This window comes from Methylobacterium sp. Leaf117, assembly GCF_001422985.1.
Taxonomy (GTDB): domain Bacteria; phylum Pseudomonadota; class Alphaproteobacteria; order Rhizobiales; family Beijerinckiaceae; genus Methylobacterium.
In genome coordinates this window covers 57672-168836 of the sequence record NZ_LMNL01000023.1, presented here as the reverse complement: position 1 = coordinate 168836, position 111165 = coordinate 57672, and the positions used below count along the sequence as shown (strand labels likewise).

The 111165-nt window shown below is 70.3% G+C and carries 108 protein-coding genes and 1 pseudogene (2 of these 109 running past the window's edge); 56 read left to right on the top strand and 53 right to left on the bottom strand.

Annotated features, from left to right (window positions below):
* The 6 genes from ASF57_RS12225 to ASF57_RS12200 all read right to left on the bottom strand — a co-directional run.
* A protein-coding gene (locus ASF57_RS12225) for an MFS transporter (RefSeq protein WP_056483631.1) crosses the window boundary here: on the bottom strand, window positions 1-956 show its 5' portion. 361 nt of this gene lie to the left of the window's left edge; 956 of the gene's 1317 nt are visible here — the first part of the coding sequence; its start codon is at window positions 954-956; its stop codon lies beyond the left edge, outside the window.
* 129 nt (window positions 957-1085) lie between these two features.
* A complete protein-coding gene (locus ASF57_RS12220; RefSeq protein WP_056483628.1) occupies window positions 1086-2537 on the bottom strand; it encodes a hypothetical protein in 1452 nt (483 codons plus the stop codon).
* A 165-nt stretch (window positions 2538-2702) separates the two neighbouring features.
* Window positions 2703-4019, bottom strand: coding sequence for an ArgE/DapE family deacylase (locus ASF57_RS12215; protein ID WP_056483625.1), 1317 nt, complete (start codon window positions 4017-4019; stop codon window positions 2703-2705).
* Window positions 4020-4070: 51 nt separating this feature from the next.
* The gene (locus ASF57_RS12210) at window positions 4071-4409 is read right to left on the bottom strand and encodes a DUF3325 domain-containing protein (RefSeq protein WP_056178768.1); all 339 of its coding nucleotides are present in this window, start codon (window positions 4407-4409) and stop codon (window positions 4071-4073) included.
* On the bottom strand, window positions 4406-5944 hold the full coding sequence (locus ASF57_RS12205) for a PepSY-associated TM helix domain-containing protein (RefSeq protein ID WP_056483622.1): 1539 nt from the start codon (window positions 5942-5944) through the stop codon (window positions 4406-4408). Before ASF57_RS12205 ends, ASF57_RS12210 begins: the two co-directional genes overlap by 4 nt.
* Entirely contained in the window at window positions 5941-6279 is a 339-nt protein-coding gene (locus ASF57_RS12200) for an iron transporter (protein ID WP_244476921.1), read from the bottom strand. The genes ASF57_RS12205 and ASF57_RS12200 overlap by 4 nt, the downstream gene beginning before the upstream one ends.
* A 397-nt stretch (window positions 6280-6676) precedes the next feature.
* Here ASF57_RS12200 and minC (ASF57_RS12195) point away from each other — a divergent pair, with 397 nt between their 5' ends.
* Together minC (ASF57_RS12195) and ASF57_RS12190 are read left to right on the top strand one after the other, a co-directional pair.
* Window positions 6677-7342, top strand: coding sequence for a septum site-determining protein MinC (gene minC / locus ASF57_RS12195; protein ID WP_056178765.1), 666 nt, complete (start codon window positions 6677-6679; stop codon window positions 7340-7342).
* Window positions 7343-7508: 166 nt separating this feature from the next.
* Window positions 7509-8495, top strand: coding sequence for an EamA family transporter (locus ASF57_RS12190; RefSeq protein ID WP_056483620.1), 987 nt, complete (start codon window positions 7509-7511; stop codon window positions 8493-8495).
* Between the two features lie 44 nt (window positions 8496-8539).
* Here the strand turns inward: ASF57_RS12190 and ASF57_RS12185 are convergent, their stop codons facing one another.
* Both ASF57_RS12185 and ppk2 read right to left on the bottom strand, forming a co-directional pair.
* A complete protein-coding gene (locus tag ASF57_RS12185; RefSeq protein WP_056483614.1) occupies window positions 8540-9334 on the bottom strand; it encodes an enoyl-CoA hydratase in 795 nt (264 codons plus the stop codon).
* 119 nt (window positions 9335-9453) lie between these two features.
* Window positions 9454-10371 (bottom strand): polyphosphate kinase 2, encoded by a 918-nt coding sequence (gene ppk2 / locus ASF57_RS12180; protein WP_056178756.1) that lies wholly within the window; start codon window positions 10369-10371, stop codon window positions 9454-9456.
* A gap of 166 nt (window positions 10372-10537) precedes the next feature.
* Between ppk2 and ASF57_RS12175 the strand changes: the two genes are divergently transcribed.
* A complete protein-coding gene (locus ASF57_RS12175) occupies window positions 10538-10666 on the top strand; it encodes a hypothetical protein (RefSeq protein WP_055945825.1) in 129 nt (42 codons plus the stop codon).
* A 19-nt stretch (window positions 10667-10685) separates the two neighbouring features.
* Here the strand turns inward: ASF57_RS12175 and ASF57_RS12170 are convergent, their stop codons facing one another.
* On the bottom strand, window positions 10686-12326 hold the full coding sequence (locus ASF57_RS12170; protein WP_056178753.1) for an ABC-F family ATP-binding cassette domain-containing protein: 1641 nt from the start codon (window positions 12324-12326) through the stop codon (window positions 10686-10688).
* Window positions 12327-12450: 124 nt separating this feature from the next.
* Window positions 12451-13635 (bottom strand): patatin-like phospholipase family protein, encoded by a 1185-nt coding sequence (locus ASF57_RS12165; RefSeq protein ID WP_056179936.1) that lies wholly within the window; start codon window positions 13633-13635, stop codon window positions 12451-12453.
* A 426-nt stretch (window positions 13636-14061) separates the two neighbouring features.
* On the opposite strand from ASF57_RS12165, the gene ASF57_RS12160 reads away from it, so the two are divergent.
* Window positions 14062-15183, top strand: a complete 1122-nt coding sequence (locus ASF57_RS12160) for a histidine kinase dimerization/phosphoacceptor domain -containing protein (protein ID WP_056178750.1) — start codon at window positions 14062-14064, stop codon at window positions 15181-15183.
* Window positions 15180-15623 (top strand): response regulator, encoded by a 444-nt coding sequence (locus ASF57_RS12155; protein ID WP_056483611.1) that lies wholly within the window; start codon window positions 15180-15182, stop codon window positions 15621-15623. Before ASF57_RS12160 ends, ASF57_RS12155 begins: the two co-directional genes overlap by 4 nt.
* A 273-nt stretch (window positions 15624-15896) precedes the next feature.
* Here ASF57_RS12155 and ASF57_RS12150 read toward each other — a convergent pair whose 3' ends face one another.
* On the bottom strand, window positions 15897-17753 hold the full coding sequence (locus ASF57_RS12150; RefSeq protein ID WP_056483608.1) for an ABC transporter ATP-binding protein: 1857 nt from the start codon (window positions 17751-17753) through the stop codon (window positions 15897-15899).
* Window positions 17754-17899: 146 nt separating this feature from the next.
* Complete coding sequence (locus tag ASF57_RS26935) at window positions 17900-18397, bottom strand: hypothetical protein (protein WP_244476920.1); 498 nt, start codon at window positions 18395-18397, stop codon at window positions 17900-17902.
* Between the two features lie 34 nt (window positions 18398-18431).
* Between ASF57_RS26935 and ASF57_RS26930 the strand changes: the two genes are divergently transcribed.
* Complete coding sequence (locus tag ASF57_RS26930) at window positions 18432-18614, top strand: helix-hairpin-helix domain-containing protein (protein ID WP_244476919.1); 183 nt, start codon at window positions 18432-18434, stop codon at window positions 18612-18614.
* Between the two features lie 89 nt (window positions 18615-18703).
* Window positions 18704-18919: a hypothetical protein gene (locus tag ASF57_RS12135; protein WP_056178740.1), complete on the top strand. Its 216-nt coding sequence runs from the start codon at window positions 18704-18706 to the stop codon at window positions 18917-18919.
* Between the two features lie 49 nt (window positions 18920-18968).
* Here ASF57_RS12135 and ASF57_RS12130 read toward each other — a convergent pair whose 3' ends face one another.
* The 3 genes from ASF57_RS12130 to ASF57_RS12120 form a co-directional block, all read right to left on the bottom strand.
* Window positions 18969-19577, bottom strand: coding sequence for a GNAT family N-acetyltransferase (locus tag ASF57_RS12130; RefSeq protein WP_056483602.1), 609 nt, complete (start codon window positions 19575-19577; stop codon window positions 18969-18971).
* Entirely contained in the window at window positions 19577-21937 is a 2361-nt protein-coding gene (locus ASF57_RS12125) for an Orn/Lys/Arg decarboxylase N-terminal domain-containing protein (RefSeq protein ID WP_056178734.1), read from the bottom strand. Before ASF57_RS12125 ends, ASF57_RS12130 begins: the two co-directional genes overlap by 1 nt.
* 120 nt (window positions 21938-22057) lie before the next feature.
* Window positions 22058-23086: a CorA family divalent cation transporter gene (locus ASF57_RS12120; protein ID WP_056483598.1), complete on the bottom strand. Its 1029-nt coding sequence runs from the start codon at window positions 23084-23086 to the stop codon at window positions 22058-22060.
* 283 nt (window positions 23087-23369) lie between these two features.
* Here ASF57_RS12120 and ASF57_RS12115 point away from each other — a divergent pair, with 283 nt between their 5' ends.
* The 3 genes from ASF57_RS12115 to ASF57_RS12105 all read left to right on the top strand — a co-directional run bounded on the left by ASF57_RS12115 (window position 23370) and on the right by ASF57_RS12105 (window position 25676).
* Window positions 23370-23696 carry a type II toxin-antitoxin system PrlF family antitoxin gene (locus tag ASF57_RS12115; protein ID WP_056484453.1) on the top strand — a complete coding sequence of 109 codons (327 nt, stop codon included), beginning with the start codon at window positions 23370-23372 and terminating at the stop codon, window positions 23694-23696.
* Window positions 23697-23699: 3 nt separating this feature from the next.
* Window positions 23700-24206, top strand: coding sequence for a type II toxin-antitoxin system YhaV family toxin (locus ASF57_RS12110; protein WP_056483595.1), 507 nt, complete (start codon window positions 23700-23702; stop codon window positions 24204-24206).
* Between the two features lie 219 nt (window positions 24207-24425).
* On the top strand, window positions 24426-25676 hold the full coding sequence (locus ASF57_RS12105; RefSeq protein ID WP_056483592.1) for a nucleoside transporter C-terminal domain-containing protein: 1251 nt from the start codon (window positions 24426-24428) through the stop codon (window positions 25674-25676).
* Between the two features lie 33 nt (window positions 25677-25709).
* Here ASF57_RS12105 and minE read toward each other — a convergent pair whose 3' ends face one another.
* The 6 genes from minE to dctP all read right to left on the bottom strand — a co-directional run bounded on the left by minE (window position 25710) and on the right by dctP (window position 30964).
* A complete protein-coding gene (gene minE, locus ASF57_RS12100; RefSeq protein WP_056212040.1) occupies window positions 25710-26009 on the bottom strand; it encodes a cell division topological specificity factor MinE in 300 nt (99 codons plus the stop codon).
* Window positions 26006-26821 (bottom strand): septum site-determining protein MinD, encoded by an 816-nt coding sequence (gene minD / locus ASF57_RS12095; protein ID WP_056178720.1) that lies wholly within the window; start codon window positions 26819-26821, stop codon window positions 26006-26008. The genes minE and minD overlap by 4 nt, the downstream gene beginning before the upstream one ends.
* 14 nt (window positions 26822-26835) lie before the next feature.
* Window positions 26836-27543 (bottom strand): septum site-determining protein MinC, encoded by a 708-nt coding sequence (gene minC, locus ASF57_RS12090; RefSeq protein ID WP_056483589.1) that lies wholly within the window; start codon window positions 27541-27543, stop codon window positions 26836-26838.
* Between the two features lie 378 nt (window positions 27544-27921).
* Window positions 27922-29274: a TRAP transporter large permease gene (locus ASF57_RS12085; RefSeq protein ID WP_056483586.1), complete on the bottom strand. Its 1353-nt coding sequence runs from the start codon at window positions 29272-29274 to the stop codon at window positions 27922-27924.
* Window positions 29271-29945: a TRAP transporter small permease gene (locus ASF57_RS12080; protein ID WP_056483584.1), complete on the bottom strand. Its 675-nt coding sequence runs from the start codon at window positions 29943-29945 to the stop codon at window positions 29271-29273. The genes ASF57_RS12085 and ASF57_RS12080 overlap by 4 nt, the downstream gene beginning before the upstream one ends.
* Window positions 29942-30964 carry a TRAP transporter substrate-binding protein DctP gene (gene dctP, locus ASF57_RS12075; protein ID WP_056483582.1) on the bottom strand — a complete coding sequence of 341 codons (1023 nt, stop codon included), beginning with the start codon at window positions 30962-30964 and terminating at the stop codon, window positions 29942-29944. The genes ASF57_RS12080 and dctP overlap by 4 nt, the downstream gene beginning before the upstream one ends.
* 182 nt (window positions 30965-31146) lie before the next feature.
* On the opposite strand from dctP, the gene ASF57_RS12070 reads away from it, so the two are divergent.
* Both ASF57_RS12070 and ASF57_RS12065 read left to right on the top strand, forming a co-directional pair.
* Complete coding sequence (locus ASF57_RS12070) at window positions 31147-31803, top strand: GntR family transcriptional regulator (protein WP_056178703.1); 657 nt, start codon at window positions 31147-31149, stop codon at window positions 31801-31803.
* A gap of 150 nt (window positions 31804-31953) precedes the next feature.
* A complete protein-coding gene (locus ASF57_RS12065; RefSeq protein ID WP_056483580.1) occupies window positions 31954-33630 on the top strand; it encodes a methyl-accepting chemotaxis protein in 1677 nt (558 codons plus the stop codon).
* Window positions 33631-33642: 12 nt separating this feature from the next.
* On the opposite strand, the gene ASF57_RS12060 is transcribed toward ASF57_RS12065, so the two are convergent.
* From ASF57_RS12060 to ASF57_RS12050, 3 genes are all read right to left on the bottom strand, one after another.
* A complete protein-coding gene (locus ASF57_RS12060) occupies window positions 33643-34341 on the bottom strand; it encodes a GntR family transcriptional regulator (RefSeq protein WP_056178696.1) in 699 nt (232 codons plus the stop codon).
* A gap of 108 nt (window positions 34342-34449) precedes the next feature.
* Window positions 34450-35928 carry a glucose-6-phosphate dehydrogenase gene (gene zwf / locus ASF57_RS12055; RefSeq protein WP_056178693.1) on the bottom strand — a complete coding sequence of 493 codons (1479 nt, stop codon included), beginning with the start codon at window positions 35926-35928 and terminating at the stop codon, window positions 34450-34452.
* A 197-nt stretch (window positions 35929-36125) separates the two neighbouring features.
* Window positions 36126-36983: an SDR family NAD(P)-dependent oxidoreductase gene (locus ASF57_RS12050; protein WP_056483578.1), complete on the bottom strand. Its 858-nt coding sequence runs from the start codon at window positions 36981-36983 to the stop codon at window positions 36126-36128.
* Between the two features lie 256 nt (window positions 36984-37239).
* Between ASF57_RS12050 and ASF57_RS12045 the strand changes: the two genes are divergently transcribed.
* Window positions 37240-38820 carry a L,D-transpeptidase family protein gene (locus ASF57_RS12045; protein WP_244476939.1) on the top strand — a complete coding sequence of 527 codons (1581 nt, stop codon included), beginning with the start codon at window positions 37240-37242 and terminating at the stop codon, window positions 38818-38820.
* Between the two features lie 168 nt (window positions 38821-38988).
* Window positions 38989-40209: a zinc metallochaperone GTPase ZigA gene (zigA, locus tag ASF57_RS12040; RefSeq protein ID WP_056483574.1), complete on the top strand. Its 1221-nt coding sequence runs from the start codon at window positions 38989-38991 to the stop codon at window positions 40207-40209.
* Window positions 40210-40313: 104 nt separating this feature from the next.
* On the opposite strand, the gene ASF57_RS12035 is transcribed toward zigA, so the two are convergent.
* Together ASF57_RS12035 and ASF57_RS12030 are read right to left on the bottom strand one after the other, a co-directional pair.
* On the bottom strand, window positions 40314-40673 hold the full coding sequence (locus tag ASF57_RS12035; protein ID WP_056178680.1) for a hypothetical protein: 360 nt from the start codon (window positions 40671-40673) through the stop codon (window positions 40314-40316).
* A 93-nt stretch (window positions 40674-40766) separates the two neighbouring features.
* Window positions 40767-41825 (bottom strand): alpha/beta hydrolase, encoded by a 1059-nt coding sequence (locus tag ASF57_RS12030; protein ID WP_200935857.1) that lies wholly within the window; start codon window positions 41823-41825, stop codon window positions 40767-40769.
* Between the two features lie 264 nt (window positions 41826-42089).
* Here ASF57_RS12030 and meaB point away from each other — a divergent pair, with 264 nt between their 5' ends.
* The 3 genes from meaB (at window position 42090) to ASF57_RS12015 (ending at window position 44299) form a co-directional block, all read left to right on the top strand.
* Window positions 42090-43088, top strand: a complete 999-nt coding sequence (gene meaB, locus ASF57_RS12025) for a methylmalonyl Co-A mutase-associated GTPase MeaB (RefSeq protein ID WP_056178677.1) — start codon at window positions 42090-42092, stop codon at window positions 43086-43088.
* 6 nt (window positions 43089-43094) lie between these two features.
* On the top strand, window positions 43095-43718 hold the full coding sequence (locus ASF57_RS12020; RefSeq protein ID WP_082503908.1) for a peptidase C15: 624 nt from the start codon (window positions 43095-43097) through the stop codon (window positions 43716-43718).
* A gap of 236 nt (window positions 43719-43954) precedes the next feature.
* Window positions 43955-44299 carry a CsbD family protein gene (locus ASF57_RS12015; protein ID WP_056178674.1) on the top strand — a complete coding sequence of 115 codons (345 nt, stop codon included), beginning with the start codon at window positions 43955-43957 and terminating at the stop codon, window positions 44297-44299.
* Between the two features lie 81 nt (window positions 44300-44380).
* On the opposite strand, the gene ASF57_RS12010 is transcribed toward ASF57_RS12015, so the two are convergent.
* From ASF57_RS12010 to ASF57_RS12000, 3 genes are all read right to left on the bottom strand, one after another.
* On the bottom strand, window positions 44381-45166 hold the full coding sequence (locus ASF57_RS12010) for a 3-hydroxybutyrate dehydrogenase (protein ID WP_056483572.1): 786 nt from the start codon (window positions 45164-45166) through the stop codon (window positions 44381-44383).
* 114 nt (window positions 45167-45280) lie between these two features.
* Window positions 45281-46024, bottom strand: coding sequence for an acetoacetate decarboxylase (locus ASF57_RS12005; protein ID WP_056178667.1), 744 nt, complete (start codon window positions 46022-46024; stop codon window positions 45281-45283).
* Between the two features lie 69 nt (window positions 46025-46093).
* Window positions 46094-47212 carry a patatin-like phospholipase family protein gene (locus ASF57_RS12000; RefSeq protein ID WP_244476918.1) on the bottom strand — a complete coding sequence of 373 codons (1119 nt, stop codon included), beginning with the start codon at window positions 47210-47212 and terminating at the stop codon, window positions 46094-46096.
* A gap of 335 nt (window positions 47213-47547) precedes the next feature.
* Between ASF57_RS12000 and ASF57_RS11995 the strand changes: the two genes are divergently transcribed.
* Together ASF57_RS11995 and ASF57_RS11990 are read left to right on the top strand one after the other, a co-directional pair.
* A complete protein-coding gene (locus tag ASF57_RS11995; RefSeq protein ID WP_056178664.1) occupies window positions 47548-48510 on the top strand; it encodes an acetyl-CoA carboxylase carboxyltransferase subunit alpha in 963 nt (320 codons plus the stop codon).
* Window positions 48511-48861: 351 nt separating this feature from the next.
* Window positions 48862-50337 carry a murein L,D-transpeptidase family protein gene (locus ASF57_RS11990; protein WP_056483570.1) on the top strand — a complete coding sequence of 492 codons (1476 nt, stop codon included), beginning with the start codon at window positions 48862-48864 and terminating at the stop codon, window positions 50335-50337.
* Between the two features lie 25 nt (window positions 50338-50362).
* On the opposite strand, the gene ASF57_RS11985 is transcribed toward ASF57_RS11990, so the two are convergent.
* The 4 genes from ASF57_RS11985 to ASF57_RS11970 all read right to left on the bottom strand — a co-directional run bounded on the left by ASF57_RS11985 (window position 50363) and on the right by ASF57_RS11970 (window position 55045).
* The gene (locus ASF57_RS11985) at window positions 50363-50989 is read right to left on the bottom strand and encodes a LysE family translocator (protein ID WP_056483567.1); all 627 of its coding nucleotides are present in this window, start codon (window positions 50987-50989) and stop codon (window positions 50363-50365) included.
* 162 nt (window positions 50990-51151) lie between these two features.
* The gene (locus ASF57_RS11980) at window positions 51152-51409 is read right to left on the bottom strand and encodes a hypothetical protein (protein ID WP_056178656.1); all 258 of its coding nucleotides are present in this window, start codon (window positions 51407-51409) and stop codon (window positions 51152-51154) included.
* Window positions 51410-51543: 134 nt separating this feature from the next.
* Complete coding sequence (locus tag ASF57_RS11975) at window positions 51544-52260, bottom strand: PhoH family protein (protein ID WP_056178653.1); 717 nt, start codon at window positions 52258-52260, stop codon at window positions 51544-51546.
* Window positions 52261-52672: 412 nt separating this feature from the next.
* The gene (locus ASF57_RS11970; protein WP_056483564.1) at window positions 52673-55045 is read right to left on the bottom strand and encodes a UvrD-helicase domain-containing protein; all 2373 of its coding nucleotides are present in this window, start codon (window positions 55043-55045) and stop codon (window positions 52673-52675) included.
* 191 nt (window positions 55046-55236) lie between these two features.
* Here ASF57_RS11970 and ASF57_RS11965 point away from each other — a divergent pair, with 191 nt between their 5' ends.
* Both ASF57_RS11965 and ASF57_RS11960 read left to right on the top strand, forming a co-directional pair.
* Window positions 55237-55488, top strand: a complete 252-nt coding sequence (locus ASF57_RS11965; protein WP_056178648.1) for a hypothetical protein — start codon at window positions 55237-55239, stop codon at window positions 55486-55488.
* A 158-nt stretch (window positions 55489-55646) separates the two neighbouring features.
* The gene (locus ASF57_RS11960; RefSeq protein WP_056483561.1) at window positions 55647-59222 is read left to right on the top strand and encodes an AsmA family protein; all 3576 of its coding nucleotides are present in this window, start codon (window positions 55647-55649) and stop codon (window positions 59220-59222) included.
* 110 nt (window positions 59223-59332) lie between these two features.
* Here the strand turns inward: ASF57_RS11960 and ASF57_RS11955 are convergent, their stop codons facing one another.
* A complete protein-coding gene (locus tag ASF57_RS11955; protein ID WP_056483557.1) occupies window positions 59333-61486 on the bottom strand; it encodes a S9 family peptidase in 2154 nt (717 codons plus the stop codon).
* Window positions 61487-61940: 454 nt separating this feature from the next.
* On the opposite strand from ASF57_RS11955, the gene ASF57_RS11950 reads away from it, so the two are divergent.
* A complete protein-coding gene (locus ASF57_RS11950) occupies window positions 61941-62375 on the top strand; it encodes a MucR family transcriptional regulator (protein WP_056483554.1) in 435 nt (144 codons plus the stop codon).
* Window positions 62376-62598: 223 nt separating this feature from the next.
* Window positions 62599-63495 carry a DUF6456 domain-containing protein gene (locus ASF57_RS11945; protein ID WP_244476917.1) on the top strand — a complete coding sequence of 299 codons (897 nt, stop codon included), beginning with the start codon at window positions 62599-62601 and terminating at the stop codon, window positions 63493-63495.
* A 16-nt stretch (window positions 63496-63511) separates the two neighbouring features.
* Here the strand turns inward: ASF57_RS11945 and ASF57_RS11940 are convergent, their stop codons facing one another.
* From ASF57_RS11940 to ASF57_RS11930, 3 genes are all read right to left on the bottom strand, one after another.
* Window positions 63512-63937, bottom strand: a complete 426-nt coding sequence (locus ASF57_RS11940; RefSeq protein WP_056178633.1) for a SufE family protein — start codon at window positions 63935-63937, stop codon at window positions 63512-63514.
* An 83-nt stretch (window positions 63938-64020) separates the two neighbouring features.
* Complete coding sequence (locus tag ASF57_RS11935) at window positions 64021-65061, bottom strand: PAS domain-containing protein (RefSeq protein ID WP_056178631.1); 1041 nt, start codon at window positions 65059-65061, stop codon at window positions 64021-64023.
* Between the two features lie 144 nt (window positions 65062-65205).
* On the bottom strand, window positions 65206-66210 hold the full coding sequence (locus ASF57_RS11930) for a D-glycerate dehydrogenase (RefSeq protein ID WP_056178628.1): 1005 nt from the start codon (window positions 66208-66210) through the stop codon (window positions 65206-65208).
* Between the two features lie 288 nt (window positions 66211-66498).
* Here ASF57_RS11930 and ASF57_RS11925 point away from each other — a divergent pair, with 288 nt between their 5' ends.
* On the top strand, window positions 66499-67095 hold the full coding sequence (locus ASF57_RS11925) for an SH3 domain-containing protein (RefSeq protein WP_056483551.1): 597 nt from the start codon (window positions 66499-66501) through the stop codon (window positions 67093-67095).
* Window positions 67096-67155: 60 nt separating this feature from the next.
* On the opposite strand, the gene ASF57_RS11920 is transcribed toward ASF57_RS11925, so the two are convergent.
* Window positions 67156-67644, bottom strand: coding sequence for a cupin domain-containing protein (locus tag ASF57_RS11920; protein WP_082503905.1), 489 nt, complete (start codon window positions 67642-67644; stop codon window positions 67156-67158).
* 283 nt (window positions 67645-67927) lie between these two features.
* On the opposite strand from ASF57_RS11920, the gene ASF57_RS11915 reads away from it, so the two are divergent.
* Window positions 67928-69052, top strand: coding sequence for a glycosyltransferase 61 family protein (locus ASF57_RS11915; protein ID WP_056483548.1), 1125 nt, complete (start codon window positions 67928-67930; stop codon window positions 69050-69052).
* Window positions 69053-69070: 18 nt separating this feature from the next.
* On the opposite strand, the gene ASF57_RS11910 is transcribed toward ASF57_RS11915, so the two are convergent.
* From ASF57_RS11910 to ASF57_RS11885, 6 genes are all read right to left on the bottom strand, one after another.
* Window positions 69071-70006, bottom strand: a complete 936-nt coding sequence (locus tag ASF57_RS11910; protein ID WP_056178617.1) for an ABC transporter permease — start codon at window positions 70004-70006, stop codon at window positions 69071-69073.
* Complete coding sequence (locus ASF57_RS11905; protein WP_082503903.1) at window positions 69999-71159, bottom strand: ABC transporter permease; 1161 nt, start codon at window positions 71157-71159, stop codon at window positions 69999-70001. The genes ASF57_RS11910 and ASF57_RS11905 overlap by 8 nt, the downstream gene beginning before the upstream one ends.
* On the bottom strand, window positions 71152-72732 hold the full coding sequence (locus ASF57_RS11900; protein ID WP_244476916.1) for an ABC transporter ATP-binding protein: 1581 nt from the start codon (window positions 72730-72732) through the stop codon (window positions 71152-71154). Before ASF57_RS11900 ends, ASF57_RS11905 begins: the two co-directional genes overlap by 8 nt.
* On the bottom strand, window positions 72729-73814 hold the full coding sequence (locus ASF57_RS11895; protein WP_056178614.1) for a BMP family ABC transporter substrate-binding protein: 1086 nt from the start codon (window positions 73812-73814) through the stop codon (window positions 72729-72731). The genes ASF57_RS11900 and ASF57_RS11895 overlap by 4 nt, the downstream gene beginning before the upstream one ends.
* A 143-nt stretch (window positions 73815-73957) precedes the next feature.
* Entirely contained in the window at window positions 73958-74971 is a 1014-nt protein-coding gene (locus ASF57_RS11890; RefSeq protein ID WP_056483545.1) for a 2-oxoglutarate and iron-dependent oxygenase domain-containing protein, read from the bottom strand.
* Between the two features lie 71 nt (window positions 74972-75042).
* Window positions 75043-75723: an isochorismatase family cysteine hydrolase gene (locus tag ASF57_RS11885; RefSeq protein WP_056179906.1), complete on the bottom strand. Its 681-nt coding sequence runs from the start codon at window positions 75721-75723 to the stop codon at window positions 75043-75045.
* A gap of 462 nt (window positions 75724-76185) precedes the next feature.
* Between ASF57_RS11885 and ASF57_RS11880 the strand changes: the two genes are divergently transcribed.
* Both ASF57_RS11880 and ASF57_RS25750 read left to right on the top strand, forming a co-directional pair.
* Entirely contained in the window at window positions 76186-77274 is a 1089-nt protein-coding gene (locus ASF57_RS11880) for a hypothetical protein (RefSeq protein ID WP_056483542.1), read from the top strand.
* Window positions 77275-77561: 287 nt separating this feature from the next.
* The gene (locus ASF57_RS25750) at window positions 77562-78071 is read left to right on the top strand and encodes an alpha/beta hydrolase (RefSeq protein ID WP_156376109.1); all 510 of its coding nucleotides are present in this window, start codon (window positions 77562-77564) and stop codon (window positions 78069-78071) included.
* A gap of 139 nt (window positions 78072-78210) precedes the next feature.
* On the opposite strand, the gene ASF57_RS24745 is transcribed toward ASF57_RS25750, so the two are convergent.
* Complete coding sequence (locus tag ASF57_RS24745) at window positions 78211-78750, bottom strand: GNAT family N-acetyltransferase (RefSeq protein WP_156376108.1); 540 nt, start codon at window positions 78748-78750, stop codon at window positions 78211-78213.
* A gap of 419 nt (window positions 78751-79169) precedes the next feature.
* Here ASF57_RS24745 and ASF57_RS26420 point away from each other — a divergent pair, with 419 nt between their 5' ends.
* From ASF57_RS26420 to ASF57_RS11860, 3 genes are read left to right on the top strand one after another with little or no spacing between them, the layout of a single operon-like run.
* A complete protein-coding gene (locus ASF57_RS26420; protein ID WP_200935856.1) occupies window positions 79170-79952 on the top strand; it encodes a hypothetical protein in 783 nt (260 codons plus the stop codon).
* On the top strand, window positions 79873-81153 hold the full coding sequence (locus ASF57_RS11865) for a terminase family protein (RefSeq protein ID WP_056483533.1): 1281 nt from the start codon (window positions 79873-79875) through the stop codon (window positions 81151-81153). The genes ASF57_RS26420 and ASF57_RS11865 overlap by 80 nt, the downstream gene beginning before the upstream one ends.
* 36 nt (window positions 81154-81189) lie before the next feature.
* Complete coding sequence (locus ASF57_RS11860; RefSeq protein WP_056178599.1) at window positions 81190-82347, top strand: phage portal protein; 1158 nt, start codon at window positions 81190-81192, stop codon at window positions 82345-82347.
* 76 nt (window positions 82348-82423) lie between these two features.
* On the opposite strand, the gene ASF57_RS11855 is transcribed toward ASF57_RS11860, so the two are convergent.
* Both ASF57_RS11855 and ASF57_RS11850 read right to left on the bottom strand, forming a co-directional pair.
* Window positions 82424-82861, bottom strand: coding sequence for a type II toxin-antitoxin system VapC family toxin (locus tag ASF57_RS11855; RefSeq protein ID WP_056483530.1), 438 nt, complete (start codon window positions 82859-82861; stop codon window positions 82424-82426).
* On the bottom strand, window positions 82858-83157 hold the full coding sequence (locus ASF57_RS11850; protein ID WP_056178592.1) for a hypothetical protein: 300 nt from the start codon (window positions 83155-83157) through the stop codon (window positions 82858-82860). The genes ASF57_RS11855 and ASF57_RS11850 overlap by 4 nt, the downstream gene beginning before the upstream one ends.
* A gap of 207 nt (window positions 83158-83364) precedes the next feature.
* On the opposite strand from ASF57_RS11850, the gene ASF57_RS11845 reads away from it, so the two are divergent.
* From ASF57_RS11845 to ASF57_RS11835, 3 genes are all read left to right on the top strand, one after another.
* Window positions 83365-83997, top strand: a complete 633-nt coding sequence (locus ASF57_RS11845; protein ID WP_056483527.1) for an HK97 family phage prohead protease — start codon at window positions 83365-83367, stop codon at window positions 83995-83997.
* Window positions 83994-85310: a phage major capsid protein gene (locus ASF57_RS11840; RefSeq protein WP_082503899.1), complete on the top strand. Its 1317-nt coding sequence runs from the start codon at window positions 83994-83996 to the stop codon at window positions 85308-85310. The genes ASF57_RS11845 and ASF57_RS11840 overlap by 4 nt, the downstream gene beginning before the upstream one ends.
* 257 nt (window positions 85311-85567) lie before the next feature.
* Entirely contained in the window at window positions 85568-86761 is a 1194-nt protein-coding gene (locus tag ASF57_RS11835; RefSeq protein ID WP_056483524.1) for a cupin domain-containing protein, read from the top strand.
* 58 nt (window positions 86762-86819) lie between these two features.
* Here the strand turns inward: ASF57_RS11835 and ASF57_RS11830 are convergent, their stop codons facing one another.
* Window positions 86820-87737 carry a trypsin-like serine protease gene (locus ASF57_RS11830; protein WP_082503895.1) on the bottom strand — a complete coding sequence of 306 codons (918 nt, stop codon included), beginning with the start codon at window positions 87735-87737 and terminating at the stop codon, window positions 86820-86822.
* Between the two features lie 136 nt (window positions 87738-87873).
* Window positions 87874-88629, bottom strand: coding sequence for a S1 family peptidase (locus ASF57_RS11825; RefSeq protein WP_056483521.1), 756 nt, complete (start codon window positions 88627-88629; stop codon window positions 87874-87876).
* A 38-nt stretch (window positions 88630-88667) separates the two neighbouring features.
* On the opposite strand from ASF57_RS11825, the gene ASF57_RS11820 reads away from it, so the two are divergent.
* Genes ASF57_RS11820 through ASF57_RS11785 form a run of 8 tightly spaced genes read left to right on the top strand, consistent with a single transcriptional unit; the run spans window position 88668 to window position 92328 of the window.
* The gene (locus tag ASF57_RS11820; RefSeq protein ID WP_056484424.1) at window positions 88668-89237 is read left to right on the top strand and encodes a hypothetical protein; all 570 of its coding nucleotides are present in this window, start codon (window positions 88668-88670) and stop codon (window positions 89235-89237) included.
* A 23-nt stretch (window positions 89238-89260) separates the two neighbouring features.
* Window positions 89261-89617, top strand: coding sequence for a head-tail adaptor protein (locus tag ASF57_RS11815; RefSeq protein ID WP_056483518.1), 357 nt, complete (start codon window positions 89261-89263; stop codon window positions 89615-89617).
* A complete protein-coding gene (locus tag ASF57_RS11810; RefSeq protein WP_056178580.1) occupies window positions 89614-90048 on the top strand; it encodes a DUF3168 domain-containing protein in 435 nt (144 codons plus the stop codon). The genes ASF57_RS11815 and ASF57_RS11810 overlap by 4 nt, the downstream gene beginning before the upstream one ends.
* 36 nt (window positions 90049-90084) lie before the next feature.
* Window positions 90085-90492: a phage major tail protein, TP901-1 family gene (locus ASF57_RS11805; protein WP_056178576.1), complete on the top strand. Its 408-nt coding sequence runs from the start codon at window positions 90085-90087 to the stop codon at window positions 90490-90492.
* Window positions 90492-90815: a gene transfer agent family protein gene (locus ASF57_RS11800; protein WP_056483515.1), complete on the top strand. Its 324-nt coding sequence runs from the start codon at window positions 90492-90494 to the stop codon at window positions 90813-90815. Before ASF57_RS11805 ends, ASF57_RS11800 begins: the two co-directional genes overlap by 1 nt.
* Window positions 90812-91030 carry a phage tail assembly chaperone gene (locus tag ASF57_RS11795; protein WP_056483512.1) on the top strand — a complete coding sequence of 73 codons (219 nt, stop codon included), beginning with the start codon at window positions 90812-90814 and terminating at the stop codon, window positions 91028-91030. The genes ASF57_RS11800 and ASF57_RS11795 overlap by 4 nt, the downstream gene beginning before the upstream one ends.
* Before the next feature lie 16 nt (window positions 91031-91046).
* On the top strand, window positions 91047-91643 hold the full coding sequence (locus tag ASF57_RS11790) for a phage tail tape measure protein (RefSeq protein ID WP_056178567.1): 597 nt from the start codon (window positions 91047-91049) through the stop codon (window positions 91641-91643).
* 31 nt (window positions 91644-91674) lie between these two features.
* The gene (locus tag ASF57_RS11785; RefSeq protein ID WP_056483509.1) at window positions 91675-92328 is read left to right on the top strand and encodes a DUF2460 domain-containing protein; all 654 of its coding nucleotides are present in this window, start codon (window positions 91675-91677) and stop codon (window positions 92326-92328) included.
* On the opposite strand, the gene ASF57_RS11780 is transcribed toward ASF57_RS11785, so the two are convergent.
* The gene (locus ASF57_RS11780) at window positions 92309-93250 is read right to left on the bottom strand and encodes a pyridoxamine 5'-phosphate oxidase family protein (protein ID WP_056484422.1); all 942 of its coding nucleotides are present in this window, start codon (window positions 93248-93250) and stop codon (window positions 92309-92311) included. The two genes, ASF57_RS11785 and ASF57_RS11780, sit on opposite strands and share 20 nt — an antisense overlap.
* A 325-nt stretch (window positions 93251-93575) precedes the next feature.
* On the bottom strand, window positions 93576-94190 hold the full coding sequence (locus ASF57_RS11775) for a glutathione S-transferase (RefSeq protein ID WP_056483507.1): 615 nt from the start codon (window positions 94188-94190) through the stop codon (window positions 93576-93578).
* A 133-nt stretch (window positions 94191-94323) separates the two neighbouring features.
* On the opposite strand from ASF57_RS11775, the gene ASF57_RS11770 reads away from it, so the two are divergent.
* From ASF57_RS11770 to ASF57_RS26925, 5 genes are read left to right on the top strand one after another with little or no spacing between them, the layout of a single operon-like run.
* On the top strand, window positions 94324-95232 hold the full coding sequence (locus ASF57_RS11770) for a LysR family transcriptional regulator (protein ID WP_056483504.1): 909 nt from the start codon (window positions 94324-94326) through the stop codon (window positions 95230-95232).
* Window positions 95233-95244: 12 nt separating this feature from the next.
* On the top strand, window positions 95245-96156 hold the full coding sequence (locus ASF57_RS11765; protein WP_056483500.1) for a DUF2163 domain-containing protein: 912 nt from the start codon (window positions 95245-95247) through the stop codon (window positions 96154-96156).
* A gap of 8 nt (window positions 96157-96164) precedes the next feature.
* Complete coding sequence (locus ASF57_RS11760; RefSeq protein ID WP_056483497.1) at window positions 96165-96626, top strand: NlpC/P60 family protein; 462 nt, start codon at window positions 96165-96167, stop codon at window positions 96624-96626.
* 41 nt (window positions 96627-96667) lie between these two features.
* Entirely contained in the window at window positions 96668-100561 is a 3894-nt protein-coding gene (locus ASF57_RS11755) for a glycoside hydrolase/phage tail family protein (RefSeq protein ID WP_056483494.1), read from the top strand.
* 50 nt (window positions 100562-100611) lie between these two features.
* On the top strand, window positions 100612-102132 hold the full coding sequence (locus ASF57_RS26925; RefSeq protein WP_056483491.1) for a DUF2793 domain-containing protein: 1521 nt from the start codon (window positions 100612-100614) through the stop codon (window positions 102130-102132).
* Window positions 102133-102180: 48 nt separating this feature from the next.
* On the opposite strand, the gene ASF57_RS25740 is transcribed toward ASF57_RS26925, so the two are convergent.
* Entirely contained in the window at window positions 102181-102381 is a 201-nt protein-coding gene (locus ASF57_RS25740) for a hypothetical protein (RefSeq protein WP_156376107.1), read from the bottom strand.
* A gap of 121 nt (window positions 102382-102502) precedes the next feature.
* Between ASF57_RS25740 and ASF57_RS24735 the strand changes: the two genes are divergently transcribed.
* The 6 genes from ASF57_RS24735 (at window position 102503) to ASF57_RS11720 (ending at window position 105903) form a co-directional block, all read left to right on the top strand.
* A complete protein-coding gene (locus ASF57_RS24735; protein ID WP_082503894.1) occupies window positions 102503-103261 on the top strand; it encodes a lysozyme in 759 nt (252 codons plus the stop codon).
* A 106-nt stretch (window positions 103262-103367) separates the two neighbouring features.
* On the top strand, window positions 103368-103895 hold the full coding sequence (locus tag ASF57_RS11740) for a hypothetical protein (protein ID WP_056178542.1): 528 nt from the start codon (window positions 103368-103370) through the stop codon (window positions 103893-103895).
* 139 nt (window positions 103896-104034) lie between these two features.
* The gene (locus ASF57_RS11735) at window positions 104035-104382 is read left to right on the top strand and encodes a hypothetical protein (RefSeq protein WP_056483485.1); all 348 of its coding nucleotides are present in this window, start codon (window positions 104035-104037) and stop codon (window positions 104380-104382) included.
* A gap of 9 nt (window positions 104383-104391) precedes the next feature.
* Complete coding sequence (locus ASF57_RS11730; protein WP_056483482.1) at window positions 104392-104598, top strand: hypothetical protein; 207 nt, start codon at window positions 104392-104394, stop codon at window positions 104596-104598.
* A 169-nt stretch (window positions 104599-104767) separates the two neighbouring features.
* Window positions 104768-105139, top strand: coding sequence for a PepSY domain-containing protein (locus ASF57_RS11725; RefSeq protein ID WP_056178533.1), 372 nt, complete (start codon window positions 104768-104770; stop codon window positions 105137-105139).
* Window positions 105140-105225: 86 nt separating this feature from the next.
* Window positions 105226-105903 carry a response regulator transcription factor gene (locus ASF57_RS11720; RefSeq protein WP_056178530.1) on the top strand — a complete coding sequence of 226 codons (678 nt, stop codon included), beginning with the start codon at window positions 105226-105228 and terminating at the stop codon, window positions 105901-105903.
* A 2-nt stretch (window positions 105904-105905) separates the two neighbouring features.
* Here ASF57_RS11720 and ASF57_RS11715 read toward each other — a convergent pair whose 3' ends face one another.
* On the bottom strand, window positions 105906-106127 hold the full coding sequence (locus ASF57_RS11715; RefSeq protein ID WP_056483477.1) for a hypothetical protein: 222 nt from the start codon (window positions 106125-106127) through the stop codon (window positions 105906-105908).
* 338 nt (window positions 106128-106465) lie between these two features.
* Here ASF57_RS11715 and ASF57_RS11710 point away from each other — a divergent pair, with 338 nt between their 5' ends.
* From ASF57_RS11710 to ASF57_RS11695, 4 genes and pseudogenes are all read left to right on the top strand, one after another.
* The gene (locus ASF57_RS11710; RefSeq protein ID WP_056179889.1) at window positions 106466-107884 is read left to right on the top strand and encodes a sensor histidine kinase; all 1419 of its coding nucleotides are present in this window, start codon (window positions 106466-106468) and stop codon (window positions 107882-107884) included.
* A 167-nt stretch (window positions 107885-108051) separates the two neighbouring features.
* Window positions 108052-109536 carry a c-type cytochrome biogenesis protein CcmI gene (gene ccmI / locus ASF57_RS11705; RefSeq protein WP_056483475.1) on the top strand — a complete coding sequence of 495 codons (1485 nt, stop codon included), beginning with the start codon at window positions 108052-108054 and terminating at the stop codon, window positions 109534-109536.
* Window positions 109537-109772: 236 nt separating this feature from the next.
* A pseudogene (gene ccmE, locus ASF57_RS11700) lies at window positions 109773-110204 on the top strand (cytochrome c maturation protein CcmE); the annotation flags it as partial.
* 223 nt (window positions 110205-110427) lie between these two features.
* Window positions 110428-111165, top strand: the 5' end (the start) of a protein-coding gene (locus ASF57_RS11695; protein WP_056178517.1) for a heme lyase CcmF/NrfE family subunit. 1266 nt of this gene lie beyond the right edge of the window; only the first 738 of its 2004 coding nucleotides appear in the window; its start codon is at window positions 110428-110430; its stop codon lies beyond the right edge, outside the window.

Here is a 111165-nt window from a genome sequence, read left to right as displayed (position 1 = left end):
ATCGCCCAGATCAGGGTGCCCTGGAGGAACAGGCGCTCGTTGCGAATCAGCTCCGCGATCCGCGCGCCCACCGGCGTCATCACGAACTGGACGCAGGCCGCCACCAGCAGCGCGTCGAGGATCGTGGCCCGGGGCAGGCCCAGATACTGGGTCGTGTAGGTGATCATGAAGGTGTTGAAGAGGTAGACCGAGCCGATCGCGAAGGTGTTGGCGCCGGCCGCCAGGGCCAGCGGCGTCAGGCTGGTGGCCAGAACCTCGCGAATCGGCGCCGGCGCCGGGGCGGCCCGGCTGCGATCCGCCTCGAAATCCGGTGATTCGCCGACGCCCAGGCGGATGAACAGGCCGACGAGGAGCAGGACCACGCTGACCAGGAACGGCAGGCGCCAGCCCCAGGCCAGGAAGCGCTCCGAATCCATGAGACCGGCCAGGCGGAAGGCCAGCAGCGACAGGATCTGCCCGGCCGAGCTGCCGAGTTGGGCGAACGACGCGAAGAAGGTCGCGCGCCCCTTCGGCGCGTGCTCGGCGGCCAGCAGCACCGCCCCGCCCCACTCGCCGCCGACCGCGATCCCCTGGAGGATGCGCAGGCCCACGAGGGCGATGGGCGCCCAGATCCCGATGCTGGCATAGGTCGGCAGCAGGCCGATGCCGGTGGTGGCCAGCCCCATCATCACCAGGGTGACCACCAGGGCCTTCTTGCGCCCGAGCCGGTCGCCGACATGCCCGAAGATCAGTCCGCCGAGGGGCCGGGCGAAGAAGCCGACCGCGAAGGTGCCGAAGGCCGCCAGGGTCGCCACGAAAGGCGTCGCCTCGGCGAAGAACAGCGGCCCGAACACCAGGGCGGCGGCGGTGCCGTAGATGAAGAAGTCGTACCACTCGATGGTGGTGCCGACGAAGGCCGCGATGGCGGCCCGGGCCGGTTGGCGCGGCGCGGGATCGGGTCTCGGGGTCGCGGACATGGGGTGGTCTCCCGGGCGAAGGAGCGGGGCGGCCGGACGGACCAGCAAGCCCCGGACCGCGCCGCGCGGTCAGGGCCTCGGCCCATCCTGAAGCCCCGCTCGACCGGATGCGCCCGGGTCCCTAAGCCGCTACTTCGCCGCCACGGGCCGCACCGACCACGTCGCCCAGTAGACCGGGCGGCCGAAGACGCTGGAACCGTTCGCGCCGCCCGGCCCCGGCGCCACCCGGTCGAGCCACGTCAGGAACCCGGCCTTGGCCTGATAACTCGTCGGGGTCGCGAGATTGCCGTAGCGGTCGGTCATCCAGAAATGCTGGCTGCGGCCGAACCGGCCCGAGCCGTCGCCGCCCGAGCGCAGGCCGAGATAGGCGGTGGAGCGCATGATCGCCTGCGGTTCCGAGAACCAGGTCAGTCCGGCCAGGGACCCCAGGGCGAGGTCGGCGCTGTACTGCACGCAGATATCGGCGACGGGGCCGTCCATGGTGTTGGCGGGACGGTTGCAGCGGTAGGCCACCACCCAGCGGTCCATGTCCCGGGCCTTGGCCACCCGCATCAGGCTCTGGGCCGGCAGCGGCTCCGCGATGGTGCGGGGCGCCGACCACACGCGGTCGGCGGTGAGATCGCGGCTGGTGCGCAGGTAGAGGCCCATCCGCCGGCTGGCCATCGGCGCCCCGCAATCGGAGGGCAGCACGTCGGTGTAGTAGTAGTGATAGACCTGATCGACCACGCTGATGGCGCCGACGAGGTCGGTGCGGTCGAGGCCCTGGCCGGCGCAGTTGCCGAGGACGGGGGCGCCGGTCTCGTCGAGGACGGCGCTGGGGCCCGGCGCATCGGCAGCAGCCTGCGCGCGACTGCGGCGGCCACGCCGTGACCGGCCCTCTGCTCGCTCCTGCGCTCGCCCTTCCGCCCGCCCCTCGCCGAACGGCATCCAGGCGATGCCGTCCAGGCTGCGGCTGCGGATGTCGAAGCGGGTGAAGTCCAGGGTGCGGGCCTGGAGCAGCGCGTGCCGCTGGCCGGATTCGGTGGGCACGGCCGCGAGGAAGAACACGTAGGTGTAGGCGTCCCCGCCCCAGGCGCGTCCGGCCACGGTCATCGGATGGCGGGCGGCGATGCCCTCCTCCGTCGGCACCGGCGCGGGGGGCGCTTCCGCCCGGCCCCGGCCGCCGCGGCGACGCCGCTCCTGGCTGCGCGCGACCGTGCGGGCCATCTCCCACAGGCGGGCCTGCGTCGGCGGCATCGCGGTGGCGAGCTGCTCCGGCATGGCGCCGGAGCGGATCGAGCCGCCGTCCAGGGCCTCGGTGGCGCGCCGCGGCGCGCAGGACTCGGCCTCACCGCGCCTGGATTTCGGGGCGGCCAACGGCGTCTCGGCCTGGTAGACGGCCTGGAGCGGCCCGGTGGCGGGCGTCGTCCGGACGAGCTGGACGCTGCCGGCCGATTCACAGGCGCGGGGGGTGAAGAATACGCCCTCGGCCTCGCCGCCCCGGCAGATCTCCAGGGTGCCGCCGCCGGTGACGTAGCAGCTGGTATCGGTGGTCTGCGCCGCCGCCCCGGAGATGCCCAGCGCCGCCATCAGGCCGGCCAACAGAGGCGCCGACGCGCGGCGATGGGCGCCGGACGGCGCGGCGGGTGGGGAAAAACGCTGATGTGTCACGGGCCTTAGGGGTAGCGCGCCGGGGCCTTTCGGCAAGGCGGCGACCGGGTGCCATCCACATCGCGTTGCGTCACGTTTTCGCGGATGCGGCTCGGGTCAGGGCGCGGACCGGCGCTCCGTCCCGCACCATTCGGCGATGAACAGCGCCATCGCGGTGGTGATCCGCTGGACCGAGGCGAGGCTCACGCGCTCGTCGAAGCCGTGGATGTTCTGACTGATCGGGCCGTAGCAGAGTGCGGGCACCCGGTCGTAGAGCGCGTAGACGCGGGTATCGAGATAGCTCGGCGACATGAAGCTCTCGAGGTCCCGGCCGGTCGCGGCCCGGTGCGCCCGCCCCAGCACCGCCTCCGCCTCGGAGCCCTCCGCCAGGGCGTAGCCCTCGGCGAAGAAGCCGTTGAAGGCGATCCGGGGCGGGGTGTTCGACAGGAAGGCGTCGTCGCGGGCGAAATCGGCCACCGCCTGCTCCACCGCGCGGGCGGCCTCCGCCGCCGAGAGCCCGGGATACAGGGCGATGCGGCAGTCGATCCGGCACCAGGCCGGCACCGACGAGGCCCAGTCGCCGCCCTCGATCCGGCCGACATTGAGGTTGATGGCGTCGGGCTGGTCGGCGAAGTGGGGATGGGCCGCCTTCTCGGTGTTCCAGCGCGCCTCCAGGGCCCGCAGGGCGCCGATCACCCGATAGGTGGCGTCGATGGCGTTGGCCCCGGCCCCCATCTCGCGGACATGGACCGGGCGGCCGCGCACCTCGACGGTGAACCACAGCACGCCGACATTGGCGCGCACGAGCTTCTCGTCCTCGGGCTCCGGGATCAGGACCGCATCGGCGCGGTAGCCGCGCAGATGGGTCATCAGGGCGCCGTTGCCGGTGGATTCCTCCTCCACCACGGATTGCAGGGTCACGGTGGCGGCCGGCTGCAGCCCGAGCCGCGCCAGGGCGTCAAGGGCGAACAGGTTGGCGGCATGGCCCGCCTTCATGTCGGCGGCGCCGCGCCCGTACATCCAGTCGCCATCGATGACCGGCTCGAAGGGCGGGTGGGTCCACAGATCGGCCGGCCCCGGCGGCACCACGTCGACATGGGCCTGGAGGATCAGCGAGCGCCCGGTCTCGGCCCGCGGCCGATGGATGCCGACCACCACGGGCGCCCGGGAATGCGTCTCCGACAGCGCGCCCCCGCCCGGATGGGCGGCGAGCGCCGCCGCGTCCATGGCGAAGCGATCGATGGCGTAGCCGCGGTCGCGGAAGGCGCGGAACACGAAATCCTGGATCGCGTGCTCGGCCCCGCGCGTCGATCCGAACCGCACCAGGGCCTGGGTGTGGGCGACCTGCTCGGGAAACCCGGCGGCGACGGCCTCGGCGATGCGGGCGGCCAAATCTGGGTCGAGCGCGGGGCTGAGAGCGGGATCGGGGGGCATCGGCTCTCCTGCGCGGCGACGGATCGCGTCAGGATAGCGGGGCCGGGGCGATCAGGCGAGGAGCACCGCCGCCAGGGCCAGCGGCAGGGCGAGCAGGGCGGCCGGGCGAATCCAGGCGGGCCGGTAGGACACCAGCGCGACCACCAGAAGGGCCGCGCCGGTGAGGGAGCCGATCCACTGCACGGGTCCGAAATTCCAGTCGGAGGTCAGGATGGCGGCCGCGAAGGACACCGCGATCACCGCCCATCCGGCGAGGCGCAGGCCCCGCGCGCGCGTCCGGCTCTGGCCCCGCCCGGCAATGGCCCGATGGTGCCGGTCCATCGACAGGCACAGCGCAGCGAGGCCGGCGAAGCTCAGGGCGAGGTTCAGGGCGATGGAGAGCGGAGTCATGCTTTGACGAGACCTTTGGGCGCCAGACCGCCGGCGGGGCGGGCCGCTCGGGCGGCCGCGCGACGACCTTCGTAGAGGGAGACCGCCCGGGCCCCGAGCGCCAGGACGAGGCCGAGCCCCAGCATCGCGGCATCGAAGGCCAGGAAGTCGAAGCCACGATCCGTGGTCAGGGCACCGACGATGGGCACGGCGCCGAAGAGGAGCCCGGCGGACAGGCCCATCTCGACCCAGGCCCGTCGGTGCGGCCGGGCCAGGGGCACCAGGGCGGCGAGCGCCCAGGCGCCGAAGAACACGCCGCCCTCCCAGGTCGCCCGGTGGGCGAGGTCGACGGGCAGCAGCCGGTTGGCGAGGAAGAACGCCGCCATCCCGATGGGCAGGCCCAGGATCGTGCCGATGTTGAGGCCGCGCACGAGGCGCAGGCCGAACCGGGGCGCCTCGCCGGCCTTCGGCATGCGGGCGACGCTCCACAGGACGAGACCGGTGGCGATGGTGGCCGCGCCCATCAGGCCGCAGAGGAAGAACAGCGCCCGCAGGACGGGGCTGGCGAACTGCGCCTCGTGCAGGCCCATGAAGCTGGTGAAGACGTGCGCGGCCGGCTTCATCGTGCCCACCCGCTCGACCACGGCGCCGGAAACGGCATCAAAGGCGATCTGCGGATGCTGGTGGGCCAGCCCGTGCGGCTCCTCGAACACCGCGACCACCGTGGCGCCGGCGTCGCGCGGGTTGTTGACGATGACCATCTCGAGGGGCTCGGACACCTCGCCCTGGGCGCGGGCCAGCAGCGGCGCCAACGGCAGGGCCTCGGCCGGACGGCCGGCGGCCGGGCGCCAGGTCGTGCTCTGGGCGGATTCCACGAAGAAGCGCAGGTCGTCGCCCTTGTAGGCGGCCGTCACCCCCCAGGGCATGTACATCAAGCCCAGCGTGACGATGCCCGTATAGGTGATCATCAGGTGGAACGGCAGGGCGAGCACGCCGGTGACGTTGTGGGCGTCGAGCCAGCCGCGCTGGGCCGACTTGTCCCGTCGGAAGGTGAAGAAGTCGGCGAAAATGCGCCGATGCGTGACGATGCCGGAGATCAGCGCGACGAGCAGGATCATGGCCGCCCCGCCGACGATCCAGCGGCCGAGCGTCGGCATCATCTGGAGTTCGTAGTGGAAGCGGTAGAAGAAGTCGCCGCCCTGGGTGTCCCGCGCCCGGGTGGGGGTTCCCGTCTCCCGATCGAGCAGGGCCTGGCCGAGGGGCGCCTCCAGGCTGTCCATCCAGTAGACGCCGATCACCGGGCGATCGGGCTGCGGCACCGAGACATACCAGGCCATGGCCTTCGGGGCATGCGTCTTCAGGTAGGCGATCCCGCGTTCGGCGGCGGGGATGGGGTCGGAGGGTCCGGCGCGCAGTTCCGGCCGCATCCACAGCGAGATGTCGGCACGGTAATAGGTGGCGGTGCCGGTCACGAAGACCGCGAACATCACCCATCCGGTGACGAGGCCGGCCCAGGTGTGGAGCCAGGCCATGGATTGGCGGAACCCCGGCCTCATGCGGGCGGCCCCGCCGCGACGAGACCGAGGGCGACCCACAGGCCCACGCCGACGAGCGCCATGGGAATTCCGAGTCCGATCGCGGCGCGCAGCAGGGTGCGGGCGGCGAAGACCCAGATGACGGCACCGGCCAGGATGGCGAAGCTGAGCAGTGTGGCGGTGGCCACCGCCTCCGAGCGCACCATCGGCAGGGTCAGAGACAGGAACGCGGTGGCGAGCGCCGCCAGGGCGTAGCCGCCGAAGGCTGCGAGCACCACGCGCCCGGCCACGGCTGCGCGGTAGCGCCAGCCTTGTCGCGCGCGGACCCTGTCCAGGGAAGCGGAACCATCAACCACGGGCAGTACCTTCGAGACGCGCGCGGGGCACACCCGCAAGATCAGGCAAGAGCGGCAGTCCCGGCCGTGCCAAACCTGCCGGCCGACCCCCGGATGTCGCGAGGATTTGCTCCGCTATAGCGATCCTCGTCTTGAGCCTGCAAACGCTATGTTATGGAATCATTCCAATTCGACATTCAAACGCTGCAAGAGGCGCGACATCCTCAAAGGTCTGGGATGGAACGGCGTCGGAAATCGTGTTGACGGACCGCAGGTCGCGCCCTGTGCCCCCGGAACGCGGGTTAGGATAAGGTGGCGATCAGCGCCCGCTTTCCGCGAACACCGCCCGAGAACAAGACACCCGATCGTGACCGCAAGCTCAACACGTCCCCCGATCCGCTTTCGCGGCCGTTCCTTCATGGCCCTGGTGCTCGCCCCGGTGCTGCCCGTCTCCGAGTGGCTTGCCGAACTCGACGCGCTGGCCCGGCGCTCGCCCGCCTTCTTCGTCGGGCGCCCGGTCATCCTCGACGTGGCCGGACTCGGGCTCGAACGGGAAACCCTCGTCGCCCTGGTGGCCGATCTCGCCGCCCGCGACGTCGCCGTGATGGGCATCGAGGGAGCCGATCCGGGCCAGCTCGGCGCCGGCCTGCCGCCGCCCCCGGCAGGGGGGCGTCCGGTCGACGCGGTTCCCACCCCGGAGGCGACGCCGGACGCCGAGGCGGACGCGCCGGTGATGCCGTCGGCGCCGGCGCCGTTCCGCTCGCTCATCCTCGATGCCCCGGTGCGCTCCGGCCAGACCATCCTGCACCTGGAGGGCGACATCACCGTGATGGGCTCGGTGGCCTCGGGCGCCGAGGTGATCGCCGGCGGCTCGCTCCACGTCTACGGCGCCCTGCGCGGTCGGGCGATCGCCGGGGCGGCGGGCAACCCGGACGCCCGCATCACCTGCCGCAAGTTCGAACCGGAACTCATCGCCATCGACGGCCTGTATCGCACGGCCGATGATCTCGGCCCGGTCCAGCGCGGCCTGCCGGCCCAGGTCCGGCTCGAGGGCGACGCGATCAAGGTGGCGGGCCTGGAATAGCCGCGGCGAGGCGGCGCAGCGGGGCGGGCCGTGCGGGCCTGTTCCACACGGATAACGGGCATCGATCGCACGCGCGCCTCTTCTGGATTGCGGAGCAAGGAACGGGAGGCGTGCCGGCGCGGCGCGTCGTAGGCGGGAGCAGGATCAAGTCGGAAGGACCTCCGCCGTGCCCCGCTCCGTCCCTCACACCCTGTCCGCGCCCGAGTGGGCGATGCTGCTCGCCCTGTCGGTGCTCTGGGGGGGATCGTTCTTCTTCACCGGTATCGCGCTCCAGGCGCTGCCGCCCTTCACCCTCGTCGTCCTTCGGGTCGGCGTGGCGGCCCTCGTCCTCAACCTCGCCCTGCCGCTCACGGGATCGCGCCTGCCCCGCACGCGCGCGGTCTGGACAGCGTTCGCCGGCATGGGGCTCTTGAACAACGTTCTGCCGTTCTGCCTGATCGTCTGGGGACAGACACACATCGCCTCCGGGCTTGCCGCCATCCTGAATGCGACGACGCCGCTCTTCGCCGTTGCGGTGGCCCACCTGTCGACCTCGGACGAACGGATGACGGGCAACCGGCTCGCGGGCGTTCTCGTCGGCCTGGGCGGGGTTGCGGTCATGATTGGGCCTGCCCTGCTGACCACTCTCGGGACGAACGTCCTGGCGCAGATCGCGGTTCTGGCCGCAGCCCTCTCCTACGCGGTGGCGGGCGTCTTCGGGCGCCGCTTCAAGCGGATGGGCGTCCCGCCGGTCGCAACGGCGGCAGGGCAGGTCACGGCATCGACGCTCCTGATGCTCCCCATCGCCCTCGTGGTGGATCGGCCGTGGACGCTGGCGATGCCGGGTCTGCCGGTCTGGGGGGCCGTGCTGGGCATCGCCACCCTGTCCACCGCCCTGGCCTACGTGCTCTATTTCCGCATCCTGGCGACGGCGGGAGCGACGAACCTGCTGCTCGTCACGTTCCTGATTCCGGTCTCGGCCATCCTGCTCGGCACCCTGGTGCTGGGCGAGCGCCTGGATCTCCGGCACTACCTCGGCATGGCCCTCATCGGCTGCGGCCTTGCGGCCATCGATGGTCGCCTGTTGAGACGTGATTGCCTGTCGCGATTTGGTCGACCGCAGCCAGGCAAGCCTTCCGATCCTCCCGGGGTCGATCTGGGGCGAGACATCTGAACGGTCCGTTGGGCACGGGCGCGGATCGGCTGCGATCGCCGTTCCTACCGGCCGGTCCAGTTCGGCGGCCGCTTGGCCAGGAAGGCCTCCATGCCCTCGCGAAAATCGGCGCTGGTGTAGCAGAGGCGGATGAGGTCGTCGCCGGGACGCTCGGCCCCCGTCGCATCCTCGCCCTGGAGGCGCCGCAGGCCCTCCTTGGTCGCCCGCAGGGTGAGCGGCGCGTGGCCGGCCATCAGGGTCGCGAGGTCCGTGGACCGCGCCGCCAGCGCGTCGGCATCGGCCACCACTTCACCGACGAGCCCGATGGCCAGCGCCTCCTCGGCGCCGACGAGGCGGGCGGTGAAGATCATGTCCTTGACCCGGGCCGGGCCGATCAGGGCCGAGAGCCGGCGCAGGTTGCCGAGCGAGAGGCAATTGCCGAGGGTGCGGGCGATGGGAAAGCCGAGCTTGGCGTCGCGGGTGGCGATGCGCAGGTCGCAGGCGGCGGCGATGGCTGCGCCGCCGCCGGTGCAGGCGCCGGCGATCGCCGCGATGGTCGGCACCGCCAGCCGCTCCAGCGCGCCCATCACCCGGTCCATGAAGCGCTCGTAGTCGATCGCGTCCTGGGCGGTCTCGAAGCTCCGGAACTGGGCGATGTCGGTGCCCGCCGCGAAGGCCTTGGCCCCCGCGCCCGTGATGATCAGCGCCTTGATGCCGGTATCGGCCTCGATCCGGGCGCAGTGATCGATCAGCCCCTGGTACATGCCGAAGGTGAGGGCATTGCGCGCCTGCGGCCGGTTCAGCGTCAGGCGGGCGATGCCGCCCTCGGCCGTGAAGAGGAGTTCGTCGGTGCTGGTCATGCCGGATACCTGGACGGGGGCTGGACGGAGGACTGGCGGGCGAGAGGCGTGGAAGCGTCCCACACCCTCTCGCCCGGAGCACTCGGTCCGGGCAAGCGGCCGGCTTCGAATCAGCGTCCTCAGAACACGGGCGGCACGAACATCGCGGCCGGAACCGGGTGGCGGATGTAGTCCTCGTGGCGCTCGCGATCCGGCAGGTGCACGGGCGGATGCTCAACGTCGCCGTAGGGAATCTGCGCCAGGAGGTGGCTGATGCAGTTGAGACGGGCGCGCTTCTTGTCGACGGCCTCGACCACCCACCACGGCGCTTCCGGGATGTGGGTCCGGGCCAGCATGTCCTCCTTGGCCTTGGTGTAATCCTCCCACCGGCGGCGGGACTGCACGTCCATCGGGGACAGCTTCCACTGCTTCAGCGGATCGTGGATGCGCATGTTGAAGCGGAATTCCTGCTCCTCGTCGGTGATCGAGAACCAGTATTTCAGCACCACGATCCCCGAGCGGGTCAGCATGCGCTCGAATTCGGGCACCGAGCGGAAGAACTCCTCCACCTCGTCGGGGGAGCAGAAGCCCATCACGCGCTCGACGCCGGCGCGGTTGTACCAGGAGCGGTCGAACAGCACGATCTCGCCGGCGGCCGGCAGGTGCGAGACGTAGCGCTGGAAGTACCATTGCGTGCGCTCGCGCTCGCTCGGGGCGGGCAGCGCCGCGACCCGGCAGACGCGCGGGTTCAACCGCTGGGTGATGCGCTTGATGACGCCGCCCTTGCCGGCGGAATCGCGGCCCTCGAAGATCACGACGACGCGCAGCTTGTGGGCCTGGACCCAGTCCTGCAGCCGCACCAGCTCGTGCTGCAGCCGGAACAGCTCGCGGAAGTAGACCTTGCGGTCGAGGCCGGGCGGACGGGCTGGCTGCCCGAGTTCGTCGGCCAGGCGCTCCAGGCGCTCGTCCTCCATCTCGAGTTCGAGTTCCTCGTCGAAATCGTCCGCCACCTCGCGGCGGATCGCCTCGACCTCCGCTGCCCGCTGCGCGCTGTCCATGCCCGACCCCAGACCCTGCCGTGGAAACCGAGGGGCTTAGATCACGGTTGTATGACAGGCCGGATACGGGCTGGCGACCCGGAGGGAACGTCCGCCGGCCCCTGCGTGTTGATGGTCAAGCTGCGCCGTTCCTGCCCGGCGCCCCACATCGCAAGAGGGTCACACCATGAGCCTGATCGGACGCATCGTCACCAAGCTCCTCGGCAACGAGGACCGTCCCGTGGTCCGCGACGACCGCAACTACGATTCCGGCACACCCCTCGGCCGCCTCGTGACCAAGATCCTCCGGAAGTGAAGCCGGCAAGCCGGGCGGCTCAGGCCGCCCGGCGCTTGGACTTCTTGTCGCGACCCGGCTTTTCGCGGCCCTGCCCGGGCGCGCGCTGACCGGCGCGGGTCCGGTCGAGCACGAATTTCGCGTAATCGTCCATGTCCCCGGCAAACGGCTTGACCGTGTTGTCGGCCGCCAGCCACAGGCGATCCGCCACCAGCTCCATCAGCGAGCGATCGTGGGTGATGAGGATGACCGCCCCGCCGTAATCGTTCAGCGCGTCGAGGAGCGCCCTCCGGCTGTCGATATCGAGGTGGTTGGTCGGCTCGTCCAGAATGAGCAGGTGCGGCGCCTGCATGGCCACGAGGTTGAGGAGCAGGCGCGCGCGCTCTCCTCCCGAGAGCGCGTCCACCGTCGTCTCCTGCTTGTCGAAGCCGAGCCCGAAGCTCGCGAGCTTGGCGCGCCTCCCCGATTCGCTGTCGTCGGGACGCTCGCGCCGGATTATGGCGAGCGGGGTGTCCTTCGGGTCGAGGGCCTCGATCTGGTGCTGGTGGAACCAGCCGACCTGCACCCGCCCTTCCCGCACCATCCGCCCGTCCCGCACCTGGAGCGCGCCCGCCGCCATCTTGGCGAAGGTCGACTTGCCGGCGCCGTTGACCCCGAGCAGCCCGATGCGGTCGTCGACGTCGAGGGTCAGGTTGAGGTCGCGCAGGACCGGCGCATCGTCGCCGTACCCGATGGTGGCGTCGGTCAGGTGCATCAGCGGCGGCGCCAGGGGGCGCTTCGGCGAAGGCAGGTGGAACGGCGCCACGTGCTCCTCGATGGTGGTGGCGATCGGCTCCAGCTTGGCGAGGCGCTTGACGCGGGACTGCGCCTGCGCGGCCTTCGAGGCCTTGGCCTTGAAGCGGTCGATGAAGCTCTGCAGATGGGCGCGCTCGGCTTCCTGCTTCTGCTTGGTCGAGGCCTGGAGACGGGCCTTCTCGGCCCGGCGCTTCTCGAAATCGTCGTAGCCGCCGGTATAGAGTTCGAGCTTACCCCCGGCCACGTGCAGGATCGCGTCGACCGAGTTGTTGAGCAGCTCGCGGTCGTGGCTGATGATCAGGGCCGAGTGCGGATAGCGCTTGAGCCGGGCTTCCAGCCAGAGGGCGCCTTCGAGATCGAGGTAGTTGGTCGGCTCGTCGAGGAGCAGCATGTCCGGCTCGGCGAACAGCGCCGCCGCGAGGGCCACGCGCATGCGCCAGCCGCCGGAGAACTCCGCCATCGGACGGGTCAGGTCCTCCACCGAGAAGCCGAGGCCGGCCAGGATCTCGCCGGCCCGGGCCGGGGCCCGGTCGGCATCGATCTCGATGAGGCGGGCATAGATCTCGCCCAGGCGTTCCGGCTCGGCGGTCTCGAGTTCGGTGTTCAGCGCATCGCGCTCCACGTCGGCCGCCAGGATCGTGTCGATCAGGCTGACCGGGGTCGCGGGGTGTTCCTGGTCGACGGAGGCGACGCGGGCGGTCTTCGGCAGCAGGATGGCGCCGCCGTCGGGCTGCAGCTCGCCCAGGATGATCTTGAACAGGGTCGATTTGCCGACGCCGTTGCGACCGACGAGCCCGACCTTCGAGCCGGGCGGCACCGCCACGCTGGCACGGTCGAAGAAGCGTCGGCCCCAGGCGCTGAAGGTGAGGTCTTCGATCTGGATCATTGCGGGGGGGCTCGCCGGGGGCGCGGGCACCGAATGAACCCTGACGCGATGCCTTCGCTCTATCGCAGCGCACCATGGAGCGCGAGGGGGGCGGCACGCATCCGACCCCCTCGTGCGACGCGCATTACTGGGCCGCGACCACCGACGCCTTCACCAGGGGCGCGACCGGCACGGTCTTGCGCCAGAATGTCCCGGTGCGGCCGGTCTGGTACCCGGTCTCGTACAGGCTGCGCATGTAGCCGGTGTCGAAGCCGCGCGCCGTCGAGGTGTTGGGCGCCGATTCATCGATATAGGCGAGGTTGAAGCCGATGCCGTTGCCGCGGGTGAAGGCGTAGGTCGAGGCCAGGGTGGCGCGGCTGCGGGCGCGGCTGGCGGTGGTGAACGAACGCTCGACGATGGAGAGCGTGTTGTTCTGGGCGAGATCGAATTCCGGCTCCAGGCGCCCGTTGATGATGACGTAGATGTCCGACTTGGCGCCCGCCTTGAAGCGGGCGTCGCGCAACAGGAACGATTGCGGCAGGGTGAACACCGGCGTCACCACCGAGCCGTCGACATGCATCTCCTGGAAGGTGCGCTGCGCTGCCTGGACGTCGATGAGCTGGGGCGGGAACACGGCCGGGATGCTGGCCGAGGCGGTGAGCACGTCCGTGAACAGGTCGAGGGCGGCCGGGCCGCCGCTGGCCGCGATGGCGCCCATGTTCCAGATCACGGCGCGCTGGGCGTCGAGATTCGTCGTCACCACGAGGAGGCGCCGGCCCTTGGCGTGCTGCGCGGCGATGGCCGTGAGCAGGTCCGGCGTGACGTAGCGGCGCACGAGGTCGCGCAGGCGCCCGTCCCCGAACAGGCCGGAGCCGAACAGCACGTTGGCGAAGCTCGGCGACTGCACCAGGGTCGAGGCGATGCCGCTGGTGTAGATGTCCTTCAGAATGGCGTCGTATTCCGGCCCGACGAACGCGAAGGGCGCGATCAGCGCGCCCGTGGAGACGCCGGAGACCAGGGAGAACTCGGGACGCTTGCCGGATTCGGTCCAGCCGTTCAGCAGGCCGGCCCCGTAGGCCCCGTCGCCGCCGCCGCCCGAGAGCGCCAGGTACGCGAACGGAACCCGGCTGTTCTCGGGCCGCGCCGACATCTCGGTGAAGGTCTTTTCCGAGGCATCCGCGTAGGCGCGGACATTCGGATCGAGCCCCGGCAGCACGGCGGCGGCGGCCTCATCGGCCGTATAGGGAATGCGCGGCGTGGAGCCACAGGCTGCGAGCTGTCCGGCCAGGAGCAGGGCAAAGCCCGCCCGAGCCCATCGGAGACGACGCATGTTCGAGATGTCCACTGCCAGAATTCCGGAGGCCCAACCCCGGGGTAATCCTAGCACGGGAAAAGCAGCTTGGCAGTTGTCGTCTTGCGGCCAAGCCTCGCGACAGATGCGGGGTGTGGCATTCGCGCAGCAATCCGAGCGCGTCCGCCGACATTCGCCACGCGCGCGTGCGGAAAACCGCGATCCCGGCGCGCGGGGATGTCAAATGAACTTCCAAGGGGCGAAGCCGTTGGAGCACCGTACGGCAGCGGTTGTCCGCCGCCGTGGTGATCCGACGTCCCTATTACCATCGTGAAGCCTGCCCACGCCGACTGATCGCCCCGCGCGGGTCAGCCGTGTCGCCCGCATGCCGTCGACGGTCGTGACGAGGTCGGCGCGGGCGGGAAGGCCCCACGGGTCAGCGGGACGAGGACGAGGCGAGAGACGATGGAACGAGACGACGCGTGGCACCTCACGAGCGACCTCAGGGTCGAGGGCGGCAAGGGCGATCCCTTCGCCGCCGCGATCCGTGCCACCCGTATGGCGATGATCGTCACCAACCCGCGCCTCGACGACAACCCGATCGTCTTCGTCAACGACGCCTTCCTGCGTCTCTCGGGCTATGAGCGCTCCGAGATCATGGGGCAGAACTGCCGTTTCCTGCAGGGGCAGGACACCGACCCGAACGCCATCGGGCAGATCCGGGCCGCGGTCGATGCCCGGCGCGACATCGCCATCGACATCCTGAACTACCGCAAGGACGGCAGCCCGTTCTGGAACGCGCTGTACATGAGCCCGGTGATCACCGAAGGCGGGGACCTGCATTTCTTCTTCGCCTCGCAGCTCGACGTCACCGACCGGGTCGACGCGCAGATGCGGACGCAGAACGAGAAGGAGCATTTCGAGCGCGAGGTCGCGCGGCGGACGCGGGAACTGTCCGATGCCCTGGCGGCCAAGACCATGCTGGTCCACGAGGTCGACCATCGGGTGAAGAACAACCTGCAGATGGTGGCCTCACTCCTCACCATGCAGACCCGCAGCATCACCGATCCGACGGCCCGCGACGCGATGAAGTCGATGCTCACGCGCGTCGAGGCGTTGGGCACGGTGCACAAGCGCCTGTACCAGTCGCGCGACGTGGAGCGCTTCGACGTCGCGGAATTCACCCGGGAACTCGCCACGGACCTCGTGCGCGGCTCGGGCCATGCCGGCATCACCCTGCACCTGGACCTGGAGCCCGTGGAGGTTCCGGTCGAGAAGGCGCCGCCCGTCGCCCTGATGATGAACGAACTCATCACCAATGCGCTCAAGCATGCCTTCCCGGGCGACCGGCCGGGTCGCCTCTCGATCCGCGTCCATCCCGACGGTCGCTTCTTCGGCATCCGGATCGTCGATGACGGCATCGGCATGCCCCCGGACGTCGTGGGGGCGCGCTCCTTCGGGAAGCGCCTGGTGGAGAGCCTGGCGCGCCAGTTGAATGCCAGCCTGACCTGGCAGCCGGGCCATCCCGGGACCCTGATCGAGATCCGCCTGCCCCGCGAAACGCCGGGCGCAAAGGACAGCACGTGAGCGAGCCCCTGCGGGTCCTGATCGCGGAAGACGAAGCGCTCATCCTGATGCAGCTGGAGTTTCTCGTGGAAGATGCCGGCCACATCGTGGTCGGCACCGCCGCGACCTCCGACGAGGCGATCCGGGTCGCCCGGGAGACGCGGCCGGACCTCGTCTTCGTCGATCTCCAGTTGCGGGGCGGTTCGTCCGGCATCGACATCGTCCGGGCCCTGCGCAACGAAGACGCGATAGTCCTGATCTTCGTCACGGCCAACGCCCAGCACATCCCGGATCATTTCGAGGGTGCGGCCGGCGCCATCCCGAAGCCCTTCACCGAAGCCGCGATCTTCGACACGATCGCATATTTCAGCGAATGCGTGCGCAGCCCGCCGCCCCGCGCCCCGCAACCCCTCGGCCTCTCCCTCGCACCGGCCTATCTGGCGAGCCTCGGCGGCGCGTGAGCGACATCTGACGTTCCGACCCCGCACCGAAGGTGCGGGAGGAGTGCCTTGGGGACTCCAGCCCTTCACCGCGAACCTTATTACCCTCAATGGCGCCGGATTTTTCCCCTTGTTCGGTCATACGGCGCCGTTTCATCAAGTCTGAAAGCAGACCGTCCGACCGTCTGCACGGGGCCGGCGGCAGACGGTCCCAGGCGTTCAGAGTTTGCCCACCCGTTCGCCCCCGCGGCCGGCGGGAGGGTGGCCGAATGTCCGCACGCCGGTCACATCGCTTCAGCGGTAGCCGGCCGCCTGGAGCTCGAACAATTCGGCATAGCGGCCGCCGAGGGCCTGTAGCTCGGCGTGGCTTCCCGATTCGATGACCGTTCCGCCATTGAGGACGAGGATGCGGTCGGCCATGCGGACGGTGGAGAAGCGGTGCGAGATCAGCACCGCCGTGCGCCCGTGGCTCAGTTCGCGAAAGCGCTGGAACACCTCGAACTCGGCCCTGGCATCGAGGGCGGCCGTGGGCTCGTCGAGGATCAGGATCTCGGCCTCACGCATATAGGCGCGGGCGATGGCGATCTTCTGCCACTCGCCTCCCGAGAGGTCGACGCCCTCGGCGAAGCGCTTGCCCAGGGGCTGGTCGTACTGGAGCGGCAGCCGCCCGATCACCCCGTCGGCCAGGCTGCGGCCGGCGGCCCGGGTGACCCGCTCGTCATCATCGCGCGCATCGATGCGGCCCACCGCGACGTTCTCGCGGGCGGTGAAGCTGAAGCGCACGAAGTCCTGGAAGATGACCCCGATCCGGCTGCGCAGGTCGTCGAGATCGTAGGCGGAGAGGGGCAGGCCGTCGAGGAGCACGCGGCCTTCCGTCGGGTCGTAGAGCCGGGTGAGCAGCTTCACGATGGTGGTCTTGCCGGCGCCGTTCTCGCCCACCAGGGCCAGCACCTCGCCGGCCGCCAGATGGAAGCTCAGGTTGCGCACCGCCCAGGTTTCGGTGCCGGGATAGCGGAGGCCGACCGCCTCGAAGACGATCCCGCTCCGGATCGGGCGCGGCAGGGGCGCGGGGATCGCGGGCGAGCGGATCGCCGGCACCACCCCGAAGAACGAGAACAGGTCGTCGAGGTACTGCGCCTGCGCGGCGATCTGCGAGAAGCCCAGCAGCAGGCCCTCGATCAGGCTGCGCAGGCGCTGAAACGAGCCGGCCAGGAAGGCGAGATCGCCGATCGAGAACTGTCCCGCGGCCGTGCGCCAGACGATGGTGGCGTAGGCGAGATAGTAGGCCAGCGTCCCCAGGGCGGCGAAGGCCCCGCCCCAGCCGGCCCGGCGCAGGGCCAGGGCGCGGTTGTCGGCCACGAGCTTGGTGGCGAGTCCCTGGTAGCGCTCGGCGATGTAGCCGTTCAGGCCGAACAGCTTCACCTCCTTGGCGGATTCGACGCTGGCACCGAGGAAGCGCAGGTAGTCGATCTCGCGCCTCTCCGGCGTGCGCGTCCAGGCCAGGCGGTAGCCCTCGCGGTTGAAGTAGGTCTCGTTCAGGAAGGCCGGCACCAGGGCGACCACGAGCAGCAGGATCAGCCAGGGCGCGAAGGCCACGAGGCCGAGGGCGAAGGCCACCAGGGTGATGAGATCCTGGCCCTGGCCGAAGAGCTGGAACAGAAGGTTCGAGCGGCCCGTGACCTGACGGCGCGCCCGCTCCAGCTGGTCCTGCTGCGTGCTGTCCTCGAACTGCTCGAGGTCGAGATCGGCGGCGTGGCGCATCAGCTTCAGGGTCGCGGCATTGCCGTAGAGGTCGGCCACCAGCCCGTCGACGAGGGTGCTGGCCCGCCCCAAGAGGTCGGCCAGGATGGCGAGCCCGAACTCCGCCGCCACCAGCAGGGCGAGGTGCCGGAGGGCCGGATCGGCCAGCCAGGCTTCCGGGCCGAGGCCGCCCGGGTGGGGCCGGGCATGCTCGGCCACGATCGCGTCGAGGATGAGCTTGGCGAGGTAGAGCATGGCGACGGGCAGGCTCGCCCGCGCGAGGCGAAGGCCGAGGCTCGCCATGAGCAGGCGGGGACTGGCGGCGTAGACCAGGCGGAACAGGGCCGGCACGTGGCGCAGGGCGCCGAGGCGTGCGGTCCACGCGGAGGGAAGGGCAAGACGGTCGAGCATCGAGCGGGACCATGACCGGGACCGATGCCCCCGTCGATCCCGTTCGCGTCGCGTCCAGGCCGCGTCCGTGTCGCAGCCGGAGGCCCTAAGCTCTTGAGGACAGAGGGTTCGACGGCGAGACTTAACTTTGCGCCCTATGGTAGTCGTCACCGAATGTTCACCAAGGCGAGGCCGCCCACGATGCTCAGCGGTTCAGCGATCCTGCGGGTCGGCATACTGATCGTGGTGGCGGCTGTCCTTGCCGGGATCATCCAGTTTCTCCGGCCGCATGGGGACGGCGCGACCGAAACAGCGACCGAGTCTTCGGCCGAGACGCGGACCGTGACTCCGCCGCCCTCCGTCGGGAAGGCCGGAACCCAGGCGGTGGTCCCACCGGCGGTGACGCGGCCGGTAAGCCCTGTCGTGCCGGCACCCGCGCCGCAGGCATCGCCCTTGCCCGCCGCGCCCTTGCCCGCCGCGCCATTACCACCAGCCCCGACCACGGCGCCGATGGCCGCCCCGGCTCCCACTCCAACCGCCGACGCGCGGATGCCTGCCTCGCCGCCTGCCTTTCCACCTTCCTCGCCGCCCGCCTCACCCGCGCCCGGCCGCAGCAACGGGGACCCTGCCCGCCCGGCGTCGCCGATCACCGGCGAGCAGGCCATCGACAACGCCGCCGAAACGGCGGGACCGCGCGGCGTGGCGGTGATCGACCTCAATACGGGCAGCGTCTCGGAGCTGAACGCCCTCAGGGGCGGCGGCATGATCGGACGCGCGATCGCGCAGAAGCGCCCCTATGCCTCCGTCGGCGAGCTGCTGTCGAAGCGCGTCCTCAGCCGCGCGGTGTACGAGCGGATCAAGGATCAGGTCACGGTGCGCTGAAACCCGTTTCGGGTAGCGCACCGCGCGGCGCCTGCCTACAATGCCAGCCCAGGAAGCCGGAAAGCCGCTTCGATCACCAGGGACGAGCCATGTTTGCGCAAGCCGGGGGCGTTACCTTTCGCGAGGATCTCGGCGTCGAGGAGACCACCGAGACCGACAACATCGTCCGCTGGGACGGCGAGAAGCTCTATGTCGAGCACGACATCTATCACAACGGTCAGCTCGTCCACCGCAAGTACCGCAAGAACGTCAGCGAGGCGGTCGCCCGGGCGCTTCAGGCGCTGATCAACCGGACGCAGCAATAGGCCGGGGCGGCGAACCTGCGACGCGCCTCGGCGCGTCCGCATCCGCCCCCTACTTGCCGATCCAGTCGTGCTCGGCGACGACGGCTTCCACCGGGCGCGTCCAGGTGCCGGGCTGGTCGGAAGACCCTGTGCCCAGCGCGCACTGGACCATGACGCTGTCGCTCCAGCGTCCGTACTTGTAGCCCACCGCCGGCAGCAGCCCGACGCGGACGAAGCCGCAGGCCTCGTGGAGGCGCAGGGACGCCTCGTTCTGCGCGTCGATGTAGCCGATCATCTGGCGGTATCCACCCGCCGCGCAGGCCTCGATCAGCGCCGGCAGCAGGCGCCGGCCGATCCCGGCGTTCAGGTGCTCGTGGTGGACATAGATCGAGTGCTTCAGGGTGTAGCGGTAGGCCGGGCGCTTGCGGAACGGAACCGCGTAGGCGTAGCCGGCCACGATCCCGTCGCGGTCGGCCACGAGGTGCGGCAGGCGCTTCTTGCGCATGGCCTTCCGGCGCTTCTTCAGGTCGTCCGGGTGGAGCGGGTCCGCCTCGAAATCCCCGACATCGCCGACGCCGCGCCGGATGTGATGGGCGTAGATGTCCACCATGTCGGGCACGTCGGCATCCGACGAGGGCCGGATGACGAGGTCGGGATCACTCTCGGCCGCGCCCGCCATCAGCGGCTCTCGCGCATGACGCGGGGCTCTCGCATGACGTAGGTGTGGAACCGGATCGTCCCATCCGGATCGACGTCGCGGAACACGCCCTGGATCTCGGCCTCGAAGCCCGGGAACAGGTTCGCGGAGCGCTCGAACATCTTGAAGTAGTCCAGCATGGGTTTGGCCCGCTCGTCCAATCGCTCGCCCGGCAGCACCGTGCCGATGCCCGGCGGGTAGACCAGAAGCAAGGTCGTCGCCACACGACCCTCCGCCTCCGCGATCGGAACGTAATCGACGTTGTTGCGGGTGAGCTGCTGGACCGCCTCCTTCGGCGTCATCACCATCTCGGGCAGGTGGCCCGGCTCGAACTGCTTGCGCTGAAGCGTGCTGGTGCCGTGCTCGCGGTGGAAGGCGTGGAAGTCGGCGCAGAGGTCGCGCAGGCGCACGCCCTTGTAGCGGTTGGGCCGCCGCCGCACGAACTCGGGCATCGCCTCCTCGAGGGGCACGTTGTCGTCGTGCAGGCGCTTGAAGGCGACCAGCCCCGAGATCAGCGTGCCGGCCTTGGAGGATTCGACACCCGGCGTCAGCAGGAAGAGCAGCGAGTTGAGGTCGTTCTTCTCCGGCACGATGCGGTTTTCCCGCAGGTACTGGGCAACGATCGGCGCCGGCACCCCATGCTCGGCATATTCCCCGGTGTGCCGGTTGAAGCCCGGCGTCAGCACGGTGAGCTTGTTGGGGTCGGTCATCGCGTAGTCGGGCGCCACGTGGGTGAAGCCGTGCCAGTCGGCGCCCGGCGTCAGCTCCCAATATTTCACGTTGCTGGCGAGCTCGTCCGTCGAGAGGCTTTCCCAAGGCACCCGGCCGTCCGGTCCCTTGACCGTGTCCGGCACGAAGGGGTCGAAGAACCAGCGCTTGAGCGGATCGCCCTCCTTCTCCTCGAACTCGCGGCGGATGGCGCGCACCTTCTTGCGCCACTCGATGCCGAGCCGGATGGTATCGTCCCACAGGACGACGCCGGAGCGGCCCTTCATCATCTGCGCGCCGACATCGAGGGAGGCGAACAGGGGATAGAACGGCGAGGTCGAGGCGTGGACCAGGAAGGTCTCGTTGAAGCGCCGGTGTTCGATCCGCCGGGTCTGGCCGCGGATGTGGCTGTCCTTGGTGTGGATCTGCGAGGCCTGGGAGAAGCTCGCCAGCTGCTTGTGGGTCGACTGGGTGGCGATGATGCCGGGCGAGGTCTCGTCGAGGCCCTTCAGGCCCATGGCGAAGCGTCCGGCGAAGAGCGGGTGGAACTTCATGAAGCCCGCCCAGGCCTCGTCGAAGAGGATGTAGTCGCAGAGATGCCCGATCTTATCGAGGATCATCTGCGCGTTGTAGATCGTGCCGTCGTAGGTGCATTGCTCGACCACGGCCACGCGGAACGGCCGCTCGCGTCGCCAGGCCTCCGGGTCGGTGATCAGCGGGTTGTCGCGGATCTTTTCGCGGATGCGCGTCTCGTCCAGGGCTTCGTGGTACATCGGGCCGATCAGCCCGTAGGCGTTGCGGTCGGTCTCCAGGAAGACCGGGATCGCGCCGCCGAGGAACAGGGCGCCGTGATGCGCGGCCTTGTGGTTGTTGCGGTCGAACAGCACGAGGTCGCCCTCCGCCACCAGGGCCGAGAGCACGATCTTGTTGGAGGCCGAGGTGCCGTTGAGGACGAAGTAGGTCTTCTCGGCCCCGAAGATGACGGCCGCCTCCTTCTGCGCCTTCAGGGCCGGCCCCTCGTGGACGAGGAGGTCGCCGAGATCGAGCACCGAGTTGTCGAGGTCGTCGCGAAACACCGCCTCGCCGAGATGCTCGACGAAGATGCGCCCGATCGGCGAGCGGTTGTAGAAGATGCCGCCGTTGTGGCCGGGGCAGGTCCAGAGCTGGTTGCCCTGCTCGGCGTAGTCGACCAGCGCGCCGAAGAACGGCGTCTTCAGGGTCTCGGCATATTGCTTGACCCGGCTCACCAGGCCGCGGGCGATGTAGTCCGGGGTTTCCTCGGCGAGGAAGATGTAGCCGTCGATGAAGTCCAGCACCTCGACCGGGATGTCCTCCAGGCGCTTGCGGCGGACCATGATCACGATGGGCATTTCCAGCCCGCGCTTGCGCATGAGGTTGATGAGGGCGGCCGCCTTGCCGTCGAGGCCGCGCTTGCCCCAATCCACCACCATGCAGCCGATGGCCGAATCGGTCTGGACCGCTATGGCCGCGTCCTCGACGCGGCGCGCCCGTACCACCTCGAAGCCGAGCTTTTCGACCGAACCGATGATCTGCTGGACGCGCACACCCTCGAGGTCGTCCGGATCGAAGTTCGGCGCGCACATCAGGACGGTGAAGCGGCGAAAGAAGTCCATGCGGGGAAAGGCTCCAGAAGGCTGTTGGCGCACCGTTCGCGACTTGACGTGACGCTTCGATGACGATCCTGCGGCGGCGGCGGTGTTTTCAGGCTCCGGGCCGTGCGACAGAAAGCCGGCTTACGATCCGGCACGCCGTTTGACGAGCCCGAGGCGGCGGATCATGCCGTAGACGGCCAGCGCCGCGAGGCCGCAGAGGACCAGGGCGACGAGCGAGCCGTTCTCGAAATCGCCGAGGAACAGCCCCTTGGTGTTCATGCCGAACACGCCCGTCACCAGGGTCGGCGGCAGGAACAAGGCGGTGAGGATCGACAGGGTGAAGAGCTGGCGGTTGGTCTCGGCGGCCGTGCGGCCGGCGATCTCGTCCTGCAGCAGGCGGCTGCGTTCGGACAGGACCAGCATGTCGCGGTGGAGCGAATCGAGCCGCTGGACCACGCGGGCGGCCATGCTCACCACCGCCACCGGCAGGGCGTCGTCGGCCTCCTCGGTCTCGGATTCGAGGCGGTGGAACACCGCGCTGAGACCCGCGAGCTGGCGATGCTGGCGCACGGCCTGCCGGCGGATCGGCGCCAGCGGTTTCGGGTCGTCGGGCTGGTCCTCGTCGAGCATCCGGTCCTCGATGGCGTCGAGGTCGTCGGAGAAGCGCCGGGCGCAGGCATCGAGGGCGGCGGCGACGCTGGTGACGAACAGCTCCAGCAGCCCCGCCGGAGCCGGAACGCGGCGCCCGGCCAGCACCGCATCGCGGGCGGCCTCGGCGGCGGCGGTGGCATGCCGGCGCCCGCTGACCAGCAGGCGTTCGCCCAGGACACAATGCAGACGCCCGGCCGGCTCGTCCGCGGTGCGGCCACCGAATTCGCGCTCCCGGTCCGCGATCACGAGGCCGAGATCGCTGCCCTCGATGACCACGCGCTGGTGACCGTCGCGGGCGAAGGTGGCGGCGGCGAGCGCCGGCGGCCCGAAGCGCCCGGCGGCGATCAGCTCGTCAAGGCGCGCATCGACGAGGTCGAGATGCAGCCAGAGGAAGCCGTCGGCGACGGGCGCCGGCAGGCCGCCGCCGGTCTCCAGCAGCCGCCCGCGACCCTCGGCGTCGAACACCATGGAGAAGAGCAGGCATGGCAGGTCGGTGGTGTCGGTAAGAAGGCGCGGCATCGCGGGCAGCCCCGTTGCCGGCAAACCGCCGCCGGTCGCCGCTGGATCGCAGGCGCGGGCGACACTGTCATGACAGCCCGTTCTTCAGGGATGCCTTGAGATCTGGGGCGTTCCCCCCCCGCCGATGGTCCAGGATCATCGGACACCGTCACGCCTCACGCGCGAATCTGGACGCTCGGCGCCCGATCGCAAAGCGCGATCCTGAACCGTCAGCGAACTTCGCGTCTTGCCAGTTACCCATCCGCGAAGTAAGGAATTTTCCTTACAAACGGTGGAGGCTATGATGGCGATCCTGGTTCGCGAGCGGAGCAAGATCACCACGAAGGGTCAGACGACGGTACCCAAGGCCGTGCGTCGGGCACTTGGCGTGAGCTATGGCGGCGAGATCGCCTACGTCGTCGACGAGTTCGGTCGCGTGAGCCTGCTCAAGGCGGAGGAGGAGACGGACCCGGTGATCGAGGGATTCCTGGCGTTCCTCGCGCAGGACATGGTCCGCAACCCGGCGAACATCGCGGCTTTCCCCGCTGACCTCGCGGAACGCATGACGGCGCTCACGGACGGGATGAACGTCGATCTCAATGAAGATATCGACGGAGCCGTGACGCTCTGAGCCATGATGACCGATGGCTGGACGATCTTCGCCCATCCACTGTTCCTCGATCAGCTCGAGAGGGCGACGGCGGCTGTCGAAGCAGCCAAGGCGGCCGATCCGAAAGGCTATCAGGCCACGGCGCAGGCGAAGCTCCTCGCCATGATCGCGAAATTGATCTTCGAGACGATTCCGTCCGATCCGACACGGCAGGAATATCGCCAGGGCGACACACTCGGGCGGTCCCGAAAGCATTGGTTTCGGGCCAAGTTCGGCAACGGCCGATTCCGCCTGTTCTTCCGTTATGACAGCAAGGCAAAGGTCGTCATCTATGCCTGGGTGAACGATGAGAACACGTTGCGGACCTACGGCTCGAAGACCGACGCGTATCTTGTGTTCAAGGGAATGCTCGACAAAGGCAACCCTCCCGACGACTGGCAAACGTTGCTGGCGTCGGCATCGACAAAGGCGGTTATCGAGCGCCTCGAAAAGGCCAAGCCGAAGAAGCGTGCGCGGCGTCGTCCGGATTGAACGACGACCACCGTTATTTTCCGCAGACGGACTCCATCGCTGGGACCGGACTGCGAGCCTCGCTCCACGAGGACGAGCGCAACACGCTCTGCGTCCAGAGACGAAGAGGCGACGGCATCCGATCGCCCCGCGATCAGCTCTCGGTGGATGCCCCGACTTCGCCCGCGACAAACGCCGCGGCATCGGGCTTGCTCCGCACCGTCAAAACAGCGGGGCGGCATGGTCGAGAAGCTTTTTCACGCGGGCGCGAGCCTGGCTCTGCTGCTCGCCGTCGCGGTGCTGTTCTCCACCAACCGCCGGGCGATCTCGCCCCGGGTGGTGCTGTCGGCCCTGGCGCTGCAGGTGGCGCTGGGCGCGCTGGTGCTGTTCGTGCCGGCCGGCCGGGCCGGCCTCGCGGCGGCGGCGGGCTTCGTCCAGACCGTTCTGAATTACGGCGACCGGGGCACCGCCTTCCTGTTCGGCGGCCTCGTCGAACCGCGGATGTTCGAGCTGTTCGGTGGCAGCGGCTTCATCCTCGCCCTGCGCATCCTGCCGCAGATCCTCTACGTCTCGGCGCTGATCGCGGTGCTCTATCATTTCGGGGTGATGCAGTCGGCCGCGCGCGGGATCGGCGCCGTGCTGCGGCGGCTGATCGGAACCTCGCCGATCGAGACCTTCTCGGCGGTGATCACCATCGCCATCGGCCAGAGCGAGATCGCCATCGCGCTGCGGCCGTTCCTGATGGCGCTGACCTCGGCCGAGCTGTTCGCCGTGATGTCGAGCGGGGCCGCCTCCACGGCGGGCACGATCCTGGCCGGCTACGCGGCCCTCGGCGTTCCGATGGACTATCTGCTGGCGGCGAGCGTCATGGCGATCCCGGGGGGCTTGCTCTACGCCAAGATCCTGGTTCCGACGACGGAGCCCACGCGGGTGACGACCACGCGGGTGACCTTCGGCGAGACGCGGGCGGTCAACGTGATCGAGGCGGCGGCCGACGGCACCCAGAAGGGGCTGGCCGTGGCGGTCTCGGTGGGGGCGATGCTGATCGCGTTCACGGGGCTGATCGCCCTGCTGAACGGCTTCATGGGCTGGACGGGGGGCCTGCTCGGCTATCCCGCCTTGAGCCTGGAGGGCCTTCTCGGCGCGGTGTTCGCGCCGCTGGCCTGGTTGATGGGCGTGCCGTGGGATCAAGCCGGCCTCGTCGGCGGGGCGCTGGGTCAGAAGATCGCCTTCAACGAGTTCCTGGCCTACGCGCAGCTCTCGCCGGTGCTCAAGGGCGGCACCCTCGATCCGCGCACGGCCGCGATCCTGTGCTTCGCGCTGTGCGGCTTCGCCAACCTGACCTCGGTGGCGATCCAGCTCGCGAGCCTGGCCAGCCTCGCGCCGGAGCGCAGGGCGGAAATCGCCCGCTTCGGCCTGCGCGCGATCCTGGCCGGCACCCTGTCCAACCTGACGAGCGCGACGCTCGCCGGGTTGTTCATCGGGGCCTGACGGCTGTGCCGGCCGGGATGCTTGCGCGGAGGGTCATGCGGCGGCGAGTTTCGCCGCCTTGACCTTTGCGGGACCGGCCTTGGCGACGGCCGTGAGCGGCAGCTCGATGTCGATGTCGAGGGTCGACATGTCCTGGCCGCGGTCGAGGCGGATCTGGACCTTGTCGCTGTTGACCTCGACGTGCTTGGCGATGACCGCGAGGATTTCCTCGCGCAGCACCATCACGAGATCGGAGCCGCCGACCCCCGCCCGTTCATGGGCGAGGATGAGTTGCAGGCGGTCGCGGGCGACCGGCGCCGAGCCGCGCCGGTTGAACATGTTGAGGAGGCTCATGCTGCCCTCCGGGTGAAGAGTTTGTCGAGGAAGGACTTCTTGTCGGTGGGGACCGACATCGGGACCGCATCGCCGTTGAGGCGGCGCACGGCGTCGGTGTAGGCGCGGGCCGGGGCGCAGAGCGGGTTGTTCAGGGTCACCGGGCAGCCGACATTGGAGGCGCGCAGCACTTCCATGCTCTCCGGGATGATGGCCAGCAGCGGGATCGAGAGGATCTCGAGCACGTCCTCGATCTTGAGCATGTCGCCGCGATCGGCCCGGGCAGGGTCGTAGCGGGTGAGGATCAGATGCTTCTCCATGGTCTCGCCGCGCTCGGCCTTGAGGGTCTTGGAGTCGAGCAGGCCGATGATCCGGTCGGAATCGCGCACCGAGGAGACCTCGGGGTTGGTCACCACCACGGCGACGTCGGCGTGGCGCATGGCCAGCGTGGCGCCGCGCTCGATGCCGGCCGGGGAGTCGCAGATCACCCAGTCGAACTTTTCGCGCAGCTCGTCCATGACGCGGGCGACGCCCTCGTCGGTGAGCGCATCCTTGTCGCGGGTCTGCGAGGCGGGGAGGAGGTGGAGCTTCTCCAGCCGCTTGTCGCGGATGAGCGCCTGGTTGAGCTTGGCGTCGCCGTTGACCACGTTGATGAGGTCGTAGACGACCCGGCGCTCGGCGCCCATCACGAGATCGAGGTTGCGCAGGCCGACGTCGAAATCGACCACCGCCACGCTCTTGCCGGCCTGCGCGAGCGCCGCGCCGAGGGCCGCCGTCGTCGTCGTCTTGCCGACGCCGCCCTTGCCTGATGTCACGACCAGAACTTTGGCCATATGAGCTGTCTCCCTCAATCCAAGGATGCGAATTTGATGGCGCCGCCATCGAGCCAGATTTGCACGGGCTTGCCGCGCAGGTGGTTGCCCATCTCCTCGGCCGTGCGGACGAGGCGGTCGATGCCGAGAAGCTCGGGCTCGAACTTGCGGCAGCAGATGCGGGCGCGGGGGTTGCGGGCGGCACCGGCGATGGCCCGGCCGCGCAGCGCGCCGTAGACATGGATGGAGCCGCCGGCGAGGATCTCCGCGCCGGAAGAAACCGACCCCATCACGGTGACGTCGCCGGTGGGGTGGACGATGGATTGCCCGGACCGGACCGAACCCTCGATGGTGAGGGAGGTCGTGGCCGGCTCCGGGGGTGCCTCGGGCACCTCCGGCTCGGCCTGGACCGGAACCTCGATCGAGCTCAGGGGCCGCCCCTGGACCAGCAGCGGCGGGCGCCCCGGTCCGAGGAGGGAGACCTGCGTTCCCTCGATGCCGAGGATGCGGATCTGCCGGCTGCCGAGTTCGGCCAGCAGGGTGTCGAGGTCCGACGCGGCGGGCTCCAGAGCCGCCACGTCGAGGATCAGGGCGCGCCCGTCGAACAGCGTCGGCGAGCGTTTCAGCGCCTCGTCCAGATCGGCGAACCAATCCGGAAGCGGAGTTTCCGGAGCCAGCACCAAGGACTTGAAGGCACGGCCACGAAGCTGAACGGGTCTGCGGGGAGGGCTTGTGTCAGTCACGGGCTCTCGCGATTCCTTACCAGACCATTGATGCCCGGTATGGTTACCGCTTCGTTAACAACCCGTGCTCAAAGGATTAAAGGCGCGCATTTTCCTCTGATCCGATGATCCAGGGATGGGAGGATGGGCCGGGCGCCCCCTATTTCGGCCCCGCCTCGCCCCGATCCCCTCCCCGCACCCCGGAAACGGATCGGCCCCGGGCGGGGCGCGCGACGGGCTGCCCCTGTCGCACGCCCCATCCGGGGCCGGGTCGATTCGACGATGGCGCGGCTTGCGCGGCGCCGGCCCTTTGCGCGGCGCCGGCCCTTTGCGCGGCGCCGGCCCTTTGCGCGGCGCCGGCCCTTTGCGCGGCGCCGGCCCTTTGCGCGGCGCCGGCCCTCACCGCGTGGTGGGCAGGAGCCAGTTCGGCAGCCACATGGCGATGCCGGGCACGAGGCAGAGGATCAGGATCGCCACGGCCATCAGGATCACGAAGGGCAGCGTGCCCCAGATGATGTCCTTGAGCGGGATGTCGGGGGCGATGTTCTTGATGACGAAGATGTTGAGGCCCACCGGCGGGTGGATCAGGCCCATCTCCATGGTGATGGTCATCACGACGCCGAACCAGACGAGGTCGAACCCGGCGGCCTTGAGCGGCGGCAGGATGATCGGCGCCGTCATCAGGATGATCGAGACCGGCGGCAGGAAGAAGCCGAGCAGGATCACGAGGCCGAGGATCGTCACCAGCAGCACCCAGGGCGAGAGCTGCATCGCCACGATCGCGCTCGCGGCCGATTGCGAGATGTGCAGGTAGCTCATCACGTAGGCGTAGAGGAGCGACATGCCGATGATGAGCATCAGCATGGTGGATTCCCGCAGGGTCGCGGCGAGGATCGGGTTCACGTCCCGGGGGCGCCAGACACCGTAGATGATGGCGATCAGGCCGAGCGCCAGCAGGCCGCCGAGGCCGGCGGTTTCGGAGGGCGTGGCGTAGCCGCCGTAGAGCGCCACCATCACGCCGGTGAGCAGGATCACGAAGGGCAGCACCCGCGGCAGCGTCGAGAAGCGCTGGCGCATGCTGTATGTGTCCTCCGCCAGAATGGCCGAGGGGGTTCCGTGGCGCTCGTAGGCGTCCTTGGCGGCGGCATATTCCGCGCGGAAGCGATAGACCGACCAGGTGGCGAACAGGGCGACCAGCAGCAGGCCCGGACCGATGCCGGCGAGGAACAGGCGCCCGAGCGACTGCTCGGCGGCCACCGCGTAGAGGATCATGGTGATGGAAGGCGGCAGCAGGATGCCGAGCGTGCCGCCCGCCGCGATGATGCCGGCGGCGAAGCCCGGCGAGTAGCCGCGCTTGCGCATCTCGGGGATGCCCGCCGAACCGATGGCCGAGCAGGTGGCGGGCGAGGACCCCGCCATCGCGGCGAAGAGCGCGCAGGCGAAGACGTTGGCGATGCCGAGCCCCCCGGGGATGCGGTGCATCCAGGCATGCATGGCGGAGTAGAGATCCTGGCCCGCCCGGCTCCGGCCGATAGCGGCGCCCTTCAGGATGAAGAGCGGGATCGACAGCAGGGTGATGGAGGCCATCTCCTCGTAGACGTTCTGCGCCACCGTATCGAGGGAGGCGCCGGGCATGAAGACATACATGAAGGCCAGGGCGACGAAGCCCAAGGCGAAGGCGATGGGGATGCCGGCGAGCATCGCGCTCAGCGTTGCGCCCGCATACAGGAAGCCGATGGCGGCGACGCTCATGGGTGGGAGCCCGTCTTGAGGGAAGAGTTGTTCAGGGAAGGGTTCTTCAGAGAAGGTTTGTTGAGATCGGCGCCGAGGCCGACCTTCGGGTTGGCCCAGCCGGCGGCGCGCGGCCCGTAGGTCAGCGCCTCGATGATCTGCAGCAGGAATTGCAGGCCGAGGAAGCTCATGCCCAAAGCCATCAGCGCGTAGGGAATCCACAGGGGCGGCCCCCAGGAGGATTGCGAGACCTGACCGTCGACCCAGGCCTCGTGCAGCAGGCTCCAGCTCTTCCAGGCAAAGAAGGTGACGAACACGATGCTGATGAGGTCGGCCACCAGCAGGCGGACCCGGTTCACGCGCGGCGAGAGCAGCCCGCTCAAGGCCTCGATCGCCACGTGGCCGCGTTTGGCCTGGACGGCCGCGGCCGAGAAGAAGGTGGCCCCCACGATGAGGAACACCGCCATCTCGTCCTGCCAGTCGGTGGGCTCGTGCAGGGCGTAACGCACCACCACGCTGTAGCTGAGCACGAGGCAGGCGCAGACCAGGGCGATGCCGCCGAGCAGCATGATCACCCGGTTGATCGCCTTCATGCCCCGGTCGAGATGCCCGAGCAGGCCGGGAATCCGGGGCTCGGGGGCGACCGACGCGGTCTCGGAAGCGGCCGAGGCCGCGTCGAAGGCGTGGCTCACGACACCTGCTCCGCCAGCTTGAGGAGCTCGGCGCAGTTCGCCGACTTGCCCGCGAAGTCCTTCCAGGCCGTCTCGCGGGCGATGTCGCGCCATTGGCCGAGCGTCTTCTCGTCGAGGTTCTGCACCTTGGCTCCGGCCTTGCCGAAGATCTCCTCGACCTTGGTGTCGTCCGCCTTGGCACCGGCCTGCCCGAAGGGCTCGAGCTCCTCGCCGATCGCCATGACGAGGTCCTGCTGGTCCTTGGGCAGGCGCTCGAACGCGATTTTCGACATCATCAGCGGCTCCAGCATGAACCAGTAGGAGCGCTCGCGGCCCGAGGTCAGGGCCTTCGACAGTTCCTCCAGGCGGAACGAGATCAGGCTGGTGGACGAGGTGATGACCGCATCGCAGGCGCCGGTCTGCATGGCGGCGTAGGATTCACTGGAGGGGATCGACAGGGTCGCGGCGCCGGCCTGCTTCATCATCAGGTCCATCTCGCGCGATCCGCCGCGGACCTTGAGGCCCTTGGCATCCGCCGGGGTGTAGAGCGGGCGTTCGCGGCTGGCGACGCCGCCCGATTGCCAGACCCAGGAGACGAGGAGGATGCCCTTGGAATCGAGGATCTCGGTGATCTTCCGGCCGACCGGCGCCTTCTTCCAGGCGATGGCCTGCTCGTAGGAGCTCACCAGCGCCGGCATCAGGCCGATATTCATCTCCGCCACTTCGCCGCCGGCATAGGGCGACGGGTAGAGCGACAGGTCGAGCGCGCCCTTCCGCATGGCGCCGAACTGGGCGTTGGTCTTCATCAGGGACGAGCCCGGATAGACCTGCACCTCGATGGCGCCCTTCGAGCGCTCGGCCAGCAGGGCGGCGAACTTCCGCGACAGACGATCGCGGAAATCGCCCTCATCGATGGTGCCGCCGGGAAACTGGTGCGAGAGCTTCAGGGTGGTGGTGGCAGCCCGGGCGCGGGAGCCGAGCGAGAGGATGGCGGGGGCGGCGAGGCCGCCGGCGACGAGGGCACGGCGCGTCAACATCATGGCGAGTCTCTCCCTGGGCAGGCCTCTGGCCGCCTCCTTTTTGCAGCGCAGCATTTATACTGCACCGCCACTTCTTTATACATGAAACGACGTCTTGTATATTTTGTCAACGAAGATGAATAATGGAGCGCGCCTGATTGTTGTGAGTGGGCAGGATGAAAACCGGACTGGGATCTCCGCGCATGAACCAATCGCGTCGCCTCAGGCACACCATCGAAACCGAGATCGTGGATGGGCGTCTGTCCATCGGGGCACGCCTCGACGAGACGGAGCTGGCGGAGCGCTTCGGGGTGTCGCGCACGCCGATCCGCGAGGCCTTGCTGCAACTGGCGATGACCGGCCTCGTGGAGATCAAGCCTCGGCGGGGCGCCATCGTCAGCGCCCCGGATCCGCAGCTCCTGATCGCCATGTTCGAAACCATGGCGGAGATCGAGGCCTCGTGCGGCCGCCTCGCGGCGCGGCGTCTGGTGCCGGACGACGAGGCGGCCCTGAAGGCTGCCCTGGCGGCCTGCGGCGTCTCGGCGGCGGCCGGCGATCCCGAGACGTATTATGCCGAGAACTACGTCTTCCACACGGTGGTCTACCGGGCCTGCCGGAACGGCTTTCTCGAGGAGCAGGCGCGCCAGCTGCACCGGCGGCTCGCACCCTTCCGACGCCTCCAGCTCCGCGCCCGCAACCGCCTCGGGCAATCGCTCGCCGAGCACGAAGCCATCGTCGCCGCGATCGTATCGGGTGACGAGGCCGCCGCGTCCGACCGGTTGCGCGCCCACGTCATCGTGCAGGGGGACCGCTTCTCCGACCTCGTGGCCGGCCTGCGCTCGATCAACGCCGCGGCCTGACAAGCGCCGGGCTTTACGCAAGTCCTTGTCGCGGCACGCAACTCTGATCCCACAGGTTGAATCCGAGAAGATTCCGGAAAGCCATTCTTAAGGGCGTCATTCTAACCGTGTGGTGACACTGACAGACCTGCCGCTATTCGGACCCTTGCCATGCGCCCCTCCCTCAAGAAGACGCTGATCGGACTCTTCGGTCTGCTGACGGTCATCACGACGGGCCAAGGGCTCGTCTCGCTGGCAAAGCTCGACACCATCGGCAACCGCATCACAGTGCTGTCCGACAACGTTCTACCCTCGGTTGATTCCGCGCACACGATGAATGCTTTGGTGATGCGCATCCGCCTTTGGCAGTTCCGCTACGTCCTGGCCGAGACCGCCGAGGAGCGCGGCAACAGCGTCACCCAGGCCGCCGGTCTGGCCAAGGAGTTGGAGGCGAAGCGGGCCGCCTACCAGGCCCTGGTGAGTTCCCCCGAGGAGGGGGCGCTGTACGCGGACGTCACCGGCAAACTCGCGTTGATGAGCCAGGATTGGACCCGGCTTCAGGGTATGGACCCGGCCCGGCGCGACGAGATCCTGACGCTGTTTCGCGGTGCCATGAACGCCGACTATCTCGCGACCTCGGGCGCCTTGCGCAAGCTGGTCACCTTCAACGACCAGGTCGGTGGAGCCGCCAAGGCGGCCGCGCGTGCCGAACAGGCCAGCGCGATGCGGGTCACCCAGATCATGCTCGGGCTGTCGGCCCTGATGGCGCTGGCCGCCATGGGCTACACCCTTCTGGGGGTGACCCGCCCGCTCGGCGCGATGACGGCGGCCATGCGGCGCGTCGCGGATGGCGACGCCGAAACCGAGATTCCCAGCGTGGGCCGCCGCGACGAGATCGGCGCCATGGCCGACACTCTTGACACCTTCCGGGCGAATCTCGTGCGCAGCCGGGTTCTGGAGGATGAAACCCGCCTCGCCCGGGCGGGCGCCGAAGCCCAGCGCAAGGCGGCGATGCGTGAGATGGCCGACGGGTTCGAGGGCGCCGTCGGCGGGATCCTCGGCCGGGTGACGGCGGCGGCGAGCCAGCTGCGCGGAACGGCCCAGAGCATGGCCGGCACCGCCTCCGCGACGGCGCAGCAATCCACCACGGTGGCGGCGGCGGCGGAACAGGCGGCGGCCAATGTCGGCATGGTGGCGGCGGCAGCCGAGGAACTCGGAGCCTCCGTGCAGGAGATCGGGCGTCAGGTCGACGGCTCGACCCAGCTCGCCCAGCGGGCGGTGGACGAGGCCGCCGAGACCGCGACGCAGGTTCAGGAACTGAGCGCCGCGGCCGCGCGGATCGGCGACGTGGTGGCGATGATCGCGAGCATCGCGGGCCAGACCAACCTGCTGGCGCTGAATGCCACCATCGAGGCGGCCCGCGCCGGTGAGGCGGGTCGCGGCTTCGCCGTGGTCGCCGCGGAGGTGAAGGAACTCGCCAACCAGACCGCGCGGGCCACCGAGGAGATCAGCGGGCAGATCGGCCGGATCCAGGGTTCGACCGGTCAGGCCGTCTCCGCGATCGAGGGCATCAGCAGCCGCATCCGCGAGATCAGCACCGTGGCGACCTCGATCGCGGCGGCGGTCGAGGAGCAGGGCGCGGCGACGCAGGAGATCGTGCGCAACGTGGGCGAGGCAGCCACCGGCACCGGCGAGGTCACCACGAACATCACCGGGGTCGCCGGAGCGGCCGAGGAAACCGGCGCAGCCGCGTCCCAGGTCCTGGCGTCGGCCTCCGAACTCTCACACGAATCCGAGCATCTGGCGCAGGAACTGGCACGCTTCCTCGGGACGGTCCGGGCGGCCTGACCGGCGCCCGGCTCAGGCCGTTGTGCCGGAAGCGTCCTGGCCTGCCGTCCCGAAATTCTCGGCGATCACCGGAGTCCGGGCCCGGATATGGGCGCGCATCAGCGGAGCCAGCGCCTCGCCGTCCCGGGCGCGGAGCAGCGCGATCATCTGCTCGTGCTCGCGGACGGATTGCGCCCATTGCTCCGGCGTCTGGTGCACGGCGTAGCGCGAGCGCTGGATGCGGCCCGAGAGGCTGTCGTAGATGCCCCCCAGGGTGGCATTGCGGCTCGCCCGCATGATGCCCTCGTGGATCGCCCGGTTGAGGGCGAAGTAGACGCCCTCCTCGCCGGCCTTCCAGGCCGTCACCATGGCGTCGTGGTCGCGGGAGATGCCGTCGATCTCCACATCGGTGATGATGCGGCAGGCAAGATCGGCGGCGGTTGCCTCGAGGCCGGCGATGACCTCGATCATTTCCTCGATCTCGGATTGCGACAGGCTGGCGACCCGGGCGCCGCGATTCGGCAGCAGTTCCAGCAGGCCCTCGGTGGCGAGGATCTTGATGGCCTCGCGCAGGGGCGTGCGGGAGATGCCGAAGCGCTCGGTCAACTCGCTCTCGTTGATCCGGGCGCGCGGTTCGAGCTCGCCCGAACAGATCAGGTCGCGCATGCGGTCGACCACCTCATCGTGAAGGTAGCGCCGGTTGATGCCGAGGCCCGTCTCGATCTTGTTCATGGGTCCACGACGTCTGGAAGAGAAATGAAGAATACGTCTTCGTGGTAATCCCTCGTCTGAGACCTGTCGAGAGAGTGCGGAATTATACCCCCGGTCCTCGCCCCGGCGTCAGCGGATTTCTTCGTGCCAGGTCCGGCCGTCGCGCTCGATCAGCGCGATGGCGGCGGTCGGCCCCCAGCTGCCGGCCGGATAGGGACGCGGCGGCTCGGGCCGGTCGGCCCAGGCCTTGAGCAGCGAGTCGGCCCAGGCCCAGGCCACCTCGACCTCGTCCCGGCGCATGAACAGGGTGGCGTTGCCGCGCACCACATCCATGAGCAGGCGCTCGTAGGCATCGGGGTAACGCTGCTTGAAGGTCTCCTCGAAGGAGATGTCGAGGTTGGTCGGGCGCAGACGCATGCCGCCCGGCCCCGGGTCCTTGGTCATGACTTCGAGCTTGATCCCCTCCTCCGGTTGGAGCCGGATGACGAGGCGGTTGGGCTCGCGCCCGAAGGCTTCCTCCGGGAAGATCGAGAACGGCGAGGCGCGGAACTGCACCACGATTTCGGAGAGCTTCTGCGGCAGACGCTTGCCGGTGCGCAGGTAGAACGGCACCCCGGCCCAGCGCCAGGACTGCACCTCGAGCTTGAGAGCCACGAAGGTCTCGGTGCGACTGTCGGTGTCGCCGCCGAGGTCGGTGCGGTATCCGTCCACCGGCTTACCCGCGACGGCACCGGCGGCATACTGGCCCCGCACCGTCACGGTCTGCACGTCGTGCGGGGTGATCGGCTTCAGGGCCCGCAGCACCTTCAGCTTCTCGTCGCGGACCGAATTGGCGTCGAGGGAGAGCGGGCTCTCCATCGCCATCAGGCAGAGGAGTTGCAGCATATGGTTCTGCACCATATCCCGCAGCGCGCCCGAGGTGTCGTAATATCCGGCCCGGCCCTCGACGCCGACGGTCTCGCCCACCGTGATCTGGACGTGGTCGATGACGTCCGCCGTCCACAGGCGCTCGAAGATGGTGTTGGCGAAGCGCAGGGCGAGTAGGTTCTGCACCGTCTCCTTGCCGAGGTAGTGGTCGATGCGGAAGATCTGCTCCTCGGGAAACACCTTTCCGACCGCGTCGTTGATGGCGCGCGCCGATTTCAGGTCCTTGCCGATCGGCTTCTCCAGCACGACGCGGGACTTCTCCCCGATCAGGCCGTGCTGGGCGAGGTTCTGGCAGATCGAGCCGTAGAGGTCGGGCGAGGTGGCGAGATAGTAGGGCCGCACCTGATCCGGACGCTCGGCGAGCTTGGCGGCGAGATCTTCCCAGCCGTCGTCCCCGGCCCCGTCGACCGCCACGTAGTCGAGATGGTCGAGGAAGGCCGCGATCGTGTCCTCGGCGAGATCGGCGGCGGGGACGAAGCGCTTGATCGCATCGCGCGCCCGCTCGCGGAACGCCTCGGTGCTCATCTCCGAGCGCGACGCCCCGATGATCCGGCTCGTGCCCGGGATCTGCCCATCCTTGAAGCGGTAGTACAGGGCCGGCAGCAGCTTGCGTGTCGTCAGGTCGCCGGTGGCGCCGAAGACGACACAGTCGAAGGAGGCGACGGGGATGATGGTGGCCAAGGGCGGCTCCCGTTCGGTTTACAAGTCGGCCCGCAGCACGTCGGCTCGCAGGAGGATCGTCACGCGGTTGCCCTGCACGGACAGGGCGCGAAGAATCGCACCCGCTGTGTCGGCTTCCCGGCGCCGCTATGCAAGGCGTCCGCCACCTGCGCGGCGTGCAGAACGGAGATGGTCCGGGCGAGCGTCGGTCGCGGCGATCAGGACCCGGCGAAGCGCTGGAACGCGGCGGCGTGGTCGGGGTGCCAGCGCGAGAGCGCCGGACGGTTCTCGATGATGTCCCCGGCGGCCCAGGCGATGCGCTTGGCGTCCTGCGCCCGGGTCGTCTCGTTGTCGGGGCAGAGAATGTAGAAATCGCCCTGCGCCAGGCCGGCCATCAGGACATCCACCGTCTCCTCCGGCGTCCAGGCCCCCTCGGGCTTCTCGGTGACGCCCCGCGCCCGGGTCAGGCCGGTATAGACGAAACCCGGGATCAGCAGATGGGCGCTGACCCGGGCGCCCTCCCGTCCACGCAGGTCGTGGGCCAGCGCCTCCGTGACGACCTTCACCCCCGCCTTCGACACGTTGTAGGGCGTGTTGCCCGGCGGTGTGGTGATGCCCTGCTTCGAGCCGGTGACCACGATGGCCCCGGGCGCGCCACCGGCGATCATCCCGGGCGCGAAGGCCTGGATACCGTTGAGGACGCCCCACAGATTGGTGTCGAGGATGCGCCGCCAGGTCTCCGCGTCCGAGAACAGCGTCCCGCCGGCCTCGATTCCCGCATTCAGCAAGACGACGGCCGGTGCGCCGCCGGTGGTGGCGGCGTCGCGAAGGGCAGCGACGTCTTCGGGACGGGCGACATCGGTCGGCATGGCGTGGACCGGGGCTTGGACCGCGGTGTCCCGCGCCACGGCGGCGACCGCCACCTGCGCGGCGTCCAGGGCGGAACCGGGCAGGTCGGCCAGCCAGACCGCCAGGCCCTCGGCGGCGAATCGCTTGGCCGCCGCCAGCCCGATCCCGCTGGCTGCGCCGGTGACGATGGCGGTTCGCCCCGCCTGAAATGCCGGATGCCTGCTCATGCTGTCTCCTGTCGGACGGAAGTCTGCGGGGCACACCCTGTGTGGAGGTGCCGTTGCACGCGTCAGGTAGGGCACCCCGTGGAGGCCGGCAGCCGGGCACAGGAGATTGGTAACCCTCTATGCGCATGGTTGGGGAGACTTCACACGCGAGAGACCCGCGATGCGTTCGCGCCACAGTGCCGTTCTCCTCCGCCTACCGGCGCGGTCCGTCCGCCCACCCGCTCGATCAATCCGCCTGCGCGCGGGCCTGTCGCAGATGGCGCTCGTCCTGGCCCTCGGCGGCACGGCCTGGGCGCAGGACGCCCGCATGCCGGCCAAGGCCCCGTCGGAGCCTCCCGCCAGGGTGACGACGGAGCTTCCGAAGGTCGAGACCCTGTCGGCCACCGCGCCGGTGACGCCCGCCGTCCAGGCCATCGTGCCGAATGCGGCCGACGCGGCGCCGGCCCCGGTGAAGAAGTCGCGGGAATTGCCGCCCCTGGTGGTGGCGCGGGTCTCCACCGACCCGGTCCCGACCCTCAGCCCCGCCACCTTCCTCGATACCCTGCGCATGGCCGACCGCTACCAGGCCATGGTCGATGCCGGCGGATGGACGGCGCTGCCCGCCGATCTCGTGGTGAAGCCCGGTGCCAGCAATCCGGCGATCCCCGCCCTGCGCAAGCATCTGGTCCTGGTCGGCGATCTCCCCGCCGAGACAGCGATGAGCGATCAGCTCGACGCGCCCCTGGTGGCGGCGGTCAAGTCCTTCCAGGCCCGCCACGGATTGCCCGAGACCGGCCTGATCGGGCGCCAGACGGTGGCGGCGCTCAACGTGCCGGCGGCCACGCGCCAGCGCCAGCTCGCCGCCTCCGCGGCCCGGCAGATCGGCTCGAACTTCCCCTACGGCGACCGCTACGTCGTGGTGAACATTCCCTCGGCGACCGTGGAGGCGGTCGATCACGGCATGGTGGTGCGCCGCTACGTGGCGGTGGTCGGCAAGCCCGACAAGGCGACGCCCCGCATCGAGGCGCGCATCACCGACGTGAACCTCAATCCGACCTGGACGCTGCCGGTCTCCATCATCAAGAAGGAGATCATTCCGAAGATGCGGAAAGACCCGGGCTATCTCGCCCGCGAGCGGATCCGCATCCTCGGCCCCGGCGGCGTCGAGGTCGATCCGACCGCCATCGACTGGTCGACTGAAAAGGCGGCCAACTACACCCTGCGTCAGGATTCCGGCCTGGAGAACTCACTGGGACAGGTCCGCATCGACATGCCGAACAAGCAGGCGGTCTATATGCATGACACGCCGTCGAAATCGCTGTTCGCCCGCGAGGTCCGGTTTCACTCGCATGGCTGCGTGCGCGTCGCCCAGGTGAAGGAGCTGGCCGGCTGGCTCCTCGAAGGCACGCCCGGCCCCAACGGCCAGGGCTCGACCTGGGGTCCGATCGAGATCGAAACCAGCATCGCCACCAACGAGCGCCTGGACATCAAGCTGCCGAAGCAGATCCCGGTGACCTTCGTGTATCTCACCGGCTACGCGACGCCGGACGGCCGTGCCCATTTTCGCGATGACATCTACGGCATCGACAGCCCGGCGGTGCCGATGCCGGATGTGGCGGCGACGGGCACGATCGCTCCGCCGGCCAAGGCCAAATCGACGGATATCAAGTCAACGGATATTAAGTCGACCGTTGCCAAACCGACCGTCGCCCAGCCGACAGTCGCCAAATCGAGCGCGGCCAAATCGAGCGCGGCCAAGCCGGCCCGGTCCGCTCCGGTCACCGAGACGGCCGCAACGAACGATCCGGTTCCGCCGCGTTCGATCCCGAGTCGCGCCGCGCTTCCGCCTGTGGATTGATCGGCTGTCGGCCCACGCGGCGATCCGGGGCTCCGAAACCCGGAAATGAGCGGAGGGTCCGTCCGATCCACGCGGGCGGACGGGCGACGGACGGGGAGCCACAACCTTGACAACGCCGAGCAACTCCGACGAATGTTACGTTATAACATTCCTAAAGGAGCTGTGTTCATGCTGCACCCCGATCTACGCCTGCCCGTGACCGTGCTGTCGGGCTTTCTTGGCGCGGGCAAGACCACCCTGCTCAACCACGTCCTGAACAATCGGGAGCAGCGGCGCGTCGCCGTGATCGTCAACGACATGAGCGAGGTGAACATCGATGCCGACCTGGTGCGGGGTGGCGAGGCCAACCTGTCGCGAACGGACGAACGCCTGGTGGAAATGACCAATGGCTGCATCTGCTGCACCCTGCGGGATGATCTGCTGGCGGAGGTCCGGCGCCTCGCCGAGGCCGGGCGCTTCGACTATCTCCTGATCGAGGGCACCGGCATCGCCGAACCGCTGCCTGTCGCCTCGACCTTCTCATTCCGGGATGAGGAGGGGCGGGCGCTCTCCGACGTGGCCCGCCTCGACACCATGGTGACGGTGGTGGACGCGGTGAACCTGCTCAAGGATTACGGCTCGGCGGACTTCCTGAGCCATCGCGGCGAGACCGCGGGCGAAGGGGACACACGAACCCTGGTCGACCTCCTGGTGGAGCAGATCGAGTTCGCCGACGTCGTGGTCATCAACAAGGCGACGGATGTCTCACCCGAAGCGCTCGCCCTGGTGCGCTCCGTGGTGCGGGGCCTCAACGGCGATGCGCGGATCGTCGAGGCCTCCCACGGCCGCATCCCCCTGTCGACGGTCCTGGACACGGGCCTCTTCGACGAGGACAAGGCCCAGGAACACCCGCTCTGGTTCAAGGAGCTCTACGGCGCCGCGGAGCATGTGCCGGAGACGGAAGAATACGGGATCGGCACGTTCGTGTACCGGGCGCGGCGCCCGTTCGACCCGACGCGGTTCAACGCCTTCGTCGACGCGACCTGGCCGGGCCTGATCCGCGCCAAGGGGCATTTCTGGCTCGCCTCCCGGCCGGACTGGGTCGGCGAGTTCTCCCTGGCGGGAGCCGTGGCCCGGGTCAGCGCCATGGGCTTCTGGTGGCACGCGATTCCGCGGAGCCGGTGGCCGGAGGAATCGGAGTTCCGCAGCCGTCTCGACGCGGTCTGGAGCGAGACCTGGGGAGATCGGCGACAGGAGCTGGTCTTCATCGGCACGGGCATGGACGAGGCGGCCATCCGGGCCGCCCTTGATGCCTGCCTGATCGACACCGGGCCGGACCGGGGCACCTTCGATGCCGCCCCCTATCGCGCGCTGCCCGATCCGTTCCCGCCCTGGCAGCGCGCGGCCTGACCTCCGTCCCGCCGATCATCGCGACCGGCGGGGCCTGGCGCGGGGCCAACGAAGGCGACGTTCAGTCCGGTCACCCGCGATCGGGTCACCGGACCCGTCGACGGTCAGGAATCGAGGCCGCCATCCTCGTCGATATCGACCAGGAACACGATGTCGGCGTCGTCTTCCTCATCGCCGTCCTCGTCCTCGTCGTCGTTCGAGGCCTGGGCGTGGTGGGCATCCGGCTCGAAGGGCTCGTCCTCCTCGGAATCGTCCTCCGCGAGGGCGTCCTCGAAGATTTCGGTCTCCTCCTCGGTGGCGGGGCGGATCTTGAGCGGAGAGGTGCCGTTCCACAGCACCTTGCCGTCGCTCTTCATGGTCTGGATGTCGTCCTTGAAGCCATCGCAGGTGAAGAGGTCGTTGGCGACCTCCTCGGAGCCATTGATGACCGCGATGGCCACGCCATCGATCTCGAGAGTGAACATCGCGAATCCTTCCTGTCTGCGGCCGGGGCCGCCGTCCGTGTAGGGGCGAACGCGGCGCAGGCCAAGGGCTGGTTTCCCGACGGCAGCCGCGACTCAGGCTCCGCCGCTGGCCCGGGCGATGGCGCGCTTGACCACGCCCTGGACGTCGGGGTTCGACAGGAACAGGTCGTGGTTGATCAGCCCGCCGCCATAGTCGGAGGCATCGGCCACGCGCACGCCCAGCGCCTCCAGGCGCTCGCGATCCGCCGCCCCGGCCCGGACCACGCCGCCCGCGATGGCACCCGAGAGTTCCAGGGCGCGATCGTTGGTCGAGGAGATCACCGTGATCTTGTGCACGTCCGGCCCCATCCGCTCGACCGCGCTGGTGAACAGGTCGATGTCGATGTCGGGCGCAGCGAGCACCACCGCGCCGATGCGGGCCATGGCGGCCTCGCCGGCCTCGGCCCGCAGCATGCGCAGGGTCTCGAGGGTCAGCAACGTGCCCATGGAATGGGCGACGATGTTGATGCGCCCGCCGGATGACGAGTTCGCGAGCGCCTTCAGGAGGTCTTCGAACCCGTCGCGCGACCACAGGGCGCTTTCGCGGTCGTAGCCGTAATCGAAGGTGGCCGCGGCCGAGGGCCAGGTGAACAGCGCCGAGGCGCCGCGGAAGCGGATGCCGTCCGAGAGCTTGGCGGCGCTGACCGCTGCCGACTGGAAGCTCTCGCGGTAGCCGTGGACGTAGATCAGGACGTCGCGTCCGAGGGCGGCCTGGGCGAAGGCCGCGGCCGCGCCCGGACCCGTCTCCACCTGCGGCACGGCGGTCACGGCCCAGTCGCCGGTGACCACCGAGGAGACCTTGCCGATCAGCGAGCGGTCGGGCGCCGAGAGCCGCACTTCGGCGAAGCTGAGGCCGCGCCCGCGCTCGGAGCTGAAATAGGGGCTCTTCGGGGGCGAGCCGACCGGCTTGCGCGTGGTGGCCACGAGGAGGATGGGGCTGACGTCGAGGGCCGACTGGCGCTCGGGCACCCCGCCGCCCACCGCGTCGCTGACGAGACCGTCTGCCACGCAGCCCGCCAGCCCCGGCGTGAGGCCGGCCACCCCCGAGAGGGCGGCGAACCGCAGGAGCGCGCGACGGGTGGGAGCGTGGGGGCGGATCTCGGATCGAATCATGTCGTGCAAGGCAGCCCTGAACGTGGCGGCCCCGGGGCGGGCCTGACGTGGAGCTATCCTGTCGACGAGGATCGTGACCATGGCGGGGCGTGAGCGTGGCCGTGGCGATGTGGATTGCGGGCACAGGCAGTCCTGTGTCCCCGATCCCACAGGACTCGGACCTGTCTCGGACCCGGCTGGGATCACGCCGGTTTGCGGGGGAAGCGCTCCCGCGCAGGCGCGCCCCCCTCGACGAAACCCGGCGGGACCGGCAAAGAAGCAGCCATGGCCGTCTCATCCGCACCCGCCCTCGACATCGATGCCTTGCGCGAGCGGCTGCTCGGGGGAGACCGCGCCGCCCTGGCGCGGGCCATCACCCTGGCGGAGTCGAAGCGGGCCGATCACCGGGCGGCGGCACGGGCGCTCATCGATGCGGTGCTGCCGCACACCGGAACCGCGATCCGCGTCGGCATCACGGGCGTGCCCGGGGTGGGCAAGTCGACCACCATCGACGCGCTGGGCGCCAATCTGACGGCGGCGGGGCACAAGGTGGCGGTGCTGGCGGTCGACCCCTCCTCCACCCGCACCGGCGGCTCGATCCTTGGGGACAAGACCCGGATGGCGCGCCTCGCCCTCGATCCGAACGCCTTCATCCGGCCCTCCCCCTCCTCCGGCACGCTCGGCGGCGTCGCGGCCAAGACCCGCGAGACCATGCTGCTGTGCGAGGCGGCGGGCTTCGACGTGATCCTGGTGGAGACGGTGGGCGTCGGCCAGTCCGAGACGGCGGTGGCCGACCTGACGGACTTCTTCCTCGTGCTGATGCTGCCCGGAGCCGGCGACGAACTGCAGGGCATCAAGAAGGGCATTCTCGAGCTGGCCGACATGATCGCGGTCAACAAGGCGGATGACGGCGAGGGCGAGCGCCGGGCCAGCGCCGCCGCCTCCGAGTACCGCGCGGCCCTGCACATCCTCTCGGCCCCGAGTTCGACCTGGACGCCCCCCGTGGTCACGATCTCGGGTCTGAACAACAAGGGCCTCGACGGCCTGTGGGAGCGGATCGTCGATCACCGCAACAAGCTCACGGCCACCGGCGAGATCGCCCAGAAGCGCCGTGCCCAGGACGTGAAGTGGATGTGGGCCCTCGTCCATGAGCGCCTGCACCAGCGCCTCGTCGGCTCGGCCGAGGTGCGGCGCCAGACGGCGGAGGCCGAAGGCGCGGTGGGACGCGGGGAATCCTCGCCCGCCGCCGGGGCCGAGGCCATCGCCACCCTGATCGGCCTGTAGGGGCCAGTGCCCGGCGGCCTGCTGATCACCGGCTTCGGCCCGTTTCCCGGCGTGCCGCGCAACCCGAGCGCGGCGCTCGCCCGCCGCGTCGGCGCCCTCGCGCGCGCCAAGGTCGGTGGCGAACCCGTGCGGGTCCTGATCCTGCACACCACCTACGCGGCGCTCCCCGCGATGCTGGAGCCGGCCCTGGCCGAGGCTCCGGCCGCGATTCTGCTGTTCGGGGTCGCGTCCCGCGCCAAGCGGGTCCGGGTCGAGGTGCAGGGCCGCAACCGCACCAGCCGGCTGTTCCCCGATGCCTCGGGGCGGATCGCGGCGCGACCGACGCTGGAACCCGGCGGCCCGGCCGCGCGGCGCTCGCCGGCAGCGGCGCCCGCCCTGGCGGTTTTGCGCCAGAGCGGGATCGCCGCGATCCCGTCGCGGGATGCCGGGCGCTATCTCTGCAACGCCACCTATTTCCGCGCCCTCCGGGAGGGGCCTCCGGCGCTGTTCCTGCACATCCCGCTGCCGCCCAGGACCAGGCGGCCGGCCAAGGCCGTTCGCAGGCTACGCCAAGCCCCCGGGGAGACCCTCGCCCAAGCCTGCGCGGAGGTGGCGCGCCGTCTCGTCCTGCGCGCCCGCGCCCGCCGCTGACTTGCGGCTGCCTTGCCGCTGCCTTGCGGCTGCCTTGCCGCTGCCTTGCCCCCGCGCAGATTGCGGGGCCTTGGTTTGTCGGTGGTGGTTTGCCGGCGCCGGAAGATTTTCATCTCACCGCATGGGTCCCGTTGGCGCCGTCGGGCGTTCTGTGAAGGTCGGATGCGGGTACCCCGGCCTCGGATACGACTGCCTCGGACGGGCCGCCCGCATCATCCGCGTTGAGGAGAGAGAGAATGGTCGATACGGATCGCATCGTCGGCGCCGCCAAGGAAGTCGGCGGCAAGGTTCAGGGCGCTGCGGGAGACCTCGCCGGCTCCTCGCGCCACTCGGCCGAGGGCCGCTACCGCGAGGCGGAGGGCCGCGCCCAGGACATCTACGGTCAGGCCAAGGACACCCTGCGGGATGTCGCCGACAACGTCTCGGATTATGCCGGCGACGCCTATGAGCGTGGCGGCTCCTACCTGCGCGATGGCGGCCGCGTCGTCAGTCACCGCGTCGAGGAGAACCCCTTCGTCGCCCTCGTGATCGCGGGCGCCGTGGGTTACGGCCTCGCCCTGCTCCTGCACAGCCGCCGCTGATCGCAGGATCGTCACGGCCTCCGTTCCGCCCTCCATCGAGGCAGGGTGGAACGGAGGGTCATGGAACGGAGAGGTGCCGCGCTACTGCGCGGTCCAGCCGCCGTCCATCGCCATGTTGGCGCCCGTGATCTGGCTCGCCGCGTCCGAGGCCAGGAACACCGCCAGGGCGGCGACTTGATCGATGGTGACGAAGGCTTTCGTGGGCTGCGCCTTGAGCAGCACCTCGTTGATGACCTCGTCCTCCGTCATCCCGCGCGCCTTCATGGTGTCGGGAATCTGGCTCTCCACCAGGGGTGTCCAGACGTAGCCCGGCGAGATGCAGTTCACCGTGATGCCGTGGGTGGCGAGTTCGAGCGCCGCCGTCTTCGTCAGGCCGACGAGGCCGTGCTTGGCCGCCACGTAGGCCGACTTGTACGGCGAGGCCACCATGGAATGTGCCGAGGCGGTGTTGATGATCCGGCCCCAGCCACGCTGCTTCATGCCCGGAATGGCCGCCCGCATGGTGTAGAAGGCCGAGGACAGGTTGAGGCTGATGATCTGCTCCCACTTCTCCGGCGGAAACTCCTCGATCGGCGCGACGTGCTGGACGCCGGCATTGTTCACGAGCACGTCCACCGAGCCGAAGCTGTCCGCGCCCAGCCGGATCAGCCCCTCGATCTCGCCGGGCTTGGTCAGGTCCGCCGGCGAATAGACCGCCTTCACGCCGAACTCGGCCTCGATCCCGGCCCGCTCCTTCTCGATGTCCTCCGGCTTGCCGAAGCCGTTGATGACGACGTTGGCGCCCTCCTTGGCGAAGGCACGGGCATAGGCGAGGCCGATGCCGCTGGTGGAGCCTGTGACGACGGCGGTCTTGGATGTCAGGATCATGAAAACCTCCTTGAACGCTCTACCGAGGCGGATGCCGGTTCGGCGAGCGCGGGCGAACGAAGCCCGGGACCCATGGTCCGGCGAGCCGGAGCACGGGTCGAGACGTCCGGGCGATCAGGCGAGATAATCGTGCAGCACCTGCCCATAGGGCAATGTGAAGTCGACCACCATGTGTCGGCCTCCGACGATGCGGCGCACGGGCAGGTCGGCCACCCGGCAATTGACGTGCGGGATGAGGTGGAGCCGCGCCTCGCCCTCCCAGGCGCCATGGACGGTGATGTCCTCCAGGCGGTAGCCGACGAGCTGCGCGACCTTGGTCCCGCCGTCGACGTCGGGCAGGAGCTTGAGGTTGACGTTGAGCTTGCCGAGGCCCGCCTTCACCGCGCCGAGATCGTTCCCGAGGCTCCGGTGCTTGTAGGTCATGGTGCCCATCGCCACCCGTTCGTCGTCGTAATGAAGCGTGCCCGTGAGCGTATCCTTGGTGAGCTTGAGGCGCGGCACGCCCCACTTCTTCGGGAAGCCCCAGATCTCACGCCCCGCCGTGATCGGCGGTTCGTCGTCGAGATACATCTGGATCGAGAAGTTGCAGGCCTCGCCCTTGTAGGTGGCCAGCGCGCCCGAGCCGCTCTCCTCGTAATCGCCGAACCCCGAGGAATCCGGCATCTTCATCCACTCGTAGTACACGAGGTTGTCCGGATGCGGCTCCAGCGGCTCGGGCAGGGCCCGGCGCAGGGCGTCCGCATCGGTCTCGTAGGTCACGATCAGGTATTCGCGCCGGAGAAAGCGATACGGCCCGCGCGGATAGCTCGGGCTGAAAGCCGGCATCGAGGGGACCTGAAGAATGTCGTCGCGGGTCACGGGGTCATCTCCCTATGTAGGATGGGATCCCCTGGGCACGCGGGGATCCCTCGGGACGGTGCGGTGGGCTCAATCCCGCGCGTCGCGGGTGAGGTCGAACACGGAGACGCCGCTGGCGTCGTGCGGCCGGTCGCGCCAGGTCGGGCTGCGCAGGGAGCGCCGCATGTCGCCGACACCGGCGGCCCAATGCTCCAGCATGGTGGTGCGCGAGAACTCGTAATCCTTCGAGTTTCCCTCGTAGGCCTTGCGACGGTAGATCAGCTGCATGATCGTGACGGCGTTGTCGCGACTGATCCGCCGCAGGAACTCGACGTCGGGATCGCCCTGCCATTCGGGCGGCAGCTTGGCCAGCAGATTGCGGGTCGCGGCCTTGGCCTTGCGGATCTCGATGGTCACGTCGGTGTTGAGCCGGGTCCGGCTGGAGAAGCGGATGTCCTTCTCGCGCTCGGCCGCCTCGATCAGCGTGCGGGGCATGGCTCCGCGCGCGGAGAACAGATCGACCTGGAACACCAGCAGGTCGCGCTGGCTCTCCTCGTCGAGGACGTATTGCAGCGGTGTGTTCGAGACGATGCCGCCGTCCCAGTAGGGCTCGCCGTCGATGGTGACCGGCGGGAATCCCGGGGGCAAGGCCCCGGAGGCCATGATGTGCTCGGGGGTGATGCGGTCGCACCGGTTGTCGAAATAGGCGAAGTTGCCGGTGCGCACGTTGACGGCGCCGACGCTGAGCCGGGTTCGGCCTTCGTTGATCAGATCGAAATCCACGAACCGCTCCAGCGTCGCCCTGAGCGGCCCCGTCTCGTAGTAGCTCAGGGCCTCCGGCGCGCCGGCGGGATAGAGGGTGGCGGGAGGGACGCGGGGGCTGAAGAAACCGGGCACGCCGAAGGTGGCGATCCAGCCCGCGCTCGCCTCGTTGAACGCCGCCCGGGCCTTCTCGCCCGGGAACCAGGGAACCCCGGTCACCGCCGAGGAAACGAGTTCCCAGAAGGCCCTCATCCGCTCGACGCGGCGCTCGGGCGGGTTGCCCGCGATGAGAGCCGCGTTGATGGCGCCGATGGAGATGCCCGCGATCCAATCCAGGGTGCGGCCGTCGGCGGCCAGCGCCTCGTAGATCCCGGCCTGATAGGAGCCGAGCGCTCCGCCGCCCTGAAGTACGAGGACGTTGGATTCTCCGCTGGGAAATGCCGTCACGACCAGGGCCCTCTCAATCCTCCGAAGCGGGTGTCGCCTCGGCGGGTCTCCCGAGCCGACCCGCCGCCCGCGACCCAACCGATGGTTGCTCGATCCGGGTGACGCCACCATGACGCAGGGCCACCGTGATCGCCATCCAGGGGCGGGACGAACCGCGCTCATTGTCAGCCGAGGTGGGACCGAGGCCCCTCGCAGGACGCACCGATGGTTGACAGGCGGGGCTGCTTCGCCAACACCCCCCGCCCAGTCGCGGCTTTTGCCGCACGCCCTCCGCCGCGATCGTCCCTGACCCGGCCGCCCCGCGCGCGAGGGCGACGAACAAGGATCCCTGACCCATGTCGGTGACGCGCTCCTATCTCGATTTCGAGAAGCCGGTGGCCGAACTCGAATCTAAGTTGGAGGAGCTGAAGACCATGGCGGCGCGCGACGGCGCGGTCTCGATCAGCGAGGAGGTCGGACGCCTGGAGGCCAAGGCCGCCGCCGCCCTGTCCGACATCTATGCCGGGCTGACGCCCTGGCAGAAGACGCAGGTCGCCCGGCATCCGCAGCGGCCGCACTTCATCGATTACTGCGCCGGCCTGATCACGGATTTCACGCCCCTGGCGGGCGACCGGGCCTTCGGAGAGGACCAGGCCATCGTCGGCGGGTTCGGGCGCTTTCGCGGTCGTCCGGTCTGCGTCCTGGGACAGGAGAAGGGCTCCACCACCGAGACCCGCCTGCGGCACAATTTCGGCATGGCCAAACCGGAGGGCTACCGCAAGGCCGTGCGCCTGATGCAGCTCGCCGACCGCTTCGGCCTGCCCGTCCTAGCCTTCGTCGACACGGCCGGCGCCTTTCCAGGCATCGAGGCCGAGGAGCGCGGACAGGCCGAGGCCATCGCCCGCTCGACGGAAGCCTGCCTCGCGCTCGGCGTGCCGAACATCGCCGTCATCATCGGAGAGGGAGGATCGGGCGGGGCCATCGCGCTGGCCACCGCCAATCGGGTCCTCATGCTCGAGCATGCCATCTACGGCGTGATCTCACCGGAGGGCGCCGCCTCGATCCTGTGGCGCGACCAGGGCCGCGCCGCCGACGCCGCGACCGCCATGAAGATCACTGCGCAGGACCTGCTGCGCCTTGGAATCATCGACGGCATCATCCCCGAGGCCACCGGCGGGGCGCATCGCGGTCGGGAGGCCGCCATCGAGGCCGCCGGTTCTGCCATCGTGGCGGCTCTGACCGAGTTCCAGGGCCTGAGCCCCGACGAGATCCGCGACCGCCGAGCCGCCAAGTTCCTCGACATCGGGCGAAAGCTCTGAGGCACGGTAGACTAATGCGACACCTTGCCGCATCCGAGCTTTGGAACCAATCGGACTTCTTCCCCCAAAGGCGGGCCTGATTTCCGCCACACCTGTGCCGACCGGCGAGGCCGGGAAAGCCCTGCGGAATCAAGCCGGCTGGTGGCCCTGAACCCGTCTGCGGGGAAGCCCGGGTCCAATTGCGGCAGGATCGGGGAGATCGAGGGATCGTGACCGCAATCCACATGCGGCCGGGCCGGCCCGCCGCGTCGCCTTGCGGTAACAACCGGGTAAGTTTAACGACGCTAAGGGGTTGGGGAGTGGCATTCCAGGGGTGAGCCCCCGGAACGCGTGACTGAGGATAGGTTCCCCATGGCTATGCGCCCGCTCGTGGCCGCCGGTTTCGCTTTGCTCGCCCTGTCGCTCGGCGCCTGCCAGGACGGTTCGACGGGCGGCGGCGTTCCGCTTCGGGCCCTCGCCCCGGTGTCTCCCAAGACCGTTGCGCTCATGACCCAGAAGGGCATGTCGCAGAACGACCCGATCCTGATCCGCGCCTTCAAGAAGGAAGCGGAGATGGAGGTGTGGAAGCGGGCCTCCAACGGCCAGTACGCGCTGCTCAAGACCTTTCCAATCTGCCGCTGGTCGGGCCAACTCGGTCCGAAGACCAAGCAAGGCGACCGACAGGCCCCCGAGGGGTTCTACACCGTGACTCCGGGTCAGATGAACCCGAACTCGTCCTATTACCTCTCGTTCGATACCGGCTATCCGAACGCCTACGACCGGGCCAATGGGCGCACCGGCAACTACATCATGGTCCACGGCACCTGCTCGTCGGCCGGCTGTTTTGCCATGACCGACGAGTCGATGGGTGAACTCTACGCCCTCGCGCGCGACTCCTTCGCGGGTGGACAGCGCGCATTCCAGTTTCAGTCCTATCCCTTCCGGATGACGGCGGCGAACATCGCCAAATTCCGCAATGACCCGAACGCGCCGTTCTGGAAGAACCTCAAGGAGGGGTCGGATTATTTCGAGGCCCTGCGCGAGGAGCCGCGCGTGGGCCTCTGCGGCACCAAGTATGTCTTCGGCGGGGCCGATGCGGCGGCCGGCTCCTGCGCACCCAAGGTCGATCCGATGGTCGCCGAGAAGCGTGAGCGCGACAACCGCGAGGTTGCCGACCTCATCGCGAAGGGCACGCCGGCCACCCGCCTCGTCTATGACGACGGCAGCCAGAACCCGGTGTTCCGCAGCCAGCAGACCCCCGCCAACACCCTGACCTTCGCGAGCCTCGGCAAGCCCGAGCCGGAATTGCCGATCGACCCGAAGGAATATGCCCAGCATCGGCTCGGCGACGTCAGCCGCCCCGAGAGCCTGGCGGCCGGCGAGCGCGAGATCGAGGTCGACGCCAAGGGCCGCCCGGTGATGATGGCGACCGCCGCTACGATTCCGACCAAAGCCGCCGCCGCGAACCTGTCCAGGAAGGGCGCCGGCCCGGCGGCAAAGCCCGAGCCCGTGGTGGCCGAGCCCGCCAAGCCCGCCCGCGTGATGGTGGCGGATGCGGACGGCGACCCGGCCGCCTACAAGAAGGTGCTCGGGAACCTGTTCAGCAACGGCACACCGGCGACCCCGGCCACCGATGCCGCCACCGTGCCGGCCGTCGCCGCGACGCCTGAGGTCGGCGCGGCCAAGCCCGCACAGAAGCACGCGCCGGCGAAGGCCGCCCATGCCGCGCTGACCCCGACCAAGACGGGCAAGCCCGCGGACGACAAGGCGGTGAAACCGGCCTCGAAGGTGATCTCGTCCATCGGCGCCTCGCCGAAGACCACGGGGTCCACCACGCCCAAGAACTGACGCGGCCGACCCGGATCATTCCGGCTCAGCGCGTGCCGAGGAGCATCGCTCCGAAGCCGAGGAAAATCCCACCGGTGATGCGGTCGAAGGCACGCCGCAGCGCCGGACGGGTCAGCGACGCGGCGAGCCGCCGGCCGCCCAGGGCATAGACTCCGTACCAAAACAGTTCCGCCCCCGCGAAGGTGCCGACGAGGATCGCGAATTGCGGCGCTTGCGGTCGCGCCGGATCGACGAATTGCGGCAGGAAGGCGCTGGCAAAGAGCAGGAGCTTGGGGTTGCTCAGACCGATGAGCAGTCCGTCACGATAGAGCCGCCTCAAGTTCACCGATGCCGGTGCACCCGCGGCGCCGGGCAGTTCCAGCGCCCCGTCGTGGCCGCGCCAAGCCCGGATGCCGAGGATGACCAGGTAGGCGACGCCGGCGTAGCGCAATCCGTTGAACAGCACGGGCGACGCGAGGAGAACCGCACTCAATCCGGCGGCGGAGGCGACGAGCACCAGGATGACGGCGCTGAGGCAACCTGCCATGGCGGCGACACTGCGGCGGAGACCGACGCGGACGCTGCGAGCCAGAACATGGAGCATGTTCGGGCCGGGCGTGCCGGACAGGAGGAAGACGGCGCTGAGGAACAGCCACCAGGTCTGAAAGGTCACGGCCGGGCACTCCTGATCGCGTACGCTCCGACGCGACGATCGCTCCCGTCCTATCAGGCCTTCGCACGGCGTGACGCCCCCGCCGACACGCGGGGCAGCCGAGCGTGCAACGAAAAAAGGGCCCCGCGAGGGACCCTTCTCTCCATCGATCAGAGCGATCGATTACATGCGGCGCATCATCCGGCGATCCATACGACGGTGCATCATGCGGCGCTCCATATCGCGGCGCATCATCCGACGCTCCATGCGACGGTGCATCATGCGACGCTCCATCCGGCGCTCCATGCGCATCTGCACCGTGGACACGGTCTCGGGGGCGGTCACGCCGATCGGGGCGCCGGGAGCGGCAGAGGCGGAGGTGGCGAGGCTGGCACCGCCGAGCGAGGCGAGCACGGCGAAAGCAAGGGTCAGTTTCCTCACGTGAAGACTCCCATTCTTTTGTGTCCGAGCGCGGCACCCGGTTTGTTCCGAGGCCACAGGGCCTGGGAAAATCTGTCGCGCACCGGAGTACGCGGCGGACCCCGTTCCGGTCCGCCGCTATCCCAACCCGCAAGTCAGAGATTCGTTTCCTCGAAAGCCCGGACCCATTCAGCACAAATTCCCGAGCGCACGATGTCGTCGAGGGTAAATTCCACCACAGGCACCGGCATCATCCGGCTCTTGATGAGGTGGATGACGGTCCGGAGGCCGGACGTCTCGCGCAGGTCCGTCTGGGACACGTCGCCGTTGATGATCACCTGGCAATCGTCGCCGATGCGGGTGAGGAACATCTTGATCTCGGCCGTAGTGGTGTTCTGTGCCTCGTCGAGGATCACGAGGCAGTTCTTGAAAGTGCGTCCGCGCATCACCTCGAAGGGCACCACTTCGATGTCGCCGGTCTTGACCGCGATCTCGAAGGCGGCCTCGCCCATGCGCTCCTTCATGGTCTCGGTGAGGGGCGCGACCCAGGGGGCGATCTTCTCTTCCAGGGTCCCGGGAAAGAAGCCCAGCGAGCGGCCGGAGGGTACGTTCGGGCGGGTGATGATGACCTTGGCGATGCGGCGCTGGCGGAGCTGGTCCGCGGCGCGGGTGCCGGCGATGTAGGTCTTGCCGGTGCCGGCGGGCCCGAGGACGATGACTTGCTTGTGGAGGGCGAGGGCGTCGAGATACTGCGCCTGCCGGTCGGTGAGTGGTTGGATCGGACTGAGATTACGTTCTTCGTCGAAACGGGTCTTGTGTAGACGGACCGGACGGTCCTCAACGAGTTCAAGTCGTGTACGGCGTCTTTTCATCGATCAACACTCCAACCGGACTTGCCAACCTGGATTCAATCTGAGCCTGACTTGCTGAACTTGCTTCGCGTCATCTTACAACCGATCCCGTTCCGGCGATCCTTTCTGCTTCGCCCGCTTCACAGCCAATCCGGATCTTGCCCGTGAGTTCCGGCAAGGACCATCGTGCCTGTGGATGCCCGTCGCGACCCGGCGGGCCGCGGACCGTTGCGTTGCACGCACCATGCCGCGACGGGCGCGACAGGGGCGTGACAACCACTATTCTTGGCAATGATGTAAAAAGTCTGCGCTGATCCTGGCGCGCCGGGTGCAATGCAGCAACGACGTCGATTGCGTCGGCCCTGTGTCGGCAAAGACGCAGTTTCGGCCCTCATCGGTCGCGCCCCCCGGCGCTTCGCCGGGGCCTCGGGGATCAGGCCGCCTGGATGAAGCTGTCCAGCACCATCTTGCGGCCGGCCTTGTCGAAATCCACCGTGAGCTTGTTGCCGTCCACACCCGCGACGGTGCCGGGACCGAACTTGGTGTGGAACACCCGCATGTCGACCGAGAAGGCCGACGGCGCTCCGGTCGACGTGGCGATCAGTTCGCCCTCGATCTGGCGTGGTCCGCCGCGCGCCGCGGGAGCGCGGTTGCCGACGCCGAAGCCGTTGGGGTTCGCCTTGGCGTACTGCGCCGTGTTGGCCTGCGCCCGCTGCCAGCCCGGCGTGCCGTAGGACGAGCCGAACGGAGTCGGGTTGCGATCGAAACGCGACGCGCCGGCCGAGAAGTGTGCGGGTGCGTCGAGCACATCGACGCTGTCCTCGGGAAGCTCGTCGATGAAGCGGCTCGGGACGGTGGAGGACCACAGGCCGTGGATGCGCCGGTTGACCGCGAAGGACAGCTTGGCGCGCTTGCGGGCCCGGGTGAGGCCAACATGGGCGAGGCGGCGCTCCTCTTCCAGTCCGGCGCGGCCGCTCTCGTCCAGCGCGCGCTGGTTCGGGAACAGGCCGTCCTCCCAGCCGGGCAGGAACACGGTGTCGAATTCCAGGCCCTTGGCGGCGTGGAGCGTCATCAGCGAGACGCGGTCGGCCCCCTCCTGCTCGCTCGCCTCCATCACCAGGGAGACGTGCTCGAGGAAGGCCGCGAGATCGGGGAACTCCTCCATGGAGCGCACGAACTCCTTGAGGTTTTCTAGGCGCCCGGCCGCGTCGGCGGACTTATCCTTCTGCCACATCTCGGTGTAGCCGGATTCCTCCAGGATGGTCTGCGCCACCTCGGAATGCGGCTGCGTACCCACCAGGCGCGACCACCGTGAGAAGCTCTCGACCAGGGCCCGCACGCCGGAGCGGGCGCGGGGCTTCAGCTCGTCGGTCTCGACCACGAGCCGGGCCGCCTGAAGCAGCGGCACCCGCTCGGCGCGGGCATAGGCGTGGAGCGCCTGCAGGGTGGCGTCGCCGAGGCCCCGCTTCGGGGTGTTGAAGATGCGCTCGAAGGCGAGGTCGTCGGCCGGGTTGGCGGTGACGCGCAGATAGGCCAGCGCATCGCGGATCTCGGCCCGCTCGTAGAAGCGGGGCCCGCCGATGACCCGGTAGGGCAGCCCGAGCTGGACGAAGCGGTCCTCGATCTCGCGCATCTGCGCCGAGACGCGCACCAGCACGGCGATCTCCGACAGCGGATGCTGCTTGGCCTGAAGGCTCTCGATCGCTTCCGCGAGTTGGCGCGCCTCCTCCTCCGAATCCCAGGCGCCGGAGACCGTCACCTTCTCGCCGGCGACATCCTCGGTGCGCAGGGTCTTGCCCAGGCGCCCCTCGTTCTTGGCGATGAGGCCGGAGGCGGCGCTGAGGATGTGGCCGGTGGAGCGGTAGTTGCGCTCCAGGCGCACCACCACGGCGCCGGGGAAGTCGTGTTCGAACCGCAGGATGTTGTCGACCTCGGCCCCGCGCCAGCCATAGATCGACTGGTCGTCGTCGCCCACGCAGGCGACGTTGCGGTGCCCCTGGGCCAGCAGGCGCAGCCACAGGTACTGAGCGACGTTGGTGTCCTGATACTCGTCCACCAGGATGTAGCGGAAACGGCTCTGGTAGTTTTCCAGGACGTCGGGGTTCTCGCGCCAGAGCTTGAGGCAGAGCAGCAGAAGGTCGCCGAAATCGGCGGCGTTCAGGGTCAGAAGCCGGGCCTGGTAGGCCGAATAGAGCGTGCCGCCCTTGCCGAAGGCGAAGGCCTGGGCCTCGCCCGGGGGCACCTGCTCGGGCAGGAGGCCGCGATTCTTCCAGCCGTCGATGGCCGAGGACAGGGCGCGTGCAGGCCAGCGCTTCTCGTCGATGTTCTGGTCGACGATGACCTGCTTCATCAGGCGGAGCTGGTCGTCCATGCCCAGGATCGTGAAGTCCGAGCGCAGGCCGACCAGCTCGGCGTGTCGGCGCAGGATCTTGGTGCCGATGGAATGGAAGGTGCCGAGCCAGGGCATGCCCTCGCCGGCCGGGCCGATGAGCCCGCCGATGCGGTGCTTCATCTCGCGGGCGGCCTTGTTGGTGAAGGTCACCGAGAGGATGTCGAAGGGTCGCGCCTTGCCCGTGGCGATGAGGTGGGCGATGCGCGTCGTCAGCACCCGGGTCTTGCCGGTACCGGCGCCGGCAAGCACCAGGACCGGGCCATCCGTGGCCTCAACGGCGCGGCGCTGCTCGGTGTTCAGCCCTTCGAGATAAGGGCTCGCCTGCGGCCGCAGGGAGGCCATGGCACGGGCGGCGATGGAGGTCGGGGCGGCGTCGGAGGCGGAAGCGCCGGCCGCGTCGAGAGGCTTCGTCATCGCGCATCCCTGGACCAAAACGCGAACGGCGTCGAGAGTGATGCCAGTCCCCTCCCGGTCTTCGGGGGTCGGCCGACCGGTCGGTGCCGTTCGGGACGTGCGGCAGGATGCCGAGATTCGGGAAGCCGCCTTTCCATCGACGCGCGGTCTCACCAGATCAGGACGAAACCCCACCGAACAAGGACGTTCCGATGCTTAGCCCCCGCCTGTTCTTCGTTGCCGGCCTCGCGCTCCTGACGGCCGGCCCGGCCCTGGCGCAATCCTCGCGCGCCATCGACAGCCTCAACGCCACCAACGACCGGCTCTCCGACCGCAGCCAGCTGCGCGGCATCGAGCAGCGCCAACAGTTCGACACCAACCAGACGCGGATGCAGATCCAGCGCAGCGACCTGTTCCGGCCGAGCGCACCCGCGGCACCGATCGTGGTTCCGGGCCGGCGCTGAGCTGCGGCCGGGCCGGGATCGGCGGGACTGACGCAGGCCTCGTGTCGGACGGAGCGACTTTGACCGCGCCAGGGCTCTGGCGCGCGTCGGCCTCCCCTGTGCTATGTCCGCGAACGGAGCAGGGGCGAGCCCCCGGGTGACGAGGCGGAACAAACACGGTGCGTGACATCCTGACCGCGCTGGCGGGCGCCGTCATCCTGCTCCTCGTTGCGGCCCTCGCCGTCCCACCCTTCGTGGCCTGGGAAAGCTATCGCGCCACCCTCGACCGCACGATCAGCCGCTCGCTGGGCGTGACGGCGCAGACGGAGGGCCGGATCGGCGTCCGCCTCCTTCCCTCGCCCAGGCTGAAGCTCGATCGCCTCCGGCTCGGCGCCGCCGCCGGATCGGCGCCGAAGCTCGATCACCCGCTCCTCGATCTCCAGGGCGTCAGGGCCGAACTTGCACTGGCACCCCTGCTGAAGGGCGAGATCCGCTTCACCGAGACCCGGATCGGCCGGGCCGAGGTCAAGCTGCCGGTCACCGACGGTGAGGCCATACTGCTGCCGGCCCGCGGCTTGGCGGAGGCCCTGCGGCGCGACCTCGCCATCGAGGATCTGACGATCCGGCAATTCGTCCTGACAACCCAGGTGCCGGCGACGGGGCGGACCGAGCAGTTCTATGCCGAAGCCCTGCAGATCTCGGCCCCGGCGCTGGGCGGACCCTGGCGCGCGGAGGGAACCAGTCGCGGCGTACCTTTCCGGCTCTCGACGGGCGAGATCGGGTCCGACGGCGTCAGCGTGAAGATCGCCGGCGGTGGCGATACGCAGCCGCGCTTCGAAGCCGATGCCCGTCTCAGCCTTGCGCCCGCCGGAACGGGCGCGTCCGGTCGGCGCTTGGCGACCGCGGTCGCGGAAGGCAGCGCCCGCATCGTCGTCGGGCCACCGGTCCAGGCGGCAGGCGCCTATCTGCCGTTCTCTCTCGGAGGCAAGTTCACCGGGCGCGGCCTCACAGCCCGGTTCACCGATGTCGCCCTGGAGATCGATCCCGGCGGACAGGCCCTGCGCCTCGGCGGCACGGGGCAGCTCGACCTGAAGCAATGGCGCGCCGGCCTCGCCCTCTCGACCCGGCGCCTCGACCTGGATGCCTTCCTGACCTCGGCGGCCGGACAGGCGCTGATCGCGCGCGGCGTTCCGGCGATCGGCGGCCGGAACGGCTTCGGCCTGCCCGTGATGGTCGATCTGGACCTCGCGGTGGAGAGCTTGGCCCTCGGCCTCGACGAATGGTCGCGGCTCGCCGCCAGCGGCACCCTCGACCGCACCGGCGGGGTCGTCCTGCGTCGGCTCGACGTGACCGCGCCGGGTGCGGCGGTGCTCGGGGCCAGCGGCGAGATCGACACCGAAGCGGGCCTGCGCTTCACTGGACGGTTGTCCGTCGACGCCCCGGCCTCCGACAGCTTCGGCCGCTACCTGCGCCGTCTCGGGTTCGAGGGTCCGGCCGTGGCCGTGATGGATGGCCGACCGGTCCAGTTGGCCACCGATCTGTCGGTGGACGCCTTGACGGTGTCGCTGCGCAACCTGCGGCTCGGCCTCGGCGAGGCGCGCGTCACCGGGAATGCCCGCTACGCGGCAGCCGACGGCGCTCATCGGGGGCGGTTTGATGCGCAACTGGTCGCGCAGGGCCTCGACATCGCGACCCTGCCGGTCCTCGGAGGCACGCTGGCCGACCTACGGGGCCACGATGTCGGGCTCACCCTCCTGGCCCGCGACGTCCGCTACGGCCCGTCCGGCGCGCATTCGGGTGGCGGCACCATCGCGGCCAGCCTCCAGTCGGACGGCCCGAGCCTCGTGGTCGACAGCCTCGACATCAGCGATCTGGCAGGCGCCAACGCCAAGCTGTCGGGACGCATCGATCCGGACGGCACGGGCCGGATCGCCGGGCGGGTCTCGGCGGCGGTGGCCGCCCCCCTGTTCGCGCTCCTCGACCGGGTCTGGCTGGCGGAAGCCCAGCGAATCCCGGCCTTCCTGCGCGCCGGAGCCCTCGACCTTGCCGTCAGCCTCGAACGGGATGCCGGCACGGCCGATACCCTCCGGGTCGCCGCCAAGGGCGAGGCCGCCGGTGGCCCCCTCGACCTCGACCTCCGGAGCCGTTCCGGCCGCATCGACAGCCTGGACCTCACCCTCGCGACGGCGGATGCGGGAACCTGGCTCGAACGCCGCGACATCCCGGCCCTGCGGCGCCCCGGCCGCCTTCGCCTCGTCGGTACGCCCGGCCCTGCCGAAGCCGATGGCAGACCGTTCGGGCTCGCCCTGCGGGTCAGCGGGTCCGTCGCCGACGTCACGATCGCGACGGTGCAGCCCGTCCTGCTGGACGGCCGCGAGAGCCTGCCCAGCGCCGGCGAACTGCACCTCAGCCTGCCGGACGTGGCGCCGTTCCTGACCCTCGCCGGCAGTGCCGTGCCGATCCCGGGTCCACTTCCGGCCGAGCTCGGCTTGCGCCTGTCCCGGGCCGGGCCGGATGCACGGGTGGGCCTCGTCGGCCGAGTCGACGGCGCGCCGGTGTCGGCCGACCTCACGCGCACGCCGGAGGGCGAGATCCACGGCAGCGCCAGCCTCGCGCGCCTGTCGCTGCCGCTCCTGGCCGCCGCCACGGTCCTGCCGTCCGAACCGTCCAAGGCCGCGGCCTCCGATCCGGCCAGCGCGCGCTTCGCGCCGGTTCCGGCCGCGCAAGCCTCCATCTCCCTCGCCCTCCGGGTCGATACCCTGGACCTCGGACGCGGACTGGTCGCGACCGGCGCAGCCCTGGGCGTCAGCCTCGACGGGGAGACCCTGACCCTCCGCGACCTCGACGCGACCCTCGCGAAAGGTCGGGTCGCCGGCAGCGCGACCGTGACGCGTCAGGGCGGCGGCGCGGCCGTTTCGGGCGAAGGCACGCTCACCGATGCGGCGATCTCCGGCCTTGCCGGTGGCGGCCCCGTGGCGGGTCGCGTTACGGCGCAACTGCGCTTCGGGGCCTCCGGTACCAGCCTCACCGGCCTGATGAACAATCTCGGCGGCAGCGGAGAGATCACTTTGGCGGGCCTCAGCCTGCCGGGTGCCGATCCGGCGGGACTCCAGCGGGCGGTGACGCGAGTGCTCGGGGAAGACGATCCCCTTCGCGAGGGGCGGCTCCAGGCCCTCGTGGTGGAAGAACTCGGCGCAGGTCCACTGACGGTGCCGGGGCCGGTCTCCAGCCCGGCAAGCCTCGTCGGCGGAACGCTGCGGGCCGGTCCCCTCACCCTGGAGCTGGGTGTCGCCAAGTGGAGCGGCACCTGGGGCTTCGACCTGCGAACCGCACGTCTCGACGCGCGTGGGACGCTCAGCGCAGGACAGCCGCCGAAAGGCTGGACCGGAGGGAACCCGGCGATCCAGCTCGGTTTCAGCGGGCCGATCCATGCCCCCGAGCGCAGCATCGATGCCGGGCCGGCGACGAACGGCCTTGCGGCCCTGGTGCTCCAGCGCGAACTCGAGAAGATCGAGATCTTCGAGGCCGACCAGAGCGAGCGCCAGCGCCGCCGCGCCCGCATCGAGATGGACAAGGCTCGCGCGGCGGCCCTGAAGGCAGCCGCCGATAAGAGTGCGGCCGAGGAGGCCGCCCGTGAAGCACGGGACGCGCAGGCTCGCGAGGCCGAAGCTGCCCGGGAAGCCGCCCGCGAGGCCGCGCGGCGCCTGCGCCCGGAGGCGGAGGCACCGCAGCCCGAGGCGACGCCTCAGCCCTAGAGTTTGTCAGGGATCAGCGGAAACCGGTGATCCCGACCAGACAAACGGAAACGAGGGGCTCGCGAGTCTGGTTGGTTCAGAATGAACCTGACAGGCTTGAGAAATCCGGCTCAGGCCTTACCGACGGCCCGGAGGGCGAAGGCCTGGATCAAGCCGACCTCTTCGAGGCGGTCGAAGCGTCCGGCCGCGCCGCCGTGGCCCGCCTCCATGTTGATGCGCAGCAGGATCGGGCCGCCGCCGGTCATGGTCGCTCGCAGGCGCGCGACCCATTTGGCCGGCTCCCAATAGGTCACCCGTGGGTCGGTCAGTCCGCCAAGCGCCAGGATGGCCGGGTACGGCTTCGCCGCGACGTTGTCGTAGGGCGAGTAGGACAAGATCGTCTCGAACGCCGTCAGGCTCTCGCGTGGATTGCCCCATTCGGGCCATTCGGGCGGCGTCAGCGGCAGTTCGCCGTCGAGCATGGTGTTGAGAACATCGACGAAGGGCACGTCTGCGACGATGGCGGCGAAGAGTTCCGGCGCAAGGTTGGCCACCGCCCCCATCAGCATGCCGCCGGCCGAGCCGCCATGGGCCACGATGCGGCCCTCGGCCGTGTAGTTCGCCTCGATCAGCGTCCGGGCGCAGGCGACGAAATCCGAAAACGTGTTGGGCTTCTTCTCGCGCTTGCCATCGAGATACCAGCGCCAGCCCTTCTCGGTCCCGCCGCGCACGTGGGCGATGGCGTAGACGAACCCGCGATCGACCAGCGACAGGAGGTTGGTGCGGAAAGCCGCCGGCATCAGCGTGCCGTAGGAGCCGTAGCCATAGAGCAGCAGCGGCGCCGAGCCGTCGAGGGGACAGTCACGGCGGTGCAGCAGCGAGATCGGCACCGTCTCGCCGTCCGGCGCCGTGGCGAAGAGACGGCGGGTGACGTAATCCTCCGGCTTGTGCCCGCTCGGCACGGTCTGCCGCTTCCGCAACTGCCGCGCCCGGGTCACGCAGTCGTAATCGTAGGTCTCGGCCGGCGTCGTCATCGACGAGTAGGTGAAGCGGATCACCGCCGTCTCGAACTCGTGGCCGGGCTGGAGACCCAGCGAATAGGCTTCCTCGGCGAAGGCCACCACGTGCTCGCTGCCCTGCGTGTCGCGCACGACGATCCGAGGGCGTGCATTCTCGATCTCGAGACGGACCAGATGGTCAGCGATCACGTGCTGATGGCGGATCATCACGCCCGGTCGATGGGCGATGACGTCGGTCCAGTTCTCGCGCGCCGGCGCTTCCAGGCGGGCGGTCACGATCTTGAAGTCCTCGGCACCCTCCGCGTTGGTGAGGATGAAGAGGTGATTGGCCCAGTTCTCGACCGAATAGATCAACAGGGGCTGGCGCGGCTGCACCACCATCAGGGTTCCGTCGGGCACCCGCCGGTCCAGCAGATGGACCTCCGAGGTCTCGTGATCGCTGGCGGTGACCGTTAGAAAATCGCCCGACTGCGTCTCCTCGATATGCACGAAGAAACCGGAATCCGGCTCCTCGTAGACGAGGGTGTCGGCCTCCTGCCCGGTGCCGATCCGGTGGCGCATGACCCGGGCGGGGCGATGGTTCTCGTCGACGGCGACGTAGAAGAACGCCTGGTTGTCGGCCGTCCAGACGACCTCACCGGTGGTCGCCTCGATGCGGTCGGGCAAATCCGCTCCGGTCTCGAGCGTGCGGACCTGGATGGTATGCAGTTCCGATCCCTTGGTGTCGGCGCTCCAGGCCAACAACGCGTGATCCTCGGAATGGACCGCCGAGGCGATCTCGAAGAAGGCGAGCCCCTCCCCCTCTCGATCCCCATCGAGAAGGATCACTTCCCCCTCCTCCGGTCCGCCATCCGCCGCCGTCTCAGCCCCCTGACCCGGCATGACGACGACGGTGCGCGGGCGCCGGCACACCAGCGGATGCTGGCCGCCCTCACGATGCCGGGTGTAATAGGCATAGGGTCCGTCCGGCTCGGGCACGCTGCTGTCATCCTCGCGGATGCGCGCCCGCATCTCGGCGACGAGCGTCCGGCGCAGGTCCGCGCTCTCGGCAAGGGCCGCTTCCGAGTAGGCGTTTTCAGCCGCCAGATACTCCCGAATACTATCGGGCAAAGCGGCAGGATCTTTCAGGACGTCGCGCCAATTGTCAGCCTTCAGCCAAGCGTAATCATCGCTCAACACACGACCGTGAACCTCGTAGCTGTGCGGCCTCACATCCGCGATGGGAGCAACGGAGGGCGTGGAAATTGATGCGGACTGGGACGCCATCGCGAAAATCCTGTCACAGGTGCGTGAGAAAGGGCCGTCTCGGTCCCTTCGTCCTGCCATGTGGCCCGGACGAGGCCGACAGGCAAGCAGCCCGGAGACAGGCTCACCCTCTGCCGGATCGGCACGGACAAGATTGCCAAATCGACCCGCCAAGTGGCCCGAGACCATCCCCCAATGGTTTCGATGTCAAATTCTGGTGATCAGAGATTGTTGAAATATTGTTCTAAGGTGTTGCTTAAGATTACCGAAGACGCGCATTGCCGTCTTGCGACCTGATCAGGAATAGCATATCCAGAAATCGTGGCGGGCGAAGTTGCTGCGCATTCTATAGCGCATGCGGGACAGATGGCGACGCGGCGGAACCGATCCGCAGAGCCTATGGGCGTGGACGCGCAAGCGTCCGAACTCCCTGTAACCCTTTCAAACGCATCGCATTAGGAGAATTCTTCCGATCATGAGCGACATCGAACATTCTGCGGATTATGTCGAGCTGACCGTCGACATTGTTTCAGCTTATGTGAGCAACAACCCGGTGCCTTCCGGTGAGCTGGCGCAGTTGATCACGCAGACTCACAGCGCTCTGAAGCAGATTGCCACCGGTCAGATCGAGGCGAAGGCATCGTCTGCACCGCTTCAGCCTGCAATCTCCGTGAAAAAATCCATCACGGCAGACCATATCATCTGCCTGGAAGATGGGCGGACCTTCAAGTCGCTGAAGCGTCATCTGCGCGCGAAGTACGACATGAGCCCGGAGCAATACCGCGCCAAATGGGGCTTGCCGTCCGATTATCCGATGGTTGCTCCGAATTACGCCAAGGCGCGCTCCGCCCTCGCGAAGGCGATCGGCCTTGGCCAGACCCGGAACGGGAATTACGACGAAGCCGCCTGAACAGGCCGCGACCGGCCTCCGGTCGATGCGATCGCTACCGCGGCGGGGGTGTCGACCCCCGTCTCGGGGACCGATCCCAGGATTGTCTGGTCCGGGCGCCGACGATGCGCCAACCCGGAATCGCTTTCCTGGAAAACGCGTCAAGACTTGATCTAGGCTTTTTTTCCCTTACTATCGAGGGCATGGCGCTTGCCCGCCACCGTTCTGAGTAATGGAACAAATCATGAACAAATCTCGCTCGACCCCGCCTGTCGCCATCACGACCCCGTCGACCGACCGCGGCACCGGACGTGATCCGTCCGCTCATCCCGAGGGGACGGCGATCGGCCCGGAGGCCAGGCGTCTGCTCGCGGCTTTGGCACCGGAAGGCTCCTATGCGCTTCCCGATTCCACCGACGCCGAGGGCTGGATCGTTCGAGAGGGAGGCAAAGGGATTTCGGTGGGAGGCGGCCGGTTCCGCCAGGGCGCAGGGGCCGAACTGCTGGTTCGGGATCTCGCGGAACGCGGCACGGGCCGGCGTGCCCGGCTGACGATCAGTCCGGCCGGACGCGCCCGCTTGCGGCGCGAGAGCGCGGGCGCCCATCCGCCCTATCTCGCCCAGCATCTCGAACTCGTGGGACGGGGTCCCGGGCCAGACCGACCCGTCCGGGACGCCACGGAAAGTCCTCTCGCCTGGATGGCACGCCGACGCGACCGCGACGGTACGCCTCTCATCGACGCGGCCTGCTTCGAGGCGGGCGAGCGCCTGCGCCGCGATCTCGCGGGGGCGGCGCTCATGCCTCGGATGGGACAGGACTGGAGTGGCGTGAAGGTCGATGGTTCGGGTCCGCGCGATCCGGCCGCCGGGTCCGACGCGATGCTGGCTGCGCGCCAGCGCGTGCGTGCAGCCCTCGGTGCCGTCGGCAACGACCTGTCCGGATTGCTGATCGACCTCTGCGGCTTCCTGAAGGGGCTGGAGCGGATCGAGGCGGAGCGGCGATGGCCGGCACGCTCGGCCAAGGTTGTCGCTCGCATCGCCCTGGCACGGCTGGCCGAGCATTATGGCCTGGAGCGCGAGGCCGTGGGGCCGAACCGCAGCCGCCTGCGCCAGTGGCGTGAGCCGGTCGCAGGCTTGAACTGAGGCGGTGCGCCTTGCCTCAGGCAGCCGTGAGACGGACCGCATCCCGGTGGATGCGCTCCGCCATGGCGCGAACGCCGTTGGAGCGCTTCGAGGTGAGATGGGCACCGAGGCCGATCTCCTTGAAGACCTGGAAGACGTCGACCTTTGCGATGTCTTCCGGCGTCTTGCCGTCATGAAGCGCCATCACCAGGGCGATCAGTCCCTTGGTGATGACCGAGTCGCTGGTTCCCCTCAGATGGAGGCGGGGCGGCTCCTGCGAGCGATCGATGTGAGACTCGACCCAGACCTGACTTTCGCAGCCGTGGACCCGATTGTCCTCGGTCAGCATGTCCTCGGGAAACGGCGGCAGGGCACGCCCCAGTTCGATCAGATACTCGTAACGGTCCGGACCCTCATCCAGGATTCCGAAATTGTCGACGATGGTCTCGATGGGTGGAAGCATGGTCCGGGTGGGCTCGCCTGCGTCGGGTGTCTTCTGCGTCGGGTGTCTTCCGCATATAGTCCCTGCGCGCGCCAATGCGATCCTCAGGACGGCTGAGCCAGCACCTCCGGCAATTGCAGTTCCAAGGGCTCGGCGGCGGTGCCGACGCCCCGCACCGCGATCTCGGCCTGCGACGCATAGGCGGCGATCAGGCGCGGACCGAGGTTCGGCACCTCGAGCTTCCCCGGCGCGGCGCCCTCGCCCGCACCGGACACGATGTTCAGCCGCACCGGACCGCCGGCCGCCGCATCGATCTGGATCGCGATGGCGCAGGCGACGGATTCAGCCGTGGTGTCGAGGCACTCGGACACCACTTCGGCCACGATCATGCCGAGGGCATTGGCGGTGCGCGGCTCGACGAGACTGGTCCCGCGTCCGCCGACGGTGACACCGATCCGCCCGGCCCGGCGCAGTTGCCCGAGGCCGGAGGCGAGGCGGTGCAGGTAGTCGCGCAGGTCTATGGAGGCGATGTGCGGCGCTTCGTGCAGGTGCTGCTGCACCAGCGCGATGGCGCGCACCCGTTGCCCGAGCGCCTCGAAACTGCCCCGGCACGGAGCCGGCGCGGCACGCCCGTAGAGACCGATCAGGCTGACCATCACTTGGAGGTTGTTGCGGACGCGGTGGTAGACCTCGGCCAGCAAGGCCTCCTTCTCCACCAGGGCGCGCTCGGAATCCTCCTCGGCGTGCTTGCGATCGGTGATATCGAAGCAGGTGCCCAGGAACCCGACGAAATCGCCGTTCTCCCGCAGGGGCTTGGCCGTATCGAGAAGCCACCGGTACGCCCCGTCGTGACGCCGGAGACGGAATTCGGCCGTGAAAGGCTCCTGCGCCTCGAACGCCTTCGCCACGAGGGCGGCGTGACGCTCCAGGTCGTCGGGATGGAGACCGCGGCGCCAGCCGTGGCCGAGTTCCTCGTCCGGCGACCGGCCGGTGAAGGCCAGCCAGGATTCGTTGTGATGAACGGCGGCGCCGTGATGATCGGCACGCCACATCATCAGGGGCACGAAATCCGCGAAGCGGCGGAACTCGCCGCACCCCATTACGCTCACCGATGCCGCCTCGGTCGACGGTGTGTCCGCGGCCATGATACTTTGATCCACCCGTTCCTGGTACCGACCCCGCCATGGCCAGTGCCGGTCAACGTGCCGGGCATGGGCCCGTTCCGATCCTACGTTGTGACGAACGCCGTCATCCCCAGGGACCTGTGCCGATCGCCGGGAGGCCTGCGTTCAGAGCATGCTGGGAAGGATACGGTCGGGGGGCCGGTGCCCGTCCATGAAGGTCTTGATGTTGATGATGACCTTCTCGCCCATATCGACGCGGCTCTCGTGCGTCGCCGAACCCATATGCGGCAGGAGCACGACCTTACCGGCGCGGGCGAGCTTGACGAGGCGGGGGCTGACCGCAGGCTCCTGCTCGAACACGTCGAGCCCGGCGCCGGAGATGTCGCCGGCCTCGAGCAGGCGCGCGAGGGCGTTCTCGTCGATGACCTCGCCGCGGGCGGTGTTCACCACCACGGCCTCGGGCTTCAGCAGCTTGAGGCGGCGGGCCGAGAGCAAGTGGTAGGTCGCGGGGGTGTGCGGGCAGTTGACCGACACGATGTCGACGCGGGCCAGCATCTGGTCGAGGGATTCCCAGTAGGTCGCGTCGAGGTCGCGCTCGATCTGGGCCGGAACCCGGCGGCGGTTGTGATAGTGGATCTGCAGGCCGAACGCCTTGGCCCGGCGGGCCAGGGCCTGGCCGATCCGACCCATTCCGACGATGCCGAGGCGCTTGCCGGTGATTCGGCGACCCAGCATCCAGGTCGGCGACCAGCCGGTGGTCCAGGCGTCGTCCGGAATGATCCGGGCGCCCTCGGTGACGCGGCGGGCGACCGCGAGGATGAGCGCCATGGTCATGTCGGCGGTGTCCTCGGTGAGGACGCCGGGGGTGTTGGTGACGGTGATGCCGCGCTCCAGGGCGGCGGCCACGTCGATGTGATCGACACCGTTGCCGAAATTGGCGATCAGCCGCAGGTTCGGGCCGGCCTGGGCGAGGAGGCCCGAATCGATCTCGTCGGTGACGGTGGGCACGAGCACGTCGGCTTCGCGCAGGGCCGCCACAAGGGCGTCGGGCGCCAGGGCGGCATCGTCGGTGTTGAGCCGGATCTCGAAGAGCTCGCGCATGCGCGTCTCCACGGCCTCGGGCAGACGCCGCGTGACGACCACGAGCGGCTTGCGCTTCAACGACGACATGCACCCTCCCCGCGCACGGTGTCGCTCGGCGTCCACGTCCGATCCGGCCGAGACCCGGCCCGAGATCCGACGCGGCGGACGACGCCGCAAGCTTACCGTGCGTTAACCACGCACCGGTCAAGACATTCGAGACGACGGGCCGGCAGCCCACAAGGCTGTGGCGACCCCGGGGGTCTTGCGACCCTGTGGGCCTCTCTACCAGAGAGGCGGCGGAACACAATGCACGCCGGGGCCCGCCGCCACCCTGGGGCGACGCCCGCCCCGGACAGCGTGAAGGATCACCGGACGATGCGCGCGCCTGCCCTGCTCCCGACCCTTTCCACCGCCTTGCCGGCCCTGTTGCTCGCCACCCTCCTGTCCACCGGCCCCGTCGCGGCGGCCTCGGCGGCGGGCGCCGGCCCCGACGTCGCGCTCGGGCCGGTGACCAAGCTGCCGCTGCCGCGCTACGCCAGCCTGAAGACCGACCGGGTCAACCTGCGCGAGGGACCCTCGAAGGACCACCGCACCCTCTGGGTGTTCCAGCGGGCGGGGCTGCCGATCGAGATCGTGGCGGAGTTCGAGACCTGGCGTCGCATCCGCGACTCCGAGGGCACCGAGGGCTGGGTGCTGCACTCGCTGCTGTCCGGGCGGCGCACCTCCGTGGTCACCGCCGGAAAGGGCGCGGACAAGAACCCGGACAAGGCCGCCGTGCCGCTCTACGCCAAGGCCGATGCCGCCTCCGGCGAGGAAGCCCGCCTCCAGGCCGGCGTGATCGGCAACGTCAAATCCTGCACCGGGACCTGGTGCCGCATCGTCGTGGCCCTGCCGTCGAAGCGGGGCGACGTCGACGGCTACATCCGCCAGGACCGGCTCTGGGGCGTCTATCCCAACGAGAAGGTCGATTAGGCGATCGGCCCGTCAGGATTTTTGCCTCTCGGCACTGCTGTCAGTCAGAAGTTGTGCCGGTCAGGATTGCCGCATGAAGGTGTCGGGGGTCCCGGTTCCGTCGGTGACGAAGCGGATGTCGCGGGGCTCGCGTCGGGGGGTGTCGACGGAGAGGAACACCATCGGGTGCTCCAAGATCTCGGGCACCGAATGCACCACCCCGCGCTTGAAGAACACCAGCGTGCCGGGGCCGACCGTGACCGGGGCCTCGTCGCCGAACGCCATCCGGCAGCGGCCGGACAGGACGTAGAGGTACTCGTCGCAGGAGGCATGACTGTGGGGCGGCGTCGGGTGGTAGACCCGGAACACCCGGGCGCTCGCGGCCGGATCGTCGGTGAAGCGATGATCCGCCACCATGGTGTCCGAGGTCTCGGGCAGGCGCGCCGCATAGGCCGCCACGTCGAAGACGCCATGCGCCGTCAGGCTGGCCGGGTCCGCCGGCAGGCTTGTCAGGTCCGCCGACAGGCTTGTCGGGTGGTCCGCATTCTCCGCGAGGGTGTCGGTCCGCATCACTCGGGTGCCCCATTCGGTCCTGATGGCGCGGGTTTTCGCGCGCGATGCGCCATCCTAGCGGAAAAAGCGCTGCCCGGGAGCCCGGACGATGGACCGGGGCCGGAACCGGTTCGCAAGTCCGGTTCGCACGACCGGATCGGCTTGCCCAATCCGGCTTGCCCAGTCCGGCTTGCCACGGCGGCGGGTCCCTGGGCATCGTCCACCCGGCGCGGCGCCCCGGGCGCAAGGCCGCAGGCCGGCGAGGGAGCGGGTTTGGCAGGCGGAGCGGACGGAGCGGCCCATGTCGGTGAGTGAACCGGACCTCCTGTCGGCCGACGACGTGATCGATCTCCGCCGCAACGTCGAGGGCGGGCGCGGCACAGTGATCGACGTGACCCGGGCGGAGCGCTCTCGCCTGATGCCGCCGGCCTTCCTGGCAGGCGCCGTCACCCCGGGCCTGCTGCGGCTCTATCACGCCCAGCACGTGGTGCTCGGGACGGCGGTCTACGCGCTGCCCGACGCCGAGATCGTCGGCGAGGGCATGATCCTCACCGAGGGCCGGTTCAACCTCAGCCTCGACCTGCAGACCGACCTCGACTACCTCAACCGCCACCACCGGGGCACGCGCGCCCGGCAGGCCGAGGCCAGGCGCGTCCAAGCCCCCGGCCGGTCGGTGCTGCTCGCCGGCCCCGGTCATCTCGGCTACGGCCACTGGCTCGTCGATTTCCTGCCGAAGCTCCACCTGCTGCGGGCAGCCGGCTACCGGGTCGAGCGCCTGAGCTTCCTGCTGCCCGACGACACGCCCGGCTTCGCCCGGGCCTGGCTGGCGCTCCTCGACATCGGCGAGAGCCAGTGCCGGTTCTACGACCGGACCCGCGACCGCGTGGCCTGCGACGAACTCCTGGTGCCCTCGACGCTGCGGTTCGGCACGCGGGTGTCGCCTCTGTTCGCCGAGGCCGCCGCCGGCCTGCGCCGGGCCGCCCTCGGGCGGGGGCGAGGCTCGCGCACCCGGACGAAGCTGTTCGTGGCGCGCTCGGCCAACGCCCTCACCCACAGCCCCCGGCAGCTGGTGCAGCGGCAGCTGTTCGAAGACCTGGCCGTGGCCCGCGGCTTCACCCGCGTGACACCGGAGCGCCTCGGCCTGCGCGAGCAGGTCGCCCTGTTCCAGTCGGCCGAAATCCTGGTCGGCGAGTACGGCTCGGGCCTGCACGGCTCGATCTTCGCGGAGCCGGGCAGCCTCGTCCTGGCCGCCCGCGACAATCAGGCCGACCTCGGCTTCCTGCAATCGGGCCTCGACGCCGTGATGGGCCATCAGACCGGCTACCTGATCGGCGCCCCCGACCCGGAGGGCGGGGGCGGGTTCTCGGTCGATCCCGCCGACCTCGCCCTGGCCTTCGACTGGCTGAGCTGGCCGCGGGATCGGTGACGGGGGTTTCGGGCCGGCTCAGCGACGCTCCTCGCGCATGTGGGCGACGCCGAGGGCCCTCGGCTCCAGGCTCCGGCCGTCCTGGCGCAGGCAGATCCAGATCATGACCGCGAGGGTGGCCAGGTAGGGCGTCATCAGGAGGAGGTATTGCGGCAGGGCGAGGCCGGCGGCGGCGATGCGGGGGATCAGCGCCTCGATGCCCCCGAACAGGAGTGCGCCCCCGAGCGCCCGCCAGGGCTGCCAGCGGGCGAAGATCACGAGGGCGACGGCGATCCAGCCGCGCCCGCCCGTCATGCCCTCGACCCAGATCTTGGCGACACCGACCGCGAGATAGCCGCCCGCGAGCCCGACCAGTGCCGAGCCGAGGGCGATGGCCCCGTACCGGGTCAGGGCGACGCCGATGCCGGCGGCATCGGCCGCGTCGGGGCCGTCGCCGACGGCCCGCAGCCGCAGCCCGAACATCGTCCGGTTGAGGACATAGGCGACGAGGGCAACGAGGGGGACCGTGGCGAAGACCAGGGGATCGTGCTGGAACAGGATCGGCCCCAGCACCGGAATCTCGGCGAGCGACCCCAGGGGAACGTTGTGCAGGCCCGCCACGGGCCGGCTGGTCCAGCCCGCCCGCGTGGCGATCACGCCGGTCATGCCCTGCGCCAGGAAGACCAGGGCGAGGCCACCGATGACCTGGTTGACCCGCAGCGTCACCACGAGCAGCGCATAGACCAGCGAGAGCAGAGCCGCCGCGAGCGCCGCCACGATCAGCGCGAGGAGCGGATAGTCGCCGACCCCGAGCAGAACGCCGATGCCGCTCATGGCGCCGATGAGCAGGAAGCCTTCGGCCCCCAGGGAGAGCACGCCGGCCTTCTCGGTGATGATGAGGCCGAGCGCGGCGAGCGCGTAGGGCAGCGCGAAGATCGGCACGTTGGCCAGCCAGTTGACGAGGAAGTCAAACATCGGGACGCCTTCCCGGCACCCATCGCACCCGGTGCCGCAAGAAAAAATCGGAGGCGGCGACGCCGATGACGATCACCGCCTGGATGAGTTGCACCATCGCGCTGGGGATGCCGTAGAACACCTGCAGGCTCTGTCCGACCACGTAGAGCACGCCGACCAGCACCGCGGTGACGAAGGTGGCGAGCGGATTGTTGCGGGCCAGGAACGCGATGAGGATGCCGGAGAAGCCGTAGCCGTTGAAGAACGACTGAGTCAGCCGGTACTCGACGCCCGCGCAGATGCTGAAGCCGGCCAGACCCGCCAGCGCCCCCGACAGCAGGGCGGCGGCCAGCATCACCCGCGTCATCGGCAGGCCCTGACCCTCGCCCAGGCGCGGATTGGCTTCGGCCACGCGGGAGAGGAACCCGAAGCGGCTGACGTTCAGCAGCCACCAGCACAGCAGGGTGAGGAGACCCGCCAGCGGCAGCGCCCAGGTCAGGTCACCCCAGCCGAGACTGCCGAGACGCTCGGCGAGGTCGTATTGCTTGGAATTCGGGAAGCTGCTCACCGGGTCCTGCCAGGGCCCGTACAGCAGCTGCAGCAGCCCGTTGAACGCGACGTAGTTCAACAGCAGCGTCGAGATGACCTCGTTCAGCCCGATGCGGATCTTGAGGACGGCCGGGACCAGCACCCAGGCTGCCCCGGCCAGCGCCGCCGCCAGCATCATCAGGCCGAGCCGCGCGGGCGCCGGACCGACATCGTGGATCGCGATGGCGGTCGCCGCCATCGCGCCCAGGATCATCTGACCCTCGATGCCGATGTTCCAGAACCGCACCCGGAAGGCGACGGCCGCCGCGAGCCCGACGATGGCGAGGGGACCCGCCTGGACCAGCACCGCCGCCAGGCTGGACCGGCTGGTCACCATCGAGACGACGAATTCCTGGAAGAGATCCGAGAGGCCGACGCCGGAGACGACCAGGATGGCGGTCGCGAGCCCGATCCCGACGACGAGGCCGCAGGCGAGCACGACGCCCTGATACCAGCCGGAGACGTGCTGCCGGATTTCGACCGTGACGCGGCCGCGCCCGGCCAGCTTGGCCGCGGGCAATTCGGGCACCGGCACCGGCAGCTCGGGGGCGGGGGACAGGAGGGGAATGGGAAGGGTTTCAGGCATGGTGCACCATGGCGACGCCGATGGCCTGCCGGTCGGCGGGCGCGTCGAACTCGCCCACGATCCGGCCCCGGCTCATGACGCCGATCCGGTCCGACATCAGCATCACCTCGTCGAGATCCTCACTGATCAGGAGCACGCCCGCGCCCGCGTCGCGGGCCTCGCGCAGGCGGCGGTGGATATCGGCCGTCGCCCGCACGTCGAGCCCGCGGGCCGGAGAGTGGGCGAGGACGAAGCGGGGCCGGCCGGCGAATTCGCGGGCGATGACGAGCTTCTGCGCATTGCCGCCCGAGAGCAGGCTGGCCTTCTGGCGCGGGCTGCGCGCGCCCCGGATGTCGAAGGCCGCGATGGCGGCTTCCGTGCCGGCGCGGATCGCGGCGCGATCGACCCGCAGCCAGCCGCCGAAGCGCCCGGAGGTCAGCCCGCCCACCGCGTAGTTCTCGGCGACCGAGAGGTCGCCGGCCAGGCCGTAGACCTGACGGTCCGCCGGGATCGCGGCCAGACCCCGCGCCCGGCGCAGCTTGGGACCGGTGCCGGTGACGTCGTCGCCCGCGAGCGCGATGCGCCCGGCCCCGGCGCGGCGCACCCCCATGAGGATCTCGGCGAGTTCGGTCTGCCCGTTCCCGCCGACGCCGGCGATGCCGTAGATCTCCCCCGCGCGGATCGTGAGGTTCAGGCCGTGCAGGGTCTGCAGCCCGTCCGACCGGGTGCCCGCGAGGTCTTCGACCGCGAGCACCGGGCCTTCGATCCGGGTGGCCGGGCAATGGACGGGGTTCGCGGTGGCGCCGACCACCAGGGTGGTGAGTTCGGCCGCCGTGAGGCTCGCCGGATCGGCGCTGGCGACGATGCGGCCGCCGCGCATCACGGTGACGCGGTCGGCATGGCGCTGCACCTCGCCAAGCTTGTGGGTGACGAGGATGACGGCCGCACCCTGGCGCGCCAGGGCCTGCATGGTGGTGAGCAGCGCCTCCGCCTCGCGGTCGGTGAGCACGGCGGTGGGCTCGTCGAGAATGAGGATACCGGCGCCGGCCACCAGCACCTTGAGGATCTCCACGCGCTGCTGCTCGGCCACCGACAGGCTTCCGACCGGCCGCCGGAGATCGACCGCGAAGCCCACCGCCTCGCTCTGCGCGCGGATGGCCGCCTCGACCTCGGCGAGGCCGGTGCCGTAGCGGGGCGCCCCCTGCGCCAGCAGGATGTTCTCGACGGCGTTGAAGGCTTTGACGAGCTTGTAATGCTGGTAAACCATGCCGATTCCGAGGTGCCGGGCCGCGACCGGCCCGCTCAGCTCGACCTCGCGGCCCCGCACGCGGATGCGGCCCTGGTCGGGCCGATAGAGGCCCGCCGCCACGTTCATGAGGGTGGATTTGCCGGCGCCGTTCTCGCCCAGCAGGGCGTGAACCTCGCCGGTTTCCACCGCGAAGTCGGCCTTGGCGAGCGCCTGAAAGCCGTCGAAGGTCTTCGAGACGCCGAGGAGTTCGAGGGCCATGCCCATCGCTGCACCGTCCATGGGGTTGATCGCTTCGTCGGACACGGGATGGCGGCCGGGTGCGAAGCCCGGCCGCCGAACGGTCATTTCTGGGTGATCACGCCCTTCACGTACCAGTCCATCTTCCAGAGGTCCGCGTCGCTCAGGACCTGTCCGGCCGGGACCCGCAGCTTGCCGTCGCGATCCTCGAGGGGACCGGCATAGATCTGCTTGCCCTCGATGATCGCCTTGCGCTCGGCCAGGATCTCCTTGACCGCCGCCGGGGGCACGGCCGGACCGCAGCAAGCGATATCGGTGCCACCCTTGGCCATGCTGAGTAAGGCGCCGTTGGGCGCCGGCACCCACGTGCCGGCCATGATCTTCTTGATCTCGGGGAGCAGGGCCTTGTCCCAGGTCCAGACCGAGGAGCAGATGGTCGCCTTGGGGGCGAATTCCCGCATGTCGCGGTGGTGGCCGGTGCCGTAGATGCCGCGCTCCTGCGCGACGATCTGGGTGGCGGGCGTGTCCACGTGCTGGCCGAGCACGTCGACACCCTGGTCGACCAGGGCCTCGGCCGCGGCGCGCTCCTTCACCGGGTCGTTCCAGATGCCGGTATAGACCACGTTGAGCGTGGCGTTCGGGTTCATCTTGCGGGCGCCGAGTTCGTAGGCGCTGATCGTCCAGTTCACGACGCCGAAGGGATTGGCCGCGACGAAGCCGAGCTTGCCGGTCTTGGACACGGCGCCGGCGGCCATGCCGCACAGATACTGGCTCTCGTAGGTGCGCCCGTAGACCGATTCGAGGTTCGGCCCGTTGGTGGTGCCCGACAGGTTGAGGAAGGCGACGTCGGGATACTTCTCGGACAATTCCTTGAAGGTGTCGGAATAGCCGAAGGCGGTGCCGATGATGATGTTGTAGCCGCGCTTGATGAAGAGCTCGACCACCGGCCGGATCGCCGTGGCGTTCTCCTTCACCCCGTCCACGGCCGGGATCTTCATGTCCAGCGCCGCTTCCATCTTCACGCGGGCCTCGTCGGCGGCCTGCGACCAGCCACCGTCGTTCTTCTGCCCGAAGATCACCATGGCGATCTTGGGTTCGGCCTTCAGCTTGAAGGGCGCCGCGACGGCCGGCGCGAGCGGGAGCAGGAGTGCCAGCGCCACCGCGGCGGCTTTGAAGAAGGGTCGTGTCATAACGTTGAAACCTCCAGGAGAAACGCCGCCGGATGGGGGCGCAGAGAGCGGTGAGGGGTGGTGGGTGGACGGGGCGGGGCGCCGGCTGGCGTCACGACGCCGGCGTGACCCGGACGGTGTCGACGGAGGCGCGGCGCGCCATCTCAGGCTGCCCGCGCGACCCTGCCGAAGGTCGTCTGCTTGACGAACTTCGCGCGCAGGTGGGCGCCCGAGGTGACGGGCGCATATTTCGCGGGCCTGCCGGGTCCCTGGCAGGTCGGCAGGCAGGCCACCTCGGCGTCGTAGTTCGGCTGGTGGAAGAACACGATCGACAGACGATCGACGTTCTCTTCCGTATCGAATCTCGGGTTGACCACCCGATGGACCGTCGATGACCAGATGTCGTTGGTCCATTGCTGCATCAGGTCGCCGATGTTCACGATGAAGGTGCCTGGAATCACCGGCACATCGACCCATGCGCCGAGCTTGTTCTTCACCTGCAGGCTCCTGTCGCCGATCTCCTTGCGCAGGATCGTCATGCTGCCGTAATCGGAATGGGCGCCGGCGCGGAGCTGATCGAGCAGCGGGGCGTTGGTCTGGGCCGGGTAGCGCAGGGCGCGCATCATCGAGATGCTCTTGTCGATGGTCGGATCGAAGTGGGTCTCGTCGAGCTTCAGCCCGAGGGCGAAGATCCGCATCAGGTCACGCGCCAGGCGGTCGACCGCGCGGAAATACGCCGTCCACACCGTCCGCAACTCCGCCGGTTCATTCGGCCAGATGTTCGGGGCGAAGTGCGGCCCGGCGGCGGCGGCGAACGCATAGGCATCGTCGGGCGGCACGTCGACCGGGCCGATCGAGAGCGATTCCTTGATGTCCGGCGGCGTCGGCGCGTCGAGGCTGAAGGAGAGGCCCTCCCCGCCCACGGCGCTGTAGCCCCGGACCTGATCGGGGGCCGGCCGTTCGACGGCGAGCTTCTCGGCATGAGGACGCTCGAAGAACGCCTTCGAGACCGCGTAGGTCGTCTCGATCAGCGATTCCGGGATGCCGTGGCCCGAAACCACCAGGAAACCGATATCCCGGCACGCCTGATCGACCTCGGCGGCGACGGCGGCTTTGCCCTCCGGCGTCCCCGCACGGTAGGGCGTCAGATCGATCACGGGAACCTGCAGAAGCGTCATGGCGAGGTCCTTAGTTTGACCATATGGTCAGAAACCGTAAGGCAAACCCCATGCCAGCACAGGTTGCGCACCTACGGCAGGCGGCAACGCCAGGCCTGCGTGATCATCGCGGCGTCGCTGACGAGGCCGAGATGCGTGGCGACGATGCGCAGGGCGGACGCCTCCAGGGCGGCGTCGGTGCCGGCGACGAGGTCGGCCGCCACGACGACGTGGTAGCCGAGGTTCGAAGCGTCGAAGGCCGAGTTGAGGATGCAGCAATCCGCCAGGCATCCGTCGAACACGATGGTGCGCGTGCCGAGGTTGCGGAGCAGAAAATCCAGGTCGGTCGGATGGAAGGCCGAGAGACGTTTCTTGCCTTCGACGATCAGATCCCGGTCCTCCACCTCGGTGACGAAGTCGTTCCAGCGTGTTCCCTCGATCGCATGCTCGTCGGCGTTGGGGATGTCTCCGACATGCAGCGGGAAGACCAGGCGCCAAGCGGCCTTCAGGCCGTTGACATCGTCGACGCCGCCTGCGCGAAGCCTGCTGCGCACGTGGATGACGCGGATGCCGGCCGCCCGCGCGGTCCGGTGAAACGCGTCGACCGCCGGTACGATGGCCCGGGCGCGGGGCGCCGGGCACGGGCAGGCCGGGTCGTCATCGAGATGACCGCGATGCAGGTCGATGGAGACGACCACGGTCGTCGCTGGATCGAAGAAGGGCGCGAAGGCCGCGCCGAGTTCCTGCGGCCGACCATCGATATAGCTTCGCATCGCGAGCGCGACTCCCACCGGCCCCACACCCATGCGGACGAGGCCCCCTGGGTCATCACTATCGGTGCCGCGCCGATCTTGCGACGATCAAGCTGCAACTGAATTAATCAGACTTGCTCTTTTCTTTTTCAGTAAGTCCATCGCGCGAGCAGATCGGCCGATCTTGGGCAGGCGGCTCGTTGCGTGTGGCCTCCGGCAGCGAACGAGCGATCCACGCCCCCTCGGCCTGGCGAACAGAAGGACGCCGCGTGCGGCGCACGGACGTTCGCCGGCTTTTGATCGGCGGCCCTCCCGGAACGAAGCGTTAGGAATCTCCGCGGAAAAGCCTGCGCGCCTGAAGACTTCGTAAGTCCCATCGCGGTCATGAGGATAGACCGCGAAACACCCGGAAAGTCTGGTTTCGCGGCCCCTGCGCGTTTGCGATCGTCCGATCGCGCGCGTTTTCGGACTTGGAGAAACACCATGCGTTGTGGCCGTCTCGGAGGATCGCGCGTCGCGACCCTCGTCGTCATCCTCGGCGCGGGTCCGTCCCTCGCGGCCGAGCGGCAGCCCTTCGAGATGGTGAAGGGCTGGGAGATCGAGCGCACGATCGGCGACACCAGCCCGCATGCCTGCCTGATGAGCCACACCTACCAGGACAAGGACGACGGGAACGCCGTCAACGGCATCATCTTCGCCCTGGGTGAGACGGAAGCGGCGCTCGGCCTCGTCTATGAGAACTGGACGTGGGACAAGCAGGAGAGCGTGAAGGTGCCGTTCTTCCTCGACAAGACCCGCTACGACGCCAAGGCGCGCTGGATCGGCGACGGGCAATCCCTCACCGCCACCTTCCCGACGAGCATCGTCCCCAGGCTGATGGCGGCCCAGACCATCATCCTGAAGTTCGACAACGGCAACGCCGATTTCGAGATCGGCGGATTTGCGGAGGGCTACGAGTCCCTCCGGCGCTGCAACGCCGCCAAGGCCGAGATCGCCAAGGCTGAAACTCCCAAGGCCGAGGCTTCCAAGAGCGAGGCTCCCAAGGCCGAGGCTCCTAAGATTGAGGTTCCCAAGATTGAAGCTCCCAAGGGCGGAGCCGCCGTGGCCGCGGCCCCCGTGGCAGCCCCGCCGGCCCCTGCCCCGGCCCCCGCAGCCCCCGCACCGGCAGCCCTCGCGTCGGCCGGGCGCTATGAGATCACCACCATCGGCAAAGGCGCCGATTTCACCGGCTGCATGGCGCTGAACGAGCCTGCGGGCCTCGCCCTTGTGGCGGTCGGGCCGAGCCTCGGCCTCATCGCCACCTCGGCGAAGTTCCCCTTCCCGAAGGGCAGTGCCGTCGCGGGCGCCTGGACGGTGGATGGGGCCGGGGCCACCGACTTCGCCGCCAAGATCGACACCGCTCGGACCGTCTCGATCGATGTCCCCAACACCGTCGAAGCGGTGACGCGGCTCACCACCGGCAAGAGCCTCGTGATCCAGGCGAACGGCATCGCGGTGCCCTTCGCCCTCGGCCCGATGCAGCAGGCCTTCACCGACCTGTCGACCTGCATGGGGACCAAGAAGGCGCCGTAACGCGAGGTGGCACCCGCGGGGCGGCCTTGCGCCGGTCCGCGGGGGTGGCAAAGGATTTTGAGATGCAACGCGCCGGGCCGGATCGGAAGGCCCCAGACCGGAAGCCGATTTCGGACACCAGCCTCAGAATCCCAAGGCACCGAAACGATGACATTCAGAAAATAGGACTTTATGCTTGGAAGCGCGGCGCCCCTGGAGCATCGAGAGCCTGCGCTTCAGAGATCTGAAAAGTCGGGAAGCGGCGGAGCCGACGTTGAACGCGATCCCTCCTGGAATGGTGAATATCGATGCGCTTCATCGTTGTTTCCGATATCTACGGCTATCCATTACATATGGACTGGCTGCGAGAGTATGGAGCAATCGAGTTCCTGTTCCTGGGCGATCTTTGTGACCGCCCCAATCTCAGCGGACCTGATCTTCATAGTTACTTGTTCAAGCAGAGAGGCTTGGAGTGCGTTGCATCGCGGTTATCCCGATTTCCAAGGGATGAGCTGCATGGATTGGGTTTCAGTGCGGGAGGAACAGCCTTGTGGAGAGCTGCAGGCGAAGGAATGCATTTGGAGAGGCTGGTCTGCGTATCCTCCACGCGCCTGCGATATGAGCGGACTCGCCTCGCCATTCCAACGCACACGTTCTGGGGAGAGTGCGATCCGCACCGGCCCGATGAGGAGTGGTGCCGCTCGATCCCGAACCATTCCCAGGTCTACCCCGGACTCGGACATAGCTTTTACCATCAGGCCAGTGGCGTACCCAGTGCGGCACATCAGGCCGACCTGATTCGGGTGCTCACCGACTGACCACGCCCTTCCGATGTCGGTCCCTGCCCGCGACCCGCATGCCAGTTAGACGCCGCATCGGGGCGCCACTCTATCCGCCTCAAAACGGGATGTAAGCGTGTAGACATCATCCATCCCGCCTTCACGACAGACGGACTGGTTACGGTGGCGCCATCGCTCCGCCAGCGTTTGGACGTTGCGCTATCCAAGTCAGGCCACTGAACTCACCTCGTGGATACCGAGCCGTGAAGTCGCTCTTCATGTCGCGTTTTAAGCCAAGACGCCGCATGACGTTCTGCGAACGAACATTATCTGCGGCTGTATAGGAAACGATTTCCGGCACATCGAGAACAGTCCAAGCCCGCTCCAAAGCCTCGCGAGCACTCGCCGTTGCCAGACCTTGCCCCCAGACATCACGACGAAATCGCCAGCCGACTTCGTAATGCGATCCAAGAGGATGGTCGGGATCGCGGTGCAGCATCACACCTGCATAACCCAAAAACTGTTCCCTTCCGCGATCAACCACCGCCCACCGGGATATGCCGGTGCGGTCCCAAGCTTGACGATATCGGTCGAACTTCTCGCGGTTGGTGGTGTCATCGAAAGGACCGCCGAGGTCAGCCATGACATCGGCGTCGCGGTGCAGGGTCGCGAAATCATGCCAGTGATCTTCGGACCATCGTTGTAGCTCGAATGTCATTCGGCCCCTGCGTATCGCTTTGACCACCACCGTAACGGGACATCCGTTCGAACATGGCAGGCCGTGATGATTCGCGCGCTCAGCCAATCACTTCAGCGCCTCCCGTGTCAGTTTCCAAGTTTGCTGGATGAGATACCGATCAAGGTCGTGGGCAGACTGGGCGGCTACAGATTTCTAACACCTCCGGCGACCGAGCGAGCGTTCTCCTCCTCTATTCGTCGCGCGAGCCGAATTGTCTCCCACCATGAGGTCAGCCTTCTCGACGCCGACCGCCGCAAAGTCCTGGGTACGGGACCAACGTCACCGCGCTCAGCCGCTCCAGAATAAAGTCCGAAATTAGGACTTTATGTTTGACAGCGCGACGCTCCTGGGGTATCAAGAGCCTACGCTCCAGAAGTGTGAATGACGGGGAGGCGGCGGTGGCGAAGCTCGAGCCGATCGTCGCGTCGATCCGGGATGCCGTCGCGGCGGCCATGCGGGACACCGCGCGTCCCGTCACCGCCATCGCGGCCGAGACCGGCGTGCGGGTCACCACCATCCGGACCTGGAACAAGCGCTACGGCTGGCGCCCGACCGCGGCGACGGCCTCCACGGCCTTCACGCCCGAGCGGTGGAAGCCGGAACGGCGGGCGGCGGTGGCGCGGCTCTACCGCGAGGATTGGATCGACATCGGCGACCTCGCGCTGGCGCTCGGCACGGCCCGGCACCGGGCCGAGGCCCTGTTCGCGCAATGCGGCCTGGAGGGGCGCCGGCCCGGCGAGGTCGGGCGTGCCCTGGGGCGGGAGGCCGATCCCCGCCGGATGCGGGCGGCGCTCCGCGCCCAGATCGCCCGGCAGATCCTGCTCTTCGATGCGGCGCTGAACGGGGTGGCGGGCACGCAGGCCTCCGCTGGCGACCGGGCCTCCGCCGGCGACCGGGCCTTCGACAGCGCTCGCGTGCTGCGGGACCTCGGCGGCCTGAAGCGCCTGCTCGACGAGACCACCGACGACACGGCGGGAGGAAGCGATGGAGCAGGTTCCGGCGACGACGAGGCGGCCGCCCGCGACGGGCCGGACGGCGATCTGCCCGCCCTGCGCGCGGAGATCGCGCGGCGCGCTGCGGCGCTCTGCGGCGAGCGGGCGGATGCCGGCCCTGCTGGAGAGCCTGCCGCCGCCCCTGATCCGGGCGCTGGCGACGGACTGGCTGCTGACGGCGCGGGATGACCAGCTGCCGCCCTGCCCCGGCCTCGATCATTGGACCACCTGGGCGGTGATAGGCGGCCGCGGGGCGGGCAAGACCCGCACCGGTGCCGAGTGGGTCCGGGCCCTGGCGCTCGGCGACCCGGCCTTCACCCGGCGGCCGGTGGGGCGCATCGCCCTGATCGGCGAGACCTTCGCGGATGTGCGCGACGTGATGGTGGACGGGCCCTCCGGCCTCCTCGGCCTCACCGGTCGGCGGCCGCGCTGGTCGCCCTCGCGCCGACGCCTCGAATGGGACAACGGCGCGGTCGGCCTCGTCTTCTCGGCCGAGGAGCCGGATTCCCTGCGCGGGCCGCAATTCGGGGCGGCCTGGTCCGACGAGATCGCCAAGTGGCGCTACGCCGAGGCCGCCTACGACATGATCCAGTTCGGCCTGCGCCTCGGGCACCGCCCGCGCGGCCTCGTCACCACCACGCCCCGGCCGATCCCGCTGCTGCGGCGAATCCTGACGGATTCGCGGACGGTGGTCAGCCGGGCGCGCACCGCCGACAACGCCGCCAACCTCGCGCCGTCCTTCCTCGACGCGGTGGTGGGGCGCTACGCCGGCACCCGCCTCGGGCGCCAGGAACTCGACGGCGAGCTGATCGAGGACCGGGCCGATGTCCTGTGGACCCGCGACGGCCTCGAGGCCCACCGGGTCCCGCGGGCGCCGGAGGATTTGCGCCGCATCGTCGTGGCGATCGACCCGCCGGCCTCCTCTCGGGCCGGGGCCGATGCCTGCGGGATCGTCGCGGCCGGGCTCGACGCCGCCGGCCACGCCTACGTGCTCGCCGACGCCACCCTCGCCCGGGCGGCGCCGGAGGCCTCGGCCTCGGCGGCCCTGGCGCTCTACCATCGGCTCTCCGCCGACGGCCTCGTGGTCGAGGTCAACCAGGGGGGCGAGATGGCGATCGCCGTCCTGGCCCAGGTCGATGCCGCCGTGCCGGTGACGGCCGTGCGGGCCACGCGGGGCAAGTACCTGCGGGCCGAGCCGGTCTCGGTGCTGTACGCGCAGGGACGCGTCCACCATGTCGGCGCCCTGCCGGACCTGGAGGACGAACTCTGCGATTTCGGCCCGGACGGCCTCTCCTCCGGGGCCTCGCCCGACCGCCTCGACGCCCTGGTCTGGGCGCTGACGCACCTGCTGCTGCGGAGCGCGCCGGAGCCGCGCATCCGGCGGCTCTGACACCCGACCGACTCTCATCGCTTCCGCGAGGCCCCGATGGCGAACCTCCTCTCCCGGCTCGTGCGCCGCGCCGCGCCCGACACCAAGGCGGCCCCCGTGCCGGGCCTCGGTGTCGCCTTCTATGGCGAGGGTCGGCCCTCGTGGACGCCGCGCGACATCGGGGCGCTGGCCCGCGAGGGGTTCCAGCGCAACGCCATCGTCCACCGGGCGGTGCGGCTGGTGGCCGAGGCCGCCGCGAGCCTGCCGCTCGGACGGGTGGGCGAAAGCGCCGCCGGACCCCATCCGCTGGAGACGCTGCTGGCCCGGCCGAACCCGCGCCAGGGCGGGGCGGGACTGCTCGAAGCGCTGTACGGACACCTGATGGTCTCCGGCAACGCCTACCTCCAGGCGACGGGCCTCGACGGCGTGCCGCGCGAGCTGCACGCGCTCCGGCCCGACCGGATGCGGGTGGTGCCCGGCCCCGACGGCTGGCCGGTGGCCTACGATTACGCGGTCGGCGGGCGCATGCTACGATTCGACCAGGTGACGGAGGGCGTGGCCCCGATCCTCCACCTCACCCTGTTCCACCCGACCGACGACCATTACGGCCTCTCGCCGATGGAGGCGGCGGCGGTGGCCCTCGACATCCACAACGCGGCCGGCGCCTGGAACAAGGCGCTCCTCGACAACGCGGCGCGGCCCTCTGGCGCGCTGGTATTCGCCACCGCCGCCGGCTCGACCCTGAGCGACGCGCAGTTCAGCCGGCTCAAGGGCGAGCTGGAGGCCAATTACCAGGGCGCCGGCAATGCCGGGCGGCCGCTGCTGCTGGAGGGCGGGCTCGATTGGAAGCCCCTGGCGCTCTCGCCCAAGGACATGGATTTCGTGGAGGCCAAGAGCGGCGCGGCCCGCGAGATCGCCCTGGCCTTCGGCGTGCCGCCCCTGCTGCTCGGTCTGCCCGGCGACAACACCCTGGCGAATTACGCCGAAGCCAACCGCGCCTTCTACCGCCAGACCGTGATCCCCCTGGTGCGCCGCACCGCCGAGGCCCTGGCCCATTGGCTCGCACCCGCCTTCGGCCCCATCCGCCTGGAACCGGACCTCGACGCCATCGAGGCCCTGGCGCCCGAGCGCGAGAGCCTGTGGCGCCGGGTCCAGGCGGCGGATTTCCTGACCGAGGCGGAAAAGCGCGAGGCGGTGGGCTACGGGCCGCGTTAGAGTTTGTCAGGGATCGGTGGAAACCGGTTATCCCGACACGACAAGCGAACAGGAAAGACGTGAGAATCTGGCTGGTTCAGACTGGACCCGACGGTTCTGGTGCGGACATCCCCCGTCCCGCCTGCGCAGACCCGGAGCAGGTCACGAACGCAACCGGATAGGCCGGAACGTGTCGGTCCTCGGAGAGGAAGACGGCGTCCTCGGCTTTCGCCTGGGCGATGAGCAGGTGATCCCACGGGTCCCCATGGTGCCGGGGAAGGTCGCCGAGTGCCAGCAGATGTGCTGGCGTGATCCCGACCACTTCGAAGCCCTGGTCCCGAACCGCGTCGAGGATGTCGCCGAGATCGGCCCTCAGCTTACCGACGCGCACCTTCACTTGGATCTCCCAGAGCGAGGCAACCGAGACGAGAACGTCGTTGGTGGGGTCTGCGATCAGGTCCCGAGCGGCCGGACCGAGCTTCGGGTCCGCGAGCAGCCACCAGAGCAGGGCATGCGTGTCGAGGAGAAGTTTCATTCCTCCTCGGTCTCCGAGACCTCTCCGTCCATCGCACGTCCCTCCATGGCGGCCAGCAACTCGGGCGGCAGGACATCGAAATCCGGCGCCATCTCGATCTGCCCGCGCAGCGTGCCAGGCCTGCGCCGGGGCAAGGGCTGGGGCGGGTGAACGATCGCGATGACCTCGTCGCGGGCGGTCACCGCGAAGGAAGCGCCATGACGGACCTGGCGCATGAAGCCGGAAAAATTACCGCGAAATTCGCGCACGCCGACTTTGGGGAGCGCGCGCGGAACCGTCTTGTCGTCCTGGGCCATGCTCTGCCTCCACCGTGTACACACGATGTGTCCACATTTGGCGCGAACGGTCAACGGGACGTGCCATCAGGCCGTCCGGACTCGATCACCACGGCCATCCGGCCTCTGCCGGGTTCTTGACCTCTCGCAGATTCGTCGGCCCGCGCGGCTCGGACGACGAGCCGGGCGCGGGCGGTTCGAATTCCAACTCATGCGGCGGAGCCCCCCATGGACGGCCACTTCACCGGCTATGCCAGCTTGTTCGGCGTGCCCGATCTCGGGCGCGATGTGGTGGCGCCCGGCGCCTTCGCGCAGAGCCTCGCGGCGCGTAGCGTCGCCGGCGTCCGCATGCTGTGGCAGCACGATCCGGCCGAGCCGGTCGGGCGCTGGCTCCGCCTGCGGGAGGATGCCCGGGGCCTGCGCGTCGCCGGCCAGCTCAACCTCGCGGTCCAGCGCGCCCGGGAACTCGACGCCCTGCTGCGCGACGGTTCGCTCGACGGGCTCTCGATCGGGTTTCGCACGCTGCGCGCCCGGCCCGAGCGCGGCGGCAACCGCCGGCTCGAGGCGATCGACCTGTGGGAGATCTCGCTGGTGACCTTCCCGCTCCAGGCCGGCGCACGGATCACCGCGCCGGCCCAGGCCGCTGCCACGCCAAATCAGGCCGCTGCCACGCCAAATCAGGCCGCTGCCACGCCAAATCAGGCTGCCGCGGCTCGCATCCGGGCGGGCGTCGCCCTGGCCAACGACATCCGGGCCCTGGCCCACCGCATGGCGCCGCACCGGCGCGCGGCTTCTCCCTCCACCCGGCCCGGGCCTCGGCCCGGCGCCATCCTGCCCGCCCGCTCAGCGAGGTTCGCATGACCGTTCAGATTCCCGGCCAGATTTCCGGCCACCCCCAGCGTCCGGCACCCGAGGTGAAAGGCCTGCTGCCGCCCCTGGAGGACAAGGCCGCCACCACCGCCGACCCGGCGGTGGGCACCGCGCTGACCGACCTCTCCCGCGCCTTCGAGGCCTTCAAGGAGACCAACGACGCCCGTCTGGCCGAACTCGAGGGCCGCGCCCCCGGCGACGTCCTCACCGAGGAGAAGCTCGCCCGCATCGACGCCGCCCTCGACACGGCCCGCACCCGCCTCGACCGGCTCACCCTCGACCACCGCCGCCCGCCCCTGGGCGGCGGCGCGCCGGCTCCGCGCGACGGGGCCAGCATCGAGCACAAGGCGGCCTTCGACCTTTACGTCCGGGCCGGCGAGAGCGGCGGCCTCAAGCGCCTGGAGGCGAAAGCCCTCTCGGCCGGCTCCGGCCCGGATGGCGGCTACCTCGTGCCGGCCGAGGTCGAGCGCATGGTGCTGACCCGGCTCTCCAACCTGTCGCCGATCCGGGCGCTGGCCACCGTGCGGGTCATCTCGTCGGGCCAGTACAAGCGCGCAGTCTCGGTGCGGGATGCCGTCTCGGGCTGGGTCGCCGAGACCGCGCCCCGGCCGCAGACCGACACCCCGGTCCTGTCCGAGCTGAGCTTCCCCGCCATGGAACTCTACGCCATGCCGGCGGCGACCCAGACGCTGCTCGACGACGCCATCGTCGACATCGACGCCTGGCTCGCCGACGAGGTCGAGACCGCCTTCGCCGAGCAGGAGAGCACCGCCTTCGTCACCGGCAACGGCGTCAGCCGCCCGCGCGGCTTCCTCAGCTACGAGACGGTGGCCAACACCGCCTGGGTGCCGGGCAAGCTCGGGACGGTGTCGACGGGCGTCGCCGGCGCCTTCCCGGCGGCGAACCCGTCGGACGTGCTGTTCGACCTCGTCTATGCCCTGCGCGCCGGCTACCGGCAGAACGCCACCTTCGTGATGAACCGGCGCGTGCAGGCCACGATCCGCAAGTTCAAGGATCAGGACGGCAACTACCTGTGGCAGCCGCCGCTGGCGGCCGGGGCCGCCGCGACCCTGCTGGGCTTCCCCGTCTCGGAGGCCGAGGCGATGCCGAACGCCGCCGCCGGCAGCCTCTCGGTGGCGTTCGGCGATTTCCGCCGCGGCTACCTCGTGGTCGACCGGGCCGGCCTGCGGGTGCTGCGCGACCCCTACTCGGCCAAGCCTTACGTGCTGTTCTACACCACCAAGCGCGTCGGCGGCGGCGTGCAGGACTTCGACGCGCTCAAGCTCCTGGCCTTCGCGGCCTGACACCGGCGCCCCGGGCCGTCCGGCCCGGGGACTCCTTGCGGCTCCTGGGGCTCCTGGGGCTCCTGGAGCTGCGTGGGCGACACGGCCCTGGTCTTGATGAAACGGAAACGCTGTCGCGCGATCGTCAGACCAGGATGTGGATACACTCGGGCGCGGCAGGAAATTCAAGACGCACGCGGGCGCTTAAACAGTTCCGGGGCGCTCCCGCCGGCCGGAGACCTGTCGTCGCGGCGGCGCCCGCGCTCGAAGGGGGCACCATGGACCAGACCAACCGCCGCATGTTTCTCGGCGCGCTCGCGGCCGGAGGCAGCCTGGCCGCCGGCGGGGCACGGGCGGTGGAGGACGGCCATGCGTCGGGAGCCGACGTGGCCCCCGATTCCACCTTCCTGCGCACGATCCCGCGTAAAGCCGGCACCGCGCCCGCCTTCACGGCCTCCCTCGACGGCGGACCGATCAAGGCGACCTCGGGCGGCTGGGCGCGGGAGATCACCACGCACCAGCTTCCCATCGCCACCGGGATCGCGGGCGCCCACATCTTCCTCAATGCGGGCGGCGTGCGCGAGATGCATTGGCACGCCTCGGCCGAGTGGGGCTACATCATCGCCGGCCATTGCCAGGCGACGGTGATCGACGAGGCCGGCGAGATGGAGGTCGTCAACTTCGGACCCGGCGACACCTGGTACTTCCCGGGCGGCCACGCGCACGCGATCCAGACCCTCGGGACCGAGCCGTGCCATGCCATCCTGGCCTTCGACGACGGCCTCTTCGGCGAGCACGGGACCTTCGGGCTGACCGACTGGATGAGCCGGATCGACCCCACCCTCCTACGCGGCACCCTCAATGTGCCGGAGGCGACGCTGGCGGCCCTGCCGGGCGGCGAGACCTACATCATCCAGGGGCCGGTCGTACCCCGCGACAGCGTGGCCGCGCGGGCCGAGCGTCTCCTGCCGCCGGCGCGCAGCCATCGCTTCGCGCTGGCCGATGCCGCTGCATGCGCCGAGGGCGCCGGCTCGGCGATGCGGGTGGCGCCCGCCAGCGCCTTCCCGGTCTCGTCGGGGATGACCGGCTTTCTGGTGCGCCTCGCGCCGGGCGCGGTGCACGCCCCTCACTGGCACACGCGCGCGAACGAGTGGCACTACGTGGTGCGGGGCCGGACGCGCGTCACGCTGTTCGCGCAGGACAAGCACATGGGCGTGGCCGAGCTTGGGCCGGGCGACTGCGCCTACCTGCCCCGCGCCTGCGGACATTCGGTGGAGAACATCGGTGCCGAGACCGCCGAAATCGTCGGCGTGCACGACAGCGGCCTCTTCGACGAAACTCTGCTGGCGACCTGGCTGGCCCGGGTGCCGCGCCCGATGCTCGCCGCCAATCTCGGCGTCCGTGAACAGGCGGTTGCCGGGTTCCCGTCGGTGGCCCAGACCTTCAGCCGACCGGTGAAGGACCGCACCTGAGACCCGCATGACGGGGTGGCGTCGACGCCTGACTGGGGTCGCGCCGGCGCAGACCGGATCAGCGCCGGCCGGGCTTGGCCATCCAGTCCGAGCGGGTGGCGCCGATCGAGGCGCCGGAGGGCATGCGGGCGAACTCGGCGGCGCGCTGGCTGATCCAGCCCGCATGCTCGCCCGTGGGGGTCACGGCGGTGAAGCCGCCGCAGGCGGTGCGGGCCTTGCGGTCCTGGCGCATGGCGCCGCTCGACCAGCTCACCACCCCGACGATCTGGTAGCCGCCGGGGACGGCGCGCAGGATCGGTCCGCCGGAATCGCCGAGGCAGGCGCCGGCCCCCGCCGTCTCGGCCATGCGGCGGCGGTCGGTGACCACCGTGACCCGGTTGGCGACCTGAAGCGAGCCGATCGAGACGAGATGGGCCTGGCGCAGGGTGCGGGCGGTGTTGCGCCGGTTCTCCGCGACGACGCCGAAGCCGGCGATGTCGACGGCGTCGCCGGTGTTGATGGCGCCGCCGCGCGGGTCGAGGGGCAGGAAGTCGTCGCTCAGGGGCTCGGCCAGCTTGATCAGGGCCAGGTCGATTCCCGGCTGGTCCTCCGGCGTGGTGCCGGGCACGAAATCCGGGTGCATGGAGGCCGCGATGGCGTTGATGCGGCGTGAGCGGAAGGCCCGGTCGACCGCCACCACGCTGTAGCCGGCCTGGTGCATCACGCAATGGGCGGCGGTGAGCACGAGGTCGCGGGCGATCAGGGTGCCCGAGCAGATCTCGCCCTGGGTGCTCTCGATCCGCACCACCGAGGCGCGCAGCCCGTTGGGATCGCGCGAGACCTCGCCGTTGATCACCGCCGAGGCCGGCGTCCCGAGGGCCGCCAGCACGAGTGCGGCCCCGGCCAGGGATGCCGCCGTGCGGGCCGTTCCGAAGGAGGCGGCTTTGATAAGAGCGGCTTGGATGAGGGCAGACGGGCGCGGCGCGGTCGGCAACATCGTGTCTCTCCCGCGTCCGGCGATGGTCTGGACGTGAACGGAACGGAGCGTACCGGAACGCAATGGCTCGGCCAAGCTCTGGTTCCGCCCGCCGCCCGATCGCCGCAGGTCGAGGGTCACGCGGCGGCGCGGGCGCTCAGGGGGCGGACCAGCGCGCGGCACTCTGCCAGCCCCCCAGGGTGCGGTCGATCCAGGCCTGCTGCGGGGCCAGCAGGATGCCCTGCGAGATGCCGCCGCAGGCTTTGCCGGCGACCCAGGCCGAGACCGCCAGGACGGCCGGTCCGGCGGCGATCGGGCCGCCGCTGTCGCCGTGGCAGGCGCTCGCCCCGCCGGGGCCGGCGCCGAGCCAGACCAGGATGCGGCTTGGGCCGTGCGGCGCGACCACGCCGAGATCGACGCTGCGATAGGTGCCGGTGCTGCGGGCATCGCCCGGGGCCGCGACGCCGTAGCCCGAGAGCGTCAGGCGCTCGCCCGCGCCCGGTATCGTGGCGCTCAAGGTCGCCGGCACGAACCGGGCCGGCAGGGGGGCCGCGAGGCGCACCAGGGCAAGGTCAATGGAGCGGCGGCGCCCCGCCACCGCGCCGGCATCGTAGCCGGGGTGGAGGGCGCGGGCGGCGATCTCGGCCAGCACCGGCGCGCCGGCCGCGTCCTTGTAATGCACCCGGTGCTCGGCCCGGGCCGCGACGCAGTGAGCCGCGGTGAGCACCGCATCGGCCGCCACCACGATGCCGGTGCAGACGCCGCCGTTCGAGGACAGCACCATCACGGCCGAGGCCGCCGCCTCCGGGGCCGGGCGGCCGCCCACCACCGCGCCCGCCGGTCCGGCGGCAGCCAGCCAGGCCAGGGCGCCCGACAATGCCAGGCGGACAAGCGGCCTCGATCCGCGCGCCATCGCGATCCTTCCTTCGAATGTCCCAGACGGAGACGACGATGACCCCGATACGCGTCGACGCCGCCATCGTCGAGCCGGTCACGCTCGCCGAGATGCGCGGCTACCTGCGCCTCGATCCCGACGACGGCGGAGCCGAGAACGCCCTGGTGGAGAGCCTGATCGCGAGCGCCCGGGCGCAGGTGGAGCTGGCCGCCCGCCGCATCCTGGTGCCCGGCCGCTATCGCCTGATGCTCACGGCCTGGCCGCGCGACGGCCGGCTGCCGCTGCCCCTAAGCCCCGTGGTGGCCGTGGCGCGGGCGGGGCTGGTCGACGGCGCGGGCCTCGTCATCGATCTGGCGCCCGGTTTGGTGCGGGTTGGGGCGGACCCCATCGAGGCGCCGGGCCTCATCATCGAACCGGCCGTGCCGGCGCTCATCGGACGCGCCGCCCTGATCGAGGTCGATGCCGGGCACGGGGGCGCCGGGCCGCCGATCCCGCCGGCGCTGGTCCAGGCGATCCGGCTCCTCGTCGCGCACGCCTTCGAGCATCGCGGCGACGGCCCCGGCGACGGGTCGCCGCCGCCGGCGATCGCCGCCCTGATCGACCCGCTGCGCCGCCTGCGCCTGTAGCGCCGTTTCCCGGAGATCGTCCCATGGCTGACCCCTCGACCGGCGTGCCGATCGGCGCGCGGCGCCGCCGTTTCGTGCTCGAACGCCCGCTGGAGGAGCCCGACGGCTTCGGCGGCGTGGTGCGCCGCTACGTCGCCGGGCCGCTGCTGTGGGGCGCGATCGAACCGCTGCGGCCCGTCGCGCGGACGCGCTTCGGGCGGGCCGAGGCGGTCGCCACCCACCGGATCCGATTCCGGTTCGGACCCGAGATCACCCCGGCGATGCGGCTCGCGAGCGGGCCGCGCCGCTTCGCCATCCAGAGCGCGGGCGACCCGGACGGGCGCCGGCGCGAGGTGGTCTGCCAGGTCGAGGAACTCGTCGGCGAGGCCGGTACCGCATGAGCCTGCCCCCCTCCCCCACCAGCCCGCTGCTCGCCCTGCGCGCCGCGATCCTGGCCTATCTCGCCACCGACGCCGCCCTGGCCCGCCTGATGGGCGGCTCCGTGCGCCTCGGCGACGAGCCGCCGCGCGGCAGCGCCCCCGTCTACGCCCTGTTCGGCGATGCCGAGATCCGCGACGATTCCGTCGACGGCGCCCGGCGCCACCGGCACGCCCTCGGGGTGACCGTGTTCGCCCGGCCCGGCTCGATCCGCAGCGCGGTCGATGCCGCCGAGCGCATCGCCGACCTGCTGTACGACGCGCCGCTGAGCCTCGCCGGCCACACCCTCGTGCGCCTCGACATGGAGGCCATCGCGGTGCGGCGCGACCCCGCCAGCGGCGAGGCCCGCGCCACCCTGACCCTGCGGGCGATCACCGAGCGCCGGCCCGCCTGATCCCCCCTCGCCCCCTCGAACATCCGGAGCTGAACCATGGCAGCGCAACGCGGCAAGGACCTGCTCATCCGCATCGCCAACGGCGGCGCCTTCCTGGCCGTGGCGGGCCTGCGCGCCCGCCAGATCGCCTTCAACGCCGAGGCCGTCGACGTGACCAACGCCGATTCCGCCGGGCGCTGGCGCGAACTCCTGGCCGGGGCGGGGGTGCGCCGCGCCGCCGTCTCGGGCGCGGGCGTCTTCCGCGACGAGGCCTCGGATGCCCGCCTGCGGCAGGTGTTCTTCGACGGCACGCTGGAGACCTACCAGATCGTGGTGCCGGGCTTCGGCACCCTGGAGGGGGCGTTCCAGATCGCCAGCCTCGAATATCGCGGCGACCATGCCGGCGAGGTGACCTTCGACATGGCCCTCGATTCGGCCGGCCCCCTCGCCTTCACGGCCGCCTGATGGCCAACCGCAGGCGCGGCGAGGTGGCGCTCGCCCTCGGAACGGAACGCTACACCCTCTGGCTCACCCTGGGCGCGCTCGCCGAACTCGAGGATGCCCTGGGTGCCGCCGACCTCACCGACCTCGCGGCCCGCCTCGGCGAGGGCCGCCTCAAGAGCCGCGACCTCATCGCGCTGCTCGGCGCGGCCCTGCGGGGCGGCGGCCACGACCTCGACGCCTCCGCGGTGGCGGACCTGCCGCTGGCCGGCGACCTGGAGACGATGGGCACGGCCATCGGGGCGGTTCTGGCCGCCGCCTTCGGGGAGAGCCCCGACCACCCTTGAATCCCACGGGCGGGACGGCGCCGGAGCCCCCCTCCGCCTTCCCGTGGGACGAGGCGCTGGCGCTGGGTCTCGGGCGTCTGCACTGGCGCCCGCGCGATTTCTGGCGTGCCACGCCGCGCGAATTGATGGCCGCCGCCGGCCTGTCCGGCCCCCGGGCCGCCCTCGACGGGACCGGCCTGCGCGACCTGATCGACCGCTATCCCGATCTCCCCTGAGCCGAGAGAATCCGCCATGACCGACACCGAACCCGGGAGCGGCACCGCCGCCCGTGCCGACACCGCCCGGGTCAAGCAACTGGAGACCCTCGACAAGCTCGCCCAGAAATTCGGCCAGAGCCTCTCGAAGGCGCTGACCGGCAATGTCGGGGCCGGGCGCCAGCTCGACAGCGTCCTGGGCAGCCTGACCACCAAGCTCTCGGACGTGGCGCTCAAGGCGGCCCTGAGCCCGGTGAAGGCCGGCATCACCCGGCTGGTCAACGGGCTGATGGGCGCGGGCGCCGGGGCGGCCGGGGGCGAGGCCGCCTTCGCCCGCGGCGGGGTGGTGGCGCAGGGCCGGGTGCGCCCGTTCGCGGCGGGCGGCGTGGTGGCGGCCCCGACCTACTTCCCGATGCGCGATGGCCTCGGCCTGATGGGCGAGGCCGGGCCGGAGGCGATCCTGCCGCTGAAGCGCGGCAGCGACGGCCGCCTCGGCGTCGCCGCCGGCGCCCAGGGCGCGAGCCCCATCACCGTCAACATCGCGACGCCCGACCTCGAGAGCTTCCGCCGCTCCGAGGCGCAGGTGGCCGCCGGCCTCGCCCGCGCGGTGGCGCGGGGCCGGCGCGGCCTGTGAGCGGGCGGGGCAGGAAGCCGAGGAGCGCATCATGGCCATCGAACCGCCGAGCGACTTCCACGAGGTCCGCTTTCCCCTCGACGTCGCCCTGCGCGGCAGCGGGGGGCCGAGCCGCCTCACCGAGATCGTCACCCTGGCCTCGGGCCGCGAGCACCGCAACAGCCGCTGGGCCGATTCGCGCCGGCGCTACGATGCCGGCTTCGGCATCCGCACCCTCGATGCGCTGCACGCGGTGCTGAGCTTCTTCGAGGAGCGGCGCGGCCGGCTCTACGGCTTCCGCTACCGCGACCGGGTCGATGCGCGTTCGGGGCCGCCCTCCGGCCCGATCGCCGCCACCGACCAGGTTCTCGGGCTCGGCGACGGGACCACGCGGGTGTTCCAGCTCGCCAAGACCTACGGCACCGGCCCGATGCCCTATCGCCGGATCATCGCCAAGCCGGTGGCCGAGAGCGTGCGGGTGGCGGTGAACGGCGTCGCGGTGGCGCCCGCCCAGGTCGTCTGCGACGGCACCACCGGGCGTCTTACCTTCGCGGCCGACGCGGTGCCGGGCGCAGGCCTCCGGGTCACCGCGGGCTTCACCTTCGACGTGCCGGTCCGCTTCGACACCGACGATCTCACCATCGACCTGTCGGCCTTCAGCGCCGGCGAGATCCCGAAGGTGCCGCTCATCGAGATCGTGCCGTAGCCGGCGCAGCAAAGCGCAGCGGCCACGCGCCCGGACGCCGGATCACCGTGCGGGGGGCGAAGCGCCACAGGCGCTCGGCGCCGGGGAAGTCCGCACAGTCGGGGGCATCGAGGATCACCGTGGGGCGGCCGGTCATCTGCAGCAGGTCGCCGCTGGCGAAGTCGATGACCAGGAGCCCGGCGCGCGGATTGGCCAGCATGTTGCCCAGCGTGTTGAAGAACCGGTTGCCGGCGTAATCCGGCATGCTCAGCACGCCGTCCGATCCGACCCGGACAAAGCCGGCCGGGCCGCCGCGATGCGAGACGTCGACCTGCCGCGTCCCGTCCGCGCCCACCGCGTAGCTGGCGACGAACATCGTCTCCGCGCCTTCGATCAGCGCGCGGGCGCGCGCATCGAGGTGATCCGACACCCGGGCGGCAACCGGCGCCGCCGGGACCGGCTCCGGGGCGGTCCGAACCCGGATGTATTGCGGGCAATTGCCGAAGCTCTGCGCCACGCGGATCGCGAAGCCCTCCGGCCGGTGGCACGCCACGGTGCCGTTGAGGCGGTTGCGCCGCCGGGTGGCGAGGTCGATGCCCAGGAGCCCGATGGCGGCGCCGTCCGCCAGCCCGGCCTCGGCGGGATCGTCGGGCAGGGGCGCCGCCCGCACCCGCAGGTGCTCGGCATCAGGGGCGTCGAGGAAGCCCGGCGCCCCGGTCCGCACCGTCGCCCAGGCCTCGCCGGCCGGGTCGACCGTGCCCAGCACTACGAAGGGCAGATGCGCGTAGAAGGCGCGGTGCTGGTCGATCAGGTGGTCGCGGATCACCCGGGGACCGAGCTCGGCCATCCGCCCGGCGACCCCGACATGCGCCTGGATCGCGACCTCGCCCGGATGCCAGGGCCCGGCGGGGTGGGTCTCCGAGCGCGCGTTGGGGAGGGACATGGGGAATCTCCCGAGATTGAGCTTGATCATGATCCGATGAAAGGGTTCGGCGGGATTGGGCACTCCGCCTCCTGACCGGCGCGGTGACGGCGGACGGCACCACAGGGTCTTTCCGGGGCGCCACAGATGAGCCCGGCCCCGAAGGGGCGCGCCGGCGGCGTGCGATCCAGAGCCGCCGACGGCATAACCTCTTGCACCGTAAGACAGTCGCCGGGCTCCGCTGCGCGGCCCCGGGATGACGGAGTGCTGTGCGCGTGTTTCCCAGAGGACGAGTCGGATCCGCGCCAGCTTGCGACCGTTCGGAGCCAACCACCTGCCGGGACGGTCAGGCGGCGCGCAGGCCGGCCGGATTTTGCGGGAACGGCACGAAGCCCGGCAGGGCCTCGATACGGGCGAGCCAGGCGCGGACCTGCGCATAGGGGGCGAGGTCGACGTTCCCCTCGGGTGCGGCGGCGACGTAGCTGTAGAGCGCCACGTCCGCGACGGTGGGGCGGTCGGCGGCGAGCCAGGGCCGGTCTGCGAGTTCGGCCTCGACGCGGCCGAGGATGGCATGGGCGCGGGCGATGACCTCCGCGGCGTCGAAGGTGGCGCCGAACAGCGTGACCAGGCGAGCCGCCGCCGGCCCGAAGGCGATCGGGCCGGCCGCCACCGAGAGCCAGCGCTGCACCCGCGCCGCGCCGGCCGCATCCTCCGGCAGCCAGTCGGTACGGCCGAGGCGCTTGGCGAGGTAGACCAGGATGGCGTTGGAATCCGGGACGACCGTGTCGCCGTCGACGAGCACCGGCACCTGCCCGAAGGGATTGAGCGTCAGGAAGTCCGGCGCCCTGTTCTCGCCCCGGGCGAGGTCGACCTCGACGATGTCGCAGGGCTGGCCGACGAGGGACAGGAACAGCCGGGCCCGGTGGGCGTGACCGGACAGGGCAAAGTGGAACAGCTTCATGGGAGATCTCCTGTCGGGCCGGAGCGTCGGCGACATCCGCATTCAAGACCCTCCACCGGACCAGGAGAATGCTCTTTCTTCGGAAGCCACCGTTCCGCAGAATGGAATAGTCTGGACATCGGGAGGCGCAGGCATGGATCGGTGGCAGGCGATGCGGGTCTTCGTCCGGGTTGCGGAGGGCGGGGGCTTCGCCGCGGCCGCGCGCCAGCTCGCCATGAGCCCGCCCGCCGTGACCCGGGCGGTGGCGGCCCTCGAGGACCGGATCGGCACGCGGCTGCTGACGCGGACCACCCGCTCGGTGAAGCTCACCGAGGCGGGCGGGCGCTACCTGGAGGATTGCCGGCGCATCCTGGCGGAGATCGAGGAGGCGGAGGCCGCCGCGGCAGGGTCCTACGCCACGCCGTCCGGCACGCTCACCGTCACCGCGCCGGTGCAGTTCGGCCGCCTCTACGTGCTGCCCGTGATCACCGATTACCTCGCGCGCCATGCCGCCGTCTCCGCCCGCGCCCTGTTCCTCGACCGGGTGATCAACCTGATCGACGAGGGGGCCGATGTCGGCGTCCGCATCGGTCCGCTCGCCGAGTCCGGGCTCACGGCGGTCCGGGTCGGCGCCGTCCGCCGGGTGCTCTGCGCCGCGCCGGGCTATCTCGAGCGGCACGGCCAGCCAGCGACCCTGCGGGACCTTCGCCACCACGCCGTCATCGGCTCGGCGAGCCAGGGGCTCGGGGCGGACGGACGCTTCGGCCCCGAGCCGGGGACGGCCGTCGCCCTGCGGTCCCGGCTGAGCTGCAACACCATCGATTCCGTCCTGGCGGCCGCGCTGGCAGGCCAGGGCATCGCGCAATTGCTGTCCTATCAGGTCGCGCCGGCCCTGGCCGAGGGGCGTCTGCGCCTCGTGCTCGAGGATCCGGCCGCCGCCGCGATGCCGGTCCATGTGGTGAGCCCGGAGGGGCGCCGGGCCCCCGCGAAGGTGCGTGCCTTCATCGACCTCGCCGTGGCGCGCCTCCGGGCTGATCCGCGGGTGAACCCGACCCATTCCTGAGGAGGTTGGACCATGCGCGATCTGCCCCCCGACCTCGCCGCGCATCTCGCCGGCGGGGCCACGACCCTGTGCCATGCCTGGGCGCTGAGCCGGCGCGACGGTGCCCGCCTCGGCTTCACCGACCACGACCGCGACCTCACCTTCGGCGGCCTGACCTACGCCGCCCGGTCCGGGCTGGAGGCCGCCGAGGCCAGCGCCGAACTCGGCTTCGCCATCGGAGGCGGCGAGGTGGCGGGCGCCCTCTCGGCCCTCGGCCTCACCGACGCCGACATCGCGGGCGGGCTCTACGACGGAGCCTCGGTGGAGACCTGGCTGGTGGATTGGAGCCGACCGGAGACGCGGATCCTCCTCGATATCGGCACCATCGGCGAGGTGCGCCGGGCCGGCACCGCCTTCGTGGCAGAACTGCGCGGGCTGATGGACCAGCTCGACGCCGAGCGGGGCCGGACCTATCGCGCCACCTGCGGCGCCGATCTCGGCGATGCCCGATGCCGCGTGACCCTCGCCGACGCGCGCGTTTCCACCACCGGGACGGTGCGCGCCGTGCCGGAACCGGGCACGCTGGGCGTGACCCTCGCGGGCGTGTTCGCGCCCGGCTGGTTCACCGGGGGGCGGCTGACCTGGACCAGCGGCACCCAGATCGGCCAGGAGGGCGACATCCGCGAACAGGCCGACGTTCAGGACCGCACCGGCGACGCGGGGGCGATCCGGCTCGACCTGTGGCAGGCGCCGGCCCGCCCGGTGGCGCCCGGCGACCGCTTCCGCCTCCATGCGGGCTGCGACAAGCGCCTCGCCACCTGCCGCGAGAAATTCGCCAACGTGCCGAATTTCCAGGGCTTCCCACACCTGCCGGGCAACGACTTCGTGCTGCGCCCCGTCCCGGGCTCCGGCCCGGGCCTCGACGGCGGCAGCCTATTCCGGTGAGGCACACCATGACGCCTGAAACGGGGATGACGCCCGGGACGATCGTCCTCCTGGCGCGCGGCTGGATCGGCACGCCCTATCGCCATCAGGCCTCGCTGAAGGGCGTCGGCTGCGACTGCCTCGGGCTGCTGCGCGGGGTCTGGCGCGAGGCGTTCGGATCGGAGCCGGAGGCCGCCCCGGCCTACGGCGCATCCTGGGCGGAATCGGCCCCGCCCGGCACCGATCCGCTGGCGGAGGCGGCCGGGCGCCACCTCGTGCCGGTTGCCCGCGCCGAGCCGCGGGCCGGCGACGTGCTGCTGTTCCGGTTTCGCGCCCACCTGCCGGCCCGGCACTGCGCCCTCGCGTCGGGCGCCGGCACGATGATCCACGCCCATGACGGCGCCGTCGTCACGGAGGTGGCTCTGACGGGCTGGTGGCGGCGCCACCTCGCCCACGTCTTCCGCTTCCCGATTTCGGGAGACGGAGGCTAGCCGCACCGCCCCCGCTCTCGCCCCCTCTTCCGGAGTCCGCCATGGCCACGCTGATCCTGCAAACCGCCGGGGCGGCGGCCGGTACGGTGCTGGGTGGCCCGATCGGCGGAATCATCGGCGGCGCCCTCGGGACGATGGCGGGGTCGGGCCTCGACGCGGCCCTGCTGGGGGACCTCGCAGGAGGACGCACCGTCGAGGGGCCGCGCCTGTCGGACGTGGCGGGCCTGAGTTCGACCGAGGGCGAGCCGATCCCGCGCGTCTACGGCCGGGCTCGGATCGGCGGCACCCTGATCTGGGCGACGCGGCCCCTGGAGGTGGCGAGCACGGGTGCCGTCACGGCCGCCGGCGGCAAGGCGATCGGGGGCGGCAAGGTCAAGCGCACCGCCTATGCCTACTTCGTCGATCTCGCCATCGGCCTGTGCGAGGGCCCGGTGGCGGGCGTCCGGCGGGTCTGGGCGGACGGGCGCGAGATCGACCTGACCACCGTCGCCCTGCGGTTGCATCGCGGCGCGGCGGACCAGGAGCCCGACCCGCTCATCGTCGCCAAGGAGGGGCCTGAGAACGCGCCGGCCTATCGGGGCCTCGCCTACGTGGTGTTCGAGCGGCTGGCGCTCGCCGAATTCGGCAACCGGATTCCGCAATTCGCCTTCGAGGTGCTGCGCCCGGTGGCGGGCCTCGCCGGGATGATCCGGGCGGTCTGCCTCATCCCCGGCTCCACCGAGTTCGGCCTCGATCCGCTCCGCGTCACCGAGGAGGCCGGCTACGGCACCACGCGCCCCGCCAACCGGTTCCAAATGCAGGCGGGTGCCGACGTCGTCGCCTCCCTGGACGCGCTCCAGGCCCTGTGCCCGCGCCTCACCCGGGTCTCCGTGGTCGCGAGCTGGTTCGGGGACGACCTGCGCGCCGGCCGCTGCACCATCCGGCCCCGGGTTGACAACGCCGCCAAGGTCACCAGCGGCGACACCTGGGCGGTGGCGGGCCTGCGCCGCGACGCGGTCGCGCCCGTCTCGACGGCCCCGGGCGGCGGCCCGGCCTATGGCGGCACGCCCTCGGATGCGGGCCTGACCCGGCTGGTGGCGGAGCTGAATCGGCGCGGCCTCGGCGTGGTGCTCTACCCCTTCGTGATGATGGATGTCGCCGCCGACAACGCGCTGCCGGACCCGCACGACGGGCAGGCGGGGCGCCAGCCGGCCTATCCCTGGCGCGGGCGCATCACCTGCGACCCGGCTCCCGGACGGCCGGGAAGCCCCGACGGCACGGAGGCGGCCGGCGCCCAGGTGGCCGCGTTCTTCGCCCAGTACCGCACCCTGGCGCTGCATTACGCCGCGCTGGCGGCCGGCTGGGCGGCGCAGGGCCTGCCGCTCGCCGGCTTCATCGTGGGCAGCGAGTTCGTCGGCCTCACCCGGGTGCGGGCGGAAGCCGGGCGCTACCCCGCCGTGGAGGGATTTCGCGATCTCGCCGCCACCCTGCGCCAGCGCCTCGGCCCCGACGTCGCCCTCGTCTATGCCGCCGACTGGACCGAGTACGGCGCCGATGTGCGCGACGGGGGCGCCACCCTCCGGTTTCCCCTCGACGCCCTGTTCGCCGATCCCGCCATCGACGCGGTGGGCATCGACTACTACCCGCCCGTCACCGACTGGCGCGACGGCGCCGCCCATGCCGACCTGGCGCTGGCCGACGCCATCTACGACCCCGCCTACCTGAAGGACCGGGTCGGCGCCGGCGAGGCCTTCGACTGGTACTATGCCGACGCGGCCGACCGGGCGGCGCAGCGGCGCACGCCGATCACCGACGGGCGCTACGCCAAGCCCTGGACCTTCCGGGCCAAGGATCTGGTGGGCTGGTGGACGAACCGCCACGTGGAGCGGGACGGCGGGGTCGAGACCCGCGCGACCGCCTGGGTGCCGCGCTCGAAGCCGATCTGGCTCACCGAGATCGGCGTGCCGGCGGTGGACAAGGGCACCAACGGGCCGAACGTCTTTCCCGACCCGAAATCCGCCGAGAACGCCAGCCCGCCCGCCTCGCGCGGCACCCGCGACGACCTGATCCAGGCCCGCGGCCTCGCGGCGATCCTGGGGCGGTTCGACCCGGCCCTGCCGGGCTTCGAACCCGCCCACAACCCGGTCTCGTCCCTGTATGGCGGCCCGATGGTGCCGGCGGACGCGATCTTCGTCTGGTGCTGGGACGCGCGACCCTACCCGGCCTTCCCGGACTTCGACAGCGTCTGGGCGGATGCGGGCAACTGGTCGGTGGGCCACTGGATCACCGGCCGGATCGAGGGGCTGGAACTCGACCGGCTCGTCGCCGCCATCCTGTCCGACCTCGGCATCACGGTGCCGGCGGCGATCACCGCGAACGCCTTCCTCGACGGCTACGTCATCGACCGGCCGATGTCGGCACGGGCCGCCCTCGAGCCCCTGGCGCAGCTCTACGGCCTCGACGTCTCGGCCCAGGCCGGCGCCCTGACGATCCGGGGGCCGCGCCGGGAGGTGCCGCTGGCGATCGCGGCCGACGACCTCGTGGTGCTGCGCGAGGCCGAAGCCCCCCTCGCCCGGGTCCGGGCGGAGGAGGCGGAGCTGCCGCGCTCGCTGGAGATCGGCTTCACCGACGGCGACACCGCCGAGTACCGCCGGGCGAGCGCCGCCGCGATCCGCCCCAGCGGTGCCCGCCGGCGCGAGACCCGGATGGAAGCCGCCGTGGTGACCCGGCGCGCCTGCGCCGAGGCCCTGGCGGAGGCCGCTCTCGATGCCCGCCTCGCGGCCCGGGACACCGCCCGCTTCGCCTTGAGCCCGCGCCGCATCGACCTCGCGCCGGGCGACCTCCTCGCCTTGCCGGGGGAGCCCGGACCGCACCGGATCCTGCGCATCGCCGACAGCCCGCGCGGGCGCCAGATCGAGACCCGCGGCGTGCCCCTCCACGGCCGGACGCCCCGGACGGACGACCGCGCCGGGATGCGCCCCCGCCGCGCCGTGCCGGCCCTGGCCGGGCCGCCCTTCGCCGTCGCCCTCGACCTGCCGGCCGATCGCGGCAGCCCCACCGCCCTTCAGGTGCTGGCGGTGGCGGCGGACCCGTGGCCCGGGCCGGTGGCGATCTGGCGCGCCGAGGGTGAGGACGCGGCGCTCGTCCCCCACGGCTTCGTCGATCTTCCCGCCTGCCTGGGGGAGACCCTGACCGCCCTGCCCCCCGGCCCGCTCTGGCGCTTCGATCGCGGCGCCCGGCTCGATGTCCGCCTGCGCCACGCCGGCGATCTCGCCGCCATCGGCGAGGCGGCGGCGCTGGCCGGCGGCAACCTCTTCGCGGTCCGCAGCCGGGCGGACGGGGCGATCGAGCTGATCGCGGCCGCCGGGGTGACGCTGATCGGGGCCGGGACTTACCGACTGACGGGGCTCCTGCGCGGTCTGGCCGGCAGCGAGGCGCAGGCCGCCCGGGCCAGCCCCGCCGGTAGCCTGATCGTGCGCCTCGACGGGGCGGTGGTGCCGCTGGTGGAACGCCTCGACGAGGCCGGACGGCCCTTCCGCTACCGCATCGGCCCGGCGACGGGCGAGCCCGCCGATCCGGCCCATGTCGCCCTGCGGGCCACGGCCGGCCTCACCGCCCTGCGCCCCTTGAGCCCCGTCCACCTGCGGGCGCAGCGGGAGCCCGAAGGCGTGCGCCTCGCCTGGATTCGCCGGACCCGGCGCGACGGGGATTCGTGGGACGCCGCCGAGATCCCGCTGGAGGAGCCCGAGGCCTACCGGGTCACGGTGTTCTCGCCCGAGGGCCGGCCCCTGCGGGTTCTGACGGCGGCCGCGCCGGACCTCCTCTACCCGGCGACGGACGAGGCGGCGGATTTCGGCGGCCCCCAGGGGCGCCTCGACGTCGCGGTGGCGCAGGTCGGTCTGGCGGCGGGGGTCGGCCCCGAGACCCGCGCGCAGGTGGCGGTCGCGTCCGCCTGATCCGCCGCGACGCCGCCGGAGATTCTCGACCCTCAAGCCGGAGCCGACCGATGCCCGAGACGACCCCCAGCCTGGCGCTGCCGCTGATCGCGGCGGGTCAGGCGCAGAAGCATGTCACGCACAACGAAGCGCTGATGGGCCTCGACGCGCTGGTCCAGCTCGCCTGCCGCGACAAGGACCTCGGCGCGCCGCCGCCCACCCCCGCCGAGGGCGATCGCTACCTGGTGCTGAGCCCCAGTCCGACCGGGGCCTGGGCCGGTCTGTCCGGACAGATCGCCCGCTTCCAGGATGGGCGCTGGAGCGGCCTCGCGCCCAAGCCCGGCTGGCTCGCCTGGATGCTCGACGAGGACGAACTCTACGCCTTCACGGCAACCGGATGGATCGGACTCCGCTCCGCTCCGAAGCTGCTCCAGAACCTGACGCGCCTCGGCATCGGCACCACGGCCGACGCCGCCAATCCGTTCGCCGCCAAGCTGAACACCGCCCTCTGGACCGCCCTGACGACGGCGGAGGGCGGCACCGGGGACCTGCGCTACACCCTGAACAAGCAGGCCGCCGGCAACATCCTGTCCCTGCTGTTCCAGAGCGCCTTCACGGGGCGTGCCGAGATCGGACTGTCCGGCAACGACGATTTCGCGATCAAGGTCGCGCCCGACACGGGCGGGTTTCGCGAGGCGCTGCGGATCGACCGGGCGTCGGGCCGGGTCGATCTCAAAGGGCCGATGCCGAGCCCGCTCCTCGGCGCGCCCGCCCTGCGCCTGACCCAGGACCTCGCCACGGACGGCAGCCTGCTGGGGGGCGGCCTGACCATGCAGGCCACCAGCGGCGGCACTCCCTGGCCCCTGGCGGGCCTTGCCGGCACGATGGGCACGGCCGGCGCGGCGAGCGGGTATCCGGGCGGCCTCGCGATCTTCGTGAAGCCGGCGGACGGCGCGCGCCCCGGCACCCTGCGCGAGGTGGCGCGCTTCGGCCCGGACGGCAATCTCGGCCTCGGCACCAGCGCCACCCTGACGACCAAGCTCGGGGTAGCGGGCATCATCGCCCACACGGCCGACAACACCTGGAGCCTCGGCACCCCGGCCCTGCGCGCCGCGGTGCTGTATGCCGGCACGGGCGCGATCAACACCTCGGATGCCCGCGAGAAGACGCCCGTCGTTCCCCTGGCCGAGGCCGAGATCGCGGCGGCGCGCGCGCTCGCCCGGGAGATCGGCACCTTCCGGTTCCTTGAAGCGCTGGCGCGCAAGGGCGCCGGGGCACGCCGACATGTCGGCCTGACCGTGCAGCGGGCGACGGCGATCCTCGAGGCCCATGGCCTCGACCCGTTCGCCTACGGCTTCCTGTGTCGCGACGCGTGGCCGGCCGTGCCGCCCCGGCCGGCGATCCCCGCCTCCCCCGCCGAGGTCGATGCGGCGGGCGCCGAGATCGTCGCGGCCGTTCCGGCGGAGGACGCGGTGGCGGGCCGCGCCGCCGGGGAGCGCTACGGCTTCCGCACGGACGAGCTGCTGCTGTTCCTGGCCCGGGGCCTCGAAGCGCGGCTCACCGCCCTGGAAGCCGCCCCGAAAGGGGCCTGACCGAAGGGGGCCTGACCGAAAGGGGCCTCGCCATCCCCCTCGCGCCCCTCAGCGCAGGTAGCCCGCCGCCCGCAGATCGGCCTCGACGGCGGCGCACAGATCGGTGAGCGGATTGTCGTTCTCCGCCGGGGGCGGGGCCAGGGACCGCATGGACGGGAAGGTCCGGTCGAGCGCCGGCGCGGCCCCGCCGCCGGACCGGTCCTGCCCCCCTGATTTCTGCCTCAAAGCAGCCGAGATGAGCTTTCGCAACACATCCCCCTCCTGATCCCGCGTCGGAATCAGTTGTCGCGTAGAGATTCCGGCAAATCAACCGGAACTTCTGCGCTCATCACTTCAGTGCTCTCTCACTTTCATCATCCGGAGACGCGGCATGACCCTCAGTGCCATCGGCGAAGCCGTGCTCATCGCCCGCGAAGGCCGGCGCTTAAGCGCCTATCGCGACAGCGTCGGCGTCTGGACCATCGGGATCGGGCACACTTCGGCGGCGGGTCCGCCCCTGGTGACGCCGGGCCTTCGCCTGACCGAAGCGGCTTGCGACGCGCTCTTCCGCCGCGACGTCGCCCGCTACATCCAGGCCGTCGCCACGGCGGTCGGCGACGATCTGCCGGACCACGCCTTCGACGCCCTGGTCTCGCTCTGCTTCAACATCGGGCCGACGGCCTTCGCACGCTCCACCGTGGTCCGACGCCTGAAGGTCGGCGACCGCGACGGCGCGGCCAAGGCGTTCCTGCTCTGGAACCGTCCGGCGGAGCTGATCCCGCGACGCGGCGCCGAGGTCGACCAGTTCCGCACGCCCTATGCCGAGGCCCTGCCCCGGGCGCGACGGGGCGATGCGGCGGCGATTCCCATGCCCAACGCCGCCCCCCCGCCGCTGCCGACCGCGCGCCGGACCGTGCCGCGCCTGCCGTTGTCGCCCCGAGCGCCTGCCCAGGCGCCAACGAAACCTCAGGCGCCAGTCCAGCCCGAGGCTCGCGTGACGCCCGAGACTTCTGTGGCGTCCAAGACTTCTGTGGCGTCCAAGACGTCTGTGACGCCCAAGACTTCTGTGGCGCTCAGGGTTCCGGTGAAACCGGGCGCCCTGGCGACGCTGTGGTCGGCGGTGCGTCGCCGCCTGCGCGGCGAGGCCTGACGTCCGGCCCTCGCGCCCATCCGCCTCGCCCCGCCCATCCACCGCGTCCTGCCCCCCGCGTCCCGCCCTGCCCCCGCGTCCCGCCCTGCCCCCGATGGAGTTTCCGATGATCCGTTCTCGCATCCGCCGCGCCGGTTTCCTCGCCGCCACCGGCCTCTTTCTCGTCGCGACCACGCGTCCGGGTACGGCGGCGGAGATGGCCTCCGTCGCGCTGCCCTGGGGCGACGCCGTCGCGTCCGCGATCCAGGGCCTCGGGAGCGTGCTGGTGCCGCTCGCCGTGACCGCCGCGATGGCGGCCGTGGCCCGCCTGACCGGTCCGCTGCGCCTCCTGATCACCGCCAGCCTGGTGGAACGCCTCGTCCGCAACGTCGCCGATTACGCGGTCAACGCGGTGGCGGGCGCGACCCGCGGGCAGACACTGACGGTTCCGGTCGGATCGCTGGTGATCGCGCGCGCGGTCCAGCGCGGCCTCGACGCCGCGCCGGGCTGGCTCATCCGGGCGGCCGGCGGCGGCGCGGGCCTCGGCGAGAAGGTGTTCCGCAGCCTGCCGCTGACCGAGGAGGCGACGGTCGCGAACACCCTGGTGCCGGCCCTGCGCGCAGCCGAGGTGGAAAGCCGGCGTCGGACGCCCTGACCCTGCGGAACCCGGACGCGGCAAGCCGAATGACGCGCGAGGCCGGGCGGGCGAGAGGCCGCGCGCGAGAGGCCGGGCGCGGAAGCCTGACGACGGCAGGACCGGGCAGGTGCAGAACCGGGCAGACGGAGGACCGGATTTGGAAAAGATCGCCTTCGAAGCCGCCCGGCTCCTGGCCTCGCAGGAGGGCGCCGGCTGGATCGTCGCCGTCCTCCTCGGGCTCGCCTGCATCCACCTCCACCGTCAATCCCTGCGCGTGCAGGAGGCGCGCCTCGGCGACATCGGTGCGACCGCGACCGCCCTGGAACGAGCCTCGCAGACCAACGCCGCCGTGGCGGCGGCCCTCGAAAGCCGAACCCGCGTGCTCGAAGACCTGTCGCGGCTGGCGACCGAGACCGCACGCGACATCGAGCGCAACGACGCCCGCGCCCGGGAGAAGCTGGACGACATCCTGCGCCGTCTCGCCGAGACCCGGCCCCGATCCTGAGGACGTTCCATGGACCGCATCGCCCATCTCCTGCACGGACGCCGCGACCGCCGCCGGGCGGCAAGCCTGCGCCTGTGCGCTGCCCGAATCCGCTTCGACCGCTCGGCGGCGGCCGTGCGCCGCGCCGCGCGCGACCATATCGACGGTCACGCCGTGGCCGGAACGCGCCTGCGCATGGCCCTCGCCCGCCTTTCGGCCCTGTCGGGGACGGCCTGAACACCGGGTCGGACCGCACGGGAACCGAATGGCCGAGGTTATGCTTGGGGTTGTGCCGAGCAGGGTCGGCGGTTGAGCCGGACCAGGCTTGCCGGGTCGCCCTCGGCCCGACCCCGGCGCGCGCTGGCATTCAGGGCGCATTCAGTGCCTCCCCCTAGACTGTTCCCACATGCGCATCCTCCTCGCCCTGTTGCTGATCGGACTGACCGTCGCGGGTTTCGCGACAGGTTCGATCGACACGTTCGCGGAGGAGACCACGACCGGCACCAGCTCGGTCGCGGCCCCCTTGGTCGCGATCCCCCGCAGCGAGACCTGCCTCAGTCCGGCGGATCTGCGCGAAGCGGTGGCCGACAAGCGGGTGATCGCCCCGGTGGCGGCCATCCGCGCCGCCCGACAGGTGATTCCCCGGGCGGAGATCCAGCGCGCGCGCCTGTGCCGGCAGGACGAGACCCTCGTCTACCTGCTCACGGCCCTGCGCCGGGACGGACAGTTCGTTCACGTCATCGTGGATGCGACCACGGGGCAGGTCAGCGGTCCGTGACGCCGTTTCGCCGCCGGCCGGAGACGGCTAACGTGCGCTGCGCGCCGACCCGCGGGTTCGGGCCATCATCGTAGGAGTTCGATACCGTGCGGTTGCTCGTCGTGGAGGATGACCGGGACATCAACCGGCAGGTGGTCAACGCCCTAGAGGAGGCCGGCTACGTCGCCGACAAGGCCTTCGACGGCGAGGAAGGCGGCTATCTCGGTGAGAGCGAGCCCTACGACGCCATCATTCTCGACATGGGCCTGCCCAAGACCGACGGCGTCAGCGTGCTGCAGAAGTGGCGCCGGGCTGGGATCAAGACCCCCGTCATCATCCTGACCGCCCGCGACCGCTGGTCCGACAAGGTCGACGGCTTCGATGCGGGGGCCGACGACTACGTGACCAAGCCGTTCCACATGGAGGAGCTGATGGCCCGCGTGCGCGCCCTGCTGCGGCGCGCGGCCGGCCATGCCACCAGCCAGATCGCCTGCGGGCCGGTGGTGCTCGACACCCGCTCGGGCCGGGTCTTCGTGGACGGCAACCCGGTCAAGCTGACGAGCCACGAGTACCGCCTGCTCTCCTACCTGATGCACCATACCGGCCGGGTGGTCTCGCGCGCCGAGCTGACCGAGCATCTCTACGACCAGGATTTCGACCGGGATTCCAACACCATCGAGGTCTTCGTCGGCCGCCTGCGCAAGAAGCTCGCGGTCGACCTGATCCAGACCGTCCGGGGCCTCGGCTATCTCGTCGACCCGAACCAGCCGGTGGCGCGGGGGTGATGTCAGGGGCGCGGGCTCATCGCGAGGCGCCTGCCCTTGATCCGCGTCTGCATGGGCGCAAGCACGAGGGCGACGATGCAGCTTCCGTCCGCGGGCTTTCGTGCGATCACCAGGACGGCGGGTCGATCCGTCTGCGCCACCGTTTGACCGTCGCGGTCCTCGTTCGACCAGAGGAAGGCGTAGCGGATCACGGTTCCGACGATCGGCGGCTCACCCGGGATCATCGTCCGCGGCCCGCGCTAATCCGGGTCCGTCAGTCCCCCTGGAACCTTGGCGCTCAAGATCGCGTCGGCGATGTCGTCCGGGATGTCGTCGACCGTGGATGAGCTTGAACAGGTTCATGCCGCGCTCGCACGCAAACAATTATCGCGAACTACCCGTAGATTACGGAAAACCCGCAACAGGCGAGGTGAGACATCCGGCTCGGCGCAGGCTATGATTTGACCGTCGGCGATCTGAAATCGGTTCAGGTCGCCAACGGTCACGCCACCATCATCGACCGCGACGATTTCCCTTCCAATCTGTGGCTCAGACCTGCAGCCGTGGCGTAGACTTGGTCGACATGATCCCCTCCCCGTCCTGGCTGCCCATGCGCCGCCGCTCGATCGCGGTGCGCCTCGCCACCTCGGCGCTGCTGGCGAGTTCGGCGATCCTGCTGATCGCCGCCTGGATCCTGACCACCCTGTACCGCGAGAACACCGAGCGGGCCTTCGACAGCCGCCTGCTGGTCTATGCCAACAACCTCGCCACCGATCTCGTCTCGCCCAACGACCCGGAGAGCCGGTCCTTCACCTTGAGCGATCCGCGCTTCGACCTGCCCCTGTCGGGCTGGTACTGGCAGATCGGGCGCCCCGACGCGAAGCCGCGCGACCTGCGCACCTCACGCTCCCTGGTGGGCGTGCCCCTGAAGGCCGCCGCCACCTCCGACAGCAAGGCGGGCATCGGCCAGATCCGCCAGGGCTACGGCCGGGCCCAGGACGAGCGCCGCCTGCGCATCATCGAGCGCGACGTCGATATCGGGGAGGACGGCCGCTACACCGTGCGGGTGGCCGGCCCCGCCGACGAGATCGAGAACGACGTCGACCGCTTCCGCTTCTCGCTGATGGTCACCTTCGGGCTGCTCGGCCTGTCACTGGCGCTCACCACCCTGCTGCAGATCCGCTTCGGCCTCGCGCCGCTGGCCAAGCTGCGCACGGCGCTGGGTGCCATCCGGCGGGGAGAATCGGACCGCATCACCGGCGAGTACCCGCGCGACATCGCCCCCCTGGCGGGCGAGGTGAACCTGCTGATCGAGACCAACCGGGAGATCCTGGAGCGGGCGAGGACGCAGGTCGGCAACCTCGCACACGCCCTCAAGACCCCGCTCTCGATCATCGTCAACGAGGTCGGCGCCGCCGATGCGCCCGGTGACCTCGCGGCCAAGATCCGCGAACAGGCGGCGGTGATGCGCGACCAGGTCAACTACCATCTCGACCGCGCCCGGGCGGCGGCCCTGGCCGGCACCCTCGGCACCTCGACGGAGGTGGAGCCGGCGCTGGCCGGTCTGGTCCGCACCTTCGGCAAGATCTACCGCGACAAGGATATCGCCTACGAGGTCCATGTGCCGCCCGGCCTGCGCTTCCGGGGCGAACGCCAGGATTTCGAGGAGATGATCGGCAATCTCGTCGACAACGCCTCGAAATGGGCGCACGGCCGCGTCGCGATCCGGGCCGAGGCGGTCGGCAAGGACGATTATCCCCACCTTCTGGTGGCGATCGAGGACGATGGCCCCGGCCTCGCCCCGGACGATCGGGCCGCGGTCCTCGGGCGCGGCCGGCGCCTCGACGAGTCGAAGCCCGGCTCGGGCCTCGGCCTCTCGATCGTAGCCGATCTCGCGGCCCTCTACCGCGGCCGCTTCCGCCTGGAGGAGGCCGCGCTCGGCGGATTGCGGGCGGTGATCGAGGTGCCGGGGGACGCGCCGGCGGGCATCGTCCCACACTGACCCGCCGGACTGGGGCGGCCGGACTGGGGCGGATTGATCCGCCCGGCATATCCGCTAGGGTTGCGCGCTCCCCCGAAGGGCTGCGCGTGACACCGTGTCGCCCGACGCCTGCATCGTGCTGGCGGGAACCCGCGTCTACATGCAAGCGGGGCAGCGTTCGGGGCGTGATGACGGCACTTTGGTTCATACTGGCGGTCATGACGGGTGCCGCGGTGTTCGCCCTGCTCTGGCCGATGTCGCGCCGGGCCAATCCCGCCGCCCCGCCCGAGGCCGGCGGTCTCGCCACCGAGACCGGGTTCTACGAGGATCAGCTCCGCGAGATCGAGCGTGACCAGGCCCGGGGCCTGATCGCCGCACCCGAGGCGGAGGCCGCCCGCACCGAGGCGGCCCGTCGCCTGCTGCGCGCCAACCGCGCCGGCGTTCCGGCGGCGCAGGACATCGCCGAGCCGGCCCTGCGCCAGCGCCGGGCGGCCTCGGCGTTCGCCCTCTCAACCATCCCGCTCGTCGCCCTTATCGCGTACGGCCTCTACGGCTCGCCGCACATGCCGGCCCAGGGCCAGGCCGAGCGCTCGGCCGCCCAGACCGGCGACCAGGATCTCCTCAAGGCGATCGGCCAGATCGAAGCCCGGCTCGCGGCCGATCCGACCGACGGGCGCGGCTGGTCGGTGCTCGCCCCCGTCTACATGCGGATGGGCCGGTTCGACGACGCCGCCCACGCCTACGAGGCGGCCGCCCGCCTCCTCGGTGAGACGCCGCAGCGCCTGTCCGATTGGGGCGAGGCCCTGGTGGCGGGCAGCAACGGCGCCGTCACACCCCAGGCCAAGGCGATCTTCCAGCGCGCGGTCGACCTCGATGCTCAGGCGGCCAAGCCGCGCTTCTACCTGGCGCGCGGCGCCGAACTCGACGGCGACATCCCGGAAGCGATCCGGCGCCTGCAGGCCATGGCCGAGGCTGCCCCCGCGGATGCGCCCTGGTTGCCCCTCGTGCGCGAAAACCTCGCCCGACTGAAGGGCGAAGCGGCCCCGGCCTCCCCTGACTCCGATCGCGCCGCCGCACTCCAGGCGCTGCCGCCGGCGAGCCGCGACGGCGCCATCCGGGCCATGGTCGACAGCCTCGACAAGCGCCTCGCCGACCGGGGCGGCACGCTCGAGGACTGGCTGCGGCTGGTGCGCTCCTACGGGGTGCTCAAGGAGACCGACAAGGCGGCCGCCGCCCTCGAGCGGGCGCGCAAGGCCCTGGCCGACGAGCCGGAGGCCAAGAATCACCTGGACGAGATGGCGCGCGAGATCGCCCTCGGGGCGAATGCAGCGCCGGTCGCGCCGGCGGCCAACCCGGACGAGGCGGGGCGCGCCGGGACCGAGGCCGCCGTGGCGGCCGTCAAGGCGATGCCGGCGGCCGAGCGCGATGCCGCGATCCGTGGCATGGTGGCGGGCCTCGACCGCCGCCTGGCCTCCAAGGGCGGCAGCATCGACGATTGGCTGCGCCTCGTGCGCTCCTACAGCGCCCTCGGGGAGCGCGACAAGGCGGCTCAGACCCTCGACCGGGCCCGCATGGCGCTCAGCCCCGATCCCGGAGCGATCGAGCGTCTCGATGAATTGTCGCGCGAACTTCAGCTTCGCCCTCAGGCACCCCGGCCGGCGCCCAAACCCTGACATCGCAACCCGCCGACACCTCAACCCACGGACGTCCCGATACGGGCTCGGGGCTGCGCCGGAGCCGCGCTGCCCCTGACAATCGGTCCCGGCCCCAGCCCTTGACCGCGCCAGCCACTCGGCCGACACCGTGAGCCACCCGATTTTATCCTGGATCACGTCCACCGGACTGCAACGCCGGCGGGGCACACCCTTCCCGCCGCACCGCCCCGAGCCACCGAACCGGACCCCTTTCCGTGACACGCAAGAGCCGCCGCCTGATCCTGATCGCCGCCTGCGGTGCCGTGCTGGCCCTGGCGCTCGGCCTGATCCTGTCAGCCATGAGCGGATCGATCGTGTTCTTCCGCTCGCCCACCGAGGTGGCCTCCCAGGCGGTGACGCCGGGAACGCGCTTCCGCTTGGGCGGCCTCGTCAAGGACGGCTCCCTTCAGCGCGGGCCGGACCAGACCGTGGATTTCTCGGTGACGGACACCAACGCCACCGTGCAGGTGCAGTATCGCGGCCTGCTGCCGGATCTGTTCCGCGAGGGCCAGGGCGTGGTGGCCGAGGGCACGCTGCAGCCCGGCGGTATCTTCCGCGCCGATACGGTGCTGGCCAAGCACGACGAATCCTACATGCCGCGCGAGGTCGCCGATGCGCTGAAGGCGCAGGGCCGTTGGCAGGAGGGCAAGGGCATGGTCGACAAGGGTATGGTCGACAAACCCAGCCCGGCCGCCGAGGCCAAGCCTTCGGTGGGGGACAAGACCCTCGGTCAGCGCAGCGAGCGATGATGCGCCGCCGCGTCCAACATCTCGCCTCGCGACCCTCCGCTTTTCGACCCTTCGCCTCTCGACCCTTCGCCTCTCGACCCTTCGCCCCTCGGTCACTCTTTCCCGGAAGGACACCCCAGCCTTGCTGATCGAGGTCGGCCATTTCGCGCTGGCGCTGGCGCTGGCCCTGTCCCTGGTTCAGGCGGTGATGCCGGTCTGGGCCGCGCGTTCCGGCGACCAGGCCCTGCGGGCGGTGGCCACGCCGGCGGCCCTGGGCGCCTTCGCCTGCATCCTGTTCAGCTTCGGCGCGCTGACCTACGCCCATGCCACGTCGGATTTCTCGGTCCAGAACGTGATCGAGAACTCGCACACCACGAAGCCCTTCCTCTACAAGATCTCCGGCGTCTGGGGGAACCACGAGGGCTCGATGCTGCTCTGGGTCCTGATCCTGGCCCTGTTCGGAGCCCTGGTGGCGGTGGCGCGCGATTCGGTGCCCCCGACCCTACGGGCCAACACCCTCGCGGTGCAGGGCCTGATCACCTTCGTGTTCGTGCTCTTCATCATCACGACCTCGAACCCGTTCACCCGGGTGAGCCCGGCCCCGGCCGAGGGCAACGACCTCAACCCGTTGCTGCAGGATTTCGGCCTCGCGGTGCATCCGCCGCTGCTCTACGTCGGCTATGTCGGCTTCTCGATCACCTTCGCGTTCGCCATCGCGGCGCTGATCGAGGGCCGCATCGACGCCGTCTGGGCGCGGGCCGTGCGGCCCTGGACGCTGACCGCCTGGAGTTTCCTGACGCTCGGGATCGCGATGGGCTCGTACTGGGCCTATTACGAGCTCGGCTGGGGCGGCTGGTGGTTCTGGGACCCGGTCGAGAAC

What these genes read in the sequence shown, in the direction of transcription:
- ASF57_RS11755 (WP_056483494.1), top strand. Translation starts at nt 96,668, where the DNA reads ATGGCCACGCTGATCCTGCAAACCGCCGGGGCGGCGGCCGGTACGGTG.
- ASF57_RS12045 (WP_244476939.1), top strand. Translation starts at nt 37,240, where the DNA reads ATGGCGCTCGTCCTGGCCCTCGGCGGCACGGCCTGGGCGCAGGACGCC.
- ASF57_RS11765 (WP_056483500.1), top strand. Translation starts at nt 95,245, where the DNA reads ATGCGCGATCTGCCCCCCGACCTCGCCGCGCATCTCGCCGGCGGGGCC.
- ASF57_RS12210 (WP_056178768.1), bottom strand. Translation starts at nt 4,409, where the DNA reads ATGACTCCGCTCTCCATCGCCCTGAACCTCGCCCTGAGCTTCGCCGGC.
- ASF57_RS11730 (WP_056483482.1), top strand. Translation starts at nt 104,392, where the DNA reads ATGGACCGCATCGCCCATCTCCTGCACGGACGCCGCGACCGCCGCCGG.
- ASF57_RS12015 (WP_056178674.1), top strand. Translation starts at nt 43,955, where the DNA reads ATGGTCGATACGGATCGCATCGTCGGCGCCGCCAAGGAAGTCGGCGGC.
- ASF57_RS12065 (WP_056483580.1), top strand. Translation starts at nt 31,954, where the DNA reads ATGCGCCCCTCCCTCAAGAAGACGCTGATCGGACTCTTCGGTCTGCTG.
- ASF57_RS12050 (WP_056483578.1), bottom strand. Translation starts at nt 36,983, where the DNA reads ATGAGCAGGCATCCGGCATTTCAGGCGGGGCGAACCGCCATCGTCACC.
- dctP (WP_056483582.1), bottom strand. Translation starts at nt 30,964, where the DNA reads ATGATGTTGACGCGCCGTGCCCTCGTCGCCGGCGGCCTCGCCGCCCCC.
- ASF57_RS12035 (WP_056178680.1), bottom strand. Translation starts at nt 40,673, where the DNA reads ATGTTCACTCTCGAGATCGATGGCGTGGCCATCGCGGTCATCAATGGC.
- ASF57_RS11975 (WP_056178653.1), bottom strand. Translation starts at nt 52,260, where the DNA reads ATGAAAAGACGCCGTACACGACTTGAACTCGTTGAGGACCGTCCGGTC.
- ASF57_RS11900 (WP_244476916.1), bottom strand. Translation starts at nt 72,732, where the DNA reads ATGACCGTTCGGCGGCCGGGCTTCGCACCCGGCCGCCATCCCGTGTCC.
- ASF57_RS11805 (WP_056178576.1), top strand. Translation starts at nt 90,085, where the DNA reads ATGGCAGCGCAACGCGGCAAGGACCTGCTCATCCGCATCGCCAACGGC.
- ppk2 (WP_056178756.1), bottom strand. Translation starts at nt 10,371, where the DNA reads ATGGACAGCGCGCAGCGGGCAGCGGAGGTCGAGGCGATCCGCCGCGAG.
- ASF57_RS11885 (WP_056179906.1), bottom strand. Translation starts at nt 75,723, where the DNA reads ATGCGAAGCTATATCGATGGTCGGCCGCAGGAACTCGGCGCGGCCTTC.
- ASF57_RS12185 (WP_056483614.1), bottom strand. Translation starts at nt 9,334, where the DNA reads ATGACCAGCACCGACGAACTCCTCTTCACGGCCGAGGGCGGCATCGCC.
- ASF57_RS12205 (WP_056483622.1), bottom strand. Translation starts at nt 5,944, where the DNA reads ATGAGGCCGGGGTTCCGCCAATCCATGGCCTGGCTCCACACCTGGGCC.
- ASF57_RS11910 (WP_056178617.1), bottom strand. Translation starts at nt 70,006, where the DNA reads ATGTTTGACTTCCTCGTCAACTGGCTGGCCAACGTGCCGATCTTCGCG.
- ASF57_RS11715 (WP_056483477.1), bottom strand. Translation starts at nt 106,127, where the DNA reads ATGATCCCGGGTGAGCCGCCGATCGTCGGAACCGTGATCCGCTACGCC.
- ASF57_RS11925 (WP_056483551.1), top strand. Translation starts at nt 66,499, where the DNA reads ATGCGCGCGCCTGCCCTGCTCCCGACCCTTTCCACCGCCTTGCCGGCC.
- ASF57_RS12160 (WP_056178750.1), top strand. Translation starts at nt 14,062, where the DNA reads ATGGAACGAGACGACGCGTGGCACCTCACGAGCGACCTCAGGGTCGAG.
- meaB (WP_056178677.1), top strand. Translation starts at nt 42,090, where the DNA reads ATGGCCGTCTCATCCGCACCCGCCCTCGACATCGATGCCTTGCGCGAG.
- ASF57_RS11835 (WP_056483524.1), top strand. Translation starts at nt 85,568, where the DNA reads ATGGACCAGACCAACCGCCGCATGTTTCTCGGCGCGCTCGCGGCCGGA.
- minE (WP_056212040.1), bottom strand. Translation starts at nt 26,009, where the DNA reads ATGAGCCTCCTCAACATGTTCAACCGGCGCGGCTCGGCGCCGGTCGCC.
- ASF57_RS11935 (WP_056178631.1), bottom strand. Translation starts at nt 65,061, where the DNA reads ATGGCCGCGGACACACCGTCGACCGAGGCGGCATCGGTGAGCGTAATG.
- ASF57_RS11990 (WP_056483570.1), top strand. Translation starts at nt 48,862, where the DNA reads ATGGCTATGCGCCCGCTCGTGGCCGCCGGTTTCGCTTTGCTCGCCCTG.
- ASF57_RS11855 (WP_056483530.1), bottom strand. Translation starts at nt 82,861, where the DNA reads ATGAAACTTCTCCTCGACACGCATGCCCTGCTCTGGTGGCTGCTCGCG.
- ASF57_RS11965 (WP_056178648.1), top strand. Translation starts at nt 55,237, where the DNA reads ATGCTTAGCCCCCGCCTGTTCTTCGTTGCCGGCCTCGCGCTCCTGACG.
- ASF57_RS11955 (WP_056483557.1), bottom strand. Translation starts at nt 61,486, where the DNA reads ATGGCGTCCCAGTCCGCATCAATTTCCACGCCCTCCGTTGCTCCCATC.
- ASF57_RS11740 (WP_056178542.1), top strand. Translation starts at nt 103,368, where the DNA reads ATGATCCGTTCTCGCATCCGCCGCGCCGGTTTCCTCGCCGCCACCGGC.
- ASF57_RS11860 (WP_056178599.1), top strand. Translation starts at nt 81,190, where the DNA reads ATGGCGAACCTCCTCTCCCGGCTCGTGCGCCGCGCCGCGCCCGACACC.
- ASF57_RS24735 (WP_082503894.1), top strand. Translation starts at nt 102,503, where the DNA reads ATGACCCTCAGTGCCATCGGCGAAGCCGTGCTCATCGCCCGCGAAGGC.
- ASF57_RS11880 (WP_056483542.1), top strand. Translation starts at nt 76,186, where the DNA reads ATGCGTTGTGGCCGTCTCGGAGGATCGCGCGTCGCGACCCTCGTCGTC.
- ASF57_RS12010 (WP_056483572.1), bottom strand. Translation starts at nt 45,166, where the DNA reads ATGATCCTGACATCCAAGACCGCCGTCGTCACAGGCTCCACCAGCGGC.
- ASF57_RS12215 (WP_056483625.1), bottom strand. Translation starts at nt 4,019, where the DNA reads ATGCCCCCCGATCCCGCTCTCAGCCCCGCGCTCGACCCAGATTTGGCC.
- ASF57_RS12085 (WP_056483586.1), bottom strand. Translation starts at nt 29,274, where the DNA reads ATGAGCGTCGCCGCCATCGGCTTCCTGTATGCGGGCGCAACGCTGAGC.
- ASF57_RS11825 (WP_056483521.1), bottom strand. Translation starts at nt 88,629, where the DNA reads ATGGCGCGCGGATCGAGGCCGCTTGTCCGCCTGGCATTGTCGGGCGCC.
- ASF57_RS11895 (WP_056178614.1), bottom strand. Translation starts at nt 73,814, where the DNA reads ATGACACGACCCTTCTTCAAAGCCGCCGCGGTGGCGCTGGCACTCCTG.
- ASF57_RS11780 (WP_056484422.1), bottom strand. Translation starts at nt 93,250, where the DNA reads ATGTCCCTCCCCAACGCGCGCTCGGAGACCCACCCCGCCGGGCCCTGG.
- ASF57_RS11820 (WP_056484424.1), top strand. Translation starts at nt 88,668, where the DNA reads ATGACCCCGATACGCGTCGACGCCGCCATCGTCGAGCCGGTCACGCTC.
- ASF57_RS12165 (WP_056179936.1), bottom strand. Translation starts at nt 13,635, where the DNA reads ATGCGTCGTCTCCGATGGGCTCGGGCGGGCTTTGCCCTGCTCCTGGCC.
- ASF57_RS12130 (WP_056483602.1), bottom strand. Translation starts at nt 19,577, where the DNA reads ATGGCGGGCGCGGCCGAGAGTGATCCCGACCTCGTCATCCGGCCCTCG.
- ASF57_RS26935 (WP_244476920.1), bottom strand. Translation starts at nt 18,397, where the DNA reads ATGGCCTGCTCGCCGGTGATCGGCGACGCCGGGCGGGCAGGGTCCCCG.
- ASF57_RS11760 (WP_056483497.1), top strand. Translation starts at nt 96,165, where the DNA reads ATGACGCCTGAAACGGGGATGACGCCCGGGACGATCGTCCTCCTGGCG.
- zigA (WP_056483574.1), top strand. Translation starts at nt 38,989, where the DNA reads ATGCTGCACCCCGATCTACGCCTGCCCGTGACCGTGCTGTCGGGCTTT.
- ASF57_RS11970 (WP_056483564.1), bottom strand. Translation starts at nt 55,045, where the DNA reads ATGACGAAGCCTCTCGACGCGGCCGGCGCTTCCGCCTCCGACGCCGCC.
- ASF57_RS26925 (WP_056483491.1), top strand. Translation starts at nt 100,612, where the DNA reads ATGCCCGAGACGACCCCCAGCCTGGCGCTGCCGCTGATCGCGGCGGGT.
- ASF57_RS12150 (WP_056483608.1), bottom strand. Translation starts at nt 17,753, where the DNA reads ATGCTCGACCGTCTTGCCCTTCCCTCCGCGTGGACCGCACGCCTCGGC.
- ASF57_RS11915 (WP_056483548.1), top strand. Translation starts at nt 67,928, where the DNA reads ATGTCGGTGAGTGAACCGGACCTCCTGTCGGCCGACGACGTGATCGAT.
- ASF57_RS11905 (WP_082503903.1), bottom strand. Translation starts at nt 71,159, where the DNA reads ATGCCTGAAACCCTTCCCATTCCCCTCCTGTCCCCCGCCCCCGAGCTG.
- ASF57_RS11950 (WP_056483554.1), top strand. Translation starts at nt 61,941, where the DNA reads ATGAGCGACATCGAACATTCTGCGGATTATGTCGAGCTGACCGTCGAC.
- ASF57_RS11725 (WP_056178533.1), top strand. Translation starts at nt 104,768, where the DNA reads ATGCGCATCCTCCTCGCCCTGTTGCTGATCGGACTGACCGTCGCGGGT.
- ASF57_RS11830 (WP_082503895.1), bottom strand. Translation starts at nt 87,737, where the DNA reads ATGTTGCCGACCGCGCCGCGCCCGTCTGCCCTCATCCAAGCCGCTCTT.
- ASF57_RS11790 (WP_056178567.1), top strand. Translation starts at nt 91,047, where the DNA reads ATGACCGACACCGAACCCGGGAGCGGCACCGCCGCCCGTGCCGACACC.
- ASF57_RS11810 (WP_056178580.1), top strand. Translation starts at nt 89,614, where the DNA reads ATGAGCCTGCCCCCCTCCCCCACCAGCCCGCTGCTCGCCCTGCGCGCC.
- ASF57_RS12170 (WP_056178753.1), bottom strand. Translation starts at nt 12,326, where the DNA reads ATGATCCAGATCGAAGACCTCACCTTCAGCGCCTGGGGCCGACGCTTC.
- ccmI (WP_056483475.1), top strand. Translation starts at nt 108,052, where the DNA reads ATGACGGCACTTTGGTTCATACTGGCGGTCATGACGGGTGCCGCGGTG.
- ASF57_RS11920 (WP_082503905.1), bottom strand. Translation starts at nt 67,644, where the DNA reads ATGCGGACCGACACCCTCGCGGAGAATGCGGACCACCCGACAAGCCTG.
- minC (WP_056178765.1), top strand. Translation starts at nt 6,677, where the DNA reads ATGGCCCTGGTGCTCGCCCCGGTGCTGCCCGTCTCCGAGTGGCTTGCC.
- ASF57_RS11940 (WP_056178633.1), bottom strand. Translation starts at nt 63,937, where the DNA reads ATGCTTCCACCCATCGAGACCATCGTCGACAATTTCGGAATCCTGGAT.
- ASF57_RS11995 (WP_056178664.1), top strand. Translation starts at nt 47,548, where the DNA reads ATGTCGGTGACGCGCTCCTATCTCGATTTCGAGAAGCCGGTGGCCGAA.
- ASF57_RS11890 (WP_056483545.1), bottom strand. Translation starts at nt 74,971, where the DNA reads ATGACGCTTCTGCAGGTTCCCGTGATCGATCTGACGCCCTACCGTGCG.
- ASF57_RS11775 (WP_056483507.1), bottom strand. Translation starts at nt 94,190, where the DNA reads ATGAAGCTGTTCCACTTTGCCCTGTCCGGTCACGCCCACCGGGCCCGG.
- ASF57_RS12125 (WP_056178734.1), bottom strand. Translation starts at nt 21,937, where the DNA reads ATGGACTTCTTTCGCCGCTTCACCGTCCTGATGTGCGCGCCGAACTTC.
- ASF57_RS12105 (WP_056483592.1), top strand. Translation starts at nt 24,426, where the DNA reads ATGGTCGAGAAGCTTTTTCACGCGGGCGCGAGCCTGGCTCTGCTGCTC.
- ASF57_RS11770 (WP_056483504.1), top strand. Translation starts at nt 94,324, where the DNA reads ATGGATCGGTGGCAGGCGATGCGGGTCTTCGTCCGGGTTGCGGAGGGC.
- ASF57_RS25750 (WP_156376109.1), top strand. Translation starts at nt 77,562, where the DNA reads ATGCGCTTCATCGTTGTTTCCGATATCTACGGCTATCCATTACATATG.
- minD (WP_056178720.1), bottom strand. Translation starts at nt 26,821, where the DNA reads ATGGCCAAAGTTCTGGTCGTGACATCAGGCAAGGGCGGCGTCGGCAAG.
- ASF57_RS11815 (WP_056483518.1), top strand. Translation starts at nt 89,261, where the DNA reads ATGGCTGACCCCTCGACCGGCGTGCCGATCGGCGCGCGGCGCCGCCGT.
- ASF57_RS12110 (WP_056483595.1), top strand. Translation starts at nt 23,700, where the DNA reads ATGATGACCGATGGCTGGACGATCTTCGCCCATCCACTGTTCCTCGAT.
- ASF57_RS24745 (WP_156376108.1), bottom strand. Translation starts at nt 78,750, where the DNA reads ATGACATTCGAGCTACAACGATGGTCCGAAGATCACTGGCATGATTTC.
- ASF57_RS11840 (WP_082503899.1), top strand. Translation starts at nt 83,994, where the DNA reads ATGACCGTTCAGATTCCCGGCCAGATTTCCGGCCACCCCCAGCGTCCG.
- ASF57_RS11945 (WP_244476917.1), top strand. Translation starts at nt 62,599, where the DNA reads ATGAACAAATCTCGCTCGACCCCGCCTGTCGCCATCACGACCCCGTCG.
- ASF57_RS12115 (WP_056484453.1), top strand. Translation starts at nt 23,370, where the DNA reads ATGGCGATCCTGGTTCGCGAGCGGAGCAAGATCACCACGAAGGGTCAG.
- ASF57_RS11865 (WP_056483533.1), top strand. Translation starts at nt 79,873, where the DNA reads ATGCCGGCCCTGCTGGAGAGCCTGCCGCCGCCCCTGATCCGGGCGCTG.
- ASF57_RS11710 (WP_056179889.1), top strand. Translation starts at nt 106,466, where the DNA reads ATGATCCCCTCCCCGTCCTGGCTGCCCATGCGCCGCCGCTCGATCGCG.
- ASF57_RS12060 (WP_056178696.1), bottom strand. Translation starts at nt 34,341, where the DNA reads ATGAACAAGATCGAGACGGGCCTCGGCATCAACCGGCGCTACCTTCAC.
- ASF57_RS11930 (WP_056178628.1), bottom strand. Translation starts at nt 66,210, where the DNA reads ATGTCGTCGTTGAAGCGCAAGCCGCTCGTGGTCGTCACGCGGCGTCTG.
- ASF57_RS12175 (WP_055945825.1), top strand. Translation starts at nt 10,538, where the DNA reads ATGAGCCTGATCGGACGCATCGTCACCAAGCTCCTCGGCAACGAGGAC.
- ASF57_RS12120 (WP_056483598.1), bottom strand. Translation starts at nt 23,086, where the DNA reads ATGCCGCGCCTTCTTACCGACACCACCGACCTGCCATGCCTGCTCTTC.
- ASF57_RS12070 (WP_056178703.1), top strand. Translation starts at nt 31,147, where the DNA reads ATGAACCAATCGCGTCGCCTCAGGCACACCATCGAAACCGAGATCGTG.
- ASF57_RS11850 (WP_056178592.1), bottom strand. Translation starts at nt 83,157, where the DNA reads ATGGCCCAGGACGACAAGACGGTTCCGCGCGCGCTCCCCAAAGTCGGC.
- ASF57_RS11785 (WP_056483509.1), top strand. Translation starts at nt 91,675, where the DNA reads ATGGCCATCGAACCGCCGAGCGACTTCCACGAGGTCCGCTTTCCCCTC.
- ASF57_RS12030 (WP_200935857.1), bottom strand. Translation starts at nt 41,825, where the DNA reads ATGATTCGATCCGAGATCCGCCCCCACGCTCCCACCCGTCGCGCGCTC.
- ASF57_RS12135 (WP_056178740.1), top strand. Translation starts at nt 18,704, where the DNA reads ATGTTTGCGCAAGCCGGGGGCGTTACCTTTCGCGAGGATCTCGGCGTC.
- ASF57_RS11845 (WP_056483527.1), top strand. Translation starts at nt 83,365, where the DNA reads ATGGACGGCCACTTCACCGGCTATGCCAGCTTGTTCGGCGTGCCCGAT.
- ASF57_RS11800 (WP_056483515.1), top strand. Translation starts at nt 90,492, where the DNA reads ATGGCCAACCGCAGGCGCGGCGAGGTGGCGCTCGCCCTCGGAACGGAA.